Origin of the sequence: Microtetraspora glauca, assembly GCF_040656155.1 — a bacterium.
Classification (GTDB): domain Bacteria; phylum Actinomycetota; class Actinomycetes; order Streptosporangiales; family Streptosporangiaceae; genus Microtetraspora; species Microtetraspora glauca.
Genome location: NZ_JBFALK010000016.1, coordinates 115,344 through 230,395, shown reverse-complemented (window position 1 = coordinate 230,395; position 115,052 = coordinate 115,344). Strand labels below are relative to the sequence as shown.

Below are 115,052 nucleotides of genomic sequence, written 5' to 3'. Positions count from 1 at the left end.
TCGCCCCGATCACCGGCCCGGTCGTCCGTCCGGGCGGCGCGCGCCGGTGATCGACGTGCATGCGCACGCCGTGCTGGAGGTCAGCCTCGGGTCCGCCGGCGCCGCGGGACCGGAACTCGGCGTCGCGGCCGACGGCACGCCCTTCTACCGCGTCGGGGAGTACGTCCTGCGCGGCGTGCGCTACGCGGGAAGCCCGTTCATGGACGTGGACGTCCGCGTCGCGGCCATGGACGAGGCGGGCATCGACGTGCAGCTGCTGTCGCCCAACCCGCTCACCTACTTCGACCGGCTGGACACCGGCGCGGCGGTGGCCTTCGCGCGCGCCCACAACGACGCGCTTGCCGACGTGGTGGCCGAGTACCCGGCCCGCCTGCTCGGCGCCGCCCAGCTGCCGGTGCAGGACGTCGCCGCGTCGATCGTCGAGGCCCGGCGCGCCGTGCGCGAGCTGGGGCTGGCGGCCGTGTACGTCGACACCGACCCCGCCGGGCGCACCCTGGACGACCCGGCACTCGACCCGCTCTACGAGGCGCTCGTCGACCTGGACGTGCCGCTGTTCGTCCACCCGTCGCCGCTGGGCCCGGACGGGCCACCGGCGGATCCCCGGCTCGGGCGCTTCGACCTCGACCTGCTCTTCGGGTTCGCTCGCGACGAGACGCTGGCCGTGGCCGCGCTGATCTTCGGTGGCGTGCTCGACCGGCACCCCGGCCTGGACGTGTGCGTCTCGCACGGAGGCGGCACGGCCGCGTTCGTCGCCGGGCGGTTCGCCCGCGCCGTGGACAAGCGCCCGTGGGCCGGCGCGAAGCTGCGGGAGAACGGGTTCACGCACTACTACCGCCGCCTGTGGTTCGACACCCACGTGCACGACGAGCTGTCGCTGAAGCTGCTCGTCGAGCACGCGGGCACCGAGCGGCTGGTGTTCGGCACCAACTTCGCCGGCTGGGACTCCGGCGCCCACGAGGGCCCGGGGCTCGACCCCGAGATCCTCTCGGCCAACGCAGGCAGGCTCCTGCGCCGGGAGAGACGGCCGGCGTGACCATGCGTGCCGTAGTGCTGTCCGGCGGGCTCACCCACGACTTTCCCGCCACCACCGCCTGCCTGGTGGACCTGCTGTCCGGGCAAGGCTTCTCGGCCGAGGTCCACACCGGCGTCGACGCGGTCCTGCACGCCCTGCCGGGTGCGGCGCTGCTGGTGGTGAACGCGCTGCGCTGGACGATGAACGGACCCGGCACCCCCGACCGCTATCGGAGGTTCGCCGAAGCGGAGGGCGCGAGCCCGTCCGCGAGCGCCAGGGCCGGGCTGGCGGCTCACCTGGAAGCGGGCGGCGGGGTGCTCGGCCTGCACACGGCGAGCATCTGCTTCGACGACTGGCCGGAGTGGGGGCGGACGCTCGGCGGCGCCTGGGCGTGGGGCCGCTCGCACCATCCGCCCATCGGTCCCGCGGTCGAGGTACGGCCGAGCGGCGGGCACGAGCTGGTGGACGGCCTCGATCCGTTCACGGTCGTCGACGAGGTGTACGGGGATCTGGACCTGGCGCCGGGGATCGTCCCGTTGCTGACCGCCCGGCAGCCCATGGGGCCGGACACCGATACCGAGCATCCCCTGCTGTGGGCCCGCGAGCACGGCGGCGGCCGCGTGGTCTACGACGCGCTCGGCCACCACCCGCCGTCCTACGAGGTGCCCGAGCACCGCGAGATCCTCCGCCGGGCCGTCCGCTGGACCACGCACGGCTGACCCGCACGCATGAGAACGAGGGTGCGTCACGCCGCCGTGACGCACCCCCCGCGGTCGTGTCAGGCCTCGGCGAAGCCGACGGAGTCCACCGACGCCGGGCGCGGCAGCGAGGCCAGTGTGCTCTTGATCAGGCCGCCGTCGACGGCGAGCGTCTGGCCGCTGACGTAGGCGGACTTCTCCGAACCGAGGAAGAGCACCGCGGCGGCGATGTCCTCGGCCGAGCCCAGCCGCGCCAGCGGCACCGCGCCCTCGCGCACCCGCCGCACCTCGGGATCGGCGTAGATCGCGTCCGACATGCCCGCGTGGATCAGCCCGGGAGCCACGCAGTTGACCCGGATGCCGTGCTTGGCCCACTCCATCGCCATGTGCTCGGTCAACCGGACGACACCGGCCTTGCTGGCCGAGTAGGCGCCCGCGTGCGGGGCGGCCGCGATGCCGTTGATCGAGGCCAGGTTGACGATCGCGCCCCCGCCGGCCTCCACCATCGCCTTCGCGAGCGTCCTGGCGACGATGAACGTGCCCGTCAGGTTGACCCGCAGCGCGGCCTCCCACTCGCCTACCGGGAGGTCGAGCAGCGGCCCGAACCGTACGATGCCGGCGTTGTTCACCACCAGGCGTGGGGGCTCCGGCAGCCGCGCCGCCGCGGCGCGCACCGACTCCTCGTCGGCGACGTCGACGGCCGCGCCCACGCACGCCTCCCCGATGTCGCGGGCCGTCTGCTCGACGGCTGAGCCATCGATGTCCCATGCGGCGACCCGGTAGCCCTCTTTCACCGCGTGCTCGGCGATGACGGCTCCGATGCCGTGCGCCGCCCCGGTGACCACGGCCCATTTCGTCATTGTGTCTCTCCCCTTGTCGGCCTGGCCTGCCGCACTGACCCAAGCGTCGTCATGACTATAACTACGCTAGGGGGCGCGGAACGCGGCGGCGTGCTTTTCACGAGCTGTTCACAACGGTTGACCGGCGGGACACACAGTCACAGGAGCGCCTGGTACGCCCCGCCGTCGACGGGCACCGCCGCGCCGGTGAGGTACCCGGCCTGCGCCGAGCAGAGGAACGCGACGACCGCGCCGAGATCGGCCGGCTCGCCGAGCCGCCCCGCGGGGACGTCGCCGACCGGCGGGAGGTCGCCGTACACCTGCGTGACGCGTTCCGTACGGTGCAGGCCGGGCTGCACGGAGTTCACCGTGATCCCGTCCGCGGCCACCTCGCGGGCCAGCGTCCGCAGGAAGCCCGTGGCTCCCGCGCGGGCGGTGTTGGACAGCGCGAGGTTCGGGTACGGCTGCCGCACGCCGAGCGAGGTGATCGCCACGATCCGGCCCCAGCCGCGCTCCCGCATGAAGGGCAGCGCGGCCAGGGACATGCGGACGACGGCGAGCAGGCTGCGTTCGAGCGCCGGCTGGTACGCCTCCGGCGGGGTCCGCGCGATCGTGCCGGGCGGCGGGCCCGGCCCGTTCACCACCAGGATGTCGAGGCCGCCCATCAGCGCCGCGGCCTCTTCCACGAACGCGGCGGCGCCGTCCGGCCCGGCGACGTCGGCGCGCAGCCATCGCACGCCCGGCCCGAGCCGCTCGGCCGCGGCGCGGGCCCGCCCGCCGTCGGAGCCGCAGATCGTGACCTGCGCCCCCTCCGCGGCCAGAGCGGCCGCGCTCGCGTAACCCAGTCCCGCACTGGCCGCCGCCACGGCCGCGCGGCGCCCCCGGATCCCCAGGTCCATGGCTACGGCCCGGGCCGCAGGGCGGGGCGCCCGGCCGGGATCGGGCGGGCCCGCCGTCTGGGCGAACGTTCCGCCGGACGGTGGAACGTCGCCGGGTGGCGGGGAGCCCACTCAGTAGACATCGATCTCCTCGTCCCCGTCGAAGACGCGGATGGCGCCGGAGGGGCAGTCGCGGGCGATGTCGAAGATCTGCTCGTCGGTCAGTCGCGGCCCGCCGGGGACCAACGCGACGATCTCGTCGTCGTCGAACCGGAACACCTCCGGCGACTCGGCCACACACTTGCCGGAGCTGATGCACACGTCCCGATGGAGCTCGATCCGATACGTCACTCGTCCCCTCCGAACAGGACCGGGTAGGAGCCCCAGTAGGGCCGTTGGGTGTTGGCGTCACGCCGTGGCGGGTTGTCCGGGTCGCGTCGCACCCGCGCCGCGAACATCCGCTGGACCACGCCGGTGACCAGGCCGAAGAGGTGCTCGTCCGGATCCGAGCCGGCCCGCTGCACGACTCCGGCGGCCAGGTCCTGGCCGATGCACACGTGCATCCCGGCGGCGAAGCTCAGCCCGAACGGGGCGACGTTCGCGGGGAGCGTGCGGTGCGGGTCGAACTCGGCGGCGTCCGCGCCGAAGACCTCCGGGTCGCGGTTGACCGACTGCAGGTCGATCACCACGGTCGCGCCCTCGGGGATCTGGATGCCCGAGCGCAGCGAGACCGGTGCCAGGGCTCGCCGCCGGCCGGTCGGGCTGGACGGGTTGAGCCGCACGGTCTCGTGTACGCAGCGCTGGACGAACAGCGCGTCGGTGGCGGCGAGCCCGGCGTCCTCCGGGTACGCCTCGACCCAGCCCAGGATGTGATCGACCGAGCGGACGAACGCCGTGGCGCTGGTGTGGGCGCCGGCCAGCAGGAAGAACGCGACCTCTCTGCGGATCACCTCGGGCGGCAGCCGCAGCTCGCCGGTGTGGCGCAGCAGCGTGGTCAGCACGTCGCTGGGGACGTCGACGTCATGGCCGGCGGCCTCCCGCTCCAGCAGCTCGCGGCGGCGGGCGATGGACGGGGCCAGGAACTCCGCGTCCCAGTCTTCCAGCGCCTGCGCGATCACGCGCCGCTGCTCCGTCTTGTCCTTCGTGGAGTGCGCGAGGGTGGCGCCCTCGATGAACTTCATCATGTAGTCGTAGAGCCGCCGGGTCTCCTCGGCGGTGCCCGCGGGGCGGTCGACACCCGCGGTCAGGGCGGCGAGGTTGAGCATCAGCTCGTGTCCCAGATGTACGAGGTCGACCCGGCCCTCCGCCTGGTAGGGGGCGAGGGTCTGCTCGATCACCTGCGGGAACAGCTCGCGTTCGTAGCGCTCGAACACCTCGCGCCGGAACATCCGGTTCTCCACGCGACGCCGGGACCGGTGCTCCTCGCCGTGCAGGTTCACCAGCACGCCGGCCATCACGACCTCGCCCTCGTCGTAGAGGGACTGGCGCAGGTCCTTGCTGCGATAGGCGTCCTTGGCGTCGGGGAACGTCGTGAGGACAATGGTTGTCTCTTCGGCGACGGCTGTCATCTGGACTTGCTCCTCGGTTGGCGCACGACCGGATCGGGGGCTGCCGGTCCCCGCTGAGCGTCTCGTGGTGTACGGAACGGCGTCAAGACCCTAACGACGAATGACAAGGCAGTTCGAGGGTCCGCATCTTCCCTGGGAACGGCGTCGCTGGTAGCGTCGTTAGGGTTCTAACCCCGTATGCCCAGGGAGCGCGTGGCGATGACGACGATCACCCTTGACGGCTACGCCGACGTACGCGAGGCCTTCCGCCTGCGCGACTTGAAACAGGCGCTCTACGACGAGGGCGGGGTCGTGATGGCCGACTGCCTGCTGGTGCTGCACGGCGAGGACCATCGGTCCCGGCGCCGCGTGGAGAACCGGCTGTTCCGACGGGGCACGTTCCGGCACTGGGAGCGCGAATTCCTGCACGACGTCGTACGGGACACGCTGGCGCCGTTCGCCGCCGACGGCCGCGCCGACCTGGTCGAGCTCGGCTACCGCACGATCATGAGCTTGACCGCGCTGGTCGCCGGCATCGACCGGCCCACCGGCAGCGCGGCCGAGGCGGACGCGCTCTACCGCTACGCGAAGAAGTTCTCCGAAGGCGCCACCCTGGTGCACACCACCCGGGACCCGGAGGTCGTCCGGGCCGAGGTGCGGGCGGCGCTGGACGAGTTCGACGCGGCGTTCCTGCAGCCGTCACTGGCCCGCCGCCGTGAGCTGCTGGCCCGGCACGCGGCCGGCGAACTGAGCGAGCAGGACCTGCCCCGCGACGTGCTCACCGGCCTGCTGCGCCACTGGGACGAGCTGGACATCGACCAGGAGATCCTGCTCCGCGAATGCGCCTTCTACCTGCAGGCCGGCTCGCACAGCACCGCCGACGCGTTCACGCACTCGGCCGACGAGTTCTTCGCCTGGGTCCGCCGCGACCCGGCCGCCGCCGAGAAGGCACTCGACGACCCGGTCCGGCTCCAGCGCTGCGTGCACGAGACCCTGCGCCTGCACCCGGCCAGTCCCGTCGCGCAGCGCCGGGCGCTCGCCCCGGCCGTGCTGCGCAACGGCACCGAGATCCCCCAGGGCGCGTTCGTCGTGCTGGACATCGCGGCGGCCAACCGCGACCCGCGGGTGTTCGAGCGGCCGGACGCGTTCGACCCGCTGCGCGAGGTCCCGGCCGGCGTCCCCAGGTGGGGCCACGCCTTCGGCGGCGGCATGCACGCGTGCATCGGCACCGAGCTCGCCGGCGGCGTCCCCGAGGCGGACGACGGCGTCGCCGTGACGGATGGCGCGGAACAGGCGCACGAGCAGGTTCTCGGCACCGTCACGCTCATGCTGTCGGCGCTGCTCGCCGCCGGGGCCCGGCCCGATCCGGAGCGGCCGCCGCGGCGGGACCCGGACTCCTCACGGGACCACTTCGCGTCCTACCCGGTGGTGTTCGGATGACCTGGACCCGGTGGCCTTGGTCTGCTCGGTTTGTCCCGGGTCGATGGCGGACGGGGTGATCAGGCCCTGCCCCAGCCATCTACGGCCAGCCATGATGAGCAGGCCCTTGGCGATCATCCGGAGCCGAAGCGCCCCAGATGGAGGCATGGACACTTCAGCGCGCATTGTTGCGCGCTTCTACTGCCTGCCAACCATCACGAGCTGCCTGCTCTCGGAGAAGAGGAGGCCAGGTCTCGATGAAGTCACGAACAGCCGGATCCCACGGGCCGACGTTGACGTGATCTCAGCGAATTTCCGGTAGGTAGTCGTGTTCGAAATGGGTAAGGACGAGTGCCGCGCGGGCGATGTCGCCGATTCTGCTGGGACTCACGGTGATGTGCTGGAGCGTCCGCCAGTGACCTTTGAGCAGGGCAAATCCGCGTTCGCCGAGACAGCGCAGGGCGCGTAGGAGCCGGTTGTAGGTGCGGTTGTCCGGGCTGAGGATCTGGTTGTCTTTGGGCTGCTTGATCGGCGTATGAATGCCGTTCCCGGCGCCTTCGTATCCGCTGTCGGCGAGGGTGGGCAGGCCGGTTGCGGCTGCGGCGTACAGCGCGCCCAGCACGTGTGCGCGGGCGGCGGTGAGGTCGTGTACGGAGCCGGGCTCGACCTCGGCGACCCACAGCGGAAGCCCGCCGGGCGCCGACAGTGCCTGGAGGTTGCCAGCGTGCTGATGGGCCTTACCGGAGTACCAGGCGTCGATGGATTCTCCCTTGACGCTGACGGTCTGCTCGGCGCAGCGATCGACGGGGATCAAGGTGCCGTCCAAGATGACGTATGCCAGTCCCTCGGCTTGGGCGCGGCCGAGGGCCTCATGCAGATCAGGTGCTTGAGCTGCGAGAACTGTGATGCCTTCGTGGACGTAGCGGTAGGCGGTGGCGCGGGAGACGCGGTGATCGCGGCCAAGCTTGGGGATGTCGTGTTCGCCGCGGAACCAGCGCAGCACCATGACCGCCTGCCGGAACGGGCTCAGGGCGCGGCTGTTTTGCGGGGTGCCGCGCAGGCGGCGTTCGTCGCGCAGGAGCCGTGCGACGAACTGAACGAGTGCGCGGGAGACATCGAGCGTGGCACGATGAGCAATCACGTGGGGCCTGCCGGTGGGTTGAGCGTCTTGTGGTGAGAGCTCTTCTACCGGGGGCTCCGCGTCTGTTTCCGGCCTTCGGCGACTCCTCCCGAAAGGTCCGGAACGCCACGGACAGCGTCCGAGAAGTCCCAATGGTGCGAACTATTTCGCTGAGATCACCTCGTTGTACACGAAGGAAGTTCCAACCAGTTCGCGCACTCGGACATCTGTCGAGTGAAGGGCATGCTCAAGGAAGTCGAGGCAGCGCTCGACGAGCTCCTGGTCTCCTCGCTCATGAGCGTGAAGGACAAACGTTGTGACATCCCAGAACAGCACATGTTGTAGGACCTCTCCGTTGTCGGCTATGTGTTCTCGCCAAAGCGGAGCGAACTCCGAAACCTCCTGCACGAATCGGTCCGCCACATCCTCGAACGTCATTGGCTCCATCTTCTGAACATTCCGCGTACGTGTGGTCCGTGTCCAGGCGAGGCAGGGCACGGTGTTCATGCGAGTCCTTAAAGGCTGTGAAGAGCTAGGGTGCAGGGGCACGGCGCTGTGGTTGGTGGGTGCGTTGGGTTACGGCGGTTACTTCGTGCGACGGACGGCCCGAGCTACCGGCGGCCGGGACTGGCCCGCAGGGCGCATGCCCGGCCGCGGAGCAGGCGCAGGGCCGCGAGGCGGCGGGCAGCGCCGCCCTTGATACTTATAAGAACAACTCGGCAGTGATGTTCCTGGGAATAGACATCACCCGATATCGCCCGACAAGCGCGCCCGATATGTGGCATGAGCCGGGGTGTGTTATACCGCTCCGTTGTGGCGCCATTAGGAGACCCGCCAGCTAGCTGTTATTCGCTTTCCTGTTCGAAGCTCGAGGTGAGCTCAAACCGACGTTCCCGTGACCGCTGTGACGTTCCTTGGCATTCTTCGCATCCATCGACGTAAACCACTAGGCGGCGAATGAAGGCTCGCTCTTGACCTTGGTTCGGGTTCCGCGTAGAAAATCTTTGGGGTTGCGGACTGGGGAGGAACGTATGGCAGCTGGGACATCGGGCGGTCTCCTGGATGATCTTCACGCGCAGTCCGTGTTCAAGCATGAAATACTCAGGCAGTACATGGCGCCCTTCATCGCTATGCCCGGTAGCACCGCAGAAGGCAATCAGGTTGTGGTGCTGGACGGTTTTGCCGGGCGCGGCCGCTATCAAGATGGCAGTCCGGGATCAGCGGAACTCATTCTGCAGGCGATTCAGGCGTTCCGGGGATCTCGCAATGTTACAGGCTTCTTCGTTGAGAAGGACCCGGCGCTTTACCCGAGTCTCCAGGGCGTCGTTGAGGAGTACGTCGAGACGGGCGTTCGTTCTCAAGCTTTCCTGGGGGCTGTAGAGGATCATCTGAACATCGTGATCCGGCAAGCAGTCAGCTCTCCGCTGTTCCTTTTCCTCGACCCCTGCGGGGCGGGTCTGCCCTTTCGTCGACTGGTAGACGTGCTCGTAGGTCCTCGTCAAGCTACGAGGCCGCAGACGGAGGTACTCCTCAATTTCAGTGCAGATCTTTCGCGCCGTGCTGCAGGCGCCCTGAAGAAGAATCAGCTTGACCATCCGATTATCGGGCGGATGGACACCGCTTGCGGCGGAGACTGGTGGCGTTCGATGGCCCTTGAAGCACTTCGCCATTCCGTCAAAGGTAACTTCGAGCCCGTGACTCACGTGATCGCCGCAGAGTATGCCCAACGGCTTGCTGCGGCCAGTTCCATGCTTCCCGTCGTCGTTTCGGTGAGGCGTCGCCTGCACCATCAGCCCATCTACCACTTGGTATTTCTCACCCGTAGTCCTTACGGCCTGTGGGTGTTCGCCGATGCCAGCGGCAAGGCTCGGCAGGTTTATCTCCGCGCGCTAGGCAAACTCGACGACGATGACGAGACAGGCGACATGCTCTTCACCCCGACCGACAGCATGGAGTGGTTGATCGATGGGGAAAAGGATAAGGCTTTAAAAATTGTGACGGCGAATATCCGTGCCTTGGTTCAGTAAGGTGGGCCGTTCAAGCTGGTGAATCGCGCCAACGACGTATTTGGCCAGGCGTATGGGTTCGCCACAGAGCCTACGGTTACTAAGGCGATCCAGTCGCTGGTCTCTAGCGGAGAGTTAGCTGTCCACGTAAATGCGTCACGGCTGCGGGACCGGATAGTCGGGAAGCCGTAATATTAGCTCGAGGCTGCGGCAGAAATCCTCGGCATCTCATCCCAGAGGCGGCCATCTAGTTCGCGGCCGCCATGTTTGGGTGTCCGTCCGCCCCATTGCTTGAAAAAGAACGGAACACCCGCCTGAACGCACTGATCTCGGATGTCTGTCACCCAGTCGGGGTCTAGCGGCCGGTGTCCGGGACCGGATTCACCGCCAGCTATCACCCAGTCGATTCCCGTTAGGTCCATGTCTGGCAACGGTCCGAGAAGCGGCTCGCATGACAAGAAGCGGACATGTGCCGGCGCTGCTCGCAGATCATCGATCCGCCGCAGAAATTCGCTACTCTCGACAGATACACCCATCCATAGGTTGGCTGGCCACTCAAGTTGGCTGGCGATCTTGCGTAGCCGGGATGAGCGCTTCGTCAGGACCTGATAAGTATGCTGCGGAGTCTCGGAGATCACTGTGAAGACTCGGCGAACAAAGTCGATCGGAACGCGCGCGTGGAAGAGATCACTCATTGAGTTAACGAACACCACTCGGGGTGTCCGCCAACCATATGGCTGGGCCAAAGCGTCTGAATGAAGGGTCACGCCAAACCCTGGCCCGGATGTGCGGGGATCACCATCACGCTGATATTTCTGCGCTCCCATGGCCTTCAGTCGCTTGGCCAAGGTTAGCGCGTAACAGTTATCGCATCCTGAAGAGATCCGATCGCATCCCGTCGTGGGATTCCAGGTGGCCTCAGTCCATTCGATGGTCGTGCGCCTAGCCAACTACTCCACATCCCTCACGTCTCGCGTGTCCCAGCATCTCCCAATAGATCACATGGCGCCAGTCCAGTGATCCGCTTTTGTCGATCTCGTTCGTTCGGCGTCCACGCGCTGGTCAGGTCGTCACCGTCCGCGTCAGTGACATCGCCCTCACCATAGACCTTGACGAAACCCCGCGCACCGTACGCCGGATCACTGACATCCCGATCCGTAACGTCAAAGCCGACCGACCCCGCAAGGCCGACCATGCCTCCTAGGGCAGCCGTCAAGCATGTGGTGGGACAGAACTGTCAATCATGTCGTGGGACTCGACATGGTTCCTGTGGCGTCGCCGATTAACGATGGCTGCTGTATCAACTGAGCTGAGCAACGGACCGTCGCGCTTGATCAAGGGCAGCGATTTCGTGGGCCGGGAATGAAAAGTCCCAACCGGCTTCATAGGCGCGTTCGCCTATCTCATGGTGCAAGCGACGGAAACCTGCGATGATCGCTCGTGCCAATTGATCCAGAGTGCAGTTTGCGTTGAAAAGTATCTCTGCGCGCCTGTTTGTCTGCTCGTGGTCGGAGAACCAGAGAACGCGCACGTGGACGTCGAGCCTGTCTCGCTCGAAGATCCACTGGAACACTCCTGGTTCCTCCTCCCAGGACACGGCAACCTTGTCATCGCCAAGACATAGGCGCTGGAGTGCTCCTAAGAGGTCACGGGGCGCGTCCGTGATAAAAGATGCGCGTAGTTCAGCCTGAGCGTCTCCTATGGCGATCCGTGCCCGGCCCCAACCTCGGCCGGTTAGCCAGAAATCGAAGCGAGCTAGATTCATCTCGTCCTCCGCTGTCGCGCAATTTCCACTCTACGGGCGTTGTGACGGCCGCCCACCGGGTGACCGAGCGCGTCGACCGGTTCTGGATCGACGGCCGCGAGTACAGCTTCGCCGAGGCGGACCCTTCCCGCGAGCTGATCACGGCCTTCCGCGACTACGCCGATCTCGCCCCTGGCGGGCGGAGGTCGCCGCCGTGCTCGCGGGCTGATCCGGGCCCGGATCGGGTGGACCGGACCGGGTGCCTACAGGGCCGCCAGGGCGCGGGTCACCAGGACCTCGGCGAGGTGGGCCCGGTAGGAAGCGCTCGCGACCGCGTTGTCCGGCGGTTCGCAGCCCTGCGCGGCGAGCCGCGCCGCCTCGGCTGCCGGAGTGCCGGCCGCCAGGGCCTCCTCCACCGCCGTCGCCCGCACCGGCGTCGGCCCCATGCCGATCAGCGCGACCGCCACGCCCCCGCCGGGCCGTTCCTGGGCGGCGACCCCGACCACGGCCCAGTCCAGGGCGCGGCGGCTGAACTTCTCGAACGCGTACGACCGGCCGGGCGCGGCCGGCAGCCGGATCTCGGTGAGTAGTTCGGCAGCCGCCAGCGCGTTCCGGCACCGGCCGGTGAAGAACTCCCGCGCTGGGATCTCCCGCACGCCCGACGGGCCGCGCGCCACCAGCACGCCGTCCAGCGCGAGCACCGCTCCGGCCAGGTCGGCCGCGGGGTCGGCGTGCGCCAGCGAGCCGCCGATCGTGCCCCGGTTGCGCACCTGCTGGTCGCCGATCCGGCGCGCGGCGGCGGCCAGCAGCGGCACCTGCTCCGCCACCACCGGGTCGCGCTCCAGCGTCCGGTGGCTGGTGAGCGCGCCGACCGCGATCCGGTCGCCGTCCGCCCTGACGTAGGACAGCTCACGGAGCCGGCCGATGTCGATCAGGACGCCGGGCTCGGCCCGCCGCAGCTTCATCGCGGGCAGCAGCGAGTGGCCGCCCGCCAGCAACCTGGCGGCGCCGCCGTGCCGGGAGAGCTCGTCGAGTGCCTCCTCGACGGAGCCCGCGCGCACGTAGGAGAAGGCGGCCGGGATCATCGTGCGCCTCCGTTCGCGGCCGCCCACTGGACCGACTCGACGATCATCTGGTAGCCGGTGCACCGGCACATGTTGCCCTTGAGCCCGTTGCGGATCTCCTGCTCCGTCGGGTCGGGCCGCTCGGCCAGCAGCGCGGTGGCGGCCATGACCATGCCCGGCGTGCAGAACCCGCACTGCAGGCCATGACACTGCCGGAAGCCCTCCTGCACGGGCGACAGCCCGTCCTCCCCGGCCAGCCCCTCGATCGTGGTGACCGCGCAGCCGTCGGCCTGCGCGGCCAGGACGGTGCAGGACTTGATGGCCACGCCGTCGAGCAGGACCGTGCAGGCGCCGCAGCTGGAGGTGTCGCAGCCGATGTGGGTGCCGGTCAGGGACAGCGTGTCGCGCAGGAAGTGGACGAGCAGCAGCCGGGGCTCGATCTCCCGGCTGTGCGGCTGCCCGTTGACGGTGATCTCAACTCGCATCGTGCATGACCTTCCAAACTCGTTCCGGCGTGCAGGGCATCTCCACGTCGCGCACGCCGAGGTGGGCCAGCGCGTCCACCACGGCGTTCACCACGGCCTGCGGCGCGGCCGTCGCCCCGGCCTCGCCGAGACCCTTGGCGCCGAGCGGGTTGAAACTGGACTTCGTCTCTATGTGATGGGTCTCGTACGGGGGCAGGTCGAGCGGGCCGGGCACCATGTAGTCCTCAAGCGAGGCGGCGAGCGGCCGGCCGTCGCCGTCGAAGGTGACCTTCTCGTACAGCGCCTGCGCGATGCCCTGGGCGACGCCGCCGTGGATCTGCCCGCGTGCCGTCAGCGGGTTGATGACGGTGCCGCAGTCGTCCACGCAGACGTAGCGCAGGATCGACACCCGCCCGGTGTCCCGGTCGATCTCCACCACGCAGCCGTGCGCGCCGCTCGGGTAGCTGAGGTTCTTCGGCTCGAAGTACGCGGTGTTCTCCAGGCCGAGCACGGTCCCCTCGGGCAGCAGGTGCGGCTTGAAGGCGCGCTCGGCCACCGCGGCCAGGGTCACCGTCGCCTCGGGCGCGCCGTTGACCTGGAACCCGTCGCCGATCGGCACCACGTCGTCCGCGTCGGCCTCCAGCATGTGCGCGGCGATGGTCCTGGCCTTGGCGGCCACCTCCGCCGCGGCCTGCCGGACGGCGTTGCCCGCGACCGGCATGCCCCGGCTGCCCATGGTGCCGGTGCCCTCCTGCACGACCGCGGTGTCGCCGTACAGCACGCTGATGGCCTCGAAGGGCACGTTCAGCTGGTCGGCGGCGATCTGGGCCAGGGCGGTCTGGTGGCCCTGGCCGTGCGGGGCGGTGCCGACCAGGACGATCACCGAGCCGTCCGGCTGCAGCCGGACGTTCGCCGACTCCCAGCCGCCGAGGTAGCCGAACTGCTCGAACAGCGGCGTGGGCCCGAAGCCGCCCATCTCCACGAACGTGGACAGCCCGACGCCGAGCAGCGGAGCGGCCGGGTCCGCCAGCCGGCGTGCCTGCTCCGCGCGCAGCCCGGCGTAGTCCAGCTCGCCCAGCAGCAGGTCCAGCGCGGCGGGGTAGTCGGCCTCGTCGTACACGATCCCCTCGAACGGGGTCTGGTACGGCATCTCATCCGGCTGGATCAGGTTCACCTTCCGGACGTCGGCCGGGTCCTTGCCGAGCTCGCGGGCGACGAGGTCGACCACCCGCTCGATCAGGAAGCTCGCCTCGGGCCGCCCCGCTCCCCGGTAGGACGCGGTAGGCGTGGTATTCGTAACGACGCTTCGGAAGCGAGCGGCGATCTTCGGGATCCTGTAGCAGCCGCCCAGCATGTACGAGGTCAGCGTGGCGAGCCCGATGCCCACCGGGTCGGGCACGCCGCCGACGTTGACGGTGATCGTCACGTCCAGGGCGAGGACGCGGCCCTCGGCGTCGAAGCCCACCTCGACGTCCTGCACCTGGTCGCGGCCATGATAGGTGTGCACCATGTGCTCGCCGCGGGTCTCGACGTACTTGATCGGCCGGCCGAGCCGGCGCGACAGCTCTGGCGCGAGGAACAGCTCGGGCATGAACGAGGACTTCACCCCGAAGGCGCCGCCGACGTCGGGCGCGATCACGCGAACCAGGTGCCTGGCGAGACCGAACCGCTCGGCGATCTCCGCGCGGACCCGGTGCGGCGCCTGGACCGTGGCCCACACGGTCGGTCCGGCTCCGGTCCAGTCGGCGAGCACCCCGTACGGCTCGATCGGCGTGCCGGCGCAGCGCTGGTTGACCAGCCGGGCGCGCAGGCGGTTCGGGGCGGCTTCCAGATCGGCCGTCACGTCGTCCGGCGTCACCTGCTGCTCCAGGGCGAGGTTGCCGGGCAGCGGCGCGAAGATGGGCACGGCGTCCGGCGCGAGCGCGTCGGCCACCGTGGCCATCACCGGCAGCGGCTCGTAGGCCACCCGCACGGCGCGTGCCGCGTCCGCGGCGGTGTACCGGTCGGCGGCGACGACCACGGCCACCGGCTCGCCGACGTAGTGCACCTTGTCGCCGGCCAGGTACCCGCGTTCCAGGCCGGGGACGGACGGGCGGGGCGGGAGCCCGGCGAAGTCCCGCGCGGTCCAGACGCCGAGCACGCCCGGCAGGGACCGGGCCTCCTCGGCGTCGATTCCGCTGATGAGCGCGTGGGCCTCCGTGCTGTGCACGTAGACCATGTGGAGAAGCCCCGGACGATGGATGTCGTCCACGAACGTGCCGCGCCCGGTCAGCAGCGCGGCGTCCTCCTTGCGTGGTACTGCCGAGCCGATCATCGTCACAGGCCACCTCCGTTGGTGCCAGGAGCGCGTCGTTAGACGTATAGCGACTTATATTGTCGCGTGCGTCACTTCTCCGGCAAGACCCTTGGGCGGCCGATCGGGAAGGGTCTACGACATGGTCTCCGAAGGCGGCGCGCACCACGTCTGCACAGCGCGCGTCCAGGAGTCCCAGGCACCAGGGGACCTGGGCGGTCCGTGATTCCGCGTACGGCCAGAAGCCCGGCGGCGACGAACCCCGACCCGGGGCGGCATTAAAGATCCTGATGACTACTGCTCCCGCCGATCAGGGTTTCCTTCAACGCGGGAAAATGGGTACAAACCTGGCCGGATTCGGTGCAAGGCTGAGCGCGTGAACCGTACGCACACCGTGGTCCTGGTCGAGGGGATCAGCGACAAGTCGGCCATCGAAGCGTTGGCCGAGCGCCGGGGCCGGGACCTCGCGGCCGAAGGCATCTCCCTCGTGGCGATGGGCGGTGCCACGAACATCGGGACGTATGTCGGCGAGTTCGGCCCTTCCGGTCGCGATCTCCGGCTGGCCGGTCTGTGTGACGCCGGCGAGGAAGGCGCCTACCGGAGGAGTCTCGAGCGCGCCGGCCTCGGGTCCGATCTCAACAGAAGCGATCTGGAGGCGCTCGGATTCTTCGTGTGCGTGGCTGACCTGGAAGACGAGCTGATCCGCGCCCTCGGCACCGCCACGGTTGAACGCGTCGTCGATGCCGAGGGCGAGCTCGGCTCATTTCGCACACTCCAGAAGCAGCCCACATGGCGCGGGCGCAGCACTCACGACCAGCTGCGCCGGTTCATGGGAGCAGGCGGCGGCCGCAAGATCCGCTACTCGGGCCCGCTCGTCGCGGCACTGGAGCTCGATCGTGTGCCGCGACCGCTGGACGGACTGCTGGCCCACCTATGAGGCCGCTGGGGAGCGCGCCGAGGCCGAGGAGATCGCCGGCCGGTGCCGTTGGGAAGGCCCCCGCCTATGACGGGCGTTCGGATTATCGCCCTGAGTGGCGCGACTGAGCGTCAGCGTTCAGGGGGAGCGGGCGAGGTCGGCCTCGACGGCGTCCGCGGTGCGGGAAAGGGTGTCGACCAGTGACGGCAGCCGGTGCCGGTCGTAGCGTCCGCTCGGCATCGACACCGACAGGCCGGCGAGGGCGTTCCCGTCCGGGGCCCGGACCGGCACACCGAGCGCCACTACGCCGCGCTCCGAGCGGCCCTGGTTGAGCGCGAAACCGTTGCGCCGCACCCGGGCCAGCTCGGTCCGCAGCCGGCCCAGGTCGGGTCGGTCCGCGGGCCGGTCGGCGTACCGCTCGGCCGGGTAGGCCGCCTCGAGTTCCTCGTCGGTCAGCTCGGCGAGCAGCAGCAGCCCCGCCGTGGTGCGGTGGGCCGGGAACACCATGCCCTCGCGGGAGCTTACCCGCAGGCTCTGGAAGCACTCGACGCTGGCGATGAACCGGACGGTGTCCCCGGTGCGCACCGCCAGGTTGGCGGACTCGTCGAGCACGCCGACCAGCCGGTGCAGGTGCGGCAGAGCCGCCGCCCGCAGTCGAGACGCGACCGAGGGCGAGTGGGCCGCGAGCTCCAGGACCGGGCCGGCCCGGTAGAGGCGCCGCTCGTCCTGGACCGCGAAGTCCCGGTAAACCAGCATCGCGAGCAGCCGATGCGCGGTGGAGCGGGCCACGCCCAGCCGCTCGGCGACCTCCGAGACGGTCAGCTCGCCCTCCAGTTGCAGCATCGCGGCGATCCGCAGCGCATGGTCCACACTGTTGATCATGTAGGTCGGCGGATTCTTCAGCGGCTTGTCCACGAACCTCTCGATTCTGCAGAGCAGAATTATGCGTTCTTCATAGTGTGACGGTAGCAACATTAGCCGTATGAGCACCCCTGTGGCCACGCCAGAATCCCCAGTGCGGCTCCGTGCGATCGACGCTCCGGACCAGCCCGACGTCACCCCCGCGCTCGAGGACCTCTACCGCGGTTTCGAGCGGGAGTTGCTGGTGCCGTTGTGGACGGAGATCGGCGGCCTGATGCCGGCGCATCCCCGTTCGCGGGCGGTGCCGCACCTGTGGCGCTGGGAGAACCTGCGGCGGCTCGCCGAGCAGGCCGGCGACCTGGTCCCGGTCGGCCGCGGGGGAGAGCGGCGGGCGATCGCGCTGGCCAACCCCGCGCTGGGCGGGCGGCCCTTCGCGACGCCCACGCTGTGGGCGGCGATCCAGTACCTGATGCCCGGGGAGGACGCTCCCGAGCATCGCCACACCCAGCACGCCTTCCGCTTCGTCGTCGAGGGCGAGGGCGTGTGGACGGTCGTCGGCGGCGACGCGGTCCCGATGCGCCGCGGTGACTTCCTCCCACAGGCCGGCTGGAACTGGCACGCCCACCACAACGCGGCCGGCGAGCCGATGGCCTGGATCGACGGCCTGGACATCCCCTTCCAGTACGTCACCGAGACGCAGTTCTTCGAGTTCGGCCGCGACGAGATCAGCGACGCCGAGCGGATCACTCCCGAGCGGTCCCGCTCCGAGCGGCTGTGGGGCCACCCCGGCCTGCGCCCGCTGTCGGTCGGCGAGCTCACCCCGGGCACCCCGCTGCTGTCCTACAAGTGGGAGTTCACCGACCGCGCCCTGGCCGACCAACTCGCCCTGGAGGCCGAGGGCTTCGGCGGCACCGTCGAACCCGGCCACGCCGCCGTCCGCTACACCAACCCCGCCACCGGCGGCGACGTGCTCCCCACACTCCGCGCCGAGATGCACCGCGTCGCCCGCGGCGCCGAGACCGCCCCCGTCCGCGAGACCGGCTCGTCGGTCTACCAGGTCTTCGACGGCTCCGGCACCGTCACCGTCGGCGACAGGACCTGGACGGTCACCCGCGGCGACCTGTTCGCCGTCCCGTCCTGGCAGCCCTTCTCGGCCCGGTCCGAGGCCGGCTCCACCGACTCCGACTCCGGCGCGCTGGACCTCTTCCGGTTCAGCGACGCCCCCGTCTTCGAGGCTCTCCAGCTCAACCGCACCCAGCACGACATCCGTATCGAAGGGACCACCCGATGAAGCTCGCCACCCTCCGCGTCAACGGCTCGACCCGCGCCGTACGGCTCGACGGCGACCGGCTGGTCGACCTCGGCGCCGCCGACCTCGGCGAACTCCTCTCCTCGGGCGACTGGGCCGCCAAGGCCGCCGCCGTCGATGCGGGCGCTGCCACGACCTACCCCGTCGAGGACGCGGACTTCGCACCGGTCGTCCCGGCCCCCTCGAAGGTCGTCTGCGTGGGTCTGAACTACAAGAACCACATCCAGGAGATGGGGCGCGACCTGCCGCGGTACCCCACCCTGTTCGCGAAGTTCGCCGACTGCCTCATCGGCGCCGCCGACGACATCGCCCGCCCCGAGGAGACCGGCGAGTTCGACTGGGAGGTCGAGCTCGCCGTGGTGATCGGCAAGCCGGTCCGCCGTGCCGAGGGCGCCGAGGCCGAGGCCGCGATCGCCGGCTTCACCGTCCTCAACGACGTCACCTGCCGCGACTGGCAGTTCCGCACCAAGGAGTGGCTGCAGGGCAAGATCTGGGACTCCTCCACCCCGGTCGGCCCCTACGTCGTGACCCCCGACGAGCTGCCCGGCGGCGTGCGTCCCGAGCTGGAGGTCACGCTCAGCGTCGACGGCGAGGTCATGCAGAACGACAACACCGGCGACCTGCTCTTCGACCCGGTCGCGCTGGTGGAGTACGTCTCGACGATCGTGCGGCTCAACCCCGGCGACATCATCGCGACCGGCACCCCCGGCGGCGTCGGCCACGCCCGCACCCCCAAGCGCTACCTGACCGGCGGCGAGCGCGTCGTCACCGAGATCCAGGGCATCGGCCGGCTCGAGAACACCGTGGCCAAGGACGGGGCGTCCTGATGCGCCGCACCTTCGATGACACCCTGAGCTGGAGCGAGACGGGCACCGAGCTGCTCCTCGACACCGCCGCCGGGTGGGGCGAGGAACAGTACCTCGCCCCCTCCGGGCTCCCCGGCTGGACCCGCAAGCACCTGGTGGCCCACGTGGCGGCGAACGCCGACGCGCTGAGCAACCTGGTGCGCTGGGCCGCCACCGGCGAGAAGACCCCGATGTACTCCTCGCCCCAGCAGCGCAACGCCGACATCGAGGCCGGCTCCCGCAAGCCGGCCGCCGAGCTGGCCGCCTGGCTGAGCTCGTCCGCCGAACGGCTCGCCGCGGGCGTCGCCGGCCTGAACGACGACCAGTGGAACGCCAGGGTCGTCACCGCCCAGGGCCGTACCGTCCCCGCGACCGAGATCCCATGGCTGCGCTCCCGCGAGGTCTGCGTCCACGCCGTCGACCTGGCCTCCGGCATCGCCTTCACCGACCTGCCCGCCGGATTCATGACCGCCCTCGCCGACGACATCGTCGCCAAGCGCGGCAGCGCCGCGGGTCCCGCGGTCGTCCTGGCCGCCACCGACACGGGCGACCACTGGGAGCTGCCCGGCGAGGGCGAGCCCGTCACCGTCGACGGGCCGCTCGCCGACGTCGCGGCCTACCTCGCCGGACGCCCGCACGCCCTGACCACCCCCGACGGCTCTTCCGCGCCGGCCCTGCCGGCCTGGCTGTGAGCGTCCCGGCCTTCGAGGAGAGCAACGTGACGACATCCACCACCTCCGCGAACCCCGTCGACGTCCTGATCGTCGGAGGCGGCATCGGCGGCCTGAGCGCGGCCTTCGCCCTGGCCCGCGAGGGCCTGCGGGTGCGCGTGCTGGAGCAGGCCCGAGAGTTCGGCGAGGTCGGCGCCGGCCTCCAGATCGCGCCCAACTGCACCCGGATCCTGCATGACTACGGCCTGTTGGAGGAGGCCAGGAGACTCGGCGTGCTGCCGAAGAGCATGGTGATGCGCGACGCGGTCGACGGCAGCGAGCTGACCCGTCTGGACCTGGTCGACCTGGAGCGCACGTACGGCTTCCCGTACATGGTCATCCACCGCAGCGACCTGCACGGCATCTTCCTGCGCGCCTGCCGGCGCGCGGGAGTCGACCTGGTCACCGACGCCCGCGTCAGCGGCTACGAGAACACCGCGTCCGGCGCCCGGGCGCTGCTGGCGGACGGCCGTGCCGACGAGGCCCGGATCGTCATCGCCGCCGACGGCCTGCACTCGGGCGCGCGCAGGCTCCTGGCCGAGGACGAGCCGGTCAGTTCCTCCTACGTCGCCTACCGCGCCGCCATACCCATCGAACAGGCCGGGCGGGACGTCGACCTCAGCGAGGTCTCGGTCCACGTCGGCCCGCGCTGCCACTTCGTCCACTACGGGCTGCGCGGCGGCGAGATGCTCAACCAGGTCGCGGTCTTCCAGTCGCCCAAGGCCCTCGCGGGCGAGGAGAACTGGGGCACACCCGACGAGCTCGACAACGCCTTCGCCGAGACCTGTCCGGACGTTCAGGCCGGCATCCCGCTGATGTGGCGCGACCGCTGGTGGCGGATGTTCGACCGCGACCCGATCATGACCTGGGTCGACGGCAACATCGCGCTGCTCGGCGACGCCGCCCACCCGCCGCTGCAGTACATGGCGCAGGGCGCGATCATGGCGATCGAGGACGGCTGGGTGCTCGCCAAGCACGTCGCGGCGCGCCGCGACGAGAACGGTGCGATCGACTGGCAGGGCGCACTCGCAGCCTACGAAGCCGTCCGCCCCGAGCACTGCCGGCGTGTCCTGACCACGGCCCGCGCCTGGGGCGAGCTGTGGCATCTGGACGGCGTCGCCCGCCTCCAGCGCAACACGCTCCTGCGGGCCCGCGACACCTACGACTACTCCTTCACCGAGTGGATCTATGGCCCCACGGCACTGACGCCGGAGGAGGAACCGCCGATGTTCTCGCCGATCCCGCTGGACTCCGTCGACGTCGCCGACCTGATCGGCGGGGCGGAAGCATCCCCGACACCGGCCGCACACTCACTAGACGCCTGATGGCGCGCCGCGCGCCGGTCCATCGCAGTCCGCCCGGAATCCGAGGCGAGTTCGCGCGGGCCGGCGCGGCTCAGCCTCAGTGGCGCCCGATCGAGCCGATCCAGCTCTCTGTGAGGACGTCCAGCATCTCGTCGCGCCCGACACCCCAGGTCCCCGGTGTCCAGTGACGCGCGACGTAGTCGAGTTCGGTGATGGCGATGACGCTGCGAAAGTGGCGGGTGCCGGCTGGGAACCGGTCGGCACGGTCGAGCCCGTCCTTGATGTCACCGATGGCCTCGTTCAGCCATTCGTCGAGGAGCGTACGGATCGCGGGGTCAACGGCCGCGGCCTCGAAGGCGGCCGTGGTGTAGGGGCGAATCACATCCCATCGTTCCGAGGTCGACGCGAGCCACGCGCGGATCCGCTCTTGTGAGCCGTCCTCGACCACGGCGACCAACTCACGCTCGGTCGACCCGTGCTCGGCGGAGGGGACCCGGTCGAGCGCGGCGTTGAGCCGCTCCGAGACGAGGGCCTTCATCAGATCGACCTTAGAGGGGAAGTGCGCATAGAAGGTCACCCGCGTCGTCCCCGCCGCCGACGCGATGTCGTCGACCGTCGTCGTCGCATAGCCCTTCGACACGAACAGGTCCAGGCCGGCGTCGAGTAGGAGCTTTCGCGTCATCTCCTTCTGTGCCGCACGAAGCGTCGCCATGCCCGCCAGCTTAGAGCACGACGACCGCGCGCTGACCTCACTGATCGTTCTGAATACGCGCTGATCGGACACTTGACGCCATGTCAGGTCATATGGCACCTTGCACACCCAATAGGTGATCGAGCTCACATCGGGGGGCCGATCTCGAGCGATCGGAACCGATCGCCCGGTCCATCGACAAGGAAGCAATCCGCAATGACGCAGACCGCTGCGCGCAAGCAGGGCTACACCGCCACGGTGGTCGCCGGCTGCTTCGCCGTACTCCTCGCGCAGGTGGCGTACTCGCTGCCCGGCGCGCTGAATGGGACCCTCCAGCAGGAGTTCCAGACCACCGGTGCCGAACTGACCTGGGTCACTGCCGCCTTCGCCATCCCCATGGTCGTCTTCGAGCTGACCACCGGCGTGATCGGTGACCTGTTCGGTCGCAAGCGGCTGCTGCAGGCGGGTGCTCTGCTGACCGTTGCCGGCTCGCTCGTCAGCCACGTCGCCGGTACGGTCCAGATCCTGTGGATCGGGCAGGTCGTCGCAGGTCTCGGAGCCGCGATCCTCTACCCGATCTCGCTCGCCATGCTGGCCGCGGTCAGCCCGTCGCAGGAGGCCCGCTCCAAGGCCATCGCCGTCTGGGCCGGCTTCCTCTCGATCGGTGCGGCGATCTCCCCGCTGATGGGTGGGTGGCTGGCCGCGGAGGGCGACTGGCGAACGTCGTACCTCGTGGTGATCGCGGCGGCGGTCGTCTCGATCGTCATCACCCAGTTCGCTGCCGACTCCTCGGCGCCGGAGGGGCGCAAGCTGGACATCCCGGGCCAAGTCACGCTGGCTCTCGGTCTGATCGCCATCCTCTTCGCCGCCACGCAGGGCTCCGAAGCCGGCTTCGCCCGCCCTGAGATCATCGGCGCCTTCGTCGCGGGCCTCGTGCTCCTCGGTGCCTTCGTCGTCATCGAGCTGCGGACCGATGTCCCGCTGCTGCACCTCGGCATCTTCGCCAACCGTTCCTACGCGATCGTCGCGATCGCCACGGTGGTCGGCATGTTCGCGTTCCTCGCGACGTGCTACTCGATGAGCATCTGGCTCGGCGCGATCCAGCACCAGAGCGCTCTGAAGATCGGCGTGCTGTTCCTGTTCATCCAGGGCCCGGCCTTCGTGCTGGTGCCGGCTGTCTCCCACCTGATCCGGAACTTCTCGCCTCGTTGGGTGCTCACCGTCGGCTTCGCCCTCATCGCCGTCAGCGGCATCTGGTGCTCGACGTTCGACGTTAAGGACATGAACTGGACGCGGTTCATCGGTCCGATGCTGGCCCTCGGCGTCGGCTTCGCGCTCACCGTCGGCTCGATCACGGCCGTCGCGATCAACACCGTTCCGCTGCGGCTCGCCGGCATGGCCAGTGCCACCACCAACCTGCTCCGCGACTTCGGCTTCGCTCTCGGTCCGGTGCTCATCGCCGCGTTCGCGGTCAGCCGGGCGAACAGTGACCTGAGCGCCGGTGTCGGCAGGGCGATCGGCGAGTCCGGGCTCGAGTCGCCGTACACCGACATCGCCGGGGGTATCGCCCATGGGGGTGGCGCCATGGCGATCAACTCGATGCCGGTCGTGCCCGGCGCCGGTCCGGACATGCCGCCGGTGCCGATGCCGGAGAACCTCCGCGTGCTCGCGCTCGAGTCGCTCGGCAGCGCCTACAGCCTCGCGTTCCTGGTCGCCGGCCTCTGCGCCGCCGCCGCGGCGGCTCTGACGCTGTTCGGACTCTTCGGCTCGAAGCGCGCCGACGTCACGGAGCCCCTGATCGACGAGGAGTTCGCCCCCGCCGGGTGACCTGAGAGTCGCCGGACCGAGTCGAGGTCCCCGCTTCCCGGAGGTGGGGACCTCAACTGTTCCATACGGGCAGGTAGTCTAATTTACCTGCCGGACATCTACTTGACGCTGTGTAAATCTAGATGACACGATTCACGCCGCAGCGTGACCGCGGTCACTCGCGCGAGACCGAAAGGAGTGGCAGTGATGGATGCCCAGACTGCCGAGAACACCGTCAACACCGTCCTCGGCCCCGTTCCCGCGCAGGAGCTGGGGGTCGTCGCGGTTCACGAGGCTCTACTGTCGGTGGTTCCGGGAGCGGAGTACGCGTTCGACGTCACCATCGACCGTGCCGAGATCTTCGAGACCCTGGCCGAGAAGCTGAAGGACTTCCGCGGGCACGGCGGCGGGACGATCGTCGACAGCACCGGCATGTTCCACGGACGCGATGTGAGACTGTACGAGGCTCTCTCGCGCACGACTGGCGTGCACATCGTCGCGTCGACGGGCCAGGGCCCCGAGGAGATGCTCGGCGGCTACTTCCTGACGCCGCAGACCAACCCCCCGACGCCATGGCCGGCCGAGAAGTTCGCTGACCTCTTCACCAAGGAGGTCACCGAGGGCATGGTGGTTCCCCGTGTCGAGCGGCGGGGTGCCGCGGGCCTCGTGGTCACCGCCGCCACCCTCGCGGGCATGACCGCGACCGACGAGAGCCTGTTCCGCGGTGCGGCCCGCGCCGCCTTGAGCACCGGTGTCCCGGTGTCCATCCGCTTCGGGAACGACGCCGTACGCGACCTCGAGGTCATCCTGGACGAGAAGCTGCCGGCCGACCGCGTCGTCGTCGGAGGGCTCGACCGCAAGGACGCCGTCGCGGTCGGCGCGCCGCTCGAGGTCGCCCGCCGCGGGGCCTACGTCGCGATCGACCACGTGGGCACCGAGGACGAGCGGCACCTCGGCGACAAGGAGCGGGTCGCCCTGGTGGCCCAGCTCGTCGAGGCCGGCTTCGGCGAGCGGATCCTGCTCTCGAGCAGCGCGACCGGTGTGGCCAAGGGCCACGACGGCAACGACATGCCGTACAGCTACGTCCTGTCGACGTTCGCCCCCCTCCTCAAGGCACAGGGCCTCAGTGACGAGGACGTCCAGCGGATCCTCGTCGACAACCCGCGCGAGCTGCTGTCGGTGCGCTGAGCGCGCGACAGCCCAAGATCTTCAAGTTTTTTCTCGAAAAGGTGAGCGTTGTGCCGAGAGTGAACACCGTCCTGGGGCCGATCCCGACCGAGGAGCTGGGTCTCGTGGCCGTCCACGAGCACATCGGGTACGGCATGCCGGGCTCCGAGCTGGACACCAAGTGGTGGAAGACGCCGGAGCAGCGGTACGACGAGACCGTCCCGAAGCTGCGCAGGTTCCACGAGTACGGCGGCGGCACGTTCGTCGACGCGACCGGGATCTGCAACGGCCGCGACATCGACTACTACCAGTCGCTGTCGGAGAAGACCGGCGTGCACATCGTCGCCTCCACCGGCTTCGTCGGTGGCGACACCGCCCTGCCGTTCTTCGCCCGGGCGAGCGTTGAGTACCTCGCGGAGCACTTCATCCACGAGATCACCGTCGGCATCGGCGACACCGGCGGTAAGGCCGGCATCATCAAGGTCGGCGTCAGCCGGGGCGGCCGGATGACCGACCTGGACAAGCGCATCTACCGCGCGGCCGCCCGCGCCTCCAAGGCCACCGGGGTCGGCATCCTGACCCACCTGGCCATCGACGCCGAGAACGCGATCGCGATCTTCAACGAGGAGGGCCTTCCCCTCGACCGCGTGCTCTTCGGGCACGTCGACGACGGCGTCAACGCCGACAAGACCCGCGACACCTGGATCGCCGAGCAGGGTGGCCGGATCGGCTTCGACACCTTCGGCTACGAGACCGAGCTCCCGGACCCGCCGTTCTGGGCCCGTCCGCGCAAGGAGCGCCTGGACCACTTCCTCCGGTTCATCAGCGGCGAAGGCCGCATCAAGCAGGTGCTCGCCTCGGCGGACGCCAACTGCAGCCCGCTGGGCTGGCCGGGTGTGAAGGGCCACACCGTCAACTACATCTTCGAGGACCTCATCCCGGACCTCCGCGCCGCCGGTCTCGACGAGACCGCCATCAAGACGATCTTCGTCGACAACCCCGCCGACTTCCTGTCGATCAAGAACTGACAAGGACAAGGAGCCAGAACCATGCACCCCTCCGACCTGAAGAACCTGAACATCGCCGTCGTCGGCGCGGGATACGCCGGCGCCGCATCGGCCAAGGCCCTGAGCCTCCTCGGCGCCACCGTCAACGTCTACGAGCAGGCGAGCCAGATCCGCGAGGTCGGCGCCGGCATCGGCCTGCGCCCGTCCACCATGGACCGGTTCCGCCAGTGGGGCATCATCGATGCCATCCAGAAGGTCAGCTCCGCGAGCGATTACTTCGAGATCCTCACCGCCACCAACGACCCGATCATGAAAGAGTCGTGGCCGGAGATCGACACCTTCGGTGAGACCACCCACCTGATCCACCGCGGTGACTTCATCGAGGCTCTCCTGGGTGTGCTCCCCGAGGGCATGGTGCACCTCGGCCACAAGCTGGAGAGCGTCAAGGACGAGGGTGACAAGGCGACGCTGACCTTCGCCAACGGCGAGTCGGTCACCGCCGACCTGGTGGTCGGTGCCGACGGCATCAAGTCGGTCGTGCGTGGGCAGCTGTTCGGCGGCAATGAGCCGGTGTTCTCCGGCGAGCACGCCTACCGCGCGGTGATCTCCGTCGACGACGCCCACGGGATGGCGGTCGACGACAACCTCCGGATGTACATCGGCCGGGGCACGAAGATCTACCTCCTGCCGTTGCGCCACCGCGACCAGGTCTCGTTCGACATCACCGCCCTGTGCCCGGACAGCACCTGGGCGCCGGCCATCACCAAGGACGACCTGCTGAAGACCGTCGAGGGTTTCGACGAGCGGATCGTGAACATCACCCGCGGCCTCGACATGGACGCCGTCAACTGCCGCGCGGTCTACGACATCGACCCGGTCGACACGTGGCACTCCGACTCCGTCGTCCTCGTGGGCGACGCGGCCCACTCGATGCTTCACCACCAGGGCCAGGGCGCGAACTCGGCGATCCTGGACGCCGGCGCCCTCGCCGACGCCCTCAAGGAGGCCGACTCCGTCAAGGAGGCGCTGGCACGCTACCAGGCCACCCGTAAGCCGGTGACCGACGAGCTGCAGCGGATCTCGCGCCAGGGCTGGACCGAGGACGAGATCAGCGACGTCTTCCCGGGCCAGAAGCCCGCGTCCCAGAAGCCCGCGTCCCAGAAGCCGAAGGCCTGACGCCATGCCCCTGCACCCCGACATCGCCCGCGTCGTCGCCGGCCTGCCGGCGCCGCCTCCCGGTCCGCTGAACCCGGAGGCGATGCGCGCCGGCGACGAGTCCCAGGTTCCGCCCGTGGCCGACCGCCTGCCGCTCCACTCCGTCGAGGACCTCACCGCGCAGACCGCTGTCGGCCAGGTCCCGGTGCGGGTCTACACGCCGGTCGACGCCGAGGCGTACGGCCTGCTGGTCTACTTCCACGGCGGCGCCTTCTTCCTCGGCAGCCTGAACACCCACGACCACGTCGCGCGGTCGCTGGCGAAGGAGACCGGGCTCAAGGTGGTCTCCGTCGGCTACCGCCTGGCGCCCGAGCACGCCTTCCCGGCCGGCCTTGAGGACTGCTACGCCGTGGTCCGATGGGCCGCCGAGAACGGCGAGCGCCTCGCATGGGACGGTGCCACTCTCGCCATCGCCGGTGACAGTTCGGGCGGCACGTTCGTCGCCGCCGTCGCCGGCATGGCGCACGACGACGGCTTCGACCGGATCACCCACCAGGTGATGTTCTACCCGTCGCTCGACCTGGACTTCGACGTCGACCGCTACGCCTCGCTGCGCGAGAACGCCGTCGGCTTCGGCCTGGAGACGGCGGGGCTGAAGCCGTTCAACGCCTTCTACCTCGACAGCGGCGCCGACCCGGCGGATCCCCGCGTCTCCCCGATCAAACGGGCGGACCTCACCGGGCTGCCGCCGGCGCTGATCATCACCGGTGAGCTCGACCCGCTGCGGGACGAGGGCGAGCGCTACGGCCAGAAGCTGAAGGACGCCGGCGTGGACGCCACCGTCAGCCGGTACGCCGGCGCGGGGCACGGATTCGTGCAGCACTTCTCGTGGATCCCGGAGTACCACCGGGCCTACGCGGAGACCCGCGACTTCCTCGCGCGCTGACGCGCCGATCCCACGGATCTCGAAAGGAGAGCCATGTCCGCAGTGAAAGTCCATCCCCTCGTGTCGCCGTGGGGTCGGTTCGGTCTCTACAGCTTCTTCATCGACGCGCCGGAGCCGGCCATCGTCGACACGGGGATCGCCTCCTCGCCCACCGAGGGCATGGCCCCCGCGCTCGAGGCCATCGGGCGCCGCATCGAGGACGTGCGCTGGATCCTGCTGACCCACGGCCACATCGACCATGTCGGCGGCGCCCACGCTCTGTGGGAACTCACCGGCCGGCGCGCGCAGGTGGTCATCCACGAGGCCGACGCCCCGATGCTGCGCTCGCGCCGGGCGCACGTGGACGAGTACCTCGGCGGGCGGGGGCGGTACCTGAACGACCCCGAGGGCGCGGCGAAGGTGACGGCCGCGGCCGACGCGGTCATCTCCGGCGAGATGGAGCCGACCATGCTCGTCAAGGGCGGCGAGACGATCTCGCTCGGTGGCGACGTCACCGTCTCCGTCCACTCGATCCCCGGCCACACGCCGGGGTCGGTCGCCTACGCCGTCGACGGCCGGCGCTCGGTCTTCGTCGGTGACGCCGTCCAGGTGCACGGGGCCGCCAACGGCTTCCCGGGCTTCGCGGACCCGGTCGCCTACCGCACGAGCCTGGAATACCTGCGCGACGAGATCCGCCCGCGGCACCTCTACCTCGGCCACCCCTACCGCCGCACCGACGGCACGCCGTATGGCGTCGAGCTCGACGCGGCGCAGGCGGCGGAGGCGCTCCGAGAGAGCCTCGACATCGAGGGCCGGGTCAGCAAGGCGGCCCACGACTGCCTGTGCGCGGGACTCCAGGTGACGGACTCGGCGTACTCGCCCTTCGCACACGTGGCCCAGGAGGTCGACTACACCGCCGACCCCACCCTTGAGCCGTCGCCGTTCTTCACGTCGATGCACGGCTACCGCACGCACTTCAACCGGAACTCGTGAAAGAGGAGCCTCGCATCCATGGCTGACTTCCAGACCGTCCAGGCGGGCCAGGACAAGATCGCCGTCCGCAAGGATCTCCGCGTGCCGATGCGCGACGGCATCACGCTGGCCGCCGACGCCTACCAGGGCGTCGACGACAAGCCGCGTCCGGCGCTCGTGGCGCTCAGCCCGTACGGCAAGGAGTTGCAGGCCCTCGCGCTCACGACGCCGCCGCAGCGGCGCCCCAGCCCGATGTGGGACGGCTGCATCGAGGCCGGTGACATCGCGCGCGTCGTCAAGGAGGACTACGTCCACGTCATCGGCGACCTGCGTGGCTCCGGCGCCTCCGAGGGCGAGCACATCGGCAACTACAACGCCGGTGGCGTCTCGCTCGGCCAGGACGCGTACGACTTCATCGAGTGGGTCGCGGCGCAGCCGTGGTGCGACGGCAACGTCGGCATGATCGGCATCTCCTACTTCGGCTCGATGCAGGTGCTGGCCGCGGCCGAGCGGCCGCCGAGCCTCAAGGCGATCTTCGTCAGCGGCGGCCACTACGACTTCTACGAGACCACCTATCACGGCGGCGTCATGTGGTTCATGCCGCGCGCCGCCCGCGAAGGCCGCGGTGGCGACTCCGGCTGGGCCTTCACCGATCGCGTCACGTCCCGCATGCTCGAGACCTACTCCCCGGAGGAGATCAAGGAGCGCGTCGCCAAGCGCCTGCGGGACCCGGACGTGGCCGCCTGGCCGAACCTGGTCCACGTGCTGAACTACCCGAAGAACCACGAGGCGTGGTTCGACATCGTGATGAACGAGGTCGACGGCGAGTGGTACGAGGAGCGCAACCCGGTCACGCTCGCGCCCAACATCGACATCCCGGTCTGGCTCCAGATCGACCAGGGCCGCGGCTGGACGATGGACGGCACCATCGAGGTCTACAACTCGCTGAAGGGCCCGAAGAAGCTCGACATCGGCCCCTACCCGCCGATGCAGTCGCGCCCCTTCATCGAGGAGCACGACAAGATGTTCCGCTGGTACGACTACTGGATCAAGGGCATCGACAACGGAATCATGGACGAGCCCGCCGTCACCGTCTTCGTCGAGGGCTCGCGTGAGGTGGTCACCGGCGCCCAATGGCCGCCGAAGGACGTGGAGTACACGTCGCTCTACCTCCGCCCGCGCCGAAAGCTCTCCTTCGAGTCCGAACTCATGGGCGCCGAGTACGCCGCCCCGGACGGCTTCTACCAGGCGCCGCTGACGGTGACCGACAAGGTGGAGATGCTGAGCTGGAGCACGGCTCCGTTCGACGAGCCCACCGAGATGATGGGTCAGGGCGCGGCGCACATCTTCGCGGAGATCGACCAGCCCGACACGAACTTCATCCTGCGCATGTGGGACGAGGCCCCGAACGGCAGGCGTCAGCTCATCACGACCGCCTACCTCAAGGCCTCGCACCGCGAGCTCGACGAGGAGCGCACCACGGAGGGCAACCCCTACCACCCGCACACCCGCGCGGTGCCGGTCGAGCCGGGGAAGATCGAGGAGTACGTGCTGCGCGTCTACCCGTTCGCGGCGACGTTCCTGCCCGGTCACAAGCTGGTCGTGGAGCTCTCCAACGACGAGCCGCTGGCAGACGAGCACAACGCCCTGCTGCCGCCGGACGCGTTCCACCTGCCGGTGGGCCGCCCTGTCACGCACAAGATCTACCGTGACGCCGCCCATCCGTCCCGGCTCGTGCTGCCGTTCACGACGCGCACCGCGGTGGAGAACAGGTAGTCGACCATGGCATTCATCTACGCGGCGGCCCGCACTCCCTTCGGCCGGTTCAACGGAGCGCTCGCCGGCGTCCGTCCCGACGACCTCGCAGCGACCGCGATCACCGGGGTGCTCGCGAAGGCGCCGGCGCTGGACCCGGCCGAGATCGGCGAGATCGTGTGGGGCTGCGCGAACCAGGCCGGCGAGGACAACCGCAACGTCGGCCGGATGGCCGGGCTGCTCGCCGGAGTGGCGGTGTCGGTGCCCGCGACCACGGTCAACCGGCTGTGCGGCTCGTCGCTCGACGCCGCGATCATCGGGTCCCGCACGATCGACACGGGTGACGCCGATATCGTGCTCGTCGGTGGCGCGGAGTCGATGACCCGGGCGCCGTGGGTGCTGCCGAAACCGGACCGGGCGTTTCCCGCCGGCAACGCGACCTCGTGGTTCCGGTCGACGGCGTCGACCTGACCCGCGACGAAGGCATCCGCGCCGACTCCACGCCTGAGAAGCTCGCCGGCCTCACGCCGAGCTTCCGGCCCGACGGCACGATCACCGCCGGCAACGCGTCGCCGCTCAACGACGGGGCGGCGGCGTTGCTGCTCGGTTCGGAGGCCGCTGCCGCGCGGATCGGGCTTGCCCCGGTTGCCCGGATCGTGGGGCGTGGTGCGTTCGCGCTGGAGCCGCAGGACTTCGGGTTCGCTCCGGTCGAGGCTGCCAACAGGGCGCTGGAACGGGCCGGCATCGGCTGGGATCAGGTGGGTGCCGTCGAGCTCAACGAGGCATTCGCCGTCCAGTCGCTCGCGTGCGTGGACGCCTGGAAGATCGACCCCGGGATCGTCAACGTCAAGGGTGGCGCGATCGCGATCGGCCATCCGCTCGGCGCCTCGGGCGCCCGGATCCTCGGCACCCTCGCCAAGGTTCTGGTCGCGAAGGGCGAGCGGTACGGCGTCGCCGCTATTTGTATAGGTGTGGGCCAGGCGCTCGCCGTGGTTCTCGAGAACGTCACTGGAGGAGCGGCGTGAGCAAAGCGCAGATCTTCGCATCGCCGGACGAGGCGGTGAGTGTCGTCAAGGACGGCGACACCGTTCTGGTGGGTGGCTTCGGATTCGCCGGCATGCCGTTCGACCTGATAGACGCCCTGATCCGGCAGGGCGCGGGCGACCTCACCATCGTGTCCAACAACGCCGGCAACGGCGACGTGGGCCTGGCCGCCCTGCTGAAGGCCGGCCAGGTGCGGAAGGTCCTGTGCTCCTTCCCCCGGCAGGTCGACTCCTACGTCTTCGACGACCTCTACCGCCGCGGGGAGATCGAGCTCGAGGTAGTCCCGCAGGGCAACCTCGCCGAGCGGATGCGGGCGGCCGGGGCGGGCATCGGGGCGTTCTACTGTCCGACGGGCGTCGGCACGCCGCTTGCCGAGGGCAAGGAGACCCGCACGATCGACGGACGTGACTACGTCCTCGAGTACCCGATCAAGGGTGATGTCGCTCTGATCTCCGCTCACACCGCCGACACGATGGGCAACCTCGTGTACCGCAAGACCGCCCGAAACTTCGGCCCGGTGATGGCCACGGCCGCCACGACGACCGTCGTCCAGGTCTCGTCGATCGTGGATGCGGGGCAGATCGACCCGGAGGTCGTCGTCACCCCGAGCATCTACGTCGACCGCGTGGTCCAGGTCGAGCCGCGTCACTACACCGTGCAGGGAGCCCGCTGATGCCGCTCAATCCCGACCAGCTCGCAGCCCGGGTCGCCCAGGACATCGAGCCGGGCAGTTTCGTCAACCTCGGCATCGGTCAGCCCACCAAGGTCGCCGACCACCTTCCGGCCGAGATCGGCGTCGTCCTCCACACCGAGAACGGCATGCTGGGCATGGGCCCCGCGGCTGTCGGCGACGAGGTCGACCCTGAACTCACCAATGCCGGCAAGGTGCCCGTCACCGAACTGCCCGGAGCCGCGTATTTCCACCACGCAGACTCCTTCGCCATGATGCGTGGCGGCCACCTCGACGTGTGCGTCCTGGGTGCCTTCCAGGTCTCGGCGAGCGGTGACCTCGCCAACTGGGACACCGGCGCGCCCGGCTCGATCCCCGCCGTCGGCGGCGCGATGGACCTGGCGATCGGCGCCAAGCGGGTCTACGTGATGATGACGCTCTTCGCGAAGAACGGCAGTCCGAAACTCGTGCCCACCTGCACCTACCCCCTCACGGGCGTCGGCTGTGTCAGTCGTGTTTACACCGACCACGCCGTATTCGAGATCACCCCCGATGGCGTCCGCGTGCTCGAGTCGTTCGACACTTCCGTCGAGGAGCTTCGCGCCCGGCTGGAAGTCCCGCTCGTGGTCGACGTCCGCTGACTCACTCGATCGCCTCGGTGGGCTCATCCACGAGTACGCGCAGGTCGCGTAGGGTGGCCGACCTTCCGGCACCCCGGAGCCTCAGCCCGGGCCGAACCAGCGGGTGAGGGCCGTCTTCAGGCTGTCGGGGTCCGCGCCCGCCCAGGCGACGTAGCCGTCGGGTCGGATAAGCAACGCGGGTGCTGGGGAGTCCTCGGCGGTTGCGGTCACGCGGCGCACTCGGTCATTCCAGGGCTCCAACGTCCCCCCGGCGTGAAACGGAAGCGGTCACTCGGCCCGATCAGGGCCGTCCGGTCGACGACGTTGTCGTCGCTGGTGCCGGGGAAGGTGATTCCTGCCTGCTTGCGAATCAGGCTGCCGCCGCCGTCGCAGCCGACGAGGTATCGGGCCGTGAAGGTCGTCTCGGTGCCGTCCGAACCGCGTGCCACGACGTCGACCTGGTCATCGGTCTGATCGAAGGACAGCACGTCCCAACCTCGTCGGACGTCCGCGCCGAGTTCTGCCGCGCGCTCATCGAGCACACGTTCGAGATCGCGCTGGTTGACCGGCAGGAGATATCGGGTTCCCCTTGCCGAGCGCGCGCAGCGGCAGCGGCATTCACCTACGAAGCCGTCGCCCGCCCGCGCCGGCACGAGTCGTCCTGTTCTCTACCGGCGCTGGCCGCAGCGCGACGACCTGCTGCTGGCCACTCTCACCAAGTTCTGGCGGCTGATCGCGGTGCCCGACACCGGCAGCCTCCGCGAGGACGCGATCGGCCGCCGTCGGATGTGACATGTGATACTTCCCCGCCCGCCGATTCTCGGCCGCTCTGCCCGCGGCTCGCGCTGCCGTTGCGGTCGGCGGTTCGCCCCGGTGGCCTCGTACCCGCCGCCGGACGGCGGGGCTCGTCGAACCCGGCCACCTGCCGGAACCGCGCCGCAGGGCCGGGTGTAAGCAGGAGGTATGCGCCCGTGGCGGCTGTTACCGCACCGGCATCGCCCCTGGCAGGCCAGCGACGTCCTGCTGGCGTTCCCGCTCGCTCTGATCGCGGTCATCATAGTGGTCGACCTGCTGACCCCCATCGGGATCCCGATGGGACCGCTGCTGGTCGTGGCGCCCGCGATCACCGCGTCGTTCGCCGGCGCCTTCGCCACCGCGATGGTCGCCGCGATCGCCGTCACGGGCCTGGTGGCCGTCGGCGTGATCCTGGACCAGAACCTGTTGGACACGATGTACTTTCAGTCGCAGATCATCTCGCTGGTGGTGGTCTCGGTGATCGTCACGGCGTTCCGGTACCTGCGGGATCGGCGCACCCGTGAACTGGCGCAGGTGCGTACGGTGTCGGAGGCCGCGCAGCGGGTGGTGCTCAGGCCGTTGCCGCAGCGGCTCGGGCCGCTGCGGGTGGCGTCGGTGTATCTGGCGGCGCAGGAACAGGCGCAGATCGGCGGCGACGTGTACGCGGCCGCGCGAACGGCCGACGCCACCAGGCTGATCGTCGGCGACGTGATGGGCAAGGGCCTGACCGCCATCAGCGACGCCGCCCTGCTGCTCTTCGCCTTCCGTGAGGCCGCCCACCGCCAGGCCACACTGCCCGATCTCCTCACCTATCTGGAACACAGCGTCTGCTGGAACCTGGCCGAATCCTCGGAACCGGAGAAGGCCGGGGAGTGCTTCATCACCGCCGTGGTCGTCGACATCCCGGACGCGTCGCCGCGGATGCGCATGGTGAGCTGTGGGCACCCGCCTCCCCTGCTGCTGCGCGGCCGACAGGTCATCACGCTTCATCCCACGCGTCCCGCGCCGCCGCTGGGCCTGGGCGAGCTGGCCGACCCGGACTACCGCGCGGACACGTTCACGCTCGAACCCGGCGACCTGCTCCTGCTGTACACCGACGGCGTCGTAGAAGCCCGGAGTCCCGAGGGCGTCTTCTACCCGCTCGCCGAGCGTGCCGCCTCCTGGGGCGAGGACGAGACCCCCCTGGCGCTCGTCCACCACCTGCGCGAGGACCTGCTCGCCCACGTCGGCGGACGCCTGGCCGACGACGCCGCCATGATCGCCGTCCAGCGCGCCCCCGGCGACTGATCGGCCCGGCAAAGCCGCGGGTCTGGTCGGGTCCAATATTTGACCGATCGATCTGGATAGGCTTACGGTTCTGCGCATGGCGAGGACAAAGGAGTTCGACCCGGACGCGGTTCTGCAGAAGGCGCTGGAGTTGTTCTGGGAGCGGGGGTACGAGGCGACCTCCATGGCCGACCTGGTCGAACATCTGGGCATCGCTCGGGCGAGCATCTATGCCACCTTCGGTGGTAAGCGCGACCTCTACGTGAAGGCGTTTGAGAGGTATGTGGAGACGCGGGACCCCGGGGTCGTGGAAATGCTGTCCCAGCCTGGTCCGGCCCTTCCCGCCGTCCGCGCGATGGTCCGGGCATACGCCGAGGAATCCCTGTGTGACGAGCGCAGACGCGGCTGCATGGTGGTCAATGCCGCCGTGGAGGGCATGTCGCGCGATCCGCAGATAGGTCGCAGGATCGAGGCGAGTTGGGACGTCCTGGAGGCCGCGCTGACTTCGGCGTTGACCCGGGCGCGTGCGCAAGGCGAGATCTCGGACGACAAGGATCCACGCGCGCTGGCCCGTTTCCTGCTCGTGCTGATGCAAGGCATGCGCGTCCTCGGGCGTGCGCATCCCGAACCCGGCAGGTTGCGCGACGCCGCCACGCAGGCGCTGGCCGTCCTGGGCTGAGGAAGTGATCACGGTGACGAGAAGCGTTTCGCGTACCCAGATAACAGAACGATCGATCTAGATAGGCGGGCCGGGCTGATGGCCTTCGCCCTGCTCGGGACCGTGCAGGTCACGCTCATCGCGGCGATCACGGTCATCACCGTGGCGTTATCCGCCGTACAGCGGGATCTGCGTGTGGACGACACGGGGATGGTGCTCGTCACCTCCGCCTATGGCCTGGCATTCGGTGGGCTGCTGTTACTCGGCGGGCGGCTGGCGGACTCGCGGGGGCGGAGAAGGATGTTCGTCACCGGCGTGGTCGTCTTCGGCCTCGCCTCGGCGGCGGCCGGCCTCGCCCCGTGGGCGGGCATGCTGCTGATCGCCCGGTTCGCCCAAGGGGTCGGCGCGGCGTTGGCGGCGCCGGCGGCGATGGCGCTGGTGGGCGTCGTGTTCCCCGACGGGCATCGCCGAGGACGGGCCATGGCGATCTGGGGCGTGTTGAGCAGCGCCGGTGCGACGGCGGGAACCGTGCTGTCGGGCGTGGTGATCACATGGGTGCCGTGGCGTTGGGTGTTCCTGGCCCCAGTGGTGGTCTCGGCCGTCGCGGCACCTGTGGCCGTCCGGCTCTTCCCCCCGGACCACCCGCCGGTCCGGGGCCGGATCGACTGGCTCGGCGCGGTGCCGGCGACCGCCGGTCTGGCCCTGCTCATCTACGGGCTGCAGCGCTCCGGCTGGATGGCCTTCGGCGGCATCGCGCTGCTCGTCCTGTTCGGATGGGCCGAGCGCCGCTCCTCGGCCCCATTGATGCCCTTGTCCTTCCTCCGCAGGCGTGTCCTCCCCCTGATCGCCGTGACGGCGTGCGCAGGGGCGATGGCCACAGGGTTCTACCTGCTCTCCCTTTATCTGCAGGAGGTACGCGGCCTGTCGTCGCTGCAGACATCGGCCGCCTTTCCTGCTGCCCGCTCCCGCCGTTCTGGCTTCAGGCCCCCTGGCCGGATGGCTCATCGCCCGTCTGGCGATCCGACGCGTGCTGGCGGCAGGGTTGGCGGCAGCGGCCGTCGGCCTGTCGCTGCTCAGCTTCCTCGACGCGCCCTACGCCGGACTGGTCGTCTTTCCCTTCGGAGCCGGCCTGACGTTCTCGGCCGCCACGGTGGCCGTGCTGCGGGACGTGCGAGAGGACCAGGCAGGACTGGCCGGCGGATTGCTGAACACCGCCATGGAAATCGGCCCTCCTCTCGGACTCGCGGTGCTGGTCTTCCTCGCCACCGCCTACTCCCATCAGCCGTCGAGCGGCTACGCCTTCGCTCTCCGTGTCGCAGCGGCTGCCCTGCTCGTCACCGCCCTGTTCGCGGCGCTCATGCGCCGTCACCAAGTAAGCAAAGGAGAATCGGAATGACCGCACGTTTCACCGGCAAGGTAGCCCTGATCAGCGGTGGAGGTTCCGGCATCGGGAGGGCCACCGCGCTCGCCTTCGCTCGGGAAGGCGCGGCCGTGGTGGTCGCAGGGCGCAACGCCGAACCCCTCGCGGAGACCGTGAAGCTGATCGAGGCCGAAGGGGGCCGGGCCGACGCGGTCAGCGCCGACGTCTCCTCCTCCCGTGACGTCGCCCGGCTCGTCGCGACCACCGTGGAGCGGCACGGCGGCCTGCACATCGCCTTCAACAACGCAGGAGTTATGGAAGCCGGACCACTGGCGGACATGGAAGAGGCGGCCTGGGACCGCCTGATCTCAGTGAACCTGACCGGAGTCTTCCTCAGCATGAAGCACCAGATCGCCCACATGCGCGACAACGGCGGCGGCGTCATCATCAACACGGCCTCCAACCTGGGCGCGCACATGCGGCTGCCGTACCTCGGCGCCTATGCGGCTTCGAAGGCGGCGGTGAGCGCGCTGAGCCGAGCGGCGGCAAGGGAGTGCATCGGACAGGGCATCCGCGTCAACGCGATCAGCCCGGGCCCCATCGACACCGCCATGTCCCTGCGGCAGGGAGAGACCGAGGACGCCCGCGCGGAGCGGCTGAAGGGCGCACTGCCGATCGGCAGGGTCGGAACACTCACCGAAGCGGCCTCCGCGGTGATCTGGCTCGCCTCACCCGCAGCGGGCTTCACCGTCGGACACGACCTGGTCATCGACGGAGGCGCTACCGCCTGAGCCGCACGAGCAGGGGCGACTCAGCGAGGATCGACGATCTGGTCGAAGACCAGCCCACTGGAAGCCTCACCTCGACCCGTCTGCTTGGTCGCCCCCAGCCAGACCCGTACCCGCCCCTGCCGGTCACGGACGCGCCGGTAGGTCCGCCTCACCCGGATTCCGGCCCTGGGCACCTCCTCCTCGTGGACATGCAGGCCGGGTTCCTGCAGCAACCAGGTACGCGGCCGTACCAGAGCGGACGGAGACGACGCGCGGGGCATGGCGGCCCGCCGGAGCTGGATCGCGCGGTCGGAGCCGGGGCGGTGCATCGGGATCATCGGGATCCAGTGCTCAGGCACCGAGGTCATGACCTCGTACCGGATGTCCGTCCCCTCGGCCGGTGCGGGAGCGGGTCCGCGCGACAGGAACTCACGCAGTTCGTGGCCGGCATCCGCGCCGGCCACGCCGACACCGAGCGGCGATGGGATGGTCTTCTCGATGGCCCACACCAGATTGGCCATCTCGTCGCGGACGAAGACCACCTCATCCAGCGGCGCGCTCTCCTGCAGGTGGTCGGCCGTTTCGAGGATCACGAGGTCGTGGTCCGCGACGGCTCCGCCGCCCGCCACGCTCGTCCGGAACAGGCGCCACCCGTCCGATTCGGCCCGTGACACCCAGGTGCGCTCCCCGAAAACGTCGGTCACGACCAGGCCGCGCACCCTCGCCACCGTGTCGACCGGAAGGGTGAAGGGCACCACGAACCAGTCGTTGGCGTAGACGAGCCCGAACTCGATCAGCATCAGCGTGCCCAGGTCGGTGCTGTCGGGCCGGATGCCACCGAAGTTCGTCCGGCCGTCCTCGAAGGTCCACCAGCGGCTGTTCGGCATCCCGTTGAACGAAGCGGCGGTGGGCAGCATGCCGAGCACGTGCCGAGTCGGCGCCGTCTCGTCGTCACCCGGGTCCGAAGGGACGGGCGCGGCGTCGAGGTCGTGCCAGTCGATCCGGCCATGGGAATACTCCTCGGCTACCAGGCCGACCGGCGTGCCGCGTGACCCGGCGTCGGCCACGAAGCCGTACTCCATCCGTTCCGGTCGCCAGGCGGTGGCCGCTTCGGGCCGGCTGATCAGCCGGTCGAACCAGGCGACGAACCGCGTGCCCAGCGCGTCCACTTCGGCCTCGGCCCCGGCGACCTCGTCGATGCCGGTCGAGGCCGGGGCACCGCCCACGATGGACAGGTAGAGCGCGGCGCCGTCCATCAGCCGGTTCGCGGCGGCCCGGTACGACGCACACGCCAGAGGATGGGCGCAGATCGCCGCGTCCTCGCCCGGGTCGGGCCGACGTACGGGGTAGGCGGCCCGGTAGGCGTCCGCGGCGGCGGGCAGCACCCTGGCGAGCAGCTTCAACCAGTACCTGCCCATCAGCAGGCGCAGATCGAGTGACATCTCCACGCCGTCCATCAGCAACGGCAGCGGAAGCTGCTCCACTGAGGCCTGCGGCGGCAGGTCCGCCACCGGCGCTTTGCCGTCGTCGCCAGGAGGCCGGAACGCCCGTACCGGCGTGGTGTCGACACGTACCTTCGCGTGGATGGGGGATCCGGCATCCTCGCCGCGGAGTTCGCCGACCTGCCACTGACGGGTCAGCATCCAGAGCGCGTCGCGGACCTCGGCCCGGAGCGCGCGATCGAAGGCGCGGGTACGAGGCCAGCCCTCGAGACGGTTCCAGAACGTCACACCGGGCCTGCCGCGGGACGCGACCACCGCGCTGAGTTCCGCTGTGATGTACTTCTCGGTCATGGCTTGGCCTTCATGGGAGACGGAACATTCGCGAACACGTTGTTGAGTGCGAGGTCGGCGGCGATGGTGAGCTGCCGGACCTGGCTGGCCATCAGAGTGGCCGGCAGGAAGGGCGCGTAGGGGAGTTCACCGATGTGACGCGGCTCCAGAGCGCGTAGCTTGGCCAGGTCCATGGTGTCGCACACGGCGTCGACCAGGTCGTCCCACTGCCAAGAACCGCGGGTCAGGGTCGGTGTGACCAGCAGCATCGCCTGTGCTGCCTCGGTGTTCGGCCGGTCACTGTGGAAGGCGATGCCGCTCTCGGCGGTGGACGACGGGATCGTCTCGGTCCACTCGTCCAGGAGCAGCCCTCGTTGCGGCGTGCCAGGGACGACACCGGTCGCCAGGTGAGCGGTGTAGAGCAGCCGGTCGGAGTCGACCACCTGATCCGGCCGGATGTCGAGGCCGAGCCAGCCTTCACCGGTGACCGGCGGCAACTGCAGCGCGTCGAGTTCCGGCTCCTGCCGGCCGAAGGCGCCGGACAACACCTGGAGCTGTTCCCAGTCGTGTAGCCGTTCCCGTACCCGTGCGGTCGAGTGCAACCAGGTGTCCACCGGGAAGTCCACGTCGAGGTGGGCGAACGGCGCCCCGGACCGGCTCTCGGTGAGCGCCGCGGAGAACCGGTCAGCCCGCTCGCCGTCCATGGTGAACTCGGGTATCAGCCGGCAGTCATCACCGAGCAGCGCCTTCGCCGCCTCCTGGAGCGCCGTCACCCGTTCGGCCGGTGACGTCGTGCCGTCGTGCTCCTGGAACGCCGCCGCGGCCGCCGCCAGCCGCCGGTCGGCCTCGGCGAGTACGGTGAGGAGCACCGACCGGGTGTCGGCGAGCAGGTGGATCAGCCGGTCTTCGGCCGACCCCAGGTCGGGCGGGGCCAGATCGACGGGCTGGGCCGCGGGGATGGCCATGATGTCGGCGCGCAGACCCGACGCCGTCGTACGGGTGGAGACCGCCACGGCCTGGTACCGGTCCCTGGCCGCGACCATGTCGGCGACGGGTCCCGCCTGCAGGGCCGCCGCGTACGCCGCCGGGGTGGACGGCCGGGGCAGGAGCGGCGCCGTCGAGATGGCTGCCTCGGCCCGGCTCAGGAACAGGAATCGCGCCTCGTCGGATCCCTCGGGCGGGACGGCCTCGTACCGCGCGAACTCCTCGGCGAACCGGTCCAGCCGGTCACCGCAGCGTTGTGCGGTGTCGGCACACGCGGCCAGCAGGTCGGCGTAGGCCGCCCCGAGGCTCTCGTAGGCGAAGCCCCACCCGGCTTGGGCAAGCCCGAACAGATCGGCCCGCGCGAGCGCCTCCACTGCGGAGTCCACACGTTCGTCCACGTCGGAGGCCAGGCCGGAGGCCGGGTCGGGTACGGCGAGCGCGTTCGCGGCGGTGGCGAGTTCGGACCGTACCGCCCGCAACGCGGAATCCACCGTGCCGACCCGCTGACGGTCGATGAACGGCGAGGGCTCGTCGGCGTGGCGGGTGTCGGCGGCGGGCGCCAGATCGTCGGCGGTCAGCGGACGCGACAGACTGATCAGCCGGTGCGCGGCCCGCAGCAGGGGCAGCAGCTCGAACACGCTGACCTGGCCTGGCGCCGCCTCGTGATAGTCGATGGTGATGGGCTGGTCGGGGCGCGGATCGAAGGTCGCCCGGACGCACCTCCGCACCCGATCGTCGAGTTCGGACAGCGCGTCGGTACGCCCGATCCGCACCAGGTCGACGGGTCGCAGACCGAGCGGCGCGAGAGTGATCTCACGCATGACGTCGGTTCCGCTGCTCGCGGAGCGGAACGAGACCCGGCACCCGACCTCGTCGAGAGGCGGCAGTACACCGGTGAGCCAGGCGTCGACCGCGGGCTCGATCCGGGCCCGCGGTGTCGCGTCAGGCCCCGGCACCGCCGTGGGCGGCAGATGGAGTGCCACCCGGTGCGTGAGGGTCACGCCACTGGACGGCGTGCGCACGATGTCGGGCTCGGCGGGGCTCGTCCCCTTCGCGTAGGCGTCATACGTGCTCGCGACGCGATCGTAATTGCCCATCACGGCCTGATATACGCCCTCGGCCAGCGCGAGATCGGCCACCGCGTCGTGGGTGTCGAGCAGCCGGTGCGCCTCGGCGTTGATCGCGGCCGCTTGGGCCGGGCTCGCCGGAGGCAGACCCGCGGCCCCGAACGGGTAGGACCCGGCGGTGCGCAGCCGCTCCACCAGAGCCAGGCCGTCGAGCACGTTGCCGGCCTCGATCGCCTCGATCGGCACACCGTCATCCGTTCGGGTCGACGCCATCCGGTCGGCCCGCAGCGGGAACGCCTTGCGCAGCGGCAGGATGAAGCCGTCCACTTCGGCCATGCCGTACCGATCGTGCAGGCCCCGCTCGAACTGGTAGCCGAGGAGGTCACTCAGGCTCTGGCCGGCCCTGACCCCGTTGATCAGCGCCAGCGCGGCGCGCACCCGAGCGGACGACAGGTCGACCGCGGGGCCCTCGCCCGGTGCCACGCCGGACAGGTAGCCGTTACGCAGCACCGCGGCGGCGACCGCGTGGTTGAGCGAGGGGGTGTGCACGAAGCCCTGGTTGGCCGGGTCGAGCGTCAATGGACCGTCTGAGAAGTCCTTGGCGACATCCGGATCCTCGGGCACGAAGTCGGCCCGCTCGGACCGGCCCGGCCGCAGGTCCTCGACCAGGCCGTAGGCACCCAGGTGCAGGCCGGTGGGCAGTTGTTCACGCATCCGGGTGAGCTGGAGATCGACCAGGCCGAGCAGCCACGCGTCCAGCCGGTACGAGCAGGTGTCGACGTGATCGGCGAAGGCACGTTCCAGTTGCGCGGTGGGAGCGTTCTGGAGCCGCTCCAACGCGTCGAGCTGAGCGGCCAGCTCTCTGTTCCCGGGCGAGCCGATCGTCTGTGTGATGTGATCGCAGACCCGCCGGGTCGGGCTCCCGGTGATCGGCGCGGCGGTGGCGTAGAGCAGCTGGTAGCGGCTCTCGCTCAGCGGGTTTCCGGAGCTGATGTGCAGGATGGGGTTGTCGATCCGGGCGGCTCGGGCCTGCGCCTGCGTATAGAGACCACTGGCCCGGTACAGCCGGACCGCGACCTCGTGGTAGCCGAGTTGCAACGCGTGCCGGGCCATCAGGTAGAGCAGCGATGCCGGCGGCCGGTCGTCGACGAAGTCCTGCTGGTTGTAGAGCCTGTCGAGGCCGCCCTGGGCGGCCGACGCGAGCCAGGCCAGGTAGTTACGGCCATCCACGGTGGACGGCCGCAGCGGAGCGGTCTCCGACGGCGGCAGCGCCTCCACCACCCCGCCGGTGAGCAGGTTCTGCCGCCCCGAGAACACCTGGTTGAGTATGGGCGGCACGGCCGTGCCGCTGTAACCGAGGCGGGCCAGGAGCTGGCGGCCGGCGGTGCGCTGCTGAGCGAGCTGCACCTGCTGTATCGCCCCGCCGAGGCCCCGGAGATGCAACCGGTTGAGCAGGGTGGTGAGGCTTTCGGCGTAACGCTGCGACCATTCCACCGAGCCTGGATGCAACGCGAGCACGTCCAGCAGCGTCTGGTGTGGATCGTCGGTGGGGCCGCCGATGCGCGCCACCCGCTCCACCAGAGGCGTCCAGTCCTGCCGGATGGTGTCGAGCACGCGGTAGAGCGGTATGGCGAGCTTGCTCACGTCGGCGTCGCGATCAGGCCATTCCAGGCGGGAGAACGCGGTGGCCGGCAGGATGCCGTACGGCTGGGCGCCGATCCGCATCGTCGGCACGACACCGCCGCCGACCACGTGCCGCTCGAAGAACTGGCGTGTGTCGTCGGCCGCGCCGTCGCTGAACACCTCGCCCATCATCGACCGCATCCAGTAGCCGAACGTGGCCGGCCACAGGAGCGTGTTCATGGCCCGCGCGGTGAAGTGATCCGTCCCGGCGGCGCCATGGGTGTGGACGAAGGAGTCGGCCGGCAGTCCGAGGTATTCGGCCAGCCGCTGCCCGTCCCGTTTCTTCTCGTCGTCCGTGGTGACCTCGTAGGCCGGTTCGCGGAGGTCGTCGAAGGAGGCGTCCGGGTCGTCGCGGCGGCCGTAGCCAGAGTCGGCGTCCTCGCTGTTGTTCGTGGGCGTGCCGCGGGCCACGATGGCCACGCCGGTGCGGCTGTAGGCATGCTGGAAGAGCAGGTCGCGCAGCTTGGATGCGCCTTCCTCAGCGTCGGATCCGATCCGCACGCCGAGCACGAGCAGCCGATCGAATCCGCCCTGGGCCTGCTCTGGCGTGAGCGGGATCCGCAGGCCCATTCCCACCTCGACCGCCCGGTCGAAGTCGGACAGCCACCGCAGCCGCTCGGGCATGACCAGGTCGCCGCGCTCGTCGTGACGCAGCTGGTCGTCACCGGTGGCGGCGGGATCCGGCCCGGCGAAAAGGTCCTGGTCGACCTCGGCGCCGAGCTCGACCAGCGGATTCTCGCCGGCGCGGAAACCGATGACCACGAACCGCTGCGGCATCAACAGCACCCGCGGCGCCCGAGACCAGGCGTCCTGCTTGGTTTCCACGTCGGGAAAGACCGGCGGGCCGGCCGGGTTCACGGGCCGGTGCACGGCCTGCAGCCAGGTGGACCGGCCGGAACCGTGCGCGGCGACCAGCCGCCGCCAGGCCGCCCGCAACTGGGCCTCGGTGCCCGCCTCGCGCACCTCGGTCCAGTAACGCCGTACGTTGTCCACTTCTGACGCTGTCAGTGCCTCGTCGAAGGTGGAGATGTTGCAGCCGTCCGGATAGATCCGGACCAGAAGCGTGGAGTCCTTGGCGAACCGGGTCTCCAGACGCACCGGCATCAGCATGATCGGTGACTTGTCGTCGAGCCTGGTGATGCCCTCTCGCGGGTCGGTCGTGAGCCGGCTCATGCGGATTCCCCTGAAGACGTGTTGAGCATCTGGCTTGCGTGCACCCCGACGAGCACCGGGGCCTGGAAGAGGATGTAGGCGAGGTCGGCGGAGGTCATCGACGAATCCCACGCGACGTGGACGTCCTCGGCGTGCTGCGCCGTCTCGGGCGACCCGGCCGGAGGCGTGAGCTGCAAGGACGCCGGGGCGGTGGCGAGGTCGATGTAGCGGCCGGCCGGTCCCGGCTGGACCTCCGGCCAGGACAGGTCGTTCCACACGGTGAGCTCCGCGCTCGGCTCGGTGTCCAGACCGAACCTGGGCTCGCCGGGGCGCTCCTTGATGACGAAGAACCAGCCCGGATCCTCACCGATGTCGTCACCGCCGACGGCCTCTTCCGCGGTGAGATCGAATCCGAGGATCGTGATGTCCGGATCGATCTTCGCGGCGTATCGCGGCGTGCGGACCGCCGACGGGTCGGCCGACAGCCGTCGCGATCCCGTCTCGTCCGGTTCCGGCCATCGCGCCCGATGCGCGTAGACGACCGCGCTCGGATAACGCTTGAGCAGCTCACCGCGTATCACGAGGACGAGCTCGTCCCGCCCGCCGCCCGTATCGCGGTGATCATGACTGCCCAGGGCCGAGGTGACGGCCCACTCGTGCAGCGGCGGGATGTCGCGGAGCGATTCCCTGCTCGGCCCGTCGGCCAGGGTGCCCCGCACGTCCCAGAACTGGCGGAACGACGAACCGCGCTGGTCGGTCGGGTACTCCCGCCACAGCAACTCGCGGGCGAACTCGTGGTTGACCCCGACCAGGTAGGCCTCGATGAACCGCTGGTCGGTCTCCAGCAGGCTCACCGTGTTGGCACCGATCAGGTTGGCATTGGGCAGGAACAGGTCGGTGCCGAGGTCACGCAACGGCTCGTACATCGGCTGGTCGATCACCGGGTAGGCCATCGGTTCGACCAGGCCTGAGCCGACCTCGTCGCGCACCATCTGGGGAATGCCGACGGTCGAGCCGATCCGGCGGGGGATGGTCACGTCCGGATCCAGCGCGTCCACCGCCGTCTGCGCCATGCCATCCAGATCGAGGTCGCGCAACACCGGTGGGCTGCCCTCCTCGACCGCGGTCTCGCGGAAGTCGAAGCTGTCCTCCAGGGCCTCCTTGAAGTCCTGCGCCTCGGGGCTGTCCACACCGCCACGGCCGGGTCCACCGGGCTTGTCGAGCGTGCCGACGGTGAACCCGGATGCTCCCGGCAGCCCCGTCACCCATGCGACGGTGAGGCTGGACTCCCGCACGATCTCGGCGGCCTGGGGGTTGACGACCAGCGTCGCGGCCGCGTCCGCGACAAGGACGCCGGGCGGCGCGGGGTCCGGCGGGGCCGGGTCGGCCTCGCCGGAGTTGACCCGGTCCAGCAGGTCCAGCGGCCCGTGGTGCTCGCCGAACGGCAGCTGCCCGAGCATCCGGCCCCGCGGGCGCAGCATCCGGCGCAACGGCGCCGAGGATAGGGTCGGGGAGACCCGGGCGGTGGTCTGCGCCTGACGCAGCGTCTCGCCTTCGGACACGATCCTGCGGTGCAGCGGGGCGGTGAGGTGCAACGCCCGCTGGGACGACGACAACGCGGTGACCAGATGCCGTTCGTGCCAGACCTTGCTCACCTGCCGGCCGAACTGGGCGTTGCGAATGCGACGCTGGGCCGCCAGCACCTCGCCGATCTGCTCCCAGGCGGCCTGCATGTACCGCTCCTGGTTTTCGCGCACCGCCTTGGCGCCGAGGCCCGCGGCGATCCGGAATCGGGGATCGAGGTTCAGCCGCTGGACCCAGCCGTCCGGTGGCTCGTCGGTGCGCACGCGGGCGGTCAGCGCGTGCCATCGCCCGTACAGCGGGGGCGAGATGACCGGGTCCTCGTCGGCCTCGGCGCGGTAGTCGTCGGCGAGGTTGATCAGGCGGGCCAGGTCCTCTTGCAGGGGGCGCGGGAACGGCTCGTCCCAGGCATCCCAGGGATCGCCGGGCAAGGGGAACCCGGGCGGTCGCAACGCTCCCCCGAGGCGCAGCGTGCCCCCGAGTTCCGGTTTGTCGATGCCGCGTACTCCGGAGCCGGCATGCTCCACGTCGATGGCGCGGGTGCCGACCCGCGGGTCGATCGGAGCCGGGCGCAGCAGCCGGACCAGGGTCTCGAAGTCGCCCCGCGCGCCGGTCCTGAAGTACCAGCGGTGATACACCGGGAACCACGTGGGCTGCGGCCGAGCGCCGGTCTCCGCGCCCGGCATGGCCCAGGCCGACATGGTGGCCGCAATGTCGCCGACGTCGAGGCCCAGGCCGGCCCGGCGGCCGCCCTCGAACGTGGGCACCAGGAACGCGTGGTAGGCGGTGTCCGGCACGAGGGTGCGCGGGCACAGCAGCCGGGAGCGGGCGAGGTCGGGGTTGCCGGCCAGGGCGGCGGCGAGCCGGGCCGCGACCGCCGGGCCGTCGCCGGAGACGATCTCGCCGTCGGTCGCGCCCAGGCCGAGGTCGGCGTGCACGTGCGCCCACGCCCAGAGCTGGTCGGGCTTGGGAAGCATGGCGAGATCGGTGATCTCCACCCTGGGCAGCGGGGCGCCGCTACCTGCCGGGCCGTCGTGGAACTCCTCTTCGGTGAGGACGAGCAGGGTGAGCCACGGCCGCAGCCTGCCGGCCGCGGCGGCCGCGGGGGTGTAGCGCCAGGGGAAGTCCTCGTCGTAGAAGTCCACGTGGGCCAGCATGTTGGGCTCGGCGTTCGTGATCCAGGGACGCGGCTCGGTCCGCACGATCACCTTGGGGTCGATGCCCTGGATGTCGGCCGGGCCGTACAGCGAGACCTGCTTGGTGACGGGCCGGGTTTGCACGGCCCCGCCGGGGGCGCGGCCGCTCGCCGTGAGCGAGACGGTCACCCGCGGGCGGACCCGCACCGCCGGGTCGCCGTCGGCGGCGGTCACCTGGTTGGCCAGGCCCTGCCGCAGCCACGGAAGAAACGCGTAGGCAGGTGAGGTCATGACACCACCTCGAAGCTCGGAATGACGTGGACGGCATCGGCCATGGCCGGATCGTCGGCGACCGTCTCCGCCCGGAACTGATGCGCGGCCGCCGCGCTGGCGAAGGCCGGGGCGAAGGCCCGGTTGTCGGCCGTGTACGCCACGCTGTAGCTCTCACCCGACACCGTGACCGTCTCACCGGGCGGACGCAGGAGGTCCCTGCTGGAGCGCGACATCGGGGAGCGCGCCACCGCGTTGTCACGCAGCAGGAAGGTGAAAAGACCCTCCTGGTACGGGGCGAACCGGCGCCGCTGTCTGGTGAAGGATCTGTCGTGCAGGATCTCCTCGTAGCGGACCACCCGTTTGGCCATCCCGCTGGTACGCACGTCGGCACCGGCCGCGGCGATGTCCACCCCGGATCGCTGGGTCTCGAACGCGGGCCTGCTCAGCCTGTCCGCGTCGGACATCTCCACGAACTGGGCCGGCGCGAACTCGTCGTGCGCGTCGGCGACCCGTACCAGGGGGCCGGCAGGGGCGAGCGTCAGGTGGTTGGCCCCGACGGGACGCTGGGTGCCCACCTTGTCGAGCGTCAGCCCCAACGGCAGGGCCTTCTGCGATACGCGCAGCACGCCGTTCGGGTGCAGGGTGATGTCGCCCGGCTCGCGTACGGTCACCGCGGGCAGGCGCCCGTCGCGGGCCACGGCGCGCCAGGCCTCGGGCTTGCCGAGTTCCGACGTCAACGCGGCGAGCACGTCGATCAGCAGCTCCGGCTGGACGTGCCGGTCGCCGAAGGTGTGCTCGAAGTCGACGTCCAGGTCCCAGAAGAGCAGCGAGATCGCGCCGTGGCCCTTGACGTGCCAGGGGGAGGGGCCGTCCAGACTGCCCCGGATCTTGACGGAGAACAGGCCGACGCCGAACGCCTTCACCGACATCGCGGCGGCGATCTCGACGTCGAAGTGGAGCGGCGAGAGCTGGAGCAACGCGTCGAAGCCGACGAAGCCGGTCACGCTGAAGGCCGACACTTTGAAGTAGAGGTCGAGCCGGGCGCCGAACTGGACCGTGTTCGGAGTGATCGCGAAGTACCCCTGCGCGGTCAGCCGTGCGACCGAGGAGTTGAGCAGGCTGATCGTCACCCTGCGCGGCGTCGGGAACGGCAGCGCGGGCGGTGCGAAGTTCGGATGGAAACCGCCGAGCGAGGCGACGAAGTTCGCGTCCTCGCCCCACGCGACGAGCAGGCCGAACTCCCCGCTGAGGGGAACGGAGGCGATCCTGGAGTCGAACAGGGTGGCGTGGAAGTACAGCCGCTTCTTGTCGAACTCGATCGCGCCGGCGAACTGTACCTGGAGCAGCACGACCGGGCGGTCCTCGTGTGGCAGAGCGACCCGCAGCACGCCCACCACGGCGACGTTGCCGGGAATCTCCACGATCAGGCCCATGGTCAGGTGCATCAGCCGGGGCGCGCCCCAGGCCAGCTTCGCCATCGGCCCGACGAGGAACGTTCCCGGGCGGGACGGGAAGTAGGTACGCAGGTCGCTGAGGATCTTCGGCGCGTTCGCCACCACGTCGCGGGGGAACATCAGCGACGTCAGCGATCCGGTACGCACCCCCTCGGTGAGGGCGGCCACGTTCATGCCCCGGTTGAGGGCGAGCAGCCCACCGACCTCCAGCAAGGTGAATCCGAACCCGACCGGCACCCCGTCGCCGAGTTCCGCGGTGACCAACGTCATCAGGGAGAACGGGCGGGTGGTGAGCAGGCCGAGCGCCTTCAGCGAGAGCGTGTCGGCGAGTTCGAGTTCGAGCACGCCCGAGTACTCGCCCCGGTCGGCGTCGAACCGCAGATAGCCGCCTCCGGTGACCACGCCCGCGTCGATGGACAGGCCCACGCCGGACGGCGGCAGCGAACCCGTCGAAAGCTCGACCGGGCCAAGGTTGCCGTCGAGATCCGGCCGCGGCTCCAGCTCCGCTTTGAGCCCGGCCCGGTCGACCACCGCGCGCACCGGACCGAGCGAGGCGGCGAAGGTGGCGCCGAGCGTGACCTGCAGGCTCCCACCGGATGGCATCGCGGACACCGCGAGCGACCGGACCTCGACCGGGCCGATCCGGCGGTGCGCCGGAACGTCGATCTCCAGGTTGGAGGTGCCGCGGAAGGAGAACCCGTCCCGGTGGGAGAGCCCGACGGTCACATCGGTCTCGAAGGCGAACCCGTCCGCCGGCATGATCACGGAGAGGAAGCCGTCCGAGCCGTCGGGCACGAACACGAACTCCAGGCCTTTGAGCTCGACCTCGACGTACGGGTCCACCCCGTCGTCGGCGTCCAGCCGCACCCCGCCCGCGCCGCTCACGCCGCGCAGCACCAGCCGGGTACGGTCCGCGGCGCCCAGCAGCACCCGCGGCGTGCCGGTGGCGTCGCCGCCGTCCAGCCTGACCTGGATCGAGCCGGTCGCGTGGGTGGGCGCGGTCCCGGACCGGAAACCTACGATCAGGCCGATCGGCTCACCCGGCCGTACCTGCAGGCCGACCCCGCCCTGCAGGTCCAGGTCGGTGCGCACGGTCGCGGTCAGGCCGCCGCCGACCGGCAACGCGGTGTCCAGTTCGCCGTTTAGCGCGGGCACGATCGCCAGCCCGGGCTTGCCGGTCGCGGTGCCCGGCAACGGCAGCAGCCGCACGTCCCCGGTCATGACCGCCCCGTTGACGAACCCCTCCAGCAGCACGGCCTTGAGCCCGCGCGGCATGGTGCGGTCGAGCGGCAGGTCCTGCTCGGCGGGCAGGCCGAGCAGGCCGGTCGCGGTGGCGTCGTCCACCGGGCCGAACCGGATGTCGAAACCGGCGGACATCAGGAAGTCGTCGATCGCGGAGAGCAGCTCCCCGTGGTCGAAGTCGTCCCTGCCCCAGCCGAAAGCGTTCGCCAGCATCAGCCCGGGGCTGGTCAGCGTCTGCGGCAGCCGGTCCAGGTCCAGGACGGTCCTCCGGTACGGCGGCCGGTCGCCCTGGGCGGGCTCGGAGGTGGTGCGCAGCACACCCAGGGCGCGCAGCGCGAAGCCGAGCCGGGGCCGGTACGTGATCAGGTAGTCGCTCACCAGGTGGTCGATCAGCTGCCGGGGGAACTTCTCGCCGAACCCGTCCGCGCGGAGCGACTCCGGGATGACGTCGTCCGGCGCGGTGGCCAGGGCACGGATCGCGGAAAGGATCCGGTCCACCGCGGCCAGCACCCGGGCCACGTCCCCGGGGAGCGCGGCGAGGTCGGTCGTGTCGCCGGTCACCACCCCGGCCTCGCCGTACAGCCGGCGCAGGCCCTCGGTCAGCGTGTCGAGGTCGGTACGCAGGTCGAGCAGGGGCTGCGGGACCGCCTCCGCGATCCAGCCCAGCTCGCGGAGCAGACCCAGCGCCGCCTGCGGCGACGCCAGCGAGTCCGCCAGCGGCCGCAGCGCCAGCCCCAGCTCGCCCAGGACCCGGTCGAAGGTACTCGGCTCAGTCATGGGGTTCTCCCCGATCGGTAGGTCGTGTCCAACCAGCTGTGCAGGGCGGGGTTGAGCCGGTGCACGATCAGCCATTTGCAGACGAAGCAGAACTCTGCCTCGTCGCCGGCCAGGTGCTGGTTGCGCATCTTGCAGGTGCCGGCCGGACGATAGACGTCGACGGAACTGTGGCCGCCGCCCTCGTAGACGCCGATGGTGCTGCTGGTCGGTGAAGCGGGGGCGAAGCCGTTGATCTGCACGGGCGTGTCGGGGTCATCGTTCGGCACCGCCGAGATCACTGCGTTGAGCGGATCCCCGCCGACCAGCAGGTGGGCGCGGACCGGATCCTCGATCAGGTAGCGGGGGACGCCATTGCGGCCGGTCTGCGGGATGAACAGGACGGATCCCGGCCCGAAGAGGAACTTGTTCTCCGGCGGCACCGGCCCGGTCAGATCGAGAATCGGGAAGTCGTCCAGGACCCTCCCGCGTAGATCCTCGATCAGGGTGGGGTCGACGTCGGGCCCGTCGACGGTGAACGGCAGTTGCCGCCCGGTGCTTCTAGGCCGGCTGAGACAGACCTTGGTGGTGGGGGTCTGGGTCAGGGCGTTCTCCCAGAGCACCCGGTCCTCGGCCGGAACCTCGACCAGAATGCCACCCCCGCCAGGGGACCGCGTCACCGCCACAACCCGGGAGGCCAGTCTGACCCGCCGCAGGTTGAACCATTTCACCTTGTTCGCGTCGAACTTCGAGGGTCTCTGTCCATGCTGGATGAAGTCCCGCGTCGTCAGGTTGTCGTACTCGTACCATTCAACGCGAGCCTGGCCGGACGTCTCGTACTCGTCGCCGAGTCTGAAGCTGTGACCGAGCTCATGTGCGACGACGTCGGAGAACTTGTCCTTGTCGAAGGGAATGCCGTCGACCGGGCGGAGGCGCCGCATCGCCAGCGGTGCCGGATCACCGGCGAAGGCATGGACCCTGGGGCTGTCGTACAGGGTGAGGCAGGCGAACCCATTCTCGATGTTCTCCCCGCCCTGCTTGTCGTCGTAGGCGACGATGACCACCAGTCCCCGGCTCGGCTTCAGCCGCTCCTCGACCGGCACCCATTCCTCGCCCACGTTCCGGTGCGGTGCGTCCCGCTCGGCGAGCCCGCCGATGTAGCGGTAGACGGACGTCAGCGGGTTGTCCGCGCCCGGCCAGTACAGCTCTGGTGGGTGCCGCCGTGGGTCCAGGTGCATCGTCTGGGAGGTGCGGATATTGAAGAAGGAGTAGAGCCGTTGCACGAACTTGCGTATGTCGTCCTCGGAGGCGTTCGGGGCCGGCTTCGACACCTTGCCTAGGCGCGGCGTCTGGTCGGCGAGGCGCTGACCCAGGTGCAGGCCGAAAAAGGTGTCGCGGGTCTGGAGTGGGCCCGAAAACTGCTGCGCCTTCCACGCCTCCACCACGTCCTTATGCACCCGGTCGCTGTCAAAGTCCAGATGCTGGCTCGCCCATTCGGCCACCAGCGCGGCGCGGTCGCGGGACTCGCCCCATTTCGGCAGGCCGACCCGGTGCACGAGTTCCAGTACCTGGTAGTACCGCGGAACACGTGTATCGTCCTTTCCGTCGATCTTTTCAAGAATCTCGAACGGCACCGGCTTGGCCAGGTGCTTGCCAGACTGGTAGCACACCCGGTAGCCGCAGGTGAGCAGCTCCTGGGTGGAGTCGGGGGCGGCCTGGTAGACGTTCATGCCGCGGAGCAGCCGGTTGAACGGCGCGTGGCGGGGCTTGGCCAGCCGGCCGCGGGCGATGAAGGCGGCGTGGGTGAAGTCCGGCTGGTTGAACGCCCGGAAGCCCTCGCTGAGGAAGAGCAGATTCGGCGCCTTGGCCGGATCGTGGACGCGGGAGTGCTCGACCCGGTCCAGGACCTCCCGGCGCTTGCCGTAATCCACCACCCGGACCGGGAGCCGCCGCTGCTTGTTGAGGAAGTCGCCGATCAGGTCGACCGGTTGCGCAGTCTCGGCTGTGCCACGCAGCCGGCCTTCCGGGGCGACCTCCACCGCCGGCCCGGTCGATGTCAACGGCACGTAGCCGTGCCCGGTGATGTCTCCGACCAGGTCGGTGCCGGTGTCGTCAGGGGTGAACCGGGCGTATATCGTCGGCTGCGCGTGGGCGAACTCGGGGTCCAGCGCGGTGGTGATCGAGTCGTTGCCGAACCACCAGTCCTCGAACCCCGAATGCACCTGCAACCGGCCGACGATCGAGTACTCGCTCGCACTGCACTGAAACAGGTAGATCCCCGGCGTGGTAGCGGTGATCTCTCCGTTGCTGATCGTGGGCGGGTTGTCGAAACGATGGCCGATCGGCGCGTACGGGGCGTAGAAATCGAATGTCGGATCGGTGACATCGTCAAACCGGTGCGGCTGATCATATTCGCCATCGCGGCGGTACTTCACCTTGATCTTGAGTTTCTTGCCGACCACCATGTGCACATCGCAGTGCGGAAACAGAAGAAGACTCAATATGCTCCCCCCGGGAATTGGCTGTGAACGGCCGACCGGGGTTCCATCCGGTAGCGGCCGGCCGCCTGCCGCGCCCGTGGACCGGTTGGCGACCCCTTTTCCTATATGCCGTTCCATCCGGTTCCATCGGATGGAACGGCATGAATCGTCAGACCGGGGGGCGCACAGTTTCCTGATGAGTTCGTCGGGTGTCTTGGGCTCGGCGGCGCGTTCCTTCCGGCCCGTCTGGGAGAGCGGCGGAGGCGGGGCGAGGACTGCGGTACTGGTGGGGGGCGTAAGGACGGCCTCGCGGGATGTCCTTGGACGCAGATCGCGGAAAATGTTCCGCGCTGTTCCATTCGGTCCCTAGGTGGACATCTCGGGTCTTTCGCTATTTTGGCGACGGGTCACGAAACAGGTCTTCACACGGTCGCGGTTGGCTTTCATTGTGGACGTGGAACCTGTGTGCTGCCGATCTCGCCGCTGTGGGGTGAGAGTACTGGGCGGGGGTTGTGAAGGCGCATCCGTGTGCGATCTCAGGGGGTGTCGTTGACCACGGAGGGGTTGCCGACGGGGTATGGCGGGATGGGCTTGGATGACGTACTGCTGAAGGGAGAGTTCGCGCTCCACACCAGGGGCGATCTGCGGCGCAGCAGGCGGCTGCTGGATGAGGCCTACCGCGAGGCGGACCGGCAGGGGGACGGCCCGAGGCTGGCCCGCGCGGCGTTGGGGCTCGGCGGTGTCTGGGTTCATGAACACCGCGCGGCAGCGGAGGCGGGGGTGGTCCGTGCCCGCCAGCTCCACGCTCTGAGCGTGATCGATCCGCGATCATCACTGGCACTGCGCCTGCGCGTCCGACTGTGCGCGGAGGATGATTACCGGAGCGGCCGGCATGACCGGATCCTTGAGATCCTGGCGCAGGTCAGAGGCACGGGTGACCCTGTGGCGCTGGCGGAGGCGTTGAGCCTGGCACACCACTGTGTTCTCGGTCCGGCAGAGGGCGCCATCCGTCTGGAGCTGGCCGAGGAGCTGATCAGCCAAGCCGCTCATACGGCCCGCCGCGGGGATCTGTTGATGGGCCTGATGTGGCGAACCGCCGATCTGTTCGTGGCCGCCGATCCGCACGCGGAGCGCAGCCTGACGGAGCTGCGTTCCGTCCTGGCGGGAGGCGAACACCTGGCGGTCGGATTCGTCGCCAGCGCGATGGAGGTCATGCTCAGCATCCGCGCGGGCCGATTCGCGCAGGCGGAGTCGATGGCGGCTACGTGCGCGGAGCGCGGGGACCTGGCAGGCGATGTTGATGCTCTCGGCTGGTACTGCGAGCACCTAGGCACGATCCGGTGGTATCAGGGCCGTATCGGTGAACTGGTAGAAGTGATCTCCGATCTGGCACATTCCCCCATACACAGCGCTGTGGACAGCACCTATCTCGCCGCCTTGGCCGTGGCCGCCGCCACCGCGGGAGAATACCGATTAGCCGTCCACATGCTGGCGCGCGTTCTCGGCCGGGATCTGTCTGATCTCCCTCACTCCAGCAGTTGGCTCCCCACGATGTACTGCGTTGTCGAGGCGGCATATCTGCTTCACGACACCGAGGCCGCCGCCCGCGCCTACACTCTGCTCAGTCCGTTCGCCGATCTCCCGGTCATCAGCAGCCTTGGCGTCACCTGTCTCGGGTCCGTCCACCACTCCCTGGCCACAAGCGCCCTGACAGTCGGCGATGCGGATCGTGCCATTGACCATTTCCGCAAGGCCATCCGCGCCAACCAGGCGCTGGGCCACTGGCCTGCGGCCATCCTGTCCCGGTGGCGACTCGGACACGCGCTCGCGCGCGGACACGGGTCAGGCCATGGCGAGGCCCGGCGGGAGTTGGCTCGGGCTGAGCAGGAGGCGCTCAGTCTCGGCATGGAGTTGCCCTCGGAGAAGGATCCGCCCGCCGAGGACGCGGCGGCCATCTGCACCTGCAGACGTCGCGGGCGCGCGTGGCAGATCGAGCTTCGGGGCCGGACCGTGATGGTCGAGAACCGCATCGGGATGCGGCACCTGGCGACTCTTATCGCCAACCCTGGCCGGGAGATCCCCGCAGCCGACCTGGCCGTAGGGGCGGGCCCGGCACCTCACGATTCCTTCTCGTCCCAGCCGATCATTGACTCCGTAGCGAAGCGCACGTTCACAGATCGATTGGCGCAGCTGCAGGAGGACATCGACGACTCCGAGTCGATGAACGACCTCGAGCGCGCCACGTCGCTACGCCGCGAACGCGACTGGCTGATCGATGAGTTGACTACCGCCACCGGTCTCAAAGGACAGATGCGCGAGTTCGCCGGTAGCGATGAACGGGCCAGGGTCGCGGTGAGCAAAGCGGTCAAGCGGGCGATCAGCCGAATCACGGAGATCGATCCAGTGGTCGGCGCACACCTGGACGAGACCGTGGAGACCGGGCACCGCTGCTGTTATCGCCCTCGGTCGGACAGGCACGGCGCCTGACCGGCGGCCTCGCGCTGTCGCCACGCGTCGTGCCGTCCCAGTGAGCGAGAACGCACGCGGCCTGTTTCTTCTGCCCCCTGATAGAAACAGGCATTCATCCGCATAACGCGTGTTATGCCAGATGGAACGCTTGATATGAGGCGGAAGGCTGAACTGTGCCACGTGATACCGGGGAGATCAAAATCAGGGCCCGGCAGGCGGCTGAGGAGACTCGCCGACAGATGATCGCCGAGTGCACCTGCCGAGTTGTCTCTGAGGAGGGGCTGGAAGGCGTGACCCTACGCCGCGTCGCCGAGGAGCTCGGATGCACGACCGGTCTGGTGACGCACTACTTCCCGGCCAAGGAGGACCTGCTGGAGGCGGCGCTGCGCAGTGCGTACGCCGAGCTGGCCCGGCTCGTTGAGGGCGGGGGCCCGCTGTCCTGCCTGGACGACTGGGTGGACAGGTTCGTCGACATCCTCCCGACCGACGAGACGCGGCGGCGGTTCTGGCGGGTGCTCGTCGCCTTCCAGGCCGCGGCGATGAACAGTGAGCGGCTGGCCGAGGTCCAGCGCCACTATGCCGATCACCACAAGCCCTGGCTGCGCCGCCTGGTACGGCGGGCTCTGCCCGACGCGGCAGCGCCGGATTCGGTCGATTCCGTGACTGAGGCGCTGTGGGTGCTGGCGGACGGCGTCGGCATCGCGGCGGCCGTCAACCCCGAGCACCTTCCCCCGGAACACGTCGCCACCGTGATGAAAGGTGCGTGGCGCGGCTTGGTCGGTTCCCCTATTCCGACAAGGAGCGTTGACTGATGAAACTGGTCATTTTGAGTTGCGGATCGGTCGCGAGCGACGTCGCCAGGCGGATCGCCGTCGGCGGCGGCTTCGACGAGATGGTGGTGGCCGACGTGAGGGGCGAGTTGGCCGACTCGGTGGCCGCGAGCATCGGATCACCGAAGGTGACGTCGGCGCGATTCGACGCGACCGACCCCGACTCGCTCGCCGCGGTGGTGCGCGGTGCCGACATCGTGTTCAACGGGGTCGGGCCCTACTACAGGCACGGCATTCCGATCCTGGAAGGCGTGCTCGCGGCGGGTGCGCACTATGTCGACGTCTGCGACGAGTTCGATGTCGCGGAAGAGCTGATAACGAACCCGCGTTACGACGAGGCGGCGAAAAAGGCGGGTCTGACCGTGCTGACCGGCATCGGCGCCTCTCCCGGTCTGACGAACCTGCTGGCTCGCTGGGCCGTCGACTCGCTCGACAGCGCTCACTCCGTGCACGTGGTGCTCGGGCTTCCCCTGGTGGTCGACATGGGGTCCACCATCAACGAGCACATGCTGCACTCGTTCGACGGGGAGATCACCCAGTTCCTGGACGGCCGCTATCAGAAGGTGCCCGGGTGGGGTGATCCTCGGCAGTTCGAGCTGTTCCCGCCGTTCCCCTCCCACCACCGGTTCGGGTTCATGGGCCATCCGGAGTCGATCACGGTTCCGCACTTCGTGGCGGGCCTGCGCGAGGCCACTTCGCGGTTCACCTGGTTCCAGCAGGAGGGGGTCGAGCTCTACCGGACGCTGGCCCGGCTCGGGCTGACCAGTACCGAAGAACTGGAGGGCCTGCCGGTCTCCCCACGCGCGTTCCTGTCCAGATTCATGGCCACCGACCACGGCAGGCATGCGATGTCCGCGGACATGGGGGACGCCGTCAACGGCAACGTCTGGCACGTCGAGGCCGAAGGAGAGCTGGAGGGGGCGCCGGCCAAGGTGGTGTTCGAGGCGCATGTTCTGTTCGACCGGCGGCGGGCGGCCTCCGGCGCCGCGCTGACCGCCATCCCCGCCGCCGCCGGGGTCCGGCAGCTGATGGAGGGCAGGATCACCCGTCGCGGCGTGGTGGCCCCGGAGGGCTGCATCGACCCCGAACCCTTCGTACGCGCGGCGTACGCGGAGATGGGCGTCCCGCTGTACCGGCGCGTCGTGCGGACCGAACAACTCCGCTGATCGACATGCCGCGGCGGCGGAGTGCTTCCGCTGCCGGCTGACCGGAGCGCCTCGACGCACCGGCCGGCCGACCGGGCACATGGCCGTAGTCCAGGTCCCCAAAAAAGACATTCCGGCCGTTCGCCCGGCACAAGGGGCGGACGAGGCGCTTTCACCTGGCGTGACGGCGAGCCGGCGGCCGAGAGAAAGAACCGATCACCAGTCCGCGGCATGCGGTCGCGCGCACATCCGTAGAAGACGACAAGGAACTCTCATGCGGCAGGACAGGTTCGACACCATAGTGGTTGGCGCCGGCCCCATCGGCGCGGCGACCTCGCGGCATCTGGCCGAACAGGGCGCCGACGTCCTGGTCGTGGGGCCGGCCGAGCCCGCCGGGTTCGCCGACCACACGGGCGTGTGGGCGGGTCACTACGATCAGGGGCGACTCGCGCACGTACTCGAATTCCCCTTGGTCGCGGGAATTCTCGGCAATCGGTCCCGACGGCGGTTCGCCGCGCTCCAGGAGCGCACTGGGATCGAGTTCGCGCTCCCGGTGGAGTCGGTCACCGTCATGCCCGGCGGCCCCCTGCGGGACCAGGGCGGCACGTGGTTCGACCTGGACAGGCTGAAGGCCAACGCGGACGATCTCAACGTTGAGGTCCACCGGCTGGACGAGGCCGAGCTGCGCCGGCAGTACCCCGATCTGCGGTTCGAACCGGCTCATGCCGCGTTGGTGCAGAGGGACGCATTGATCGTCAACCCTCGGGCATTGACCCGCGCCGAACTCGCCGCCGCCTGCGCCGCAGGGGCGCGACTGGTCCGAGACGAGATCGTCAGCGTCCGCGACGTCGGCGGCGGGGCCGACGTCACCAGTCGCTCGGGAGCCACCTGGTCGGCCCGCTCCGTGGTCCTCGCCACCGGCGCGGCGAGCAACGTCACCGGTCTGCTGCCCCGCCCGCTGGCGATGGACACCTTCGGCGCCACGGTCGTTCTGGTCGAAGTGGCCGGTCCCACCGCCGTGCGGCTCCCCGCGCTCATGTACATGAAGGTGCGGGGCTCGAAGGCACTCTACGGGGGAATCGTCATGCAGCCGCTGCTTTATCCGGACGGGAAGTGGTACGTCAAATGCGCAGGGTCGAGCGTGCTGGACACGCCGCTGCGATCCGCCGAGGACATCGCTCGCTGGGTGCGGACCGGAGGTCGTCAGGACGACCTCGCCGAAGCCCTCGCGCTGCTCACGGAGCTGGTGCCCGGGAAGGAATTCGGGCCCGCCCGCACCCGTCCCTGCCTGGTCTCGGCCAACCACAGCGGCGCGCCCTACATCGATCACGTCGACGAGAACATCGTGATCGCTGTAGAGGGTGAGCGGGGCGCCATGGCCGCGGACGAGATCGGTCGCCTGGCAGCACGCCTGGTGGCCGACGGCCAGTGGACCGACAGCATCCCAGGACAGATCTTCCGGGCACGCTGGGCGGATTGAGCGGTCCTCCGCGCGGCCCGCTGCTGTCGATGAGCGGCGATGACTTACCGAAGGGCTTCCGCAGCGGTCCGTTCGCCGCGTTCGCGTTCAGAAAACCTGCCAGTCGCACATGCAGCGGCGCGGCGGCGGCAGCATCGTCAACCTCGTGACCTCGGCGATGGTCCGGTGGGATCTCGCGACCTACGCCCACGTGGCGGCGGGCGGGCCTTCTTCGGCTGAGCCGCGCCGTTCCCCAGACTCCACTCACTCCCAGGCGTACACCCACCCGCGGCCAGCACCCACCACTGGGCAGCGCTGTCCCCCCAGAGAGCCCCCCGCCTTCGGGCGGTCGGTGAAAAGGAGAACCCCGGATGAACGGCACGACGATCGCCCGCGTGGCGGCCGGTGCACTGGCACTTTCGATGCTGGCGGCCTGCGCCAGCGAGCGCGGAGGATCGGTTGCGGTCCCCGGTGTCGGCGACGGCGGAGCGGCGACGCCCGCCGCGGCGTCCGGCGACGGTCAGGAGATGTTCGGTACGCTGCCGTCGCCCTGCGGGAAGGGCGACGCCAAGGGCGCCACCGACCAGGGCGTCACGGACACCTCGATCGCGATCGGCTTCGGCGACGACCGGGGTTTCCCCAGGGCACCCGGCCTGTCCAAGGAGATGGGCGACGCGGTCAGCACCATGATCAAGTGGTGTAACGCGCAGGGTGGCATCAACGGCCGCCAGATCGTCGGGCACCAGTACGACGCGGCGTACATGCAGTCGGTCACCGTCATGCAGAAGGCGTGCAAGCAGGACTTCATGCTCGTCGGCCAGGGCTTCGCCATGGACGAGGCGGCCGAGCAGTACCGCGTCGGGTGCACCCTGCCGACGGTCGCGGGCTACACCGTCGGCTCGAACGCCTCGATGGGCCCGATGAAGTTCGAGGCGGTCCCCTACCCCGTGGACTACTTCAACGCGGCCGTCCAGAAGCTGGCCGCCGAGAAGTTCCCCGAGTTCAGGGAGAAGGTGGACCTGGTCACCTCCACGTCGCCCGCCGTCATGGCCGGAAGCAACAAGATCAAGGATGCCCTGAAGATCCTCGGCGTGAAGACGATGGACTGCGGGGTCCAGCTCAACAACGACGGCGACCCCAGCTACGTTCCGTTCGCGGAGAAGTTCAAGGCGTGCGGGGTCAAGGCGCTGTGGACCTCGAAGTCGCCCGACCCCGCCGGCTTCAGCCTGCTTGAGGCGCTGGACCGGGTCGGCGCCCACCCGACGCTGGTCTTCGAGTCGACCTGGTACAGCCCGGCCGTCGCGAAGTGGAACACGGGCGGCCAGGGCGACAACCTTCACGTGGGCCTGTTCTTCCAGCCGTTCGAGAACGCCGACAAGGTGCCGGCGGTCAAGAAGTACCTCGACCTGGTCAACGCTGGAGGTGGCAAGGTCGCGATGCTCGGCATGCAGGCGACCTCGGCGTTCCTGCTGTGGGCGACGGCGGCCAAGGAGTGCGGCTCCGACCTCACCCGCCAGTGCATGGTCAACAAGCTGTCGCAGGTGCACGAGTGGACAGGTGGCGGGCTGCACGCCCCGACCGACCCGGGCGCCAACATGCCGACCGACTGCACGCTGATGATGAAGCTCACCGGATCGACTTTCGAGCAGGTCGTCCCGGCGAACGTCGGCGAGTTCGCGTGCGACGCGTCCAACGTGCTCACGACCGACCCGTCGACGTGGGGCACCACGCTCAACGAGGACCGGATCGCCACCACCTTCCTCAGCCCCAGCGTGATCAAGCCGCAGTCCTGATCGCCATCATCTGGTCGCCGCTGTCATCACCACGTTCCTGACGTTCACGATCCTGGGCTCGTCCCGGGGGCGGTGTCGCCATCGCCGCCTCCGGGACGGTCCTGACCGACGTCTCAGCCGCCGACCGGGTCCGGGGCGGCGCCCGCGTCGGCGGAAGTGGTTCCGGCGACGTACTGGACGCTCCGCATCGCCAGCGCGGCGAAGGCGATGACGCACACCACGGCGACCCAGATCGCCGGGCCGAGCGAGGAACCGGTCGAGGCGAAGATCAGTCCACCGACGAGCGGGGCGATGCCGCTGCCGAGCACAGTTCCGATGTTCTGGCCGAAGTTCGCACCGGTGTAGCGGACGTGGCGCGGGAACAGTTCGGCGATGAACGTGAAGGCGGGCGCCTGGACGAGCGCCGCCAGGACCCCGTAGAGGAAGATCGCGGCGACCAGTCCTGCGACGCTGGTCACGGTTCCGATCAGGTACAGGGCCGGGACACTGAGGACGAGGTATCCGCACAGCACGGCCGCGAACATCTTCCGCTGGCCGATCCGGTCGGTCAGCCAGCCGGCGAGTGGAGCGAAGCCTATGGTGAGGAACGAACTCAGCGCCATGGCGACGAAGACCGTGCTGCCGGGCAGCGCTCGGTTGCCGGCGAGGTAGGTCGCGAACCACGCGGACAGACCGGGCGCACCGTTGGCGGCGATCGCCACACCGCCCGCGATGAGTATGTTGCGCCGGTGGGCCGTCAGCACCTCACGAAGCGGGCTGCGGGTGATTTCGCGGTGCGCGACCATCTCGGTGAACTCGGGGGAGTCCTCCAACCTCTTCCGGACCAGCAGGGCGACGACGGTCAGCGGAGCGGAGATCAGGAAGGCGATACGCCAGCCGTAGACGGCCATGTCCTCCTGGCTCAGGATGCCGCTGAGCAGGGCGACGACCACACCACCGACGCCTCCGCCGGCCATGGCGCCCATCGGTGTCAGCGACGCCATGAGGACCCGCCGCGAGCGCGGGACCGACTCGAGCACGTAGGTGATCGATCCGAGCATCTCGCTTCCGGCGGAGATGCCCTGACCGAGCCGGAGCAGGACGAGCAGGACCGAGGCCGCGATGCCGATGCCGGCGTAGGTCGGCAGGATCCCGATCAGAGTGCTGCACACACCCATGAGGATCACGCTGAAGATCAGCGCACTGCGCCGGCCGTTCCGGTCACCGAGCCGTCCGAACAGGATCCCCCCGATCGGCCTGGCGAAGAAGCCGGCGCCGAACACGGCGAGCCCGGTCAGAAACGAGGTCGACGGATCGGCCGCGGGAAAGAACAGCGGCGAGAGGTAGACCGTCAGCGTCGCGTAGAGATTGAAGTCGAAGTACTCGATGAACGTGCCGACGAACCCCGCGAGCGCCGCCCGTCGGGCGGTGGGGGACAGGGGTTCACGGGCGGTGGCGGTGGATGGGTGTCGCTGCATGGTGACTCCCGAGTGGGGGGTGGGCGAAGTGCGCGGGCCGGGTCGGGGGTGGATCGGTCTCGTCGCCTGGACCGGGGTCGCTCGCCGGGGAAGATAGTGGCGCGCGCCACATATCGATAGAATTAAACGTACTAAACTGATCTCTCGCCTTCAAGGCCTCGCGGGCGTCTCTCCTCGACCCATGGATCGGGTCTGGTCCGTGCTCAGTGCGGCCTGCCTCGAAAGCTTCCCAGTGGGGTGCCTGGGTATTGCGCCCACTCGGCGTTCACGCAATGATGATGCATCGATAGGTTTCGAAGAATAGAAGTCTGAATGAGGACGGTTCGGAGCGGCCGATGAGACTCGCACTGCACATCAACGACTACTCGGGCCTGGGCGCGCCGCGCGAGATGGCTTCGGCGTTGGCCCGGATCGCGAGGACGGCCGAGGACGTCGGCTTCGCCCGCCTTAGCCTGACCGATCACCTGTGGCAGATCAGCATGCTCGGCGAGGAGTACGAGCCGATGCTGGAGTCGTACACGACCCTGGGCTACCTGGCCGGGCAGACGCGGACGATCGAGTTGCAGACCCTCGTCACTGCGGCGCCCTATCGTCCCCCGGGGCTGCTCGCCAAGATCGTGACGACGTTGGACGTGCTTTCCGGGGGTCGCGCCTGGCTCGGGATCGGCACCGGCTGGAACGAGGAGGAGGCGACCGGTCTCGGGCTGCCGTTCGGGTCGTCCGGCGAGCGTTTCGCGCACCTGGAGGAGGCCATCCAGATCTGCCGGCAGATGTGGAGCGAGAGTCGCGAGTCCTTCGTGGGGGAGCACTACAAGCTGGCCAGCACGCTCAACTCGCCGGAGCCGGTGGCCCGGCCGCGGATCCTCATCGGCGGCGGCGGCGAGCGGGTGACGCTGCGGCTGGCCGCCCGCTACGCCGACGCGTTCAACGTGTACGGCGGCCCGGACGCCGGTCAGAAGGTGGAGCGGCTGCGCGAGCACTGCGAGAAGCTCGGCCGCGATGTGAACGAAATCGAGAAGACCGCCGTGCTCCCGCTCCCGGCGGACGGCGCCGACAGCGTGGAGCACCTCCTGGAGGAGCTGCGGCGGCTGCACGAACTGGGCTTCACCACGGTCTACAGCGCTGTTCCCGACGTCGGCACGATCACGCCGCTGGAGGCGCTCGGCGCGAAGGTGATCCCCGAGATCTCCGAGTGGTGACCGGCCGGACCGGCCGACCATGACCTGATCCGCAGGATATTCGGAACCAGATTCAGACAGGAGACGGGATGAACGTCGAAGACATGATCTTGGTCAGCATCGACGACCACGTGGTCGAACCTCGCGAGATGTTCGATAACCACGTCCCGGAGAAGTACAAGGACCAGGCGCCGAAGTCCATCATGGACGAGAACGGCTACGAGAAGTGGTGGTTCCAGGGCATCCCCAGCGTCTCGAGCAGCCTCAACGCCGTCGTGGGCTGGCCGAACGAGGAGTGGGGGATGAACCCCTCCACCTTCTCTGAGATGCGGCCGGGCGCCTATGACATCCACCAGCGGGTGCGGGACATGAACCGCAACGGGATCCTCGCCTCGATGTGCTTCCCGTCGTTCGCCGGCTTCAGCGCGCGCTTCTTCCAGGAGGCCCAGGACAAGGACCTGGCGCTGATCATGCTGAAGGCGTACAACGACTGGCACATCGACGAGTGGGCGGCGACGTACCCCGGCCGTTTCATCCCCATCGCGCTCGGCCCGGTCTGGAACCCGGAGGAACTCGCCAAGGAGGTCTACCGCGTCGCCGCCAAGGGCGTCCGCGCCATGACGATGCCCGAGCTGCCTCACCTGCAGGGGCTGCCCAGCTACCACGACCTCGAATACTGGGACCCGTTCTTCCGTGCCGTCTCCGAGACCCAGGTCGTCATGTGCCTGCACATCGGGCAGGGGTTCGGGGCCATCAAGGGCGCGCCCGACGCCCCGATCGACAACCTGATCATCCTCGCGACCCAGGTGTCCACGTTCGCGGCCCAGGACCTGCTCTGGGGCGGCGCGATGCGCAAGTACCCCGACCTGAAGATCGCCTGGTCGGAGGCGGGCATCGGGTGGATCCCGTTCTACCTGGACCGCTGCGACCGGCACTACACCAACCAGCGCTGGCTCGGCCACGACTTCGGCGGCAAGCTGCCGAGTGAGATCTTCCGGGAGCACTCGCTGGCCTGCTATGTCACCGACCCCACGGCCCTCAAGGTCCGGCACGACATCGGCATGGAAATCATCGCGTGGGAGTGCGACTACCCGCACTCGGACTCGATCTGGCCGGAGGCCCCCGAGTTCGTGCTCAACGAGATGAACGGCGCGGGTGTGCCCGACCACGAGATCAACATGATCACGTGGGAGAACACCTGCCGCTTCTTCGGGTGGGACGCCTTCAAGCACATCCCGAAGGAGCAGGCGACGGTCGGCGCCCTGCGCGCGCTGTCACCGGACGTCGACGCGACCATCCGGTCGAAGCACGAGTGGCGCCGGCTGTACGAGCTGGCCCACTCCTCCTGATCGGCCCCGCCACGCGAATCGGCGCCCAGCCTTCGGGCCGGGCGCCGATTCGCGTTCAGAAGGAGCGTTCAGAACGAGAAGGAGTAGCCGCCGTTGATCGGATAGGTCTGCCCGGTCACCCAACCGGCCTCCGGTCCGGAGAGGAAGGACACCAGCGCGGCCACCTCGCCCGGTCGGCCGATGCGCCGGATGACGTACCGGCTGATCGACTGGGCCAGCCCGGGGTCCTTGAGGTATTCGTCGGACGGCTCCTCCGGTCCGACGGTCCCGAGCGACACGGAGTTGACGGTGACACCGTGGCGGCCGACCTCCCTGGCCACCGCCCGGCTGAACCCGGCCGCTCCCGCCTTGGCCGCCGAATAGGCCGCCATCGTCGGTTCACCCACCCGGCCGGCGTCGGAGATGATGGTCACGACGCGCCCCCAGGACTTGTCGATCATGGCGGGCAGGAACGCCCGGACCGTGTGCATCACCCCGTACAGGTTGACGCGGAGGTAGCTCTCCCAGTCGGCCGGAGCCGTCTCGACGAAGGGCGCGAAATCCCCTCGCGTCAGCGACGTCACCCGGCCGGCGTTGCCGGCGTTGTTGACCAGGATGTCGACCGGGCCGGCCGCCTCGGCCGCCTGCCGCACCGCGGACCAGTCCGTGACGTCGAAGACCGAGGGTACGGCGCGGCCGCCGGCTGCCGCGATCTCGGCGACGACGGCGCCGGCCCGGTCGTCGACGAGGTCGTTGACGACCACCTCGGCCCCCCTGCGCGCCAGCTCGTGTGCGATGGCACGTCCGACGCCCTGACCGGCGCCGGTCACCAACGCGCGCCGGCCGGCATGCGTGTGCTCGTCCGTCATCGGGGGCTCCTTCACGTCCCTGGGAGGTAGCGGTCGATCCCGCATTCCCATAATACGAAACTTCTATATATGTCTATCTATCATGTATCCTGCTGCATGAACAGTTGCTGCGGGAACCCGAAGGTGGCAGGCACATGAGCGGACTTGGTCTCATCCGGCCAGATATGTTGGAGATCGTCGGCCGGCCATACGCGCGTCAGATCTCCTATCCGATCAGCGCGTCCGACATCCGCAAGTGGTCGCTGGCGGTGTACTTCCCGGAGGCGCCGCCTGCGCCGTACACCGACCCATGCGCCCCCGGCGAAGGCCGCCTCGTCGCTCCGCTCGACTTCAATCCGTTCGCCTGGGGAGCCGCTGAGAAGGTGCCGACGGGATGCGAGATCGCTCCCGACCCCGTCTACCGGAGCTCGGGTGCCATGGAGCACCACCTCGGCATCGCACCGCCGGATCTCCGCCGGGCGCTCAACGGCGGGGTGTCGGCCACGTACACCGGCGCGCCCATGCGGCCCGGCGACGTCATCACCGCGGAATCCGCCATCGCCGGCTACTCCGTACGGGAAGGACGGCTGGGCGCCATGTTGCTGACCGACGTCGCCACGACCTGGACCAACCAGAACGGCGAGGAGATCAAGACCTACCGCATGACGCTCATCCGTTACTGACCCCGACGACCGACCAGGAGGAACCCGATGACCGATCTCGCCGCAGACCTGCCCGGCACGCGGACGCCGGAGTTCGATGTGGGCGGCGCCGTCCCGCCGTTCGTACGGCCCGCCGGGCTGGAGGCGTGGAACCGCTACGCCGCCGTGAACGACGAGTTCGTCCCCATCCACATGGACGACGAGGCCGGGAAGGCCGCGGGCTACCCCGGCGCCTTCGGCATGGGCAACCTGCTTTGGGCGTGGCTGCACTGCGCGATCGAAAGCTGGCTCGGCGACCGGGGCCGCGTCGAGCATCTGGAGTGCCGCTTCCGCGCTCCGGCGCTCAAGGGCGACGAGGTCACCTGCGGTGGCGTCATCACCGGCCGGAAGGCCCGGGAGGACGGCACGACGGTGCTGGAGCTGGACCTCTGGGCGGACAGGCAGTCGGGGGACCGCCTCGTCACGGCGAAGGCCCAGGTCGTCCTCCAGGGATGAGCCGCCTGGACGTCCTCCGGAGACGCTGATCCGGTCCGGCTCGCGCCCATTGATAGCAGCCGGACGCCAAGCCGGCAGGGCGTGCTCCCGAGAGACGCGCCTTTCGCGATGCGGCTGCCTGCCGCGGGTTCGGCAGACCGGATACGTCGGATTCCCACCCGGTGACAGCCCGATGGGCGGGCTCTTTCCCCGTCAGGAAGAGCCCGCCCACCGGACGTTCGGACGGCGTGTCAGTCGTCGGCGAAGGGGTCGCCCTCGATGTTCTCGGTGCTGAAGAAGATGGGCGCCCCGAACGTGTCCTCGACGTCGGTGACGATCAGTTGCTCGCTGATCCGCGTCGTCCGGACGTTGTTCTTGTTCAGCCAGATCTCGGCCGAGTCGAGGTCGGCGACCTTGAAGCGGAGGCTGTAGATCATGTTGCCCCACTTCTCGACGTGCCGGCCGAGGTCGGAATCGGCGTTCACCGGCTCGGCGAGCTGGAGGAGGCAATCGCCGAGCTGCAGGATCGCGGATTTCGCCCGCAGGTCGCCGTCCGTACCGATCGTGATCGGCACCGCCTGCATGGTGTCGACGTAGATCTTGACGGCCGCTTCCAGGTCGCGGACGCCCAGGGTCACGTGGGAGAAGCGCTTGATGGTGAGCGGGTGGGACCGCCACAGGCGCACCAGCGACGACCACGTCTCCTGGTCACGCGGATCGTCCGGCATGTCCAGCTTGCACAGCTCCACCATCAGGCCGGCGGTGTCGCGCGGACTCGGGAAGAAGTACGGCGTGTCCGGGTCGAGCTTGTCGATCTTTCCGCCGCCGGGCTTGCCGATGTAGACCCCGCGCTCGAGCAGCCGGTCGGCCAGCCCGACGAGGTCGTCCACCTTGTACCCCACCGAGTGCAGGTGGCGTCCGTACTTCGTGTAGAACTTGCCGACGGGAAGCTGGGGATTGGCCGGCATCTTCGGTGCCATGACCTCCACGCACAGGTCGCCGACCATCAGCAGGGCCGCGTAGCGGTCTTCCCAGGGGAGGTAGTTCGGCTCGTCGCCGCCCATGTACACGACGCCGCCCAGGACGTCCTCGTAGAACCGGCGCAGTTCCTCCACGTCATCGCACATGTGGACGACGTGGATCATCTGCCCGATGCCGTGATCTCCAGTTACCTTTACCTGCTTCTTCACCAGACTCTCCTCACAGAGCGCCGGAATCGCGGATGTACCACTGGATGACCGGGGGATCGGTCACCAGGTCCATGGAGGAGGACGGCTCCAGCTCACCGGCCTTGGCCGCCTCCGCGAGGCTCGCCGACGCGTCGGCCACGTCGACCTCCCCGAGGTCGTAGAAGGTGAGGAACCGGGGCTGCCGCTCCGGATCGGCCGGATCCACGAGGCGGTACCGGACCACCTCCTCGATCGAGGGGATCGCCGCCCGCACCTGGGGAATGTGGACGTTCTCGTACCACTCCACGAACTCGGCGGTGCGGTGGGGCACCGGGCTGGCCCAGGCCAGTAGTGCAGCTCTGCTCACTTTCGCTCTCCTTTGAGGGAATCACTGATTCGCGACCGCGGCGGCCGTCGCCAGATGTGGACGGCTGTCCTTCGTCCCCGCCCGCGCCTGGGCCAGCGCCTCCGTCACCGCGGCCCGGACCGATGCCACGTCCTCCGGGAGCACGCGGTCCACGACGCGGAGGCGCAGCAGCTCATCGGGGGTCAGCCGGAGGGACCGCGTGAGCTCGGGAACCCGGGCCGGGTCGCGGTAGAGGATCGCGGCCCCCGCCTCGGGGCCGATCACGGAGAACACCGCGCCGTCCAGGACGAACAGCTGGTCGGTGTGCGCCAGCGCCACGGCGCCGCCGCTGCCGCCTTCTCCGACGATCACGCTGACGCTGGGCGACGCCAGTTCGGCAAGGGCGAGCAGGGTCCGCGCGATCTCACCCGCGAGGCCCCCCGCCTCCGACTCCGGGCTCGGCTCGGCCCCGGGCGTGTCGACGAGGGTGAGCACCGGAAGCCCCAGCCGGTCGGCGAGCCGGACGGCCCGCTGCGCCAGGCGATAGGCGCCGGGACCCGGCGCCCCCGGCCGGAACGCCCCGGCGAACCGGTCCATCGCGACGACGACGACCCGGCGGCCGTCGACGGCCGCCAGTCCGGCCCGCACGGCCGGGTCGGAGCCGCCGATCTCCACCCACTCATCGGTAAGCCACGCCGCCCACTCCAGGCCGGAAGGCCGCCCGCTTCCGCGGGCCCGCAGCAGGTGCTCGTACGGATCCTCCGGCCGGGCGGTGGCGTCGGGCCCGTGTGGGCGCCCCGGAGGCGGCACGAGGGGACCGGCAGTGATCACGCCCACGGCCGCGGCCAGCCAGTCCCAGCAACGCGAGGGGTCGACGATCGCGTCGATCAACCCGTGCCGGAGCGCCGACTCCGCGGTGTGCGAGGTCGGCGGCGGGTAGGCGCCGGTGACCTCGGCGACGACTCTGGGGCCGCCGAAGCCGATGGTCGCCTCCGGCTCGGCGGCGCGCAGGTCGGCCACGGAGACGAAGGAGGCGAAGACTCCGCCGGTCGCCGGCGACCGCAGGTACGCGGCCGACCGCAACCCCGCGGCCGCATGCCGCGCCGCGGCCGACACCGTGCGGGGCATCTGCAGGAGGGAGAGCATTCCCTCCTGCAGCCGTGCGCCTCCGGTCGAGATCGTCTCCACCACGGGCACACCCATCTGGGTGGCGCGGTCGAAGGCGCGGACGATGCGTTCGCCGGCGACGGCGCCCATCGTCCCGCCCACACGGCGGAAGTCGCAGTCGATCCATACGGCGGGTCGCCCGCCGAACTCGACGAGTGCCGTCCGGACCGACTCCTCGGACGATGCCGGGGTGGTGTATCCGGGGAAGTCCAGCGGGTCGGTCGAGCGGAGCGCGTCGTCCCACGCCGCGACGACACTGGCGACGGCTTGGGCCGGAGCGAGCGGCTCAGTCGTCATAGGTGTAGAAGCCCCGTCCGGTCTTCCGCCCCAGCCAGCCCAGCCGGACGTACTGCTTGAGCAGCGGCGGCGGGAAGTACCTCGGGTCCTTGTACTCCTCGTACATGGACGCGGCCATGTCGTGGACGATGTCCAGGCCGATCAGGTCGCTGAGCCGGAACGGCCCCATCTTGTGGTTGAACCCCGACGTGATCACGGAGTCGATCGACTCCTTGTCGGCCACGCCGCGTTCGAAGGCGCGGATCGCGTCGAGCAGGTACGGCACGATGAGGAGATTGCCGACGAACCCGGGCACGTCGTTGACGACGACGGGCGATTTGCCGAGCCTTGTCGTCAGCTCCGTCACCGCGTCGACGCATCCCTGCTCGGTGACAGGAGTCCTGATCACCTCGACCAGGCGCATCGCCGGCACCGGGTTGAAGAAGTGCAACCCGATGACCTGCTCGCGCCGCGACGTCGCCGCGGCGAGGATGACCAGCGGGATGGTTGAGGTGTTCGACGCGATGAGCGTCTCCGGGCCGACCAGCCGGTCGATCTCCCCGAGCAGCCGCTTCTTGAGCTCGACGTCCTCGTACACGGCCTCCACGACGAGGTCCGCCTGTTTGATCTCCGTCAGGTCGGTCGTCAGCGTGTAGGAGTTCCGCGCCTGCTCGGCCTGCTCCGGGCTGATCTTTCCCCGGCTGAGGCCGGCCTCGAGACCGGCGTCGACGCGCCGGTGGGCGGCGTCGATCCCGGACTCGCTCGCCTCGACACCGATGGCCTCGAGGCAGTTCTGCGCGGCGAGTTGGACGATTCCGGCGCCCATGGTCCCGCAGCCGACGACGGCGATCTTCTTGATGGTCATGTTGAGACTCCTCTGGAGGGGCGGCAGAAGAAGAGCGATGCGGCGAACGGCGGCCGGGATCTCCCCCTAGGAGACCTCGATGAGAACGGCTCCGCCCTGCCCGCCGCCGGCGCACATGGTGGCCAGGCCGATCCCGCCGCCGCGGCGGCGCAACTCATGGGCGAGCGTCGTCACCATGCGAGCTCCGGACGCGGCGACCGGATGGCCGAGGCTGCACCCGCTGCCGTAGATGTTGACCCTCTCCTCGTCGAGATTCAGCACCTGGCAGGCGGCCACCGGAACCGAGGCGAACGCCTCGTTGATCTCCCAGAGGTCGACGTCGGCCGTCGTCAGCCCGGCCCGCTCCAGGACCTTGACCGCGGCGTCGATCGCGCCGATGCCGGTGTACTTCGGTTCGACGCCGGCCGCGGCCCAGGCGCGTACGGTGGCGAGCGCCTCGATGCCTTCCGCGCGAGCCAGATCGTCCGCGACCACGGCGAGCGCGGCCGCGGCGTCGTTGGAGCCGCTGGCGTTGCCCGCGGTGATCGAGAACCCCTCGATCTCCGGGTGGAGCGGCGGCAGCGACGTCAGCTTCTCCATTGAGGTCGTGGGCCGCGGGTGCTCGTCCACGGCGAACTCGATCACGGAACCGTCCCGCCGGGTCACCTCGATCGGCGCGATCTCGTCGGCGAACACGCCCGCCTCGGTCGCGGCGACCGCGCGCCGGTGTGAGCGCAGCGCCCACGCGTCCATCTGCTCGCGCGTGATCCCGTACTTCTGGGCGACGTTCCAGCCGACGCTCAGGGTCACGTCGTCGGTGGCGTCTTCTGTGTAGGGGAACGTGGGGGCGTTTCGCCGCTCGGTGTCGTCGCTCAGCGGGATCCGCCAGGTGAGGGACGGAGTGGTGGAGGACGATTGCGCGCCGCCGGCCACGATGGCGCGGTCCATGCCCGCCCGGATGCTCGCCGCGGCCATTCCGACGGTGGCGAGGCTGCTGGCGCAGTGCCGGTTCACCGCCACGCCGGGCACCTGGGTCATGCCCACGGCGACCGCGGCGTGCCGGGCCAGATCACCGCCGCCGTACATCACCTCCCCGAAGATCACATCGTCGAACCGTTCGGGCGCCAGGCCGGAACGGCGAACGGCCTCCCGGAGGATGTGAGCGGCCAGAACTTCGGCGGGGGTTTCGGTGAGGGTGCCCTTGCGGGCCGTCCCGATGGGGGTTCGGACCGCGCTGACGATGACGGCTTCGGGCACAGGACCACCTCACTGTCTCAAGGAACGGGGTCGCCGGGCACGGAGCCAGTTGGGCGACTGTCAGACGATATCGGATACTTCTAAATTCGTAAATGAATCGAACTGGACCTGATCCGGCCTGCTCCGGGCGGAGGCGTGCGGACCAGCCGCTCTGCCGTACCGTGAGCAGCAAGCCCTACTCGGGGGGCGCCTCTTCGACCTCTTGGGAGAGACGACGTGTCCAGGCAACCGGTGGACAAGAGCCCGGCCACATCTCGGGGCTCGCGTCCGGCGACCAGCGGTGACGTCGCCCGGCTCGCCGGAGTCTCCCGGGCCACGGTGAGCCACGTCCTCAACGATCAGGTCGAGCGGTTCAGCGCCGAGACGGTCGAGCGGGTGCGCCGCGCCGCGGCCGAGCTCGGTTACGTCCGCTCGGCGGCCGGCCGTGCACTGGTCATGGGACGCAGTGACTTCATCGTCCTGGTCATGCCCTACGCGACCGTGACCAGGCTTCAGGACGTCGTCGAGGTCATCTCGGCCGACGTCGAGGAACTCGGCTTCACCGTGGTCGTGCACTTCAGCGGCGCACAGGGGAAGAACGAGAAGTCCAAGCGGTTGCGGCACATGATCGAGACGTTGCGTCCCGCCGGGCTCATCGACTTGGGCGGCCTGACGGCGCAGGACCTCACGTTCGTGGAACGGGTCGGCTGCCCCCTCTTCCCCGGGGAGGGGACTCCCCAGGTCAACGATTGGATCGGGGCCCTGCAGGCTCGCCACCTGCATGACCGCGGCTATAGGGAGCTCGCCTACGCGTTCCTCATCGACATGCGTGAGGACCCGTACGGACAGGAGCGCGCGGACGCCGTCGCCGAGTTCTGCGCGGCTGAGGGGCTGGCCCCGCCCTCCTACATCCATGTGCCCGTCGACCGCGAAGGCGCGCAGCTGGCCCTCGAGCAACTGCTCGCGCTGCGCGGCCGTCCGGTGGGGGTCGCCTGCTACAACGACGAGGTGGCCCTCGCCCTGGTGTTCGCCGCGAAGAGGCTCGGACTGAGGGTGCCGGACGACGTCGCGGTGGTCGGCGTCGAGCGCATGGCGGTCGGGCAGTTGGTCTCGCCCCGGGTGACGACCGTTTCTCCCGACGTATCAGCGGTCCTGGGACACATACGGGAATCGCTGGCGCATGCCTACGGCGGTTCGGCGCCTGCCGGCAGGCGCCCGACCACGCACGAGGCGTTCACGATCCTCCTTGGCGAGACGACATAGCCCGATCGGGGTGGCAGGCACGCGGAGCGTGCGGGCGTTAACGGGGGCGTAACACCGTTGACACGTGTCACCTGCCTTCGTAGTGTGGGCCGCGCCGACGAGGACCTTCAGGGGAATGCTCGCCTGGGGGATGTGCTGGCGAGGAGGCTGGCCGATGTCGCTGGACGAACACGTCGATGTGGTGGTCGTCGGATTCGGTGTCTCCGGGGCCGCGGCGGCCCTGGCGGCGGCTGAGGCCGATGCGCGCGTGCTGGTCCTGGATCAGCGCGTCCCGGTGGAGGGCAGGCGTGTCGCGTCCGGTGCCGACCGGTCCCGCGACGAGCTGAGAGCCGGCTTGCGGGCGGCCGCGCGCGCCGCCGGGGTGGAAGTACGAGCACAGTCCCGCGTGCACGAACTCGTGATGGACGCCGGGCTGGTGTGCGGTGTCGGATACGCGACGCTCCCCGCCGGGGGAGCGGCTGCCGCGAGACACCGTTGGCTGCAGAGGATGGGTGATCGGGTGCCGGCGTTCGCCGCGCCCGTCCTCGCCCGAGCCGCCGAGACGGTGTGGCGGGCGGGCTTCCGGGTCGGCGAAATCAGCTGTTCCTCGGTCGTTCTCGCGCTGCACCCGCGCCATTGGGAGTTCGTCGGGCCCGCCATGTGGGCCGCGGCACGAGTGGGGTCCGGCGCCGGGGTTTCGACGGAGGCCGCCCGGCGCCGTCGGGCGGACACGGTCCCCTCGACGGCCGTCTGCGTGTGGTCGACACCTGAACTGACCGTCCGCACCTGGTGCGCACTGCGCGAACCGGCCTCTTCGGCGGCCGTACGGCAGGCGGAACTACACGTTGACGAGATGACCGGGGCTGTCCTCGTCAGCGAAGGCCGGCCCGTGCCGGGTCTCTACTCGGCGATCCGGACGCGCCACACCGGTCCCACCGATCAGCGGACCTGCGCCGAAGTGATCGTCGGCAGGCGTGCCGGGCTCGGTGCCGTCGGCACGCGGGCGCGGCACTCCTGGACCGGGCTCCGTTTCGCCGTGTGACGGGGTAGGCCGGCTGGGCCTACCAGGTCAGGAGAGGGGCGTCGGTGTCACTCGATGTCTCGGCGAGCGAGGGCCGCCGCGGCTGCCGGGCTTCGTCCTCGGCGGTGCTCCCGACCTCAGGGCGGTCCCCGGGCGCCAGAGTCCACAGTTCGTCGATCACTTCACGCACGACATCTCGGCGCAGCGTGTAGAAGTAGTTGCGGCCCCGCTTGCGCACCTCGATCACCCCGGCCTGCGTGAGGATCTTGGTGTGGTAGGAGATGGTGGGCTTGGAAACAGGCAGCATGTCCTCCAGGATGCTGCAGGCGAACTCCTCCTCCTGAGCCACCTGCTGGACGATGCTCCACCGGATCGGGTCGCACAACGCCTTGAAGACTTCTGTCACGGCGACGGGCTCGCGGGACATGGTCCTACTCCTCTCCTGCCATCCAGCACGCTTTCAGTATTCGCCAAACATGAATCTAGCCCAAACGTACCCGCATGGGCTGATCCGTGCCCACGTGAGACGGCACACAGGCGTCGGCGCCGCGCTTTTCGGCGTCCGGGCCGCCTGCCCGGACGGCGGCACCGTGAAGACAAAACTTCGATACATTGACAACTGTTCTCCGATGCTGTTCAGTGAGATGCGTCCCGAGTGCCGGCCGGACCCGGCCGTGACTTCGTGACTACGCGACTTCGCACGCCTTGAGGCCCGGCGTCACCCGGCCGGCGTTTCCCCTGACATGTGAGAGGAAGTCTCGATGGAGCTGGAACTCTCGTCGGACCAAAAGATCTTCCAGGCATCGGCCAGAAGGCTCCTCGAGAAGGAGTATCCCCTGGACCGCATCCGCGGGATGGCGGACGGCGAGCTTCGTTGGAGCCGGGACTGGTGGCAGAAGGGCGCCGAACTGGGCTGGACCGCGACCATCGTGCCGGAGGAGCTCGGCGGTGGAAGCGTCTCGGGCGAGGGTGTGCGCGATCTGAGCCTTCTCGCCGAGGAACTGGGCGCGGGTGTGGCCCCGGGGCCCCTGCTGCCGGTCAACGTCGTCCTCGCGGGCCTGGTCGAGGCGCAGGGCGGCGGCCCCGACCACAGCGCCGAGATCGAGTCGCTCGTCGCGGGGGAGAGCATCGCGAGCTGGGCGGTCTATGAGCCCGGCGTCGTGTGGTCGCCGCTGGAGCCCCGTCTCACGGCGACTCCGGCGGACGGCGGTTTCGTCCTCCGCGGGGCCAAGGACCGCGTCGAGGACGCCGAGCAGGCGGATCTCCTCCTGGTCACGGCCATGACCCCCGACGGGGTCGCGCAGTTCCTGGTTCCCACCTCGGCCGAGGGCGTCTCGGTCTCCCCGCAGTGGTCCCTGGACCTGTCCCGGTCGTTCGGCGAGGTCCGCTTCGACGACGTCCGGGTCGGGGCCGACGCGCTGGTGGGCGCGCCGGGAGCGGTCGAGGTCATCGAGCGGCAGCTCCAGATCGCCGTCGTCATCCAGTGCTCGGAGCTCTGTGCCGCTCTGGACCGGGCGTTCGCCCTCACGGTGCAGTGGGCCTTCGACCGATACTCCTTCGGCCGGCCGCTGGCGTCCTACCAGGCGCTCAAGCACCGGTTCGCCGACATGCGCACCTGGCTGGAGGCCTGTCACGCCACGACCCAGGCGGCCGCGGAAGCCGTACAGAACAGATCGGCGGACGCCGCCGAACTCGTCAGCGTGGCCAAGTCGTACGTGGGGGAGCGGTCCCTCCCGATGCTCCAGGACTGCGTGCAACTGCACGGCGGCATCGGCGTGACCTGGGAGCACGACCTTCACCTGTACCTGCGACGCGTCACCCTCGACCAGGCCCTGTATGGGACGCCGGAGGACCACTTCCTCCGCCTCGCCGACCTCGCCTCCCTCTGAGATCCCGAAGGACTGATCCGCGATGACAGCGATTGAGAGCGTCGAGTCTTTCCGCAGCCGGGCCCGGGCGTGGCTTGCCGGCAACATGCCGCGCCTGGCGGACGCCGCGCCGCCGTCCACGGAGGGGGATGAGGACGAACAGCGGTGGCGGCGCGCCCGCGAGCTGCAGAAGAAGCTGTACGCCGGCGGCTTCGCGGGCATCTGCTTCCCGGAGGAGTACGGCGGGCTCGGCTTGACCCCGGCTCATCAGCAGGTCTTCAACGAGGAGAGCGACGGCTACGAGCTGCCGGTGGTGCTGAACATTCCCTCGTTCAGCATCTGCGCGGCGACGCTGCTCGACATGGGCTCGGAGGAGCAGAAGCGCGAGCGGATCGGAGCGGCGATCCGGGGGGAGGAGGTGATGTGCCAGCTCCTGTCGGAGCCCAGCGGCGGATCGGACCTGGCCGGTGTGATCACCCGGGCGGAGCGTGACGGGGACAACTGGATCCTCAACGGCGCGAAATGCTGGAGCTCCTCCGCCTACGCCGCCGACTGGGGGCTGTGCCTGGCCCGGACCAACTGGGACGTGCCCAAGCACCAGGGACTGACGATGTTCCTCGTTCCAACGAAGGCTCCGGGCGTCAAGATGAACCGCGTCCGCATGTCGGACGGCTCCGCGGAGTTCTGCGAGGAGTTCTTCGACGACGTGGTGCTTCCCGCGTCGGCGGTGGTGGGCGAGGTCGACGACGGATGGTCCGTCGCCTCCCGGCAGCTTTTCCACGAGCGTAACTCCATGGGCGGCGGCTCTCCCTACATCAGCGGAGGGAGGTACGCGCCGGCCACCCGCCAGATGACCCCGCTCGACATCGCGCGAGCCACGGACCGCGCGGGCGATCCGCGGGTCCGCGAGATGATCGGCAGGTTCCTGGCGATGGAGAAGGTGTCCGAGCAGACGGTCGGCCGGGTCTCGCGCGCGATGGCCACGGGCGCCCTTCCGCCGACGGCCGCGTCCATTCTGCGGCTGCTGCACGCAGAGTCCAACGAGATGGCCGCCGACATCGCCGTCAAGATCGCCGGATCGGGCGCGGCGACCGGCGCCGGCGCAGACCAGGGGATCGGCGGCCAGGCGGGCCTCCGCTTCCTGGTACGCCAGGGCGGGAGCCTCGGCGGTGGCAGCACCGAGATGGCGCGGAACGTCATCAGCGAGCGGGTGCTGGGGATGCCCAGGGAGCTCGCCCTGGACCGGGACGTTCCTTTCAAGCAGGTCAAGCGCGGCCGCTGATCGAGCCACGACGAAACAGGTGGTGGAACTGCGATGAATCTCGCGATGATCCTCGACATGGTGGCCGACGGCATGCCCGACCGTGTCCTCATCGGGGACCGCGCCACCGGTCTCACCGGCGCGGACCTGCGCACCCGGGCACTGGCCGGAGCCGGCCACCTGGCCGCCGTCGGCGCGCGACGCCTGGTTTACCTGGGCGCGAACGGCCGGGCGTTCCCGGTCGCGCTGTTCGCCGCCGCTCTCGCCGGGGTGCCGTTCCTGCCGGTCAACTACCGGCTGGGCCATGAGCAGCTCGCCGACGTGATGGTCCGCCAGGAGTCCCCGCTCGTCGTGACCGACACACCCGAGCGCGTCCCGGGCGCGGCGACCGTCGGCATCGAGGAGTTCCTGGCGCTGCCTGCGGTCTCCGCCTCGTCCGACGCGGAATCGTCGGACGCGGCGGCCACGACCGACCCCGACTCCGTCGCCGTGCTGCTCATGACGAGCGGCACGACCGCCGCGCCGAAGAGCGCCGTGCTTCGCCATCGGAACCTCACCGCGTATCTGTTCGGATCCGTCGAGTTCGGCTCGGTGCCCGACACGGACGCGACGCTGGTCAGCGTTCCCCCGTACCACATCGCGGCGGTGGCGAACGCGCTGTCGAACCTGTACAGCGGGCGGCGGATCGTCTACCTGGACCAGTTCACTCCCGGGGAGTGGCTGGACACCGTGGAAAGCCAGCAGATCACGCACGCCATGGTCGTGCCCACGATGCTCGCCCGGATCGTGACCGAACTGCGGTCCCGGGGAACGCGGGGACCCGGCTGCCTGAAGTCTCTCTCCTACGGAGGCGCGAAGATCGCGCCCGAGATCATCGAGGAGGCTCTCGGGCTGTTCCCGGACACCGGGTTCGTCAACGCGTACGGGCTGACGGAGACCGCTTCGTCGATCGCGGTCCTCGGCCCCGACGACCACAGGGCCGCCGCCGCCAGTTCCGATCCGACGGTGCGGGCGCGACTGGGCTCCGTTGGGCGTGCGCTGCCGTCCGTGGAGATCGAGGTGCAGGACGAGCAGGGGCTCGCGTGCCCCGCCGGCGTCGCCGGAGACATCGTCGTACGCGGCCCGCAGGTGGCAGGGGAGTACCTCGAAGCCGGCAGCAGGGTGCGCGAGGACGGCTGGTTCCCCACCAGAGACTGCGGCTACCTGGACGAGGAGGGCTATCTCTTCGTTCGCGGCAGGACCGACGACACGATCATCCGCGGCGGCGAGAACATCGCGCCCGCCGAGATCGAGGACGTGCTCGCCGGCCACCCCGCCGTCCTGGAGTGCGTCGTCGCCGGTGTGCCGGACGTTGAGTGGGGCCAGCGGATCGGCGCGTTCGTCATCGTCCGTCCCGGAGCCGCCGTCGACGTCGAGGAACTGCGGACCTGGGCGCGGGAGCGGCTCCGCGGCTCGAAGACCCCCGAACACGTCCTCTTCGTCGACGAGTTCCCGACGAACCCCACCGGCAAGGTCCTGCGCCGGGACCTCGTCGCACTCGTGCGCGAGGACGAGGCCCTCACCGCGTAGCGGTCCCCTCTCACCCGGGGCATCAGTCCGCCCCAGCCTTCCGGCGTCCCTGCCCGGACGCCCTTCATCGGGGCGCATGCCCTGGATCACAAGGAGGATGAAATGAATCTCGACGGTGCGTCGGCGTTGGTCGTGGGCGGCGCGGGTGGCTTCGGCGAGGCGACCGTGCGGCGGTTGGCCGAAGCCGGCGCCAAGGTACTGATCGCCGACCTGGCCGAGGACAAGGGCAAGGCGCTCGAGGCGGACCTCGGCGGTGACCGGGTGCGTTATCTGTCGACCGACGTGACCCGGGAGGACTCGGTGGCCTCGGCGGTGGCGGCAGCCCGCGAGCTGGGCACGCTCCGGGTGGGAGTCGTCGTCCACGGCGGTCCGGCCGCGGCCCGCCGCATCGTCAACCGCGACGGCGAGTTCTACCCGCTCGAGACGTTCCGGCGCACCATGGATGTGTTCCTGGGCGGCACATACAACGTGCTGAGTCAGACGGCGGCCGCCATGACCCGGAACGAGCCGCTGGACTCCGGCCAGCGCGGGGTCGTCATCATGACGGCCTCGATCGCCGGTTTCGAGGGCCAGGTCGGGCAGACGGACTACGCCGCGGCCAAGGGCGGCGTCATCAGCCTGACTCTCACCGCCGCCCGCGACCTGGCGCCGACGGGGGTGCGGGTCATGACCATCGCGCCCGGCACCTTCTTCACTCCCGCCTTCCAGATGAGCGAGGAGGAGGCGCAGGCGAGGTGGGGGCAGGGCGTGCCGAACCCCAAGCGCATGGGCCGGCCGGACGAGTACGCCAGGCTCGCCATGCACATCGTGGACAACGACTACCTCAACGGCGAGGTCGTCCGCCTCGACGGAGCGTTGCGCTTCAACATCTGACCCGTGACGGCGGTTCCCGCCGTGCCCCCGCTCGACGGCCTGCTCTGCCGTGCCCCGGGAACACCGCATCATTCGACACTCTTCGATTTCTTGTCGGTCCGGCGGGGTATTGCTGGCGAACACTTTGATGGTTAGTGTTCTATCTAACTTTTCGGCCATACCGGTGCCGGCACCCGACGATCAGCGGTTCCGAATGGCCCTCCGCCCCATAGAAGCCGCTGGCTCCCCAGAGGCCAGTGTCAGGAAAACGAGGTCTCGTCCTGTGTTCAAACCGATGCAAGGCGTCCGGGTGGTCGAGGTCGCCCAGTTCACGTTCGTGCCCTCCGCCGGCGCCGTTCTGGCGGACTGGGGTGCCGATGTCATCAAGATCGAACACGCGGAGAAGGGGGACGCGCAGCGTGGCCTGGTCAAGGCCCTCGGGCAGGACGTGATCTCCAAGGGATCGAGCTTCGCGCCGATCATGGACGGACCCAACCGCGGCAAGCGGAGCATCGGTCTCTCCCTGGAGAAGCCGGAGGCCAAGCGCGTCCTGCGCGAGCTGATCCGCACCGCCGACGTCTTTCTGACGAACTTCCTGCCCAGCGCACGGACGAAGCTGGGCATCGACGTCGAGGACGTGCGGGCGATCAACCCGAACATCATCTACGCGGCCGGCACGAGCTTCGCGCACAGCGGCCCTGAGGCCGACAAGGGTGGATACGACGGCACGGCATTCTGGGCCCGAGCCGGCAGCTCCGACAGCGCCACCCCGCCGGGCGCGTCCCACCTGGTTCAGCAGCCGACCGGTGCCTACGGCGACAACATCGGCGGGATGACCATCGCCGGCGGAATCGCGGGGGCCCTCTTCGCGCGGGAGCGCGGCCTCGGCGCGGCGACCGTGGACATCTCCCTGCTCGGCGTCGGCGCCTGGGCCACCCAGCTGAACGTGAACCTGGCCCTGATGGCGGGCGGGCCCCTGCCGAAGCACGACCCGGCGGCCGGCAACGTGAGCAATCCGCTGACCGGCATGTACCGGGCCGCGGACGACCGGTGGCTGTCCCTGGTCATGCTCCAGCCCGGACGTTACTGGCCGGAGTTCTGCGAGAAGGTCGGCCGTCCCGAGCTGGCCACCGACGAGCGTTTCGACTCGGCCGAGAAACTGATGGCCAACGCCGCGGAGGCGGCCCGCATCGTCGCTGAGGTCATCGGAAGCCGTACCAAGGACGAATGGGTCGCCGCCTTCGACGGCATGGAAGGCCAGTGGGCGGTCGTGCAGAACACCTACGAGGTCGGCCAGGACCCTGCCCTGCGGGCGATCGGCCTGATCTCCGACGTGGTCGACGCCGAGGGAGGGACCCGGCAGCTCGTCGCCAACCCGGTCCAGTTCAACCGGGAGGCGGCGCAGCTCAAGCGTGGCCCCCTGTTCGCCGAGCACACCGACGAGATCCTGCGCGAGCTGGGCTTCAGCGACGAGGAGCTGATCAATATCAAGATCACTGGTGCTGCCACATGAGCGGGGAAACCGTGCGGCGCGTCGGCTTCGTCGGCCTTGGCAGCCAGGGCGCGCCGATGGCCCACCGGATCGTTGAGGCCGGCGTGCCGACCACGCTGTGGGCCCGCAGGCCGGAGACGCTCAAGCCCTTCGCCGGCACCCCGGCCGACACGGCCGGCTCGGCCGCCGAGCTGGGCGCGGCTTGCGACCTCGCCTGTGTCTGCGTCCTCGACGACGCCGGCGTCGAGCAGGTCGTCGCGGGGCCCGCAGGACTGCTGGAGGGCATGCGGCCCGGCGGGGTGATCGCGGTGCACAGCACGGTGCACCCCGACACCTGCCGGCGGCTCGCCGTACAGGCCGCGGAACGAGGCGTCACCCTCATCGACGCCCCGGTCAGCGGCGGCGGACCGGCGGCCGAGAAGGGCAGTCTCCTCGTGATGATCGGCGGAGAGGACGCCGCGGTGGAGCGCAGCCGGCCGGTCTTCGAGACCTACGGCGATCCGGTGGTGCACCTGGGGCCGGTCGGCGCCGGGCAACGCGCGAAGCTCATCAACAACCTGCTGCTGGCGGCGAACCTCGGAGTCGCCGAGAGCGCGTTCGCGCTGGCCCGCGGGCTCGACATCGACCCGGCCCAGCTCTCCGTCGTGCTGGCGCACGGCTCCGGTTCGAGCTTCGCGGCGGGCATCATGCGACAGCCGGACTTCTCGCTGGCCTCGATGGCCGGCATCACAGGTCCGCTGCTGCAGAAGGACGCACGGATCGTGGTCGCCCTGGCCGAGGCATCCGGAGTCACGGCGGGAACCGTACTCGGAGCCGCGGACGCCGCCCTGGAGTCGATGGGATGCCCCCGATGAGCGCCGACGGGAAGGTGCGCATCGGCTTCGCCGGCGCGGGCCGGATGGGCCGGCCGATGGTGCGGCGGCTGCTCGCGGCCGGGCACCCGGTCACCGTCCTGGAACTTTCGGAGGCCGCGCGCAAGGAGCTCGCCGCCGACGGCGCCGACGTCACCTCCGACGTACGGGACCTCGCCACCGTGGAGGTGGCCGCGGTGTGCGTGTTCACCGACGCGCAGGTGCGGGACGTCTGCCTCGACGGCGGGCTGCTGGACACCATGCCGCCGGGCGCGGTCCTGATCGTGCACACGACGTGCAGCCCGCTGACCATCGAGCTCCTCGGCGAGTACGCCGACCGGCGCGGGATCGCCGTGGTCGACGCGGGGATCAGCGGCGGTCCCCACGACATAGCGGCCGGGCGGCTCACCCTCTACCTGGGTGGGGAGGCGGACGCGGCGGACCGGGCGCGTACCGTCCTCGCGGCCTACGGCGACCCGATCCTGCACCTCGGGCCCCGGGGCACCGGGCAGCGGGTCAAGCTCCTCAACAACGCGGTGTTCGCGGCGAACATCGGGATCGTCGCCCAGGCGGTGGCCGTGGCGGCGGAGCTCGGTGTGCCGGAGGCGAGCCTGCTCCAGGGCCTGCGGCACGGCAGTGGGTCCAGCCGCGCGCTGGACGGTGTCGCCTCGGCCGGATCCGTGGCGGGGTTCACCGGGAACGTGGGGGAGTTCATCGGCAAGGACCTGGCCGTCGTCCGGCAGATCACGGCCGAGCTCGGCGTGGATCTCGGCGCGCTCGGCGACGCACACCGGGTTCTCGCGCACCTGCTCGAACCCGCGAGGGACCACTCGGGGGCCGAGTCGGCCGCCCGGCCCGACGCGGCCCCGGGGCCGCAGTAGTCACACCCCTACGAAAGGGAGTCCCCCTGATGGCCATTCCGAACGACCGCATGCTCATAGACGGCGAGCTCGTCGCCGCCGGCCGCGGTCGCACGTTCGACAACATCAACCCGGCGACCGAGGAAGCGGTCGGCGCCGTGCCGGACGCCGACGCGGCCGACGTGGAGCGCGCCATCGGCGCCGCCCGCCGGGCCTTCGACGGCACTGACTGGTCGACCAACGTCGAACTGCGGCGCCGCTGCCTCGTGCAACTGCGCGACGCGCTGCGCGCGAACGTCGAGACGCTGCGATCCCTGCTCGTGGCCGAGACCGGCTGCCCGGTGTCGCTGACGCCGGGGATCCAGCTGGAGCAGCCGATCTCCTACATCGACCACTACATCGACCTGCTGGAGCGCTACGAGTTCGAGCGGACGCTGCCCACCAAGACCATCATGGGCATGCCGACCGACCGGATCATCCGGCGCGAGGCCGCCGGCGTGGTCGCCGCCATCACCCCGTGGAACTACCCGTTCTACCTGAACATCTGCAAGGTGAGCGCCGCGCTGGCCGCCGGCTGCACGGTCATACTCAAGCCGGCTCCGGACACCCCGTGGAGCGCGCTCGCGCTGGGCGCGATCGCGGCCGAGCACACCGACATCCCGCCCGGCGTCCTCAACGTGGTCACCACGAGCGACAACAACGTCGCCCAGTTGCTGGCCACCCACGAGGACGTCGACGCCGTCACGCTCACCGGATCCACCGGCACCGGGCGCAAGGTCATGGCGGCGGCCGCCGACACGGTCAAGCGGGTGACGCTCGAGCTGGGAGGCAAGTCCGCCGCGCTCCTGCTCGACGACGCCCCTCTGGAGGCCATCGTCCCGGGCCTGGCCGGCGGGGTGTGCTTCCACGCGGGCCAGGGGTGCACGCAGCTGACCCGCCTGCTGGTGCCGCGGCCCCGCCTGGACGAGGCGCTCGCCCTCGCCGTGGCCGCCATGAAGAACGTCTCCTGGGGGGACCCGACCGACCCCACCAACATCATGGGGCCGGTCGTCAACGCCGCGCAGCGCGACAAGGTGCTGAGCTACTACGAGTCCGCCGCGCGGGACGGACGCGTCGTACTCGGTGGCAAGCCCACCGACCGGTTCGAGCGCGGCTACTTCGTCGAGCCCACGCTGATCACCGACGTGGACCCCAAGGCCGCCGTCGCACAGGAGGAGATCTTCGGGCCGGCGCTGGTGGTTCTGCCGTACGACGACGACGCCGACGGCGTCCGGATCGCCGACAGCACGATCTTCGGCCTGTCCACGGCGGTCTTCAGCGCCGATCAGGACCGGGCGATGGCCATGGCCCGCCGATTCCGCACCGGGACGGTCAGCGTGAACGGGGGCCAGTGGTTCGACGTCGAGTCGCCGTTCGGCGGCTACAAGCAGAGCGGCCTCGGCCGCGAGTGGGGGACCGAGGGCCTGGAGGACTTCCTCGAGGTCAAGACCATCGCTTTTCTCGCGGCCGCCGGCTGAATCGGCGCTGACAACAACCAGGAAAGAGGTTCCATCATGGGTCGAGTAGAGGGCAAGGTCGCCTTCATCACCGGCGCCGCGCGCGGCCAGGGCCGCAGCCACGCGGTCCGGCTGGCCGAGGAAGGCGCCGACATCATCGCCGTCGACATCTGCCGCGACCTGCCGACGAACAGGTACCCGCTGGCCAGCTCGGACGACCTGAAGGAGACCGTCCGGCTGGTGGAGCAGCACGGCCGGCGGATCGTGGCGGTCGAGGCCGACGTGCGCGACCGGGCGCAGTTGGCCGCCGCGCTGGAGCAGGGCATCGCCGAGCTGGGCAGGCTCGACGTGGTGGTCGCCCAGGCCGGCATCATGCCGCTGGGCGGTGAGCCGCCGATGCAGGCGTGGACCGATGTGATCGACACCAACCTGCTCGGCGTCATCAACGCCATCCACGCGTCGATTCCGCACCTCACCGAGGGCGGCGCGATCATCGCGACCGGATCGGCGGCGGCGTTCATGACGGGCATCTCGGTCGCCCAGCCGGGAGTGGACCCCGGCGGCGCCGGCTACTCCTACGCCAAGCGGGCGCTGTCGGACTTCGTCCACGAGCTCGCGCGCAACCTCGCCCCGCGCATGATCCGGGCCAACGTCGTGCACCCGACGAACTGCAACACCGACATGCTCAACAGCGAGCCGATGTACCGGGCGTTCCGGCCGGACCTGGAGAACCCCACCCGTGAGGACGCGCTCCCGGCCTTCCCGGCCCAGCAGGCGATGCCCATCCCCTTCATCGAGCCGCTCGACATCAGCAACGCGGTGGTCTACCTCGCCTCGGACGAGTCGCGTTACGTGACCGGTCTGCAGCTGCGGGTCGACGGCGGGTCGTACCTCAAGTTCCACGACTTCCACGTCTGATCCGGCCGCGAAGGTCGCGTCGGCCCTCGGCCCGCCCTGGCCACGAGACCGTGTGAGCGGGTCTGCGGCCGAGGGCCGACAACGGGGTCCTCACCTCGAGTTCCACGACTTCCACCTCTGATCCACCAGGAGACTCCAGTGAAGGTTCGCGTCGACCCGCAGATCTGCCAGGGCCACACACTGTGCGCGATGATCGCCCCCGACCTCTTCGCCCTGCGGGACGAGGACGGCCACTCATATGCCATCAGCGAGGACGTGCCCGCCGGGAAGGAGGACCTGGCCAAGGAAGCCGCCCGGTCCTGCCCGGAGCAGGCGATCCAGCTGTTCTGACCCCCACCGACCTCGGGCTGGAGAAGCACGCCGTGAGCACTGAAGAAGCGCACGTTCCGGACGCGGAACGCAAGAAGGACACCATCAGCCTGGACCGGCACTCCCCCCGGTACCGCATCGAGTTCGAGCAGCTCGCGGACGAGTTCCACGCGAAGTGTCCGGTCGCCTGGAACGAGACCCACGGGGGCTACTGGTTCGCCAGCGGCAACAAGGAGCTGTTCGACGTCGCCCGGCGAGCCGACGTGCTGTCCAACGACAACGACATCAGCGGCACCAAGCGGGGCTACGTCGGGATCAGCATCCCGCACGTTCCCGATCCGGAGCGGCGGACCCGGGGCGGCTTCCTGGAGATGGACCCGCCGGAGCAGCGCTACTACCGCCAGGCGCTGAACCCGTACCTGTCGCCGGCGGCGGTCGCACGGTGGAAGCCGGTGGTCGAGGAGCTGACCAGGGCGTGCCTCGACGAGGTCATCGAGACCGGCCGGATCGACTTCGTCGACGACCTCGCCAACGTCGTGCCCGCGGTGCTCACCCTGGCGATGCTCGGCATGCCGCTGAAGCACTGGGAGATCTACTGCGAGCCCACGCACGCCTCCGTTTACACCCCGCCGGACTCGCCGGACTACCCCCGGGTGCAGCAGCTCTCGCTGCAGATGGGCATGCACATGATGCAGACCATCCACGAGATCCGGGCCAACCCACGCCCCGGCCTGATCAACGAGCTGGTCACCGTCGAGATCAACGGCTACCGGCCCGACGACATGGAGATCCTCGGCGTCGTCATGCTGCTCATCGGCGGCGGCTTCGACACCACGACCGCGCTGACCGCGCACTCCCTGGAGTGGCTGTCCGAGCACCCCGACCAGCGTGAGCGGCTCAGCCGGGAGCGGGAGACGCTCCTCGACAGCGCGACCGAGGAATTCCTGCGCTTCTACACCCCGGCGGTGGGCGACGGACGCACGATCTCCCAGGACTGCGAGATCAACGGCACCCGGTTCAAGGAAGGGGAGCGGCTCTGGCTGTCCTGGGCGATGGCCAACCGGGACGAGCAGGTCTTCCCCGACCCGCACACCATCCACCTGGACCGGACCGGCAACCGGCACAGCAGCTTCGGGCTGGGCATCCACCGCTGCATCGGGTCGAACGTGGCGCGGGCCATCTTCAAGATCATGCTCACCGCGGTGCTGGACCGGATGCCGGACTACGTCTGCACCCCGGGTGGCGCGGTCCACTACGACACGACCGGCGTCATCAACGGCATGAAGAACCTGCCCGCGACCTTCACCCCGGGCAGGCGGCTGGGCGCCGGCCTCGCCGAGACGATCGACAGGATGCAGCGCATCTGCGACGAGCAGCGGCTCGCCGAGCCGGTCACCGTCCGTGCCGCGCGGGCGGAGCTCGACTGACCTCGATGCTGACCGCGAACTGACCGCGAGCGCTGCGTCTTAGTCCTGAGAACCAAGGAGTGCGTGGTGGCCTACATAGTGGCCGAACCCTGTGTGGACGTCCTCGACCGCGCGTGCGTGGAGGAGTGCCCCGTCGACTGCATCTACCAGGGCGAGCGGATGGCGTACATCCAGCCCGACGAATGCGTCGACTGCGGGGCGTGCGAGCCGGTGTGTCCCGTCGGGGCCATCTACTTCGAGGAGGACCTCCCCGAGGAGTGGAGTTCCTTCACGAGGATCAACGCGGATTTCTTCGCCACGGCCGGCTCACCGGGCGGCGCGTCCGGCCTGGCGCCGGGCAGCCTGCCGGACCCCGAGCAGGTCACCCGGCTGGCGAGGCGGGAGGCCGGGCGATGAGCGCGCAGGGCCGGCCGCTGCCGTTCGTCACTCCCTGGAACAAGTTCTACTGGACCTCCGGCGCCGACGGCCGGCTCCGGTTTCAGGAGTGCGAGTCCTGTTCGGCGCTCATCCACCCACCGAAGCCGGTGTGTCCCTACTGTCGTGGCTCGCGACTCGGGGTCCGCGCGGTGTCCGGCTTCGCCACCCTGTTCGGGTTCACCGTCAGCCACCGGTTCCACCTGCCGGGGCTGCCCTCGCCGTACATCATCGCCCAGGTGGCGGTCGAGGAGGACCCGCGCGTCCGGCTGACCACCCGCCTGGTGGACTGCGAGGAGGGCGATCTCCAGCTCGGAATGCGGATGGAGGTCACCTTCGAGCAGGTGGAGGACGTCTGGCTGCCCCTGTTCCGGCCCACGGCCGAGCAGCCGGAGCCACCGGAACAGCACGCGCGGCCGGTTTCGCTCCCGCCGGACGAGGTGCCGGCGGAGCGGGTCCGCACCCTGGTGCGGCCCGCTCCGCGCGGCCGGAAGTTCGAGGACGACGTCGTCCTGTCCGGCATCGGCCATTCGGCGATCGGCCGCAGGCTGATGGTCGACCCGCTCTCCCTGACCGTCGAGGCGTGCCAGGCGGCCGTGGCCGAGGCGGGCCTGACGATGGACGACATCGACGGGCTCTCGACGTACCCCGGAGGCGGTCTGGAGCACGGCATGGGGGAGGGCGGGATCACGGCGCTGGAGGCGGCGCTGCGCATCCGCCCGACCTGGTTCAACGGCGGCGGGGAGACGTTCGGTCCGGGCGGCTCGGTGATCGCGGCGATGCTGGCGGTCTCCGCGGGACTGGCACGGCACGTGCTGTGCTTCCGCACCGTCTGGCAGTCGACCCACGACCACCTGCTGCGCCAGGGCCTGCTGGGCGGAGGCGGATTCGGGCGGGTCGCCGGCGACATGGGGTGGGGCATGCCGTTCGGGGCGACGTCGGCCGCGCACGTCCTCGCGCAGACCGCCCAGCGGCACTTCCACCGCTACGGGACCACCCGCGAGACGCTCGGCTGGATCGCACTCAACCAGCGGGCCAACGCGGCACTCAACCCCACGGCGGTCTACCGCGAGCCGCTGACGATGGACGACTACCTGAGCGCCCGGATGATCACCACGCCGTTCGGGCTGTACGACTGCGACGTCCCCTGTGACGCCGCGGTCGCCGTCGTCGTCTCCGCCGCGGAGACGGCCGGCGACCTACGGGTACGGCCGGTCCGGGTGGAGGCGGTCGGCACCCAGATCATCGAGCGGCTGGAGTGGGACCAGAGCACGTCGACGCACGAGCCCCAGGTCCTGGGACCGGCGGCGCATCTGTGGAGCCGCACGACGCTGCGACCCGGCGACGTGGACGTGGCCGAGCTCTACGACGGCTTCACGTTCAACTGTCTGTCCTGGATCGAGGCACTGGGCTTCTGCGGGATCGGCGAAGCCAAGGACTTCCTCGACGGCGGGAAGAACATCGCCAGGGACGGCGTGCTGCCGCTGAACACCCACGGAGGGCAGCTGTCGCACGGACGCACCCATGGTATGGGCCTCCTCCACGAGGCGGTCGTGCAACTCCGCGGCGAGGGAGGGGCCCGGCAGGTCGAGGGCGCCCGCGTGGCCGTGGTGAGCAGCGGGGGCCTGACCCCCAGCGGGGTCATGCTGCTGCGGTCGGATGGCTGATCACACGACGGTGCGGCCTTCGAGCACCCCGGCAATTGACGATATGAGGAACGCGCAGATGTCAAATGGAGCAGGTGTGCGGGACGGGGACACCCTGTTCATCGACGGCAAGTGGCAGCCGGCCGACGACGGGCGTACCTTCGATGTCACCGATCCCAGCACCGGTGAGCTCATCGGCCAGGCCTCGGACGCCGGGGCCGCGGAGACCGACCGCGCGATCGCCGCGGCGAAGGAGGCCTTCGCTTCCTGGAGCCGGGAGACCGCCTACCGGCGGGCGGAAGTCCTGTGGGCCGCACACGCATTGATGATGGAGCGGCTGGAGGACCTCGCCGGGCTCATGACCCTTGAACAGGGCAAGCCGCTGAAGGCCGCCAAGAACGAGGTTCGCTACGCCGCCGACTTCCTCAGCTGGTTCGCCGAGGAGGCCAAGCGGGTCTACGGCGGCTCCATCCCCTCCGCGCGCCCGGACCAGCGGCTGTCCGTGCTGCGCCAGCCGGTGGGGGTGGTGGCGGGGATCACTCCGTGGAACTACCCCATCTCGATGATCACGCGGAAGGTCGCGCCTGCCGTGGCCGTCGGCTGCTCCATCGTGCTGAAGCCGGCGGAGCAGACGCCGCTGTGCGCGGTCGCCGTGTTCGAGCTGCTGGAGGAGGCGGGACTGCCGCCCGGGGTGGCGAACCTCATCACCACCAGCCGGCCACGTGAGGTGGGGGACCGGCTGCTCGACTCGCCCGCTGTGCGGAAGCTCACCTTCACCGGCTCCACCGAGGTCGGAAAGAAGCTGACCGCCAGGGCGGCGGCGACGATGAAGCGGGTCTCGATGGAGCTGGGCGGGCACGCGCCGATGCTGGTCTTCGACGACGCGGATCCCGCCCACGCGGCCAAGGGGGCCGCACTGGTGAAATTCCTGAACACCGGGCAGGCCTGCATCTGCCCCAACCGCATCTTCGTCCAGCGGTCCGTCCTCGACGCCTTCACCGACGAGCTGGTGGCCCGGGTCGGCGGGATGGTCGCCGGGCCCGGCGACCGGCCGGGGGTGAACATCGGACCGCTGGTCGACGACGCGGCGCTGGAGAAGGTGGCCGGACAGGTCGAGGATGCCGTGGCGAAGGGCGCGCGCCTGCTGGCCGGGGGGCGGCGGCTGAAGGAGGGCGGCCTCGGCGCGGGCAGGTTCTACGCACCCACCGTCCTGGCCGACATCGACGAATCCATGCGGATCTATCACGAGGAGACCTTCGGCCCGGTGGCGGCGATCATCCCGTTCGACGACGAGGACGAGGCCGTGCGGAAAGCCAATGACACCGAGTACGGCCTCGCGTCGTACGTGTACACCAACGACCTGGGACGTGCCGTCCGCGTCTCCGAGGCGTTGCGGTTCGGCATCGTCGGGGTCAACGACATCAACCCCACGGCGGCCGCGGCGCCGTTCGGCGGCGTGGGGATCAGCGGGGTGGGCCGTGAGGGCGGAGCCCAGGGCATCGACGAGTACCTCGACGTGAAGCTCGTCGGGCTCGTCGTTCCATGATCAGGGCCTCGTCGTCCTGTGTGTCTGTACGGATGGAGAAATAAGGAGCGCGCGATGAAACTGCGAGTGGGACAGACCTTGAAGAGCCTTGTGGACACCACGGGACTGGTGGTGGTCCGGTGCCCCGACCAGGACCTTTCGGTCACCTGTGGTGGCCATGAGATGTCGCCGGACGCGCCGGGTGAGCGAGTGCCGGCCGTCGGGGGCCCGAACGGTTCGGGCCTCCAGCTGGGCAAGCGCTACACCGTGGACGGGACCGACGTGGAGCTGCTCTGCGTCCAGGGTGGTGAGCATTCCGTGGCCGTCGACGGCACGGAGGTGGTGCAGAAGAGCGCCAAGCCCCTGCCCGCGTCGGACTGACGTGATGTCGGCATCCCATCACGTCGTGGTCGTGGGCGCCGGGCTCGGCGGCCTGCGCACGATCGAACAGCTGCGCTCGGGTGGTCACCTCGGCCCGATCACGCTGGTCGGCGCCGAGCGGCACGTGCCGTACGACCGCCCACCGCTGTCGAAGCAGATCCTGAACGGCCTCTGGGAGCCGCAGCGGGTGATCCTGCGCGACGGTACCGGCCTGGCCGAGTTGGATGTGTCGGTGCGCCTGAGCACCCGGGCGGTCGCGCTGCGCGGTACGACCGTCGACTTGGACGGCGGCGGCAGCGTCACCGGTGACGCCATCGTGATCGCGACGGGTGTGGTTCCCCGCAGGCTGCCGGGCCAGCCGGACGGGGTGGTGACGCTTCGCACCCTCGACGACGCCCTGGCCCTTCGGAAGGCGCTCGACTCCGCCCACTCGTTGATCATCGTGGGTGCCGGCTTCATCGGGGCGGAGGTCGCCTGCGCCGCCCGCCGCAGGGACATCGCGGTCACCGTGCTCGAGGCGGCGCCCGTACCGTGCGAGCGGGCACTGGGGAGACAGGTCGGCGCGCTCGCGGCGCGCCTGTTCACCGAGGCGGGGGTCGACCTGCGCTGCGGGGCGCGGATCGCCCGCCTGGTCGACGACCACACGGTCGAGTTGGAGGACGGGGCCGTGCTGTCGGCCGATGTCGTCCTCGTCAGCGTCGGCGCGACACCGGACCTGGCGTGGCTCGACGGAGCGGGACTACGGAACCAGAACGGACTGGCGTGCGATGAGCGCGGCCGCGTCGTCGGCACGGGCGGCGTCTGGGCCGTGGGAGACGCCGCGGCCTGGTGGGATCCGGTTGCCGGAGACCATCGTCGCAGTGAGCACTGGACCACGACGATCGACCAGGCCGCGAAGGTGGCCTGCGACATTCTGGGAACCCGGCTCCCCGCGGCCAGGCCGCCCTACGTGTGGTCCGACCAGTTCGACCTGAAGGTCCAGACGATCGGGCGGACGAGTACGGCGGACGAGGTGGTCACCCTGCACGGCGAGGGCATCCAGGGCGGCGCCGTCAAGGGCACCGTCGTCGGCTACTTCATTGACGGCGCGCTGACCGGCGTCGCGTCATTCGGCGCTCCGGCCCTCTTCGTGCGCTACCGCTCGCTGGTCGAGTCCGGCGCGGACCGTGGCGCCGTGCTCGCACAGGCCGGACGCGGCACGACTAGGGAGTCTCGTTGATTGAAATCGATCTGGCCGCGACCGTGCTGAGGGTGGCCCTGGGTACCACGATGATCGCTCATGGCTGGAACCACGCTTTCGGAGGCGGCAGGCTCCCCGGAACGGCTCGGTGGTTCGAGTCCATCGGCATCCGCCCGGGACGTCTGCACGCCCTGCTGGCGACGCTCACCGAGCTGGGAGCCGGCGCCCTGCTGCTCCTCGGTCTGCTCAACGCCCTGGCAGCCGCCATGGTGGTCGGAACCATGACGGTGGCCTTGATAGCCAACCACATCAAAAACGGATATTTCATCTTCCGGCCCGGAGAAGGGTACGAGTACGTCCTGTTGATCATCCTGGCCGCGTGCGGTCTCGCGGCGCTCGGCCCGGGCCGCTGGTCCGTGGACCACCTCGTGGGACTCGGCCTGGACGGTCCGCTCGGCCTGGCCGTGGCGGCGGTCGCCGGCGGGGGTGGAGGCCTGCTCCTGCTGGCCGTCTTCTGGCGGCCGGGTGCCCGGCCGCAAGGATGATCTGAGCGCGGACCGGACCCGGCGTACACGCCTCACGTCCCCGGCTCGGCCGACCGGGCCGGGGTCTTCTGCCCACCGCCCCGGTGACGTACCAGATGGTCGGGCGTCCCCGGGGCGTCGGCGTCATTCCTTCAAACCGCGTCACGCCTTCAAACCGGATACTCCGGCAGTTGGGCGAGCAGGGCCGGAAGGTCCGCCAGCCCGAGCAGAGATCCGGGGTGGGCCGATAGCGGTGCCCGGCAGGACCCGGACGGACACCGGCGGAGATCATGGCGTGCCCGGAAACGAGCGCGGCCACAGGGACGTCGTCGAGCATCAGGTGGAGCAGTGATGCGGACCGCACATGATCGGGAACGACATCGGCGAGTATCGACCTGAAGCCGCGCCACGTCTGGGTGCCCACAAGTCCTCGCAGCCGGGATTCATCCGGGTCGGAGCGCAGCGCGGTCACCGTGCGTCCCCCCATGAAGTCGACCTCGGCGGTGAGCGCCGCACGCCCGCTCACCGTGCCGTTCCCGTCGGCGTCCGTCACGAGGTCGCGGGCGGCGCCGCGCAGGTGCAGCGACCGGTCAGCCCCTCGGGCCGGAGGGTGTCGAGCGTGGCGGTACGGCGGACCGAGCCGGGCAGGCGGGTCGAGGGAGTCCGCAGCGGATTGTGCGGACCCCGCCGGGGGTGCAGGGTGCGGTTGTCCACGAGGAGGCTCCTCACGTGATGTGCGTCGTCCGGCGCACCGGCAGCCGGGGCCGCGGCGCCGACCCGAGAAGATCTATGGGATGGATCACCAGGTCAGCAGGACGAGCTCCCGCCCCGCTGCGTCGACGCGCGCCGGGGCATGCTGGACCGGGCGCGACCCGGGCGCCAGCGTCCGGAGTTCGTCCATGAGTTCCCGCAGCACCCGGCGGCGCAAGGTGTAGTAGGAGTTGCGCCCTTCCTTACGGACGTCCACCAGGCCTGCCTGGATCAGAAGCTTGGTGTGGTAGGAGATCGTGGGCTTGGAGACGGGCAGCGTGTCTTCGAGGGTGTTGCGGGCGAGCTCGTCCACCATGGCCATCTGGCAGACGATCTGCCACCTGACGGGGTCGGCGAGGGCTTTGAGGACTTCGGTTCCTGAGCTCACCGTCGTGATCACCTGCCGGTGAACGTGGGGGGGCGCCGTTCCCGCTTGGCCTGGATCCCCTCGTGGACGTCGGAGGTGGCCAGAGTGACCGGCTGCGCCAACGCCTCCCACTGGAGCGAGGCGGCCAGTCCGTTGGCCGACTGTTCGAGTCCGGCCTTGGTGAGGCGGGTGGCGATCGGTGCGGCGGTGGCGATGTGCCGCGCCATCTTGATGGAGTGGTCGAGGACGTCGTCCACCACCGCCGAGACGAGCCCCCATTCGAGGGCTTCCTCCGCGCTCAGTTCCCGGCCCGTGTAGAGAAGATCGCGGGCGCGGGGGACCCCGATCGCCTCGGGGAGCAGCCAGGTGGCGGCCATCCCGCCGTGTGTGCCCAGGTAGATGAAGGGCGCGCTGAAACGGGCCGTGGCGGCGGCGTACCGGAGGTCGCAGGCGAGGGCGGCGCAGAGTCCGGCCCCGATCGCCGGCCCGTTGACGGCCGCGATCACGGGGAAGGGCAGCTCCCGAGGAGAGAGCCAGGTGCGGTAGAACGGGAGCATCCGGTCGCGCATCTTGTCCGGCGTGTTGTCCTGGGACGATCCCTGATCCAGCCAGGACAGGTCGGCGCCGGAACAGAACGAGCTCCCGGCGCCGGTGACCACGAGCGCGCGGACGTCCGGATCCCCGGCGAGCTCGGTCATCGCCGCCGCCCACGCGGCGGTGACCTCGGTGGTCATCGCGTTGCGCACCTGCGGCCGATTGAGAGTGATCAGCCGGACGCCGGGCGCGGGCTTGTCCAGCAGAACCGCATCGTCCGAGCTCGAGCTCATCGATATCTCCTCCGTCAGGCGCCGGGTGCGATGGCCCCGGTACTGCGGCTACGGTGCGGCGGGCACGTCTCGGCCGGCGGGGTCGGCGCCGAAGTGATCGGGGCACCAGTTACTTTAGCGCCGCCCCCCGTACGCGGGTCCGCGAGTGCGGGCGGCGTCAGCCCACCTGGAAGAGCTCGTGCAGAGCCGGCGTCGGCGGTCGGCTCGTGGCCCTGACGGCCGAAAGGCCCGGATCCCCGGAGAGGCCCGGGTTTCCAGGGGCTCCGGCGCGAGGCCACCTCGGAAGCGTCCTCCGATGGGGGAGTCGGGACAGCGACCATCCTCGGCCTCCAGACAGTCGACGTTCAATGCGTTCCGGACGGCGTCCACGGATCCGCGTGCCATCCGCGACAGCCGGGTTGAGCTGGATCAACTCTATCACCATTATTTGATAGATTCACAAGTATCTACGGGCCCGCGAGATCCGCCAACGGCGCGAGGCCCGCGCCGACGCCCGCCTGAACGGCCCCCGCAGGCCGTGCCCGTTCCCGCGGCCCGCAAAGCGCTAGCGTCTGGTCCATGATCGTATGGCTCAACGGCACCCACGGCGCAGGCAAGACGACGACCAGTGCACTCGTGCAGCAACTGATCCCGGATTCACGGGTGTTCGACGCCGAGAAGGTCGGCGAGACACTCATGGACATCAGGCCAGGGCTTCCCAGGACGGACAACTTCCAGCACTGGCCGCCGTGGCGGCCACTTGTAGTCGAGACCGCCCGCCGCGTACTCGACTACACCGGCGGCACTCTGGTGATGCCCATGACTGTCCTCGTCGAGCAGTACTGGCGCGAGATCAGCTCGGGCCTCGCCCAACATGCCATCCCAATACGGCACTTCGTCCTCCACGCTGACCAAGACACCCTCCGCAGGCGCATCGAGGGGGACACCCTTCTTGGTCCCTCCCCCTTCCGCCTCAAATACCTCGAGCCCTACGCCGAGGCGGCCCGCACGTGGCTACACGGCGAGGCCGAGGTCGTCGACACCACGCACCTCACGCCCGCCCAGGCCGCCCTGCAGATCGCAGAGGCCGTCAAGAGTTGAGGCCCGCGCGAAGAGCGCGGCCGTTGTCATGACGGACGGCCCGCCGTACCAGGGCTTCCGGCCGCCGGTGGCAACGTGGAAGCAGAGGCGGCCGCCAGCAGGCCGACTGTGTCGACGTCGAGTTGGCGGCCGTGCCGAAGAATCCATCCGGGCATGCGGCGAGCGCGCGGAAGGGTCACGCCGTCCACGGCAACGCCCTCACCGACGCCGACCGCCGCGGCCTCACCCCTCTGTTCTGGACCCACGTCCTGCCCTACGGCGAAGTCCGCCTCGACCTCGGAAAACGCCTGTCCCTCAGGGGCACTGCCGCTCAGCCCCCGGGCCGGCGCCAGCCCCATGACGGGCGAAGGGAACGGAGCCGCTGCTCCGCGCGCCACAGCGAGCATCAGCGAAGGAGGGCCGGGGCCCAGACGTCGCCGCCGGCAGCCCAGGTCCAGAGCCACTCCCGCAGCGATGGGGTGATGTGGGTGATGCCGTCTTCGGGCCGTTGCCCTTGGTCCGGATCCCAGCCGTCGGCGTCGTAGAGCAGCACGGGGTTGTCTGGCTCGGTCAGCGAGGCGTACCAGTACATCGTGCAACCGCCAGGTGACAGCTCGAACCAGGACGCCGGGAGGCCGTTACGGCGGTCGCGCCGGTGGAGTTGCACGACAGAAGGCCACACCACGCCGCGTGGATCACGGTTGCCGTAGCGGAGGCAGCCGAGCCCTCGAGCGTCGGGGCCGAAGCCTCCGTCGGCGACCTCGGTGTACAGGCGCCGAAGGATGCCGGGCAACTGGTGTCCGATCCGCGCTTCGACATACTCGACCTCGGCCGGTGAAGCCGGCGGGAACATGGGCCCGCGCGGGGCGTCCTGGTAGTACTCGACCGCCTCTTCCGAACCTGCCGGGAAGTAGATCGTCCCCTCGCTGTCGATCGGGTAACTGCTCCGCCAGGCCAACTCGATCCGCTCTTTCCCGAACCGGTCCTCAACCCACTCGCTTGGCACCGTAGCTTCGTCGAACCGCCGAGCAGGATCGTAGGCGCGCATCCGAAGCTTCCCGATCAACAGATCGTCGTCAAGGGCATCGCTGAACATGCGCACGCGGTCATCTACCTCTCTGTTCGGTTGTGGTGAGGGAGGGACAGGAGAGTTCGATGCGACGCCGCTTCACACCGACCTGCTTGATCTGCATGGTCACCGACGCTGTTGCGCCTGCCGTACGCCTCGGACGGTCCTTCTCCCATGTCGCGGCCCTTGACGCTGTCGGCGTCGGTGGTGAACAGCAGATCGTCGCCATCCATGACGAACCAGTCGTGCGGGCATCGATTCGTCGACGCTCCGCAGCCATATCATCAGCGTTCTCCACGCACCGGTCCGATAGGGAGGACCGGCAGCTCCCAGACCAGTCATGGTCGCGGCGAGGCCGCGTCCAGGAGAGCACGTCCAGCCTTGGTGAGCTCGTGCGTGGCCGTGCGACCGGCCCGGCTACTGTCGATCAACCCGGCGTCTCGCAGGATTGCCAGGTGTTCGCTGGCCGTCGGGGCGGTGACGCTCACCAGCTTGGCCACAACGGTCGTCTGCAGCGGAGTGGTGAGTGCGGCCAGGATCCTCGATCGAGTCGTTCCCAGAAGCCGGTCAAGGGATCTCGGAGTGGGAGGTGCCGCCCAGAGGTACCGCCCGGATGCCGGGTAATGGATCGCCGGAGTCCAGTGGTCTGAGGTGGCGCACTGCACCCGGTCGGTGATGAACAGTGACGGAATGAGAATGAGTCCCTCGGGGCAGTCGACGTCGAAGTCGACGGTCGACTCGACGGTGATGGTGTCGCCTTCGCACGCCGCGGAGTGGTGCAGGCGCGGAAGGACTGCGCGCAGCCCCTCGCGGTTGACCTGGATGGCCCGGTCCAGCATCTCGGCACGCAGCGCCTGCCGCATGGACGACCACTCCGGTTCGATGGCCGCCTTCCAGAGGCGGCGCGCCGCATCGGCGGCCTCCAACCTGGCTCGGTCGGGGTCATCGAGCAGTCGGCGGCCCATTTCGGCCCCACGCCCGATCGTGGCGTCCACCAGCTCGGCGTAGACCTGGTCCGTCGGGGTGGAGAGGAGGGCATCCATGCCTTCTTCGAAGGTCGGCTCACTGGACATCGGCGATGGGTCAAGGAAGTCGGGTCGGTACGCGCCATCGGCCATGAAGACCGTGAGCGCGCTCAGGTCCAGGCCCGAAAGGCGGTGGTGGCGACGGCGGAGCCACGGGTGGAACATCGGGTGACGCTGCGGTTCGGTCAACAGCCGGGCAAGACTGACCACTTCGTGGATCGGCGACATGGCCCATCGCACGCTCGCAGCACCAGCGCCCAATCGGTAGCGGATCATCTCCATATTGTTAGGCCACCGCCGAAGTGAGCGCGAGCGGAGCGGCGAAGCCCCGAGACTCGCGTCATGACTGAGACGAAGCCGATGGACTGGTTCTGCAAGCAACCCGAGCGAGCCCGAAAGACGCGAACGATCCGGCTGGGCGCCAGCGGATCGACCATCGAAGTCCTCGCCGGCCCGGCGGAGACCAGCGGGGTCGTGAGCATCTACCGGTGGCGCATGTCGCCCTCCAGCCGGGGACCTGCCCCGCACTTTCACACGACCTTCAGCGAGACCTTCATCGTTGAGGAAGGTGAAGTCGACTACTTCGATGGGCGGGCCTGGCGAACACTGCTGCCCGGCGACACCGCGCATGCCGCGATGGGTGACGTCCACGCGCTCCGGAAGGAGCGCGCCGAACCTGCCACCCTCCTCATGGCACTCTCGCCAGGCGTACCCCGCGAGGAGTACTTCGCGCAGCTCGCCACCGTGAACGAGCGGGACCAGAGCCGGCTTCACGAAGCCCACGACAACCATTTCGTCGACGACTACGAACGGTGATGGCACCGGCACGGCATACACCCCGCCCCCGACCCACTACCTGGAATGCGCTCGTAGAACTGCTCCCGAGAGGCGAGACAACCCATGCTCAGCAACATCGCCACTGTGTTCGCCGGACTGATCGGCGCGGGCATCATCTTCATGGGCGCCCTCGCCTTCTGGGCGCCGCAGGCTGCGGTCGGGTTCGGCATCCCCGACACGCCGACCGAGGACCGCAGCTTCCACGCCTGGCTGTCCGTCAAGGCCGTGCGCGAGATTGCCTCAGGGCTCTTCATCTTCATCCTGCTGGCCGGCGGGACAACCCACCTGCTGGGCTGGTTCATGCTTGCCGCCAGCGCCATACCCGTCGGTGACGCGGTGATCGTGCTGCGCAGCAACGGGCCCAAGTCGGCCGTCTACGGCATCCACGGCGCCACCGCCGTGGTGATGCTGACGATCAGCGCGCTCCTGCTCATCGCGTAAACCACGTGGTCCGGCGGCCGGCGCTCTTCGACGCGTCCCGCCATCGCCGCACCAGCCATCCAGCAGCCGGTCGACGTTGGACCAGAACAGCGCGGTCAGGCCGCGCCGGTCCTCGGCTCGGCGAGAACCTGCTGAAGCAGCAGCGTGTTGCCGTGCACCAGCGCGGACCGCAGCAGGCGCAGGGCCGGCATCGAGGTTTCGGCGTGATCCTTGTCCGGCCGGTCAGGGCGCCGTCCTTGCCGTAGTGCGGCACGGTGTTCCTTCGCATTTTCTGAGAACTCGAAAAGGGAGACGACGATGACGATCAACGATCTGCGCGGTGTCCTCAAAGGGCGCGTGCTCCTGGCCGATGATGACGGCTTTGAACAGGCGGCCACCGCGTGGAATCTGACCGTCAGGCAGCCCGTGGCGGCCGTGGCGGAGGCCGCGGACGCCGATGACGTGGCGGCGCTCGTGCGTTACGCGCGGCGGGCGGGTATGACGGTGACCGCCCAGCCGAGCGGGCATGGTGCCTCTGGTGATGTGGAAGGCCTGATCCTGCTGCGTACCGGCCTGCTGAACGAGGTGGAGGTACGCGCGGGGGAACGCGTGGCCCGGGTGGGCGCGGGCGTGAAGTGGGGGCAGGTGCTGGCGGCGGCCGGTCCGCTGGGTCTGACCGGCCTGTCCGGCAGCGCGCCGGGGGTCAGCGTGACCGGCTACACCCTGGGCGGTGGGGTCGGCTGGTTCAGCCGCAAGTACGGCTTCGCCTCCGACAGCGTGCGGGCCATCGACATCGTGGACGCCGATGGCGAGCCGGGCCGGGTGACCGCCGAGTCCGATCCCGAGCTGTTCTGGGCGCTGCGCGGCGGTGGCGGGGACTTCGCGGTGGTGACCGCCCTCGAACTCGAGCTGTATCCCGCGCCAGTCCTGTACGGCGGGCGCGTGATCTGGCCGGAGCACCGGACCAGGGAGGTGTACGACGCGTTCCTGGAGATCACCGCCGAGGCGCCGCGTGAACTCAGTGTCTGGATCAACCGGCTCCAGCCACCCGGCGCGTCGCCGATGGTCACGCTGGATCTGGCCTACCTGGGTGAGGCGGCCCAGGGGGAGGACCTGCTGGCGCGCATCGACAAGATCGAGGGCGCGATCTCCGACAGCCGCGGCGTCGTCCCGGTTGCCGACCTGGGTGACATCACCGCCGAGCCCACCGATCCGACCCCATCCATCGCCCGCGGGGAGCTGCTCACCGGCCTGGACGCGGACGCGGTGGAGCTCCTGCTGGCCAAGCCGGTCGAACCACTCATCAACGTGCAGATCAGGCACCTGGGCGGGGCGCTCGCCGAGTCGGGCGGCGGGGGCGGTGCGAGCGGCGCGGTGGCTGAGCCGTACCTGCTCGGCCTGCTGGGTCTCGGCCTGCCGCACGCGGCCGATGCGACGCGCGCCAAGCAGGCCGAGGTCGTGGCCGACCTGGAGGCCTACATCAGCGGCCGCAAGCCGTACACCGTGCTGTCCCCCGGTGACACGGCGGCGAACTCCTTCTCCGGCAACGCGCTCGCGCGGTTGCGGGAGATCAAGCGGGCCCGTGACCCGCACAACGTGTTCCGCGCGAACTACCCCGTGCTCGGATAGATCGGTTCCCAGCAGGTCACGGCCCCTCCGCCCACCCGGGGCGGCGACGGCCTGCCGCCGATCCCTGCGTAACAGCAGCTCAGGGCCATATCCGATGTTCCTCTCCGCGACGTCTCATCGGACCGCGAAACGGCCGTCGATGAGCACGGAGCGGACGAGCCCGGACGCGAGTTCGTTCAGCGCTGCCGCCAGGGGTACACGCAACAGCACGAGGTCGGCGGGCAGGCCCGGCCGTACCCGCCGAGCGGGTCCGCCCGGATCGTCGGGCGGGGCGAGGTAGGCGTCGAGGGCGCGGGCCGGTGTGAGGCGTTCCGCCGGGCCGGCCACTCGCCCGGCCGGGGTGCGGCGTCGCACCGCGGCGGCGATCACCGTCCAGGGGTCGAGGGGCCCGTACGGCGCGTCGCTCGACAGGGCCAGCGGGACCCCGGCCCAGGCGAGGGACGCGCAGCGGTAGAGGTCGACGTGGTCGTATGCGGGGAGATCGCGCAGGTAGTCGTCGCCCCGATGGGCGAGGAACCCGGGCTGGGTCACCACGCGCAGGCCTCGGCGGGCCAGTTCGGGGACGAGTTCGGCCGGGACGAGCGCGGCGTGCTCGACGCGGTCGCCGGGCCGTACGCCCGCCTCGCCGAGGGCGGCGAGCAGGATGACCAGCGCCTCGCGGGTGACACAGTGCGCGGCGATCGCGCGTCCAGCCGCGTGCGCGGCGCGGATTCGCTCGGTGAGGTCCTCGAGGGAGGGCAGCCCCGAGTCGGCTATCACGATCTTGTGCGGCCCGGCCGTGGGCAGGCGGCCCTCTCCGTCCTCGGGGGCCGGGCCGTTGGAAGGGGGCGCCAGCGGCGCGCCGAGCAGGTGCACCCGCTGGGGAAGCGCGCCCCCGCGCATGGCCGCGGTGATCGCCGCGACCGCGTCGGCGTCGAGGTCGGGGGTGGCGTCGGTGACCGCGGTGATGCCGAGACGGGTGAGGGCGGCGCCCACCGAGGCGAGATCCGGTGGTCCGGCGGGCGGCAGCCGTTCGCGCAGCCAGTCGTCGGCCCGCCAAAGCCGCCCGGTCACGGCGCCGTCGTGGTCCCGCTCGATCCCGGGGTGATCCCCGGGACCGATGTCGGCCGCCGCCAGGGCGGCGGTGTTGAGCATCCAGAGGGCGCCGCTGCGGTGCTGGATCCGCACCGGCCGGTGCGGGTGCACGTGATCGAGGGCGGCGGCGTCGAGATCCCCGGCGACGGTCTCGACGTACCCGACGCCGCGGATCCAGCCGTTTCCGTCAGGGCGGGCCGCTGTGAGCGCCGCGGCGAGGCCGTCGCGATCGGTCACCTCCGGCGGTCCGCAGCGTACGGAGCGGTCCAGCGCGGCCAGGGCGTTCAGGTGCAGATGGTGGTCGCAGAGCCCGGGCAGCAGCGCCCCGCCCCGGCAGTCGTGCTCGACCTCCCCGGGGCGCCGGGTGAGGGCGGATCCGATCTCCGTGACCAGGCCGTCGTGGACGCGTACGTCGACGCGGGTGCTGCCGTCGAGCTCCGCGTCGCGCAGCAGCACACCTCTCACCCCGCTCCCGTCGGCGGCGGAGGTCATGGCACCGGGATTCCGAGTTCTCGCAGCACCTCGACTGTGTGCTCCCCGCTGTCCGGCGCCCGTCCACGGGCCTGCCGCCGCCGGGGCGCGGCGACCGGAACCCGGCCGGACGAGGTGTCCACCACCCATTCGCCGTTCCGGCGGCGCGCGGCGGGGGAGAACGGCGCCGTGCCGCCGGGGGCCAGGGTCGGGTCGCGGGGCGTCAGGGTCGCGGCGACGACATCCGACATGGCGATGTCCCAGAGCACACCCGCGCCGTCGGCGGGCGCGGTCGCGGCGAGGACGGCGGCGGTCAGCCCGGTGAGCGGATCGGCGATCGCGTCACCGCAGAACACCGGAGTGCCGTCGGTGTCCCGTGCGACGAGGCCGTTCGCGGCGGCGACGTCGTCGCCGAAGCCGATCCGGCCGGACGCCCGGCCGTACGCCGTGATCGACACCCAGGCGGTACCGGCCGCGACCGCGGCCTCGGCGTCGAGCCCGAAGCCCGCGAGCGCACGGGGCCGGGAAGCCTCGATGACGATGTCGGCCGCGTCGACCAGGTCGGCCAGCGCGTGTCGTCCGCGTGGGGCGGCCGGATCGAGGACGACCGAGCGATGGCCCGCGTGCAGCAGCCGGTAGAACTCGGCGTTCCCGCGACGCGCGCCGTCCGGCCGCTGGGGAGTCTCCACCTTGACGATCCGCGCGCCGGCGAGGCCGAGCAGGTGGGCGCAGAGCGGCCCGGCCCACAGCGCGCTGAAGTCGACCACCAGTAGCCCGGCGAGCGGACGGGGCCGCAACGGCCGCGGCAGCGTCGGCGGACTGGTCGGCGGCCGGACCGGTCCGGCCGCGACGCCGAGCAGTCCGGCTCGCTCGGCGAGCTCGGCGCCCGTGTGCTCGCGCAGCCAGTCGGTGACCGCGGGCCACGGGTCTTCTCCTACATCGGCGCAGGTCAGGGCGCCCAGCAGTGCGGGATCATCGGGGCGGGCGCAGGAGACCGCCGCCCAGCCGTCCGCGGTGGGCAGGAGCCGGCAGGCGCCGCCCGCCGACACCGTGCCGCGACGCCGGTGGCCGGTGAACGCCGCCCGCTCGGCGAGCAGGGCCGCCCCATCCAGCCGGACCGCCCCGTCTACCTGAGCCGTACGGGCGGCCGTACTGTCCGGTGACCCCGATGTGAGCTCGGCGAACCGGGCCGACAACGCGCGGGCCACGCTCGCGGCCCGACCCGGCGGCACCAGTGGCGGCCCGTCCGCTCTGCCGGTCAGCGCGACAAGCCCGCTGCTCGCCCAGTCGGCCACCGGATCGTCGCCGACCCGGTCGGCATTGACATGTCGGTCATTGCGGACATTATGGGCGTCTGTCGGCACGTCCCGAAGATACACTTCCGGACGTGTCCGACTCCGCCGGTGCTGAGACAGGCCGGTGCCGAGACAGACCCGGTCCCGGGACAGGTTCCTCCCCGGGGAGACGCGGGTCCGCTGGGCACGGGAGAGGTGAGCATGATGACCCGCCCGATGGTGGGCGCCGATGAGTGACCTGCCGATCCTGTCCGTCGCCGACCTCGCGGACGGCGCCGCCGACGGGCCGCTGCTCGACGCGGAGGGTCGGGTCTCCGATCCGCTCATGGCCGTACGGCTGGACGGTGCGGCGGACGCCGTGACCCTGGACCGGGCCGTGGCACGGGCCGCCGTCCGGGATCGGCTCCTGGTCGGCCTCGCCGCGGGGCCGCCGCCCGCGCGGACAGCCGTACTGCTGGGCGCGCTGGATGTCACCCTCGCCGGGGCAGCCGATGGGGCCGTGCGGGAGTGCGTCACGGTTCGCGATCCGGAGGAGCGGCTGTTCGTCCTCTCCGCGGCGGCGACACGCAATCCGCACGCGTCGACGGTCCTCGGGCAGGTGCTCAGGGCGGGAGCGACGCTCACGGTCGGCCGCGCGCTGGATGTGGAGTCGTTCGCCTACTCGACGCTGCTCGGCGGGCCGGAGTTCCGCCGCTGGCTCGATGGCCGCCGTCGTCGCGACGTCCCGCCGGCAGTCCACGATCCGGTGCTTGTGGGCCGGGACGGCGACCGGCTGCTGATCACGCTGAACCGGCCGGAGCGGCGCAACGCCTACGGCAGGGAAGTGCGCGACGCCCTGGTCGACGCCCTGCGCATCGCCGTGTTCGACGACACGGTCGTCCAGGTGGTGCTCGACGGCGCCGGGCCGTCCTTCTGCTCGGGCGGAGACCTCGACGAGTTCGGCACCGCCCCCGACCTCGCCACCGCTCACCTGATACGCACCCGGGCGGGCGCCGGCCGGCTCATGCACGAACTCGCGTCGCGGATCGAGGTGCGGGTGCACGGGAGCTGTGTCGGCGCGGGGATCGAGCTGCCCGCCTTCGCCGGAACCGTCGTGGCGGACCGCCGGACCACCTTCCGGCTGCCCGAGGTGGGCATGGGGCTGATCCCCGGCGCGGGCGGCACGGTCGGCATCCCCCGGCGCATCGGCCGCTGGCGGGCTCTCGACCTGGCCCTGTCCGGTCTGCCGGTCGACGCGGAGACCGCCCTGGCCTGGGGTTTGATCGACCACATCGCCTGATCGCCGGCCGGAGCGCTAAGGGCGGGTCAGGTAGCGGCGGAGGCCGCTCAGCGAGGAGTCGAGGAGCCGGGGCAGCGAGCTGTCCTCCTCCTCGAGCCACTGCTCGTACGCCGAGAGCGCCAGTGCCAGGCTCACATGCCCGATGGTGCGCGGCAGCAGGGCGTCGGCGGTCGTTCCGCATCTCCCGGCGACGTACTCGGCGATGACGTTCCGCCATGCGGCGTACTTGAGCGCCGAGTGGGCCTGCAACGCCGGAGTGGTGAGCAGCAGCCGCATCCGCTGGCGATGTTGCGGGATCGCGGCTTCGTCCAGGTGGTTGAAATCGAGGATGGCCCGGTGCACCGCCTCGTACAGCGGGATGTCGGGCGGGGAGGCCGCCAGATGGGCATGCAGGCGGACCAGGCCGGCCTCGAACTGCCCCCAGGGGATGTCGTTCTTGGAGGGGTAGTAGCGGAACAGCGTCCGCCTGCCGATGCCGGCCGCCTCGGCGATGGCGTCGACCGTGGTCTCCTCGAACCCGCGCTCGCCGAAGAGGCGGAACGCCGCCTGTTCGATCGCGGAATGGTCGGTTGTCGGGGGGCGACCCCGCTGGTGTGCGGATGGGCTGGTCACAGGAACGTAAAGCTATCAGCCCCTCGGGGCTTCCCTTTTGGCACTCAATGCCCTTAAATGTTTAAAAGTTTCTGCATCCGGTGCCGTTAATACGGCATCAGTCGAGGAGTCGTCATGCGAGACAGGACCATCCCGGCCACGCCGCACGCGAACGAGATCGCCCCAGAGGAGGTGACGGCGGAGACGCTGATCGAAGAGGTGTCGATCGACGGCATGTGCGGCGTCTACTGATCGGCGGTCGGATCAAGTGATGACGAACCCGCTCGACGAGGCATGGGAGCTGTCTCCCAGTGTGGCGTTGCGGCCGGAGCCGTTCGGGGCGCTGGCGTACCACTTCGGCAACCGGAGGCTGACCTTCCTCAAGCGCCGGGAGCTGGTCGCGGTCGTGCGCGGCCTCGGCTCCCACGCGGACGCGCGAGGCGCGTTGCGCGGTGCCGAGGTGCCCGCCGACCAGTGGCCGGCGTACGCCGAGGCGCTGCGCGGCCTGGCGTCCGCCGACATGATCCGTCCGCGTACGGCCCGAGAGACGACGGCCGCCCCCCTGGAACCGGCCGCCGCCCCCCGGACCGTCTCGCCCGCCGGACGGGCCGGGTCGGCGACCGGGTCGCTCGTCGAGCGGTTCGAGTACGGCCTGGCCGCGCCGATCTGCCTCACCTGGGAGCTGACGTACGCGTGCAACCTGTCGTGCGTGCACTGCCTGTCGTCCTCAGGCCGGCGCGATCCCCGGGAGCTGACCACCGCACAGTGCGAGGCGGTGATCGACGAGCTGCGGGCCATGAAGGTCTTCTACGTCAACATCGGCGGTGGTGAGCCGACGGTCCGGCCGGACTTCTGGCACCTGCTGGAGTACGCCGTGGCCAATCAGGTCGGGGTGAAGTTCTCCACCAACGGAGTGCGCATCACCCCCGAGCGTGCGCGGTTCCTGGCGTCCACCGACTACGTCGACGTGCAGGTCTCGCTCGACGGCGCCACCGCCGAGGTCAACGACCGGGTGCGCGGCCGCGGGTCGTACGCGATGGCGATGCGGGCGCTGGACAACCTGGCCGAGGCCGGGTTCGCCGACGCGAAGGTGTCGGTGGTGGTGACCCGCGAGAACGTGGGCCAACTCGACGAGTTCAAGGCGATCGCCGACGCGCGCGGGGCGACGTTGCGGCTGACCCGGCTGCGCCCGTCCGGCCGTGGCGCGGACGTGTGGGATGAGCTGCACCCCACGGCCGCGCAGCAGCGTGAGTTGTACGAGTGGTTGCTGCGGGCAGGGGAGAACGTCCTCACCGGCGACTCGTTCTTCCACCTCGCCGGATACGGCGAGACGTTGCCGGGGCTGAACCTGTGTGGGGCGGGCCGGGTGGTCTGCCTGATCGACCCGGTCGGGGACGTTTACGCGTGCCCGTTCGCGATCCACGACACGTTCCACGCCGGCAACGTGCTTCATGACGGCGGGTTCGCCGGGGTCTGGCGCACGTCGGAGCTGTTCGGGGGGCTGCGGTCCCCGCAGACCTCCGGCGCCTGCACGAGCTGCCACTTCTTCGACTCCTGCCGTGGCGGATGCATGGCGGCGAAGTTCTTCACGGGCCTGCCGCTGGACGGCCCCGATCCGGAGTGCGTGCAGGGCCACGCCGAGCAGGCGCTCGCGGCCGCCGGACGCATGGCGCCCAAGCCCGGTCAGGACCATTCCCATCGCACTGTTCCGCGGCAGGTCGTCCGCCCGGGACGGGCCGAGCCGGTTCTGCTGCAGATCGGGTCCGGGCCGGCCCCTGCCGCTCCGCCGGTGCGCGCCTGCGCAGAAAGCCCTCTGGCCGGGTTGACCGTACCCGCGGGTTCCTCCACGGGCGCGCAGTAGAGAGAGGTTGTCGTGTTCGGAAACTCATGGTTCGAGACAGTGGCCGAGGCGCAGCGCCGGGCTCGGAAGCGGCTGCCGAGGTCGGTGTACAGCGCGCTGCTGGCCGGGTCGGAGAAGGGCGTCACCTACGACGACAACGTGGCCGCGTTCGCCGAGCTCGGCTTCGCGCCGCATGTGGCGGACCTGCCCGCAAAGCGGGATCTGACCACGACGGTGATGGGCCAGGAGATCGCGCTGCCCGTGCTCATCTCCCCGACCGGGGTGCAGGCGGTGCATCCCGATGGGGAGGTGGCGGTCGCCCGCGCGGCCGCGGCACGGGGGACGGCCATGGGGCTGAGCTCGTTCGCCAGCAAGCCGGTGGAGGAGGTCGTCGCGGCCAACCCGCGGACCTTCTTCCAGATGTACTGGATGGGCGACCGCGATTCCATGGTGCGGCGGATGGAGCGGGCCCGCGCGGCCGGGGCCAAGGGCCTGATCGCCACGCTCGACTGGTCGTTCTCCAACGGCCGGGACTGGGGCAGCCCGTGGATCCCCGAACGGCTGAACCTCAAGGCGATGGTCCGGTTCGCCCCGCAAGGGCTGAGCCGTCCGGGGTGGCTGTTCGACTACGCCAGGACGCGCCGGCTGCCGGACCTGACCACCCCCAACCTCGCCGACGCCGGGCAGCCGGCGCCGACGTTCTTCGGCGCGTACGGCGAATGGATGGGCACGCCGCCTGTGACATGGGAGGACGTGCGATGGATGCGCGAGCAGTGGGACGGGCCGTTCATGCTCAAGGGCATCTGCCGGCTCGACGACGCCAAGCGCGCTGTCGACGCGGGGGTCACGGCGATCTCGGTGTCCAACCACGGTGGAAACAACCTGGACGGCACCCCTGCGTCGATCCGGGTGCTGCCGGGCATCGCGCAGGCGGTCGGCGACCAGATCGAAGTGCTGCTGGACGGCGGCGTACGGCGTGGCGGCGACGTGGTCAAGGCGCTCGCGCTCGGCGCCAGGGCGGTGATGATCGGGCGCGCCTACCTGTGGGGTCTGGCGGCGAACGGCCAGGCCGGGGTGGAGAACGTGCTCGACATCGTGCGCGGCGGGATCGACTCGGCCCTGCTGGGGCTCGGCCGCGCGTCGATCCACGATCTGACGCCCGACGACGTGGTGATCCCGCCCGGATTCACCCGGGCGCTCGGCGCGGACTTCTAGTGCCGTGGAACCGATGACGAGCCGCGACCTGGCGGACCTGCCGTGGCCGGCGCTGCCGCCGTCGCCGATGGTGTTGGTGCCGCTGGGGTCCACCGAGCAACACGGCCCGCACCTGCCGCTGCACACCGACACCACCATCGCCACGGCGGTGGCCGAGGGGGCGGCAGCCGGTCTCCGCGGCGCCCAGCCGGACCGGGCGCTCCTGGTGGCGCCCGCGGTCGCCTACGGCGCCAGTGGCGAGCACCAGGGCTTTTGCGGCACCGCGTCGATCGGGCACGAGGCGCTGCGGTCGCTGCTGGTCGAGCTGGTGCGGTCCCTGTCGCTCTGGGCCGGACGCGTCGTCTTCGTCAACGGCCACGGCGGCAACCTGCCGACGGTCGCCGCCGCGATCTCGCAGCTGCGGTACGAGCGGCATGACGCGTCCTGGGTGCCCTGCGCGGTCGAGGAGATGGACGCGCACGCGGGGCATGCCGAAACGTCCCTGATGCTGCACCTGGCCCCGCGCCTGGTGCGCATGGGCCAGGCCGAGGCGGGGAATTCCACCCCGCTCACCGACCTGATGCCCCGGCTCGTGGCGGAGGGCGTGGCCGGTGTGTCGCCCTGTGGCGTGCTCGGCGATCCGACCACGGCCACCGCCGGGGAGGGGCGGCGGATCCTGACCCGGATGATCGGCGATGTGGTCGCCCGCGTCGAGCACGGGCAGGTGGACCGGCACGGTTGCCTCCTGTCATCGGACCCGGCGGCGTCGGGCCTCAAGTGAGCGGACCTCAAGTGAGCGGGGCAGAGGTGAGCGGGGCACAGGTGAGCGGGCCGATCGGAGCGACTTCGGCCCGGGAGACCCCGGCGGAGCGGGTCGCGCTGGTGACCGGGGCGGCCCGGGGCATCGGCGCGGCCACCGTCAGCGCCCTTGCCTCCCGGGAGTACCGGGTGGTGGCGGTCGACTCGTGCGCGGGGGAGGGGCCGGGGCGTCCCGAGGGCGTCGCCTACCCGCTCGCCACCGCCGACGACCTGATGGCGCTGGCGGACGCGCACCCCGGCCGGGTCCTGTCGTACGTCGCGGACGTGCGCGACCGAGACGCGCTCGCGGCGGCGGCCTCGCTTGCCGTCGACCGCTTCGGCCGGTTGGACGCCGCCGTGGCCGCGGCGGCGGTCATCGCCGGCGGCCTGCCGTTGTGGCGGACCCCGCCCTCGCACCTGCGATCCCTGTGGGAGGTCGACGTGATGGGCGTGTGGAACACCGCCGCGGTGTGCGTCCCGCACATGCTGGCCGGCCCCGATCCGAGGGGATGCCGGTTCGTCGCCGTTGCCTCGGCCGCCGCCTCGCACGGACTGTTCCACCTGACTGCCTACAACGCCGCGAAACACGCGGTGGTCGGGCTGGTCCGCGGCTTGGCGGCCGACCTGGTGGGGACCGGTGTGACCGCGACCGCCGTCTCTCCCGGATCGACCCGCACGCCCATGCTCGCCGCCACCGCCGACCTGTACGACCTGGACGGTGTGGACGGCTTCGCCGCCTCCCAACTCATCCGCCGGCTGATCGACCCCACCGAGATCGCCGAGGCCATCGCGTTCTGCTGCTCCCGTGAGGGCGGCGTGGTGAACGGATCGGTGATCTCGGCGGACGGAGGATTCACCCCATGACCACACCCCTGCCCGAGGGTTTCGTCGTCCGGCTGAACCGCAACGTCCGCGTCCGCGACGGCGGGCGGACGCTCGTGGGCGGTGCCCCCACTCGCGTGGTCACCCTGTCGCCGACGGCCAGGAGACTTCTCGCCGACCGGACGATCAGAGTCCGCGACCGCATGTCGGCCGTGCTCGCCGACCGGTTGCTGGAGACCGGGATGGCCGACCCCGTCGTGGCCGAACTCCCCGGCCTCGACGCCTCCCAGGTGACGTTCGTCGTACCGGTCCGCGACCGCCCCGCCGCACTGGACCGGCTGCTGACCAGCATCGGCGACCGCAACCGTGTGATCGTCGTCGACGACTGCTCGCACGATCGGGCGGCTGTCGCCGAGGTGGCCGCCGCCCACCGTGCCGAACTCGTCGCCCTGCCGGTCAACGTCGGGCCCGCCGCCGCACGCAACGAGGGCCTCAGGCGGGTCACGACCCCGTTCGTCGCCTTCACGGACTCCGACATCGTCCTCGAACCGGGCACGGTGTCGATCCTGCTCAGGCACTTCAACGACTCCCGGGTGGCGATGGCCGCCCCTCTCGTGCTGGCCCTGCCTGACGATCGTGTGGCTCGACGGCCGGAAGGCTGGGTCGGCCGCTACGAGGAGGCCCGTTCCTCCCTCGCCCTCGGGCCGGACCCGGGGACCGTACGGCCCCGCGCGCCCGTCTCCTGGGTCCCCAGCGCCTGCCTGGTCGCCCGCGTCGACGCTCTCGAAGACGGCTTCAGCGCCGACATGCGCGTCGGAGAGGACGTCGATCTGGTGTGGCGGCTCGTGGAGCGGGGCTGGCGGGTCCGCTACGAGCCCGGTGCGACCGTGCGACACGAGCACCGGACGGCCGTCTCCGACTGGCTCGGGCGCAAGGCGTTCTACGGCACGGGCGCGCACCTGCTGGCGCAGCGGCACGGCAGCGATGTGGCGCCCGCCGTGCTGGCCCCGTGGAGTGCCGGATTCGCTCTCGCGCTGCTCGCGCAGCGCCGCTGGTCCCTGCCGGTCGCCGCGGTGATCTTCGCGGCGGCCGCGGCGCGCATCTCGGCGAAGGTCGAGGGGAGCGACCACCCGGTGCGGTTCGCCTCGTCCCTGACGGCGAGCGGAGCCGCCGCCGCCGTCTGGCAGACGACGGGCCTGCTGCTGCGCCACTGGTGGCCCCTCGCCGCCGTCGGATGCGTCTTCTCCCGGAGGATGCGGAGGGCGGTGGCCGCCGCGGCCGTGCTGGACACGGTGGGGGACTATCGCCGCACGCGACCACGTCTCGACCCGGTCCGTTTCGCGATCGCGCGCCGTCTCGACGACGCCGCCTACGGATACGGCGTGTGGTACGGCGCCATCAAGGGGCGCTCGCCGAAGGCCCTGCTGCCGGACATCCGGTGGACGACGGTCGGACGATCAGGCCGGTCGGCGTCCACCCGCACGTCGAGTTGACCCGACCATTCATCACTGGAGGAACAGATGCCCGGAAACAGCTCCGGCATGGATATAGGAATGCGCGCCGGGCATGGCGGCCTGGCCGCGTCGGGGAGGAATGAGGAGCTGTGACCAAGCAGGTTCAGCAACTCGACCGCGTGATCATCCGGTTCGCGGGTGACTCCGGCGACGGAATGCAGCTCACCGGTGACCGGTTCACGGCGGAGACGGCCCAGTTCGGCAACGACCTGTCGACGCTGCCCAACTTCCCGGCGGAGATCCGCGCGCCTGCGGGCACCCTGCCGGGCGTGTCGAGTTTCCAGTTGCACTTCGCCGACCACGACATCCTGACCCCCGGCGACGCCCCGAACGTGCTGGTCGCGATGAACCCGGCGGCGTTGAAGGCGAATCTGGCCGATCTGCCCCGCGGGGCGGACATCATCGCCAACATCGACGAGTTCACCAAGCGCAACCTGGTCAAGGTGGGCTACGCCGGCAACCCGATCGAGGACGACTCCCTCGCCGAGTGGCGCCTGCACGCGGTGCCGTTGACCTCGCTGACGGTGCGGGCGCTCGAGGGCTTCGACATCTCCAAGAAGGACGCCGAGCGGGCGAAGAACATGTTCGCGCTCGGGTTGTTGTCGTGGCTGTACAGCCGGCCTACCGAGGGGACGATCGCGTTTCTGGAGGCGAAGTTCGCGCGCAAGCCGGAGATCGCCAAGGCGAACATCGCGGCGTTCCAGGCGGGCTGGAACTACGGCGAGACGACCGAGTCGTTCTCGACCTCGTATGAGATCAAGCCGGCCACGCTGCGCCCGGGGACCTACCGGAACATCTCCGGCAACCAGGCCCTGGCGTACGGGCTGATCGCGGCGTCGGTGCAGGCGAGGCTGCCGCTGTTCCTCGGCTCGTATCCGATTACTCCGGCCTCCGACATCCTGCACGAGCTGTCCAGGCACAAGCACTTCGGGATCCGTACGTTCCAGGCCGAGGACGAGATCGCCGGTGTCGCCGCCGCCCTGGGGGCGGCCTTCGGCGGGTCGCTGGGTGTGACCACGACATCCGGGCCGGGCGTCGCGCTGAAGGCCGAGACCGTGGGGTTGGCGGTGACGACGGAGTTGCCGCTGATCGTCGTGGACGTGCAGCGGGCCGGCCCGTCGACCGGCATGCCGACCAAGACCGAGCAGACCGACCTGCTGATGGCGATGTTCGGCCGCAACGGCGAGTCGCCGGTGCCGGTGTTCGCCCCAGCCACCCCGTCGGACTGCTTCACGATGGCGGTCGAGGCCGCGCGGATCGCGGTGAAGTACCGCACGCCGGTCATGTTGTTGTCGGACGGCTACCTGGCCAACGGGTCCGAGCCGTGGCGCATCCCCGAGATCGACGAACTGCCGGACATCTCGGTGCGGTTCACCACCGCACCCAACGGCGACGACGGCACCATGTATCTGCCTTATCTGCGCGACCCGGCCACGCTGGCCCGTCCGTGGGCCGTACCCGGCACTCCGGGGTTGGAGCACCGGATCGGTGGCATCGAGAAGGCCGACGGCAGCGGCAACATCTCCTACAACCCGAACAACCACGACCGGATGGTCCGGCTGCGTCAGGCCAAGATCGACGGGATCGACGTCCCTCCGCTGGAGGTGGACGACCCGGACGGGGACGCGAGGGTGCTGGTGCTCGGCTGGGGCTCCACCTACGGGCCGATCGCGGCGGCGGTGCGGCGGGTGCGCAAGGACGGCGGCAAGGTCGCCCAAGCCCACCTGCGGCACCTCAACCCGCTGCCCGCCAACACCTGTGAGGTGCTGCGCTCCTACGACAAGGTGCTGCTGCCGGAGATCAACCTCGGCCAGCTCGCCATGCTGCTGCGGGCCCGTTTCCTGGTCGACGTGATCACCTACAACCAGGTGCGCGGGCTCCCGTTCAAGGCCGCCGAACTCGCCGCCGTGATCCAGGACGTGATCGACAGTGACTGACACCACCAACGGGAGCCTCAACGGCAAGGGCCTTGCCCTCATCCCCCGCGCCGAGGGCAAGCAGACGCTGAAGGACTTCAAGTCCGACCAGGAGGTCCGGTGGTGCCCGGGCTGCGGCGACTACGCCATCCTGGCCGCGGTGCAGTCCTTCCTGCCGGAGCTGGGGCTCAAGCGGGAGAACATTGTGTTCGTCTCCGGCATCGGCTGCTCGTCCCGGTTCCCGTACTACCTCAACACCTACGGCTTCCACTCGATCCACGGGCGTGCCCCGGCGATCGCGACCGGGCTGGCCGCCTCCCGGCCCGACCTGTCGGTGTGGGTGATCACCGGCGACGGCGACGCCCTGTCCATCGGCGGCAACCACCTGATCCACGCGCTGCGCCGCAACGTCAACCTGAACATCCTGCTGTTCAACAACAGGATCTACGGCCTGACCAAGGGGCAGTACTCGCCCACCTCCGAGGTCGGCAAGATCACCAAGTCGACGCCGATGGGCTCGCTGGACAAGCCGTTCAACCCGATCTCGCTGGCACTGGGGGCCGAGGCCGGGTTCGTCGCCCGGACCATCGACTCCGACCGTAAGCACCTGCAGAGCGTCCTGCGCCAGGCCGCCGCCCACCGGGGCACGTCGCTGGTGGAGATCTACCAGAACTGCAACATCTTCAACGACGGCGCCTTCGACACGCTCAAGGACCCCGCCACCCGGGACGAGATCACGATCCGGCTGGAGCACGGGCAGCCGATCGTGTTCGGCACCGGCGACAACGAGCAGGCCGTGCGGCTGTCGCCATACGGCGGGGTCGAGGTCGTCCGCCGCTCGGAGGCGTCCGACGACCAGATCCTCGTCCACGACGCCCACAATCCGGACCCGTCGCCGGCCTTCGCGTTGTCCAGGTTGGACGAGCCGGCGTTCCAGCACGTGCCGATCGGTGTCTTCCGCTCCATCGACCGGCCGTCGTACGACCACCTGCTGAACGAGCAGGTCCGGGCGGCCACCGCCGACAAGGGCGCGGGCAGCCTCGCCGACCTGCTCCACGGCGGCGACACCTGGCAGATCAACTGATCAGCGAGTCCACCGAGCTCACCAAGCTCCAGCACGACCCTCCTGACCGCACTGGCCGTCGAGCTGCCCAGGAAGATCCTTGAGCTCACGGCACCAGCTGAACAACAGAGAGATCGAACGCCTGGTGACACGCCCTATCGGCGTGCTCCCAGTACGACCGCCGTACGGAGTGATGTTGTGGCCTCGGCCCGCCCGGCACCGTCTCACCGACGCCGCCCTCGGCCTTGTGCGCGAGCTGTCGGCTCGGCTGGGCCACAACCTCGCCGCCATACGCCCTGGCGACCATTCACGGCGCCGCTGGACGGGTGCACGGCGAGCTCGCGATGCTCCGCATCACGGTCGCGCCGTCCACCGTCGGGGAAATCCTCAGGGAAGAATGCGCAGCCGGTACCGGACGCGGTCGGCGG

Annotated in this window: 100 protein-coding genes and 2 pseudogenes (1 of these 102 only partly in view); 65 read left to right on the top strand and 37 right to left on the bottom strand. The window is 70.0% G+C overall.

Features of this window, described 5'->3' with window-relative positions:
- Both AB0I59_RS28060 and AB0I59_RS28055 read left to right on the top strand, forming a co-directional pair.
- A protein-coding gene (locus tag AB0I59_RS28060; RefSeq protein WP_358137623.1) for an amidohydrolase family protein crosses the window boundary here: on the top strand, positions 1-1,033 show its 3' portion. It extends 11 nt beyond the left edge of the window; 1,033 of the gene's 1,044 nt are visible here — the last part of the coding sequence; the start codon falls outside the window, past its left edge; it ends in the stop codon at positions 1,031-1,033.
- A 2-nt stretch (positions 1,034-1,035) separates the two neighbouring features.
- The gene (locus AB0I59_RS28055; protein ID WP_061252624.1) at positions 1,036-1,731 is read left to right on the top strand and encodes a ThuA domain-containing protein; all 696 of its coding nucleotides are present in this window, start codon (positions 1,036-1,038) and stop codon (positions 1,729-1,731) included.
- A gap of 59 nt (positions 1,732-1,790) precedes the next feature.
- Here AB0I59_RS28055 and AB0I59_RS28050 read toward each other — a convergent pair whose 3' ends face one another.
- The 4 genes from AB0I59_RS28050 to AB0I59_RS28035 form a co-directional block, all read right to left on the bottom strand.
- A complete protein-coding gene (locus tag AB0I59_RS28050; protein ID WP_358137620.1) occupies positions 1,791-2,570 on the bottom strand; it encodes an SDR family NAD(P)-dependent oxidoreductase in 780 nt (259 codons plus the stop codon).
- A 137-nt stretch (positions 2,571-2,707) separates the two neighbouring features.
- A complete protein-coding gene (locus AB0I59_RS28045) occupies positions 2,708-3,448 on the bottom strand; it encodes an SDR family oxidoreductase (RefSeq protein WP_358137617.1) in 741 nt (246 codons plus the stop codon).
- A 111-nt stretch (positions 3,449-3,559) separates the two neighbouring features.
- Entirely contained in the window at positions 3,560-3,778 is a 219-nt protein-coding gene (locus AB0I59_RS28040) for a ferredoxin (protein WP_061252626.1), read from the bottom strand.
- Positions 3,775-4,995, bottom strand: a complete 1,221-nt coding sequence (locus AB0I59_RS28035; protein ID WP_358137614.1) for a cytochrome P450 — start codon at positions 4,993-4,995, stop codon at positions 3,775-3,777. The genes AB0I59_RS28040 and AB0I59_RS28035 overlap by 4 nt, the downstream gene beginning before the upstream one ends.
- A 198-nt stretch (positions 4,996-5,193) precedes the next feature.
- Between AB0I59_RS28035 and AB0I59_RS28030 the strand changes: the two genes are divergently transcribed.
- The gene (locus AB0I59_RS28030) at positions 5,194-6,414 is read left to right on the top strand and encodes a cytochrome P450 (protein WP_358137611.1); all 1,221 of its coding nucleotides are present in this window, start codon (positions 5,194-5,196) and stop codon (positions 6,412-6,414) included.
- Positions 6,415-6,697: 283 nt separating this feature from the next.
- Here the strand turns inward: AB0I59_RS28030 and AB0I59_RS28025 are convergent, their stop codons facing one another.
- Both AB0I59_RS28025 and AB0I59_RS42150 read right to left on the bottom strand, forming a co-directional pair.
- Positions 6,698-7,534 (bottom strand): transposase family protein, encoded by an 837-nt coding sequence (locus AB0I59_RS28025; RefSeq protein WP_358137609.1) that lies wholly within the window; start codon positions 7,532-7,534, stop codon positions 6,698-6,700.
- A gap of 141 nt (positions 7,535-7,675) precedes the next feature.
- The gene (locus AB0I59_RS42150) at positions 7,676-7,951 is read right to left on the bottom strand and encodes a DUF7674 family protein (protein ID WP_435831098.1); all 276 of its coding nucleotides are present in this window, start codon (positions 7,949-7,951) and stop codon (positions 7,676-7,678) included.
- Between the two features lie 593 nt (positions 7,952-8,544).
- Between AB0I59_RS42150 and tcmP the strand changes: the two genes are divergently transcribed.
- Positions 8,545-9,540 (top strand): three-Cys-motif partner protein TcmP, encoded by a 996-nt coding sequence (gene tcmP / locus AB0I59_RS28020; protein ID WP_358137606.1) that lies wholly within the window; start codon positions 8,545-8,547, stop codon positions 9,538-9,540.
- 173 nt (positions 9,541-9,713) lie between these two features.
- Here the strand turns inward: tcmP and AB0I59_RS28015 are convergent, their stop codons facing one another.
- The 5 genes from AB0I59_RS28015 to AB0I59_RS27995 all read right to left on the bottom strand — a co-directional run bounded on the left by AB0I59_RS28015 (position 9,714) and on the right by AB0I59_RS27995 (position 15,105).
- A complete protein-coding gene (locus AB0I59_RS28015) occupies positions 9,714-10,469 on the bottom strand; it encodes a DUF5131 family protein (protein ID WP_358137603.1) in 756 nt (251 codons plus the stop codon).
- Positions 10,470-10,819: 350 nt separating this feature from the next.
- A complete protein-coding gene (locus AB0I59_RS28010; RefSeq protein WP_358137600.1) occupies positions 10,820-11,092 on the bottom strand; it encodes a hypothetical protein in 273 nt (90 codons plus the stop codon).
- A 434-nt stretch (positions 11,093-11,526) separates the two neighbouring features.
- The gene (locus tag AB0I59_RS28005; RefSeq protein ID WP_358137597.1) at positions 11,527-12,348 is read right to left on the bottom strand and encodes an FAD binding domain-containing protein; all 822 of its coding nucleotides are present in this window, start codon (positions 12,346-12,348) and stop codon (positions 11,527-11,529) included.
- Positions 12,345-12,812, bottom strand: coding sequence for a (2Fe-2S)-binding protein (locus tag AB0I59_RS28000; protein ID WP_061252629.1), 468 nt, complete (start codon positions 12,810-12,812; stop codon positions 12,345-12,347). The genes AB0I59_RS28005 and AB0I59_RS28000 overlap by 4 nt, the downstream gene beginning before the upstream one ends.
- Entirely contained in the window at positions 12,802-15,105 is a 2,304-nt protein-coding gene (locus tag AB0I59_RS27995) for a xanthine dehydrogenase family protein molybdopterin-binding subunit (RefSeq protein WP_358137595.1), read from the bottom strand. The genes AB0I59_RS28000 and AB0I59_RS27995 overlap by 11 nt, the downstream gene beginning before the upstream one ends.
- A gap of 373 nt (positions 15,106-15,478) precedes the next feature.
- Between AB0I59_RS27995 and AB0I59_RS27990 the strand changes: the two genes are divergently transcribed.
- A complete protein-coding gene (locus tag AB0I59_RS27990) occupies positions 15,479-16,021 on the top strand; it encodes a TOPRIM nucleotidyl transferase/hydrolase domain-containing protein (RefSeq protein WP_358137592.1) in 543 nt (180 codons plus the stop codon).
- 117 nt (positions 16,022-16,138) lie between these two features.
- Here the strand turns inward: AB0I59_RS27990 and AB0I59_RS27985 are convergent, their stop codons facing one another.
- On the bottom strand, positions 16,139-16,915 hold the full coding sequence (locus AB0I59_RS27985; RefSeq protein ID WP_358137590.1) for an IclR family transcriptional regulator: 777 nt from the start codon (positions 16,913-16,915) through the stop codon (positions 16,139-16,141).
- A 67-nt stretch (positions 16,916-16,982) separates the two neighbouring features.
- Between AB0I59_RS27985 and AB0I59_RS27980 the strand changes: the two genes are divergently transcribed.
- From AB0I59_RS27980 to AB0I59_RS27965, 4 genes are read left to right on the top strand one after another with little or no spacing between them, the layout of a single operon-like run.
- The gene (locus AB0I59_RS27980; protein ID WP_358137587.1) at positions 16,983-18,152 is read left to right on the top strand and encodes a cupin domain-containing protein; all 1,170 of its coding nucleotides are present in this window, start codon (positions 16,983-16,985) and stop codon (positions 18,150-18,152) included.
- Positions 18,149-18,997: a fumarylacetoacetate hydrolase family protein gene (locus AB0I59_RS27975; protein WP_061252634.1), complete on the top strand. Its 849-nt coding sequence runs from the start codon at positions 18,149-18,151 to the stop codon at positions 18,995-18,997. Before AB0I59_RS27980 ends, AB0I59_RS27975 begins: the two co-directional genes overlap by 4 nt.
- Entirely contained in the window at positions 18,997-19,707 is a 711-nt protein-coding gene (locus tag AB0I59_RS27970) for a maleylpyruvate isomerase family mycothiol-dependent enzyme (RefSeq protein WP_061252845.1), read from the top strand. The genes AB0I59_RS27975 and AB0I59_RS27970 overlap by 1 nt, the downstream gene beginning before the upstream one ends.
- Positions 19,708-19,733: 26 nt before the next feature.
- Entirely contained in the window at positions 19,734-21,050 is a 1,317-nt protein-coding gene (locus tag AB0I59_RS27965) for an FAD-dependent oxidoreductase (RefSeq protein WP_358137584.1), read from the top strand.
- Positions 21,051-21,126: 76 nt separating this feature from the next.
- Here AB0I59_RS27965 and AB0I59_RS27960 read toward each other — a convergent pair whose 3' ends face one another.
- Complete coding sequence (locus tag AB0I59_RS27960) at positions 21,127-21,870, bottom strand: TetR/AcrR family transcriptional regulator (protein ID WP_358137581.1); 744 nt, start codon at positions 21,868-21,870, stop codon at positions 21,127-21,129.
- Positions 21,871-21,936: 66 nt separating this feature from the next.
- Here AB0I59_RS27960 and AB0I59_RS27955 point away from each other — a divergent pair, with 66 nt between their 5' ends.
- The 10 genes and pseudogenes from AB0I59_RS27955 (at position 21,937) to AB0I59_RS27910 (ending at position 32,862) form a co-directional block, all read left to right on the top strand.
- Entirely contained in the window at positions 21,937-23,547 is a 1,611-nt protein-coding gene (locus AB0I59_RS27955; RefSeq protein WP_358137578.1) for an MFS transporter, read from the top strand.
- 186 nt (positions 23,548-23,733) lie between these two features.
- Positions 23,734-24,714 carry a phosphotriesterase family protein gene (locus tag AB0I59_RS27950; protein WP_061252637.1) on the top strand — a complete coding sequence of 327 codons (981 nt, stop codon included), beginning with the start codon at positions 23,734-23,736 and terminating at the stop codon, positions 24,712-24,714.
- 50 nt (positions 24,715-24,764) lie between these two features.
- Positions 24,765-25,721, top strand: coding sequence for a phosphotriesterase family protein (locus AB0I59_RS27945; protein ID WP_358137574.1), 957 nt, complete (start codon positions 24,765-24,767; stop codon positions 25,719-25,721).
- Between the two features lie 21 nt (positions 25,722-25,742).
- Complete coding sequence (locus tag AB0I59_RS27940) at positions 25,743-26,876, top strand: FAD-dependent monooxygenase (protein WP_061252639.1); 1,134 nt, start codon at positions 25,743-25,745, stop codon at positions 26,874-26,876.
- A gap of 4 nt (positions 26,877-26,880) precedes the next feature.
- Complete coding sequence (locus AB0I59_RS27935; RefSeq protein ID WP_358137571.1) at positions 26,881-27,801, top strand: alpha/beta hydrolase; 921 nt, start codon at positions 26,881-26,883, stop codon at positions 27,799-27,801.
- Between the two features lie 33 nt (positions 27,802-27,834).
- Positions 27,835-28,773, top strand: a complete 939-nt coding sequence (locus AB0I59_RS27930) for an MBL fold metallo-hydrolase (RefSeq protein ID WP_358137569.1) — start codon at positions 27,835-27,837, stop codon at positions 28,771-28,773.
- Between the two features lie 18 nt (positions 28,774-28,791).
- Positions 28,792-30,528 carry a CocE/NonD family hydrolase gene (locus tag AB0I59_RS27925; protein ID WP_061252642.1) on the top strand — a complete coding sequence of 579 codons (1,737 nt, stop codon included), beginning with the start codon at positions 28,792-28,794 and terminating at the stop codon, positions 30,526-30,528.
- Positions 30,529-30,534: 6 nt separating this feature from the next.
- Positions 30,535-31,532 (top strand): annotated as a pseudogene (locus AB0I59_RS27920) (thiolase family protein).
- Positions 31,529-32,224, top strand: a complete 696-nt coding sequence (locus AB0I59_RS27915; RefSeq protein WP_061252643.1) for a 3-oxoacid CoA-transferase subunit A — start codon at positions 31,529-31,531, stop codon at positions 32,222-32,224. Before AB0I59_RS27920 ends, AB0I59_RS27915 begins: the two are co-directional and overlap by 4 nt.
- A complete protein-coding gene (locus tag AB0I59_RS27910; RefSeq protein WP_358137567.1) occupies positions 32,224-32,862 on the top strand; it encodes a 3-oxoacid CoA-transferase subunit B in 639 nt (212 codons plus the stop codon). Before AB0I59_RS27915 ends, AB0I59_RS27910 begins: the two co-directional genes overlap by 1 nt.
- A gap of 81 nt (positions 32,863-32,943) precedes the next feature.
- On the opposite strand, the gene AB0I59_RS27905 is transcribed toward AB0I59_RS27910, so the two are convergent.
- Together AB0I59_RS27905 and AB0I59_RS27900 are read right to left on the bottom strand one after the other, a co-directional pair.
- On the bottom strand, positions 32,944-33,072 hold the full coding sequence (locus AB0I59_RS27905) for an aromatic-ring hydroxylase C-terminal domain-containing protein (protein WP_358137565.1): 129 nt from the start codon (positions 33,070-33,072) through the stop codon (positions 32,944-32,946).
- Positions 33,069-33,494, bottom strand: a complete 426-nt coding sequence (locus AB0I59_RS27900) for an FAD-dependent monooxygenase (RefSeq protein WP_358137562.1) — start codon at positions 33,492-33,494, stop codon at positions 33,069-33,071. Before AB0I59_RS27900 ends, AB0I59_RS27905 begins: the two co-directional genes overlap by 4 nt.
- 310 nt (positions 33,495-33,804) lie before the next feature.
- Here AB0I59_RS27900 and AB0I59_RS27895 point away from each other — a divergent pair, with 310 nt between their 5' ends.
- From AB0I59_RS27895 to AB0I59_RS27875, 5 genes and pseudogenes are all read left to right on the top strand, one after another.
- On the top strand, positions 33,805-34,923 hold the full coding sequence (locus tag AB0I59_RS27895) for a PP2C family protein-serine/threonine phosphatase (RefSeq protein ID WP_061252646.1): 1,119 nt from the start codon (positions 33,805-33,807) through the stop codon (positions 34,921-34,923).
- Positions 34,924-34,999: 76 nt separating this feature from the next.
- Positions 35,000-35,581, top strand: a complete 582-nt coding sequence (locus tag AB0I59_RS27890; protein ID WP_061252647.1) for a TetR/AcrR family transcriptional regulator — start codon at positions 35,000-35,002, stop codon at positions 35,579-35,581.
- A 78-nt stretch (positions 35,582-35,659) separates the two neighbouring features.
- Positions 35,660-36,451 (top strand): annotated as a pseudogene (locus tag AB0I59_RS27885) (MFS transporter); the annotation flags it as partial.
- A gap of 136 nt (positions 36,452-36,587) precedes the next feature.
- Positions 36,588-36,956 carry a hypothetical protein gene (locus tag AB0I59_RS27880; RefSeq protein WP_358137641.1) on the top strand — a complete coding sequence of 123 codons (369 nt, stop codon included), beginning with the start codon at positions 36,588-36,590 and terminating at the stop codon, positions 36,954-36,956.
- Positions 36,953-37,711 carry an SDR family NAD(P)-dependent oxidoreductase gene (locus AB0I59_RS27875; RefSeq protein WP_358137638.1) on the top strand — a complete coding sequence of 253 codons (759 nt, stop codon included), beginning with the start codon at positions 36,953-36,955 and terminating at the stop codon, positions 37,709-37,711. The genes AB0I59_RS27880 and AB0I59_RS27875 overlap by 4 nt, the downstream gene beginning before the upstream one ends.
- 20 nt (positions 37,712-37,731) lie before the next feature.
- On the opposite strand, the gene AB0I59_RS27870 is transcribed toward AB0I59_RS27875, so the two are convergent.
- The 5 genes from AB0I59_RS27870 to AB0I59_RS27850 are packed head-to-tail and all read right to left on the bottom strand — an operon-like array spanning position 37,732 to position 53,405.
- The gene (locus AB0I59_RS27870; RefSeq protein WP_358137557.1) at positions 37,732-39,483 is read right to left on the bottom strand and encodes a hypothetical protein; all 1,752 of its coding nucleotides are present in this window, start codon (positions 39,481-39,483) and stop codon (positions 37,732-37,734) included.
- Entirely contained in the window at positions 39,480-44,369 is a 4,890-nt protein-coding gene (locus AB0I59_RS27865) for a hypothetical protein (protein ID WP_358137555.1), read from the bottom strand. The genes AB0I59_RS27870 and AB0I59_RS27865 overlap by 4 nt, the downstream gene beginning before the upstream one ends.
- Entirely contained in the window at positions 44,366-47,356 is a 2,991-nt protein-coding gene (locus tag AB0I59_RS27860) for a hypothetical protein (RefSeq protein WP_358137552.1), read from the bottom strand. Before AB0I59_RS27860 ends, AB0I59_RS27865 begins: the two co-directional genes overlap by 4 nt.
- The gene (locus AB0I59_RS27855) at positions 47,353-50,811 is read right to left on the bottom strand and encodes a DUF6603 domain-containing protein (RefSeq protein WP_358137549.1); all 3,459 of its coding nucleotides are present in this window, start codon (positions 50,809-50,811) and stop codon (positions 47,353-47,355) included. Before AB0I59_RS27855 ends, AB0I59_RS27860 begins: the two co-directional genes overlap by 4 nt.
- The gene (locus AB0I59_RS27850) at positions 50,808-53,405 is read right to left on the bottom strand and encodes a hypothetical protein (RefSeq protein ID WP_358137547.1); all 2,598 of its coding nucleotides are present in this window, start codon (positions 53,403-53,405) and stop codon (positions 50,808-50,810) included. The genes AB0I59_RS27855 and AB0I59_RS27850 overlap by 4 nt, the downstream gene beginning before the upstream one ends.
- Before the next feature lie 447 nt (positions 53,406-53,852).
- Between AB0I59_RS27850 and AB0I59_RS27845 the strand changes: the two genes are divergently transcribed.
- The 5 genes from AB0I59_RS27845 to AB0I59_RS27825 all read left to right on the top strand — a co-directional run bounded on the left by AB0I59_RS27845 (position 53,853) and on the right by AB0I59_RS27825 (position 60,963).
- Positions 53,853-55,754, top strand: coding sequence for a hypothetical protein (locus AB0I59_RS27845; RefSeq protein ID WP_435831100.1), 1,902 nt, complete (start codon positions 53,853-53,855; stop codon positions 55,752-55,754).
- Positions 55,755-55,975: 221 nt separating this feature from the next.
- Positions 55,976-56,548, top strand: coding sequence for a TetR/AcrR family transcriptional regulator (locus AB0I59_RS27840; protein WP_358137542.1), 573 nt, complete (start codon positions 55,976-55,978; stop codon positions 56,546-56,548).
- A complete protein-coding gene (locus AB0I59_RS27835; protein WP_358137539.1) occupies positions 56,548-57,732 on the top strand; it encodes a saccharopine dehydrogenase family protein in 1,185 nt (394 codons plus the stop codon). The genes AB0I59_RS27840 and AB0I59_RS27835 overlap by 1 nt, the downstream gene beginning before the upstream one ends.
- Positions 57,733-57,985: 253 nt before the next feature.
- Positions 57,986-59,191, top strand: coding sequence for an NAD(P)/FAD-dependent oxidoreductase (locus AB0I59_RS27830; protein WP_358137536.1), 1,206 nt, complete (start codon positions 57,986-57,988; stop codon positions 59,189-59,191).
- Positions 59,192-59,541: 350 nt separating this feature from the next.
- The gene (locus AB0I59_RS27825; protein ID WP_358137533.1) at positions 59,542-60,963 is read left to right on the top strand and encodes an ABC transporter substrate-binding protein; all 1,422 of its coding nucleotides are present in this window, start codon (positions 59,542-59,544) and stop codon (positions 60,961-60,963) included.
- A gap of 113 nt (positions 60,964-61,076) precedes the next feature.
- Here the strand turns inward: AB0I59_RS27825 and AB0I59_RS27820 are convergent, their stop codons facing one another.
- Positions 61,077-62,420: an MFS transporter gene (locus AB0I59_RS27820; RefSeq protein ID WP_358137531.1), complete on the bottom strand. Its 1,344-nt coding sequence runs from the start codon at positions 62,418-62,420 to the stop codon at positions 61,077-61,079.
- 335 nt (positions 62,421-62,755) lie between these two features.
- Between AB0I59_RS27820 and AB0I59_RS27815 the strand changes: the two genes are divergently transcribed.
- Entirely contained in the window at positions 62,756-63,619 is an 864-nt protein-coding gene (locus AB0I59_RS27815; protein WP_061252660.1) for an LLM class F420-dependent oxidoreductase, read from the top strand.
- Between the two features lie 68 nt (positions 63,620-63,687).
- A complete protein-coding gene (locus AB0I59_RS27810) occupies positions 63,688-64,947 on the top strand; it encodes an amidohydrolase family protein (RefSeq protein WP_358137528.1) in 1,260 nt (419 codons plus the stop codon).
- Between the two features lie 68 nt (positions 64,948-65,015).
- Here the strand turns inward: AB0I59_RS27810 and AB0I59_RS27805 are convergent, their stop codons facing one another.
- Positions 65,016-65,795: an SDR family NAD(P)-dependent oxidoreductase gene (locus AB0I59_RS27805; protein WP_358137526.1), complete on the bottom strand. Its 780-nt coding sequence runs from the start codon at positions 65,793-65,795 to the stop codon at positions 65,016-65,018.
- Between the two features lie 134 nt (positions 65,796-65,929).
- Here AB0I59_RS27805 and AB0I59_RS27800 point away from each other — a divergent pair, with 134 nt between their 5' ends.
- Complete coding sequence (locus tag AB0I59_RS27800; RefSeq protein WP_063818577.1) at positions 65,930-66,457, top strand: FAS1-like dehydratase domain-containing protein; 528 nt, start codon at positions 65,930-65,932, stop codon at positions 66,455-66,457.
- A 27-nt stretch (positions 66,458-66,484) separates the two neighbouring features.
- Positions 66,485-66,931: a MaoC/PaaZ C-terminal domain-containing protein gene (locus AB0I59_RS27795; RefSeq protein WP_061252664.1), complete on the top strand. Its 447-nt coding sequence runs from the start codon at positions 66,485-66,487 to the stop codon at positions 66,929-66,931.
- A 230-nt stretch (positions 66,932-67,161) separates the two neighbouring features.
- Here AB0I59_RS27795 and AB0I59_RS27790 read toward each other — a convergent pair whose 3' ends face one another.
- The 5 genes from AB0I59_RS27790 to AB0I59_RS27770 all read right to left on the bottom strand — a co-directional run bounded on the left by AB0I59_RS27790 (position 67,162) and on the right by AB0I59_RS27770 (position 71,969).
- Entirely contained in the window at positions 67,162-68,100 is a 939-nt protein-coding gene (locus tag AB0I59_RS27790; RefSeq protein ID WP_358137521.1) for a VOC family protein, read from the bottom strand.
- A gap of 10 nt (positions 68,101-68,110) precedes the next feature.
- The gene (locus AB0I59_RS27785; protein WP_228638395.1) at positions 68,111-68,446 is read right to left on the bottom strand and encodes a hypothetical protein; all 336 of its coding nucleotides are present in this window, start codon (positions 68,444-68,446) and stop codon (positions 68,111-68,113) included.
- Between the two features lie 21 nt (positions 68,447-68,467).
- Entirely contained in the window at positions 68,468-69,889 is a 1,422-nt protein-coding gene (locus AB0I59_RS27780; protein WP_358137518.1) for a carboxyl transferase domain-containing protein, read from the bottom strand.
- Positions 69,879-70,733: a 3-hydroxyacyl-CoA dehydrogenase family protein gene (locus AB0I59_RS27775; RefSeq protein ID WP_358137516.1), complete on the bottom strand. Its 855-nt coding sequence runs from the start codon at positions 70,731-70,733 to the stop codon at positions 69,879-69,881. The genes AB0I59_RS27780 and AB0I59_RS27775 overlap by 11 nt, the downstream gene beginning before the upstream one ends.
- A 66-nt stretch (positions 70,734-70,799) precedes the next feature.
- Positions 70,800-71,969 (bottom strand): thiolase family protein, encoded by a 1,170-nt coding sequence (locus AB0I59_RS27770; RefSeq protein ID WP_061252669.1) that lies wholly within the window; start codon positions 71,967-71,969, stop codon positions 70,800-70,802.
- Between the two features lie 216 nt (positions 71,970-72,185).
- Here AB0I59_RS27770 and AB0I59_RS27765 point away from each other — a divergent pair, with 216 nt between their 5' ends.
- The gene (locus AB0I59_RS27765) at positions 72,186-73,211 is read left to right on the top strand and encodes a LacI family DNA-binding transcriptional regulator (protein WP_358137513.1); all 1,026 of its coding nucleotides are present in this window, start codon (positions 72,186-72,188) and stop codon (positions 73,209-73,211) included.
- 154 nt (positions 73,212-73,365) lie between these two features.
- Positions 73,366-74,232: an FAD-binding protein gene (locus AB0I59_RS27760; RefSeq protein WP_061252671.1), complete on the top strand. Its 867-nt coding sequence runs from the start codon at positions 73,366-73,368 to the stop codon at positions 74,230-74,232.
- 19 nt (positions 74,233-74,251) lie between these two features.
- Here the strand turns inward: AB0I59_RS27760 and AB0I59_RS27755 are convergent, their stop codons facing one another.
- Positions 74,252-74,638 carry an ArsR/SmtB family transcription factor gene (locus AB0I59_RS27755; protein WP_061252672.1) on the bottom strand — a complete coding sequence of 129 codons (387 nt, stop codon included), beginning with the start codon at positions 74,636-74,638 and terminating at the stop codon, positions 74,252-74,254.
- 334 nt (positions 74,639-74,972) lie between these two features.
- On the opposite strand from AB0I59_RS27755, the gene AB0I59_RS27750 reads away from it, so the two are divergent.
- The 17 genes from AB0I59_RS27750 to AB0I59_RS27670 all read left to right on the top strand — a co-directional run bounded on the left by AB0I59_RS27750 (position 74,973) and on the right by AB0I59_RS27670 (position 92,805).
- Entirely contained in the window at positions 74,973-76,100 is a 1,128-nt protein-coding gene (locus AB0I59_RS27750; RefSeq protein WP_061252673.1) for an acyl-CoA dehydrogenase family protein, read from the top strand.
- Positions 76,101-76,122: 22 nt separating this feature from the next.
- Entirely contained in the window at positions 76,123-77,361 is a 1,239-nt protein-coding gene (locus tag AB0I59_RS27745) for an acyl-CoA dehydrogenase family protein (protein WP_358137509.1), read from the top strand.
- A 33-nt stretch (positions 77,362-77,394) separates the two neighbouring features.
- The gene (locus AB0I59_RS27740; RefSeq protein WP_358137506.1) at positions 77,395-78,909 is read left to right on the top strand and encodes a class I adenylate-forming enzyme family protein; all 1,515 of its coding nucleotides are present in this window, start codon (positions 77,395-77,397) and stop codon (positions 78,907-78,909) included.
- 102 nt (positions 78,910-79,011) lie between these two features.
- Positions 79,012-79,782: an SDR family NAD(P)-dependent oxidoreductase gene (locus AB0I59_RS27735; RefSeq protein WP_061252676.1), complete on the top strand. Its 771-nt coding sequence runs from the start codon at positions 79,012-79,014 to the stop codon at positions 79,780-79,782.
- 262 nt (positions 79,783-80,044) lie between these two features.
- Positions 80,045-81,274, top strand: coding sequence for a CaiB/BaiF CoA transferase family protein (locus AB0I59_RS27730; RefSeq protein ID WP_358137503.1), 1,230 nt, complete (start codon positions 80,045-80,047; stop codon positions 81,272-81,274).
- Entirely contained in the window at positions 81,271-82,107 is an 837-nt protein-coding gene (locus AB0I59_RS27725; protein ID WP_358137500.1) for an NAD(P)-dependent oxidoreductase, read from the top strand. The genes AB0I59_RS27730 and AB0I59_RS27725 overlap by 4 nt, the downstream gene beginning before the upstream one ends.
- Positions 82,104-82,985: an NAD(P)-dependent oxidoreductase gene (locus tag AB0I59_RS27720; RefSeq protein ID WP_358137497.1), complete on the top strand. Its 882-nt coding sequence runs from the start codon at positions 82,104-82,106 to the stop codon at positions 82,983-82,985. Before AB0I59_RS27725 ends, AB0I59_RS27720 begins: the two co-directional genes overlap by 4 nt.
- Before the next feature lie 29 nt (positions 82,986-83,014).
- Positions 83,015-84,481 (top strand): aldehyde dehydrogenase family protein, encoded by a 1,467-nt coding sequence (locus AB0I59_RS27715; protein ID WP_061252679.1) that lies wholly within the window; start codon positions 83,015-83,017, stop codon positions 84,479-84,481.
- Between the two features lie 36 nt (positions 84,482-84,517).
- Positions 84,518-85,378: a mycofactocin-coupled SDR family oxidoreductase gene (locus tag AB0I59_RS27710; RefSeq protein ID WP_061252680.1), complete on the top strand. Its 861-nt coding sequence runs from the start codon at positions 84,518-84,520 to the stop codon at positions 85,376-85,378.
- Positions 85,379-85,516: 138 nt separating this feature from the next.
- A complete protein-coding gene (locus AB0I59_RS27705) occupies positions 85,517-85,708 on the top strand; it encodes a ferredoxin (protein ID WP_061252681.1) in 192 nt (63 codons plus the stop codon).
- A gap of 32 nt (positions 85,709-85,740) precedes the next feature.
- A complete protein-coding gene (locus AB0I59_RS27700; RefSeq protein WP_358137494.1) occupies positions 85,741-87,114 on the top strand; it encodes a cytochrome P450 in 1,374 nt (457 codons plus the stop codon).
- Positions 87,115-87,180: 66 nt separating this feature from the next.
- Positions 87,181-87,510: a ferredoxin gene (fdxA, locus tag AB0I59_RS27695; protein ID WP_061252683.1), complete on the top strand. Its 330-nt coding sequence runs from the start codon at positions 87,181-87,183 to the stop codon at positions 87,508-87,510.
- Positions 87,507-89,195 (top strand): thiolase C-terminal domain-containing protein, encoded by a 1,689-nt coding sequence (locus AB0I59_RS27690; RefSeq protein WP_358137491.1) that lies wholly within the window; start codon positions 87,507-87,509, stop codon positions 89,193-89,195. Before fdxA ends, AB0I59_RS27690 begins: the two co-directional genes overlap by 4 nt.
- Before the next feature lie 76 nt (positions 89,196-89,271).
- The gene (locus AB0I59_RS27685) at positions 89,272-90,720 is read left to right on the top strand and encodes an NAD-dependent succinate-semialdehyde dehydrogenase (RefSeq protein ID WP_358137488.1); all 1,449 of its coding nucleotides are present in this window, start codon (positions 89,272-89,274) and stop codon (positions 90,718-90,720) included.
- A gap of 54 nt (positions 90,721-90,774) precedes the next feature.
- The gene (locus AB0I59_RS27680; RefSeq protein WP_061252686.1) at positions 90,775-91,080 is read left to right on the top strand and encodes a hypothetical protein; all 306 of its coding nucleotides are present in this window, start codon (positions 90,775-90,777) and stop codon (positions 91,078-91,080) included.
- Positions 91,081-91,084: 4 nt separating this feature from the next.
- Positions 91,085-92,299: an NAD(P)/FAD-dependent oxidoreductase gene (locus AB0I59_RS27675; RefSeq protein WP_061252848.1), complete on the top strand. Its 1,215-nt coding sequence runs from the start codon at positions 91,085-91,087 to the stop codon at positions 92,297-92,299.
- Complete coding sequence (locus AB0I59_RS27670; RefSeq protein ID WP_061252687.1) at positions 92,296-92,805, top strand: DoxX family protein; 510 nt, start codon at positions 92,296-92,298, stop codon at positions 92,803-92,805. Before AB0I59_RS27675 ends, AB0I59_RS27670 begins: the two co-directional genes overlap by 4 nt.
- 528 nt (positions 92,806-93,333) lie before the next feature.
- Here the strand turns inward: AB0I59_RS27670 and AB0I59_RS27665 are convergent.
- From AB0I59_RS27665 to AB0I59_RS27655, 3 genes are all read right to left on the bottom strand, one after another.
- Entirely contained in the window at positions 93,334-93,498 is a 165-nt protein-coding gene (locus AB0I59_RS27665) for a hypothetical protein (protein WP_358137483.1), read from the bottom strand.
- 85 nt (positions 93,499-93,583) lie between these two features.
- Positions 93,584-93,922, bottom strand: coding sequence for an ArsR/SmtB family transcription factor (locus AB0I59_RS27660; RefSeq protein WP_063818579.1), 339 nt, complete (start codon positions 93,920-93,922; stop codon positions 93,584-93,586).
- 8 nt (positions 93,923-93,930) lie between these two features.
- Entirely contained in the window at positions 93,931-94,728 is a 798-nt protein-coding gene (locus AB0I59_RS27655) for an enoyl-CoA hydratase/isomerase family protein (RefSeq protein ID WP_061252688.1), read from the bottom strand.
- Positions 94,729-95,286: 558 nt separating this feature from the next.
- On the opposite strand from AB0I59_RS27655, the gene AB0I59_RS27650 reads away from it, so the two are divergent.
- Positions 95,287-95,808 carry an AAA family ATPase gene (locus AB0I59_RS27650; protein WP_061252689.1) on the top strand — a complete coding sequence of 174 codons (522 nt, stop codon included), beginning with the start codon at positions 95,287-95,289 and terminating at the stop codon, positions 95,806-95,808.
- Between the two features lie 385 nt (positions 95,809-96,193).
- Here AB0I59_RS27650 and AB0I59_RS27645 read toward each other — a convergent pair whose 3' ends face one another.
- Together AB0I59_RS27645 and AB0I59_RS27640 are read right to left on the bottom strand one after the other, a co-directional pair.
- Complete coding sequence (locus AB0I59_RS27645) at positions 96,194-96,889, bottom strand: SMI1/KNR4 family protein (protein ID WP_358137478.1); 696 nt, start codon at positions 96,887-96,889, stop codon at positions 96,194-96,196.
- 305 nt (positions 96,890-97,194) lie between these two features.
- Complete coding sequence (locus AB0I59_RS27640; protein ID WP_358137475.1) at positions 97,195-98,163, bottom strand: DUF5937 family protein; 969 nt, start codon at positions 98,161-98,163, stop codon at positions 97,195-97,197.
- Positions 98,164-98,223: 60 nt separating this feature from the next.
- Between AB0I59_RS27640 and AB0I59_RS27635 the strand changes: the two genes are divergently transcribed.
- A complete protein-coding gene (locus AB0I59_RS27635) occupies positions 98,224-98,697 on the top strand; it encodes a cupin domain-containing protein (RefSeq protein WP_358137472.1) in 474 nt (157 codons plus the stop codon).
- A gap of 84 nt (positions 98,698-98,781) precedes the next feature.
- Positions 98,782-99,159 (top strand): DUF4267 domain-containing protein, encoded by a 378-nt coding sequence (locus AB0I59_RS27630; protein ID WP_061252692.1) that lies wholly within the window; start codon positions 98,782-98,784, stop codon positions 99,157-99,159.
- A gap of 95 nt (positions 99,160-99,254) precedes the next feature.
- Here AB0I59_RS27630 and AB0I59_RS27625 read toward each other — a convergent pair whose 3' ends face one another.
- On the bottom strand, positions 99,255-99,467 hold the full coding sequence (locus AB0I59_RS27625; protein WP_358137469.1) for a hypothetical protein: 213 nt from the start codon (positions 99,465-99,467) through the stop codon (positions 99,255-99,257).
- Between AB0I59_RS27625 and AB0I59_RS27620 the strand changes: the two genes are divergently transcribed.
- Positions 99,457-100,767, top strand: a complete 1,311-nt coding sequence (locus tag AB0I59_RS27620) for an FAD-binding oxidoreductase (RefSeq protein ID WP_358137466.1) — start codon at positions 99,457-99,459, stop codon at positions 100,765-100,767. The two genes, AB0I59_RS27625 and AB0I59_RS27620, sit on opposite strands and share 11 nt — an antisense overlap.
- Before the next feature lie 114 nt (positions 100,768-100,881).
- Here the strand turns inward: AB0I59_RS27620 and AB0I59_RS27615 are convergent, their stop codons facing one another.
- Positions 100,882-102,333, bottom strand: coding sequence for an amidohydrolase family protein (locus AB0I59_RS27615; RefSeq protein ID WP_061252694.1), 1,452 nt, complete (start codon positions 102,331-102,333; stop codon positions 100,882-100,884).
- Positions 102,330-103,676: a CoA transferase gene (locus tag AB0I59_RS27610; protein WP_358137464.1), complete on the bottom strand. Its 1,347-nt coding sequence runs from the start codon at positions 103,674-103,676 to the stop codon at positions 102,330-102,332. Before AB0I59_RS27610 ends, AB0I59_RS27615 begins: the two co-directional genes overlap by 4 nt.
- Before the next feature lie 160 nt (positions 103,677-103,836).
- On the opposite strand from AB0I59_RS27610, the gene AB0I59_RS27605 reads away from it, so the two are divergent.
- Positions 103,837-104,886: an enoyl-CoA hydratase/isomerase family protein gene (locus AB0I59_RS27605; RefSeq protein WP_061252696.1), complete on the top strand. Its 1,050-nt coding sequence runs from the start codon at positions 103,837-103,839 to the stop codon at positions 104,884-104,886.
- Between the two features lie 15 nt (positions 104,887-104,901).
- On the opposite strand, the gene mftR is transcribed toward AB0I59_RS27605, so the two are convergent.
- A complete protein-coding gene (gene mftR / locus AB0I59_RS27600) occupies positions 104,902-105,498 on the bottom strand; it encodes a mycofactocin system transcriptional regulator MftR (protein WP_061252697.1) in 597 nt (198 codons plus the stop codon).
- Positions 105,499-105,612: 114 nt separating this feature from the next.
- Here mftR and mftA point away from each other — a divergent pair, with 114 nt between their 5' ends.
- From mftA to AB0I59_RS27560, 8 genes are all read left to right on the top strand, one after another.
- The gene (gene mftA, locus AB0I59_RS27595; RefSeq protein ID WP_063818580.1) at positions 105,613-105,729 is read left to right on the top strand and encodes a mycofactocin precursor MftA; all 117 of its coding nucleotides are present in this window, start codon (positions 105,613-105,615) and stop codon (positions 105,727-105,729) included.
- A 19-nt stretch (positions 105,730-105,748) separates the two neighbouring features.
- A complete protein-coding gene (gene mftC, locus AB0I59_RS27590) occupies positions 105,749-107,338 on the top strand; it encodes a mycofactocin radical SAM maturase (protein WP_358137459.1) in 1,590 nt (529 codons plus the stop codon).
- A gap of 12 nt (positions 107,339-107,350) precedes the next feature.
- Positions 107,351-108,532 carry a pre-mycofactocin synthase MftD gene (mftD, locus tag AB0I59_RS27585; RefSeq protein ID WP_358137457.1) on the top strand — a complete coding sequence of 394 codons (1,182 nt, stop codon included), beginning with the start codon at positions 107,351-107,353 and terminating at the stop codon, positions 108,530-108,532.
- Positions 108,533-108,545: 13 nt separating this feature from the next.
- Positions 108,546-109,292, top strand: a complete 747-nt coding sequence (mftE, locus tag AB0I59_RS27580; protein ID WP_358137454.1) for a mycofactocin biosynthesis peptidyl-dipeptidase MftE — start codon at positions 108,546-108,548, stop codon at positions 109,290-109,292.
- An 11-nt stretch (positions 109,293-109,303) separates the two neighbouring features.
- Positions 109,304-110,173, top strand: coding sequence for a mycofactocin-coupled SDR family oxidoreductase (locus tag AB0I59_RS27575; protein ID WP_358137451.1), 870 nt, complete (start codon positions 109,304-109,306; stop codon positions 110,171-110,173).
- Positions 110,170-111,624 (top strand): mycofactocin biosynthesis glycosyltransferase MftF, encoded by a 1,455-nt coding sequence (gene mftF, locus AB0I59_RS27570; RefSeq protein WP_061252700.1) that lies wholly within the window; start codon positions 110,170-110,172, stop codon positions 111,622-111,624. Before AB0I59_RS27575 ends, mftF begins: the two co-directional genes overlap by 4 nt.
- A gap of 110 nt (positions 111,625-111,734) precedes the next feature.
- Complete coding sequence (locus AB0I59_RS27565; RefSeq protein WP_358137448.1) at positions 111,735-113,582, top strand: 2-oxoacid:acceptor oxidoreductase subunit alpha; 1,848 nt, start codon at positions 111,735-111,737, stop codon at positions 113,580-113,582.
- Positions 113,575-114,645 (top strand): 2-oxoacid:ferredoxin oxidoreductase subunit beta, encoded by a 1,071-nt coding sequence (locus tag AB0I59_RS27560; protein WP_061252702.1) that lies wholly within the window; start codon positions 113,575-113,577, stop codon positions 114,643-114,645. Before AB0I59_RS27565 ends, AB0I59_RS27560 begins: the two co-directional genes overlap by 8 nt.
- The last annotated feature ends 407 nt before the right edge of the window (positions 114,646-115,052 follow it).

What these genes read in the sequence shown, in the direction of transcription:
- AB0I59_RS28055 (WP_061252624.1), top strand. Translation starts at nt 1,036, where the DNA reads ATGCGTGCCGTAGTGCTGTCCGGCGGGCTCACCCACGACTTTCCCGCC.
- AB0I59_RS28050 (WP_358137620.1), bottom strand. Translation starts at nt 2,570, where the DNA reads ATGACGAAATGGGCCGTGGTCACCGGGGCGGCGCACGGCATCGGAGCC.
- AB0I59_RS28045 (WP_358137617.1), bottom strand. Translation starts at nt 3,448, where the DNA reads ATGGACCTGGGGATCCGGGGGCGCCGCGCGGCCGTGGCGGCGGCCAGT.
- AB0I59_RS28035 (WP_358137614.1), bottom strand. Translation starts at nt 4,995, where the DNA reads ATGACAGCCGTCGCCGAAGAGACAACCATTGTCCTCACGACGTTCCCC.
- AB0I59_RS28030 (WP_358137611.1), top strand. Translation starts at nt 5,194, where the DNA reads ATGACGACGATCACCCTTGACGGCTACGCCGACGTACGCGAGGCCTTC.
- AB0I59_RS42150 (WP_435831098.1), bottom strand. Translation starts at nt 7,951, where the DNA reads ATGACGTTCGAGGATGTGGCGGACCGATTCGTGCAGGAGGTTTCGGAG.
- tcmP (WP_358137606.1), top strand. Translation starts at nt 8,545, where the DNA reads ATGGCAGCTGGGACATCGGGCGGTCTCCTGGATGATCTTCACGCGCAG.
- AB0I59_RS28005 (WP_358137597.1), bottom strand. Translation starts at nt 12,348, where the DNA reads ATGATCCCGGCCGCCTTCTCCTACGTGCGCGCGGGCTCCGTCGAGGAG.
- AB0I59_RS28000 (WP_061252629.1), bottom strand. Translation starts at nt 12,812, where the DNA reads ATGCGAGTTGAGATCACCGTCAACGGGCAGCCGCACAGCCGGGAGATC.
- AB0I59_RS27995 (WP_358137595.1), bottom strand. Translation starts at nt 15,105, where the DNA reads ATGATCGGCTCGGCAGTACCACGCAAGGAGGACGCCGCGCTGCTGACC.
- AB0I59_RS27980 (WP_358137587.1), top strand. Translation starts at nt 16,983, where the DNA reads ATGAGCACCCCTGTGGCCACGCCAGAATCCCCAGTGCGGCTCCGTGCG.
- AB0I59_RS27975 (WP_061252634.1), top strand. Translation starts at nt 18,149, where the DNA reads ATGAAGCTCGCCACCCTCCGCGTCAACGGCTCGACCCGCGCCGTACGG.
- AB0I59_RS27970 (WP_061252845.1), top strand. Translation starts at nt 18,997, where the DNA reads ATGCGCCGCACCTTCGATGACACCCTGAGCTGGAGCGAGACGGGCACC.
- AB0I59_RS27955 (WP_358137578.1), top strand. Translation starts at nt 21,937, where the DNA reads ATGACGCAGACCGCTGCGCGCAAGCAGGGCTACACCGCCACGGTGGTC.
- AB0I59_RS27950 (WP_061252637.1), top strand. Translation starts at nt 23,734, where the DNA reads ATGGATGCCCAGACTGCCGAGAACACCGTCAACACCGTCCTCGGCCCC.
- AB0I59_RS27940 (WP_061252639.1), top strand. Translation starts at nt 25,743, where the DNA reads ATGCACCCCTCCGACCTGAAGAACCTGAACATCGCCGTCGTCGGCGCG.
- AB0I59_RS27935 (WP_358137571.1), top strand. Translation starts at nt 26,881, where the DNA reads ATGCCCCTGCACCCCGACATCGCCCGCGTCGTCGCCGGCCTGCCGGCG.
- AB0I59_RS27930 (WP_358137569.1), top strand. Translation starts at nt 27,835, where the DNA reads ATGTCCGCAGTGAAAGTCCATCCCCTCGTGTCGCCGTGGGGTCGGTTC.
- AB0I59_RS27925 (WP_061252642.1), top strand. Translation starts at nt 28,792, where the DNA reads ATGGCTGACTTCCAGACCGTCCAGGCGGGCCAGGACAAGATCGCCGTC.
- AB0I59_RS27910 (WP_358137567.1), top strand. Translation starts at nt 32,224, where the DNA reads ATGCCGCTCAATCCCGACCAGCTCGCAGCCCGGGTCGCCCAGGACATC.
- AB0I59_RS27895 (WP_061252646.1), top strand. Translation starts at nt 33,805, where the DNA reads ATGCGCCCGTGGCGGCTGTTACCGCACCGGCATCGCCCCTGGCAGGCC.
- AB0I59_RS27890 (WP_061252647.1), top strand. Translation starts at nt 35,000, where the DNA reads ATGGCGAGGACAAAGGAGTTCGACCCGGACGCGGTTCTGCAGAAGGCG.
- AB0I59_RS27875 (WP_358137638.1), top strand. Translation starts at nt 36,953, where the DNA reads ATGACCGCACGTTTCACCGGCAAGGTAGCCCTGATCAGCGGTGGAGGT.
- AB0I59_RS27870 (WP_358137557.1), bottom strand. Translation starts at nt 39,483, where the DNA reads ATGACCGAGAAGTACATCACAGCGGAACTCAGCGCGGTGGTCGCGTCC.
- AB0I59_RS27865 (WP_358137555.1), bottom strand. Translation starts at nt 44,369, where the DNA reads ATGAGCCGGCTCACGACCGACCCGCGAGAGGGCATCACCAGGCTCGAC.
- AB0I59_RS27860 (WP_358137552.1), bottom strand. Translation starts at nt 47,356, where the DNA reads ATGACCTCACCTGCCTACGCGTTTCTTCCGTGGCTGCGGCAGGGCCTG.
- AB0I59_RS27855 (WP_358137549.1), bottom strand. Translation starts at nt 50,811, where the DNA reads ATGACTGAGCCGAGTACCTTCGACCGGGTCCTGGGCGAGCTGGGGCTG.
- AB0I59_RS27850 (WP_358137547.1), bottom strand. Translation starts at nt 53,405, where the DNA reads ATGGAACGGCATATAGGAAAAGGGGTCGCCAACCGGTCCACGGGCGCG.
- AB0I59_RS27845 (WP_435831100.1), top strand. Translation starts at nt 53,853, where the DNA reads ATGGGCTTGGATGACGTACTGCTGAAGGGAGAGTTCGCGCTCCACACC.
- AB0I59_RS27840 (WP_358137542.1), top strand. Translation starts at nt 55,976, where the DNA reads ATGATCGCCGAGTGCACCTGCCGAGTTGTCTCTGAGGAGGGGCTGGAA.
- AB0I59_RS27835 (WP_358137539.1), top strand. Translation starts at nt 56,548, where the DNA reads ATGAAACTGGTCATTTTGAGTTGCGGATCGGTCGCGAGCGACGTCGCC.
- AB0I59_RS27830 (WP_358137536.1), top strand. Translation starts at nt 57,986, where the DNA reads ATGCGGCAGGACAGGTTCGACACCATAGTGGTTGGCGCCGGCCCCATC.
- AB0I59_RS27825 (WP_358137533.1), top strand. Translation starts at nt 59,542, where the DNA reads ATGAACGGCACGACGATCGCCCGCGTGGCGGCCGGTGCACTGGCACTT.
- AB0I59_RS27820 (WP_358137531.1), bottom strand. Translation starts at nt 62,420, where the DNA reads ATGCAGCGACACCCATCCACCGCCACCGCCCGTGAACCCCTGTCCCCC.
- AB0I59_RS27815 (WP_061252660.1), top strand. Translation starts at nt 62,756, where the DNA reads ATGAGACTCGCACTGCACATCAACGACTACTCGGGCCTGGGCGCGCCG.
- AB0I59_RS27810 (WP_358137528.1), top strand. Translation starts at nt 63,688, where the DNA reads ATGAACGTCGAAGACATGATCTTGGTCAGCATCGACGACCACGTGGTC.
- AB0I59_RS27805 (WP_358137526.1), bottom strand. Translation starts at nt 65,795, where the DNA reads ATGACGGACGAGCACACGCATGCCGGCCGGCGCGCGTTGGTGACCGGC.
- AB0I59_RS27800 (WP_063818577.1), top strand. Translation starts at nt 65,930, where the DNA reads ATGAGCGGACTTGGTCTCATCCGGCCAGATATGTTGGAGATCGTCGGC.
- AB0I59_RS27795 (WP_061252664.1), top strand. Translation starts at nt 66,485, where the DNA reads ATGACCGATCTCGCCGCAGACCTGCCCGGCACGCGGACGCCGGAGTTC.
- AB0I59_RS27780 (WP_358137518.1), bottom strand. Translation starts at nt 69,889, where the DNA reads ATGACGACTGAGCCGCTCGCTCCGGCCCAAGCCGTCGCCAGTGTCGTC.
- AB0I59_RS27775 (WP_358137516.1), bottom strand. Translation starts at nt 70,733, where the DNA reads ATGACCATCAAGAAGATCGCCGTCGTCGGCTGCGGGACCATGGGCGCC.
- AB0I59_RS27760 (WP_061252671.1), top strand. Translation starts at nt 73,366, where the DNA reads ATGTCGCTGGACGAACACGTCGATGTGGTGGTCGTCGGATTCGGTGTC.
- AB0I59_RS27755 (WP_061252672.1), bottom strand. Translation starts at nt 74,638, where the DNA reads ATGTCCCGCGAGCCCGTCGCCGTGACAGAAGTCTTCAAGGCGTTGTGC.
- AB0I59_RS27750 (WP_061252673.1), top strand. Translation starts at nt 74,973, where the DNA reads ATGGAGCTGGAACTCTCGTCGGACCAAAAGATCTTCCAGGCATCGGCC.
- AB0I59_RS27745 (WP_358137509.1), top strand. Translation starts at nt 76,123, where the DNA reads ATGACAGCGATTGAGAGCGTCGAGTCTTTCCGCAGCCGGGCCCGGGCG.
- AB0I59_RS27740 (WP_358137506.1), top strand. Translation starts at nt 77,395, where the DNA reads ATGAATCTCGCGATGATCCTCGACATGGTGGCCGACGGCATGCCCGAC.
- AB0I59_RS27735 (WP_061252676.1), top strand. Translation starts at nt 79,012, where the DNA reads ATGAATCTCGACGGTGCGTCGGCGTTGGTCGTGGGCGGCGCGGGTGGC.
- AB0I59_RS27725 (WP_358137500.1), top strand. Translation starts at nt 81,271, where the DNA reads ATGAGCGGGGAAACCGTGCGGCGCGTCGGCTTCGTCGGCCTTGGCAGC.
- AB0I59_RS27720 (WP_358137497.1), top strand. Translation starts at nt 82,104, where the DNA reads ATGAGCGCCGACGGGAAGGTGCGCATCGGCTTCGCCGGCGCGGGCCGG.
- AB0I59_RS27715 (WP_061252679.1), top strand. Translation starts at nt 83,015, where the DNA reads ATGGCCATTCCGAACGACCGCATGCTCATAGACGGCGAGCTCGTCGCC.
- AB0I59_RS27710 (WP_061252680.1), top strand. Translation starts at nt 84,518, where the DNA reads ATGGGTCGAGTAGAGGGCAAGGTCGCCTTCATCACCGGCGCCGCGCGC.
- AB0I59_RS27690 (WP_358137491.1), top strand. Translation starts at nt 87,507, where the DNA reads ATGAGCGCGCAGGGCCGGCCGCTGCCGTTCGTCACTCCCTGGAACAAG.
- AB0I59_RS27680 (WP_061252686.1), top strand. Translation starts at nt 90,775, where the DNA reads ATGAAACTGCGAGTGGGACAGACCTTGAAGAGCCTTGTGGACACCACG.
- AB0I59_RS27675 (WP_061252848.1), top strand. Translation starts at nt 91,085, where the DNA reads ATGTCGGCATCCCATCACGTCGTGGTCGTGGGCGCCGGGCTCGGCGGC.
- AB0I59_RS27655 (WP_061252688.1), bottom strand. Translation starts at nt 94,728, where the DNA reads ATGAGCTCGAGCTCGGACGATGCGGTTCTGCTGGACAAGCCCGCGCCC.
- AB0I59_RS27650 (WP_061252689.1), top strand. Translation starts at nt 95,287, where the DNA reads ATGATCGTATGGCTCAACGGCACCCACGGCGCAGGCAAGACGACGACC.
- AB0I59_RS27640 (WP_358137475.1), bottom strand. Translation starts at nt 98,163, where the DNA reads ATGGAGATGATCCGCTACCGATTGGGCGCTGGTGCTGCGAGCGTGCGA.
- AB0I59_RS27635 (WP_358137472.1), top strand. Translation starts at nt 98,224, where the DNA reads ATGACTGAGACGAAGCCGATGGACTGGTTCTGCAAGCAACCCGAGCGA.
- AB0I59_RS27630 (WP_061252692.1), top strand. Translation starts at nt 98,782, where the DNA reads ATGCTCAGCAACATCGCCACTGTGTTCGCCGGACTGATCGGCGCGGGC.
- AB0I59_RS27620 (WP_358137466.1), top strand. Translation starts at nt 99,457, where the DNA reads ATGACGATCAACGATCTGCGCGGTGTCCTCAAAGGGCGCGTGCTCCTG.
- AB0I59_RS27615 (WP_061252694.1), bottom strand. Translation starts at nt 102,333, where the DNA reads ATGACCTCCGCCGCCGACGGGAGCGGGGTGAGAGGTGTGCTGCTGCGC.
- AB0I59_RS27605 (WP_061252696.1), top strand. Translation starts at nt 103,837, where the DNA reads ATGAGTGACCTGCCGATCCTGTCCGTCGCCGACCTCGCGGACGGCGCC.
- mftA (WP_063818580.1), top strand. Translation starts at nt 105,613, where the DNA reads ATGCGAGACAGGACCATCCCGGCCACGCCGCACGCGAACGAGATCGCC.
- mftC (WP_358137459.1), top strand. Translation starts at nt 105,749, where the DNA reads ATGACGAACCCGCTCGACGAGGCATGGGAGCTGTCTCCCAGTGTGGCG.
- mftE (WP_358137454.1), top strand. Translation starts at nt 108,546, where the DNA reads ATGACGAGCCGCGACCTGGCGGACCTGCCGTGGCCGGCGCTGCCGCCG.
- mftF (WP_061252700.1), top strand. Translation starts at nt 110,170, where the DNA reads ATGACCACACCCCTGCCCGAGGGTTTCGTCGTCCGGCTGAACCGCAAC.